The organism is Pseudomonas sp. GW822-FHT02D10, assembly GCF_058802345.1.
On sequence record NZ_JBXAOB010000003.1, the window covers coordinates 1 to 115343 of the forward strand.

Consider the following 115343-nt stretch of genomic DNA (forward strand, 5'->3'; position numbering starts at 1 on the left):
GAAACCACCAGCCAGGCCGACATCGAAACCCTGTGGAGCGTGCTGGCCGACGGCAAAACCCTGCCCGATTTCGCCGCGCTGGCCGCCTCGGTGCAAAGCCGCATCCCGGCTGAACTGGTGCGTCAATCGCCGATCCTCAGCCACCCGGTGTTCAACCGTTATCACTCGGAAACCGAGCTGATGCGCTACCTGCGCAAGCTCGCCGACAAGGACCTGGCGCTCGATCGCACCATGATCCCGCTGGGTTCCTGCACCATGAAACTCAACGCCGCCAGCGAAATGATCCCGGTGACCTGGGCCGAGTTCGGCGCCCTGCACCCGTTCGCTCCGGCCGAGCAAAGCGCCGGTTACCAGCAACTGACTGACGAACTGGAGGCGATGCTCTGCGCCGCCACCGGTTACGACGCGATCTCGCTGCAACCGAACGCCGGTTCCCAAGGTGAATACGCCGGCTTGCTGGCCATCCGTGCCTATCACCAGAGCCGTGGCGAAGAACGCCGCGACATCTGCCTGATCCCGTCGTCGGCCCACGGCACCAACCCGGCCACCGCCAACATGGCCGGCATGCGCGTGGTGGTGACCGCCTGCGATGCTCGCGGTAACGTCGACATCGAAGACCTGCGCGCCAAAGCCATCGAGCACCGCGAGCACCTCGCCGCGCTGATGATCACTTACCCGTCGACCCACGGCGTGTTCGAAGAAGGCATCCGCGAAATCTGCGGGATCATTCATGACAACGGCGGCCAGGTGTACATCGACGGCGCCAACATGAACGCGATGGTCGGCCTCTGCGCACCAGGCAAGTTCGGCGGCGACGTGTCGCACCTGAACCTGCACAAAACCTTCTGCATCCCGCACGGCGGTGGCGGCCCGGGCGTCGGCCCGATTGGCGTGAAATCGCACCTGACGCCGTTCCTGCCGGGACACGCGGCCATGGAACGCAAGGAAGGCGCGGTCTGCGCGGCACCGTTCGGCAGCGCGAGCATTCTGCCGATCACCTGGATGTACATCCGCATGATGGGCGGCGCTGGCCTCAAGCGAGCTTCGCAATTGGCGATCCTCAACGCCAACTACATTTCCCGTCGCCTCGAAGAGCACTACCCAGTGCTCTACACCGGCAGCAACGGTCTGGTCGCCCACGAATGCATCCTCGACCTGCGCCCGTTGAAAGACAGCAGCGGCATCAGCGTCGATGACGTTGCCAAGCGCCTGATCGACTTCGGCTTCCACGCGCCGACCATGTCGTTCCCGGTGGCCGGCACGTTGATGATCGAGCCGACCGAAAGCGAATCCAGGGAAGAACTGGACCGCTTCTGCGATGCGATGATCCGCATCCGCGAAGAAATCCGCGCAGTGGAAAACGGCACGCTGGACAAGGACGACAACCCGTTGAAAAACGCGCCGCACACGGCCGCGGAAATCGTTGGCGAGTGGACGCACCCGTACAGCCGTGAGCAGGCGGTGTATCCAGTAGCCTCGTTGATCGAAGGCAAGTACTGGCCACCGGTCGGTCGGGTCGACAACGTGTTTGGCGACCGCAACCTGATCTGCGCCTGCCCGTCGATCGAAAGCTACGCTTGATCTAAAGGGGGCGGCTCGCCCGCCCCTCATGGACACCACAAAACCTTGTGGGAGCGAGCAAGCTCGCTCCCACAAGGATCTGTGCCACCCCATCGGCCGATCCTCATAACAAGAAACCGGAGAACAACCATGTCGTTAAGCGTGTTCGACCTGTTCAAGATTGGCATCGGCCCCTCCAGCTCCCACACCGTCGGCCCGATGCGCGCCGCTGCGCGCTTCGTCGAAGGCCTGCGCCGTGAAAACCTGTTGGCGGCAACCACCTGCGTCAAAGTCGAGCTCTACGGCTCGCTCGGCGCCACCGGCAAAGGCCACGGCAGCGACAAGGCTGTGTTGCTGGGTCTGGAAGGTGAACACCCGGACACCGTGAACACTGAGAGCATTGCCGCCCGCCTGCACGAGATTCGCAGCAGCGGTCGTTTGAACCTGCTCGGTGAGCACGTCATCGAATTCAACGAAAAGCTTCACCTGGCGATGATCCGCAAGCCACTGGCCTATCACCCCAACGGCATGATCTTCCGCGCCTTCGATGCCGCTGGCATCCAGATTCGCAGCCGCGAGTACTACTCGGTCGGTGGCGGTTTTGTGGTCGACGAAGATGCTGCCGGCGCCGACCGTATCGTCGAGGATGCTACGCCGCTGACCTTCCCGTTCAAAAGCGCGAAGGACCTGCTCGGCCATTGCGCCACTTACGGGCTGTCCATCAGCCAGGTGATGCTGACCAACGAAAGCGCCTGGCGCCCGGAAGCGGAAACCCGCGCCGGCCTGCTGAAGATCTGGCAAGTGATGCAAGACTGCGTCGCCGCTGGCTGCCGCAACGAAGGGATTCTGCCCGGTGGTTTGAAGGTCAAACGTCGTGCAGCGGCGCTGCATCGGCACCTGTGCAAGAACCCGGAATCGTCGCTGCGCGATCCGTTGTCGGTGCTCGACTGGGTCAATTTGTATGCGCTGGCAGTGAACGAAGAAAACGCCAACGGCGGGCGCGTGGTCACGGCACCGACCAATGGCGCAGCCGGAATCATCCCGGCGGTGTTGCATTACTACATGCGCTTCATCCCTGGCGCCAACGAAGACGGCGTGGTGCGATTTCTGCTCACCGCTGCCGCCATCGGCATTCTGTACAAGGAAAACGCTTCGATCTCTGGCGCTGAAGTCGGCTGTCAGGGCGAAGTCGGCGTAGCCTGTTCAATGGCTGCCGGCGCACTCTGCGAAGTACTGGGCGGCACGGTGCAGCAAGTGGAAAACGCCGCCGAAATCGGCATGGAACACAACCTCGGCCTGACCTGCGACCCGATTGGCGGGCTGGTACAAGTGCCGTGCATCGAGCGCAACGCCATGGGCTCGGTCAAAGCCATCAATGCGGTGCGCATGGCCCTGCGTGGTGACGGTCAGCACTTCGTCTCCCTCGACAAGGTCATCCGCACCATGCGCCAGACCGGCGCCGACATGAAAAGCAAATACAAGGAAACCGCCCGTGGCGGTTTGGCGGTCAACATTATCGAGTGCTGATGCGAACGCATCTGCATCAGTGCAATTTTCAGGAGCTGCATATGTCCACCGAACAACTGTCGAAAACCCCGCTGCACGCACTGCACATCGAACTCGGCGCACGCATGGTGCCGTTCGCCGGCTACGACATGCCGGTGCAGTACCCTCTGGGCGTGATGAAGGAACACCAGCACACCCGTGATCAGGCCGGGCTGTTCGATGTCTCGCACATGGGCCAGATCCGTCTGACCGGCGCCAATGCCGCCAAGGCCCTGGAAACCCTGGTGCCGGTGGACATCATCGACCTGCCAGTGGGCATGCAGCGCTATGCGATGTTCACCAACCAGAACGGTGGCATCCTCGACGACCTGATGGTCGCCAACCTGGGTAACGACGAGTTGTTCCTGGTGGTCAACGCAGCATGCAAGGATCAGGATCTGGCGCACCTGCGCCAACACATCGGCGATCAGTGCAGCATCGAGCCGTTGTTCGAAGAACGCGCCCTGCTCGCCCTGCAAGGCCCAGCCGCAGTGACCGTGCTCGCGCGTCTGGCCCCTGAAGTGGCGAAGATGACGTTCATGCAGTTCACCCGCGTGAGCTTGCTCGGCGTCGACTGCTTTGTCAGCCGTTCGGGCTACACCGGTGAAGACGGTTTCGAAATCTCCGTGCCGGCCGCCAATGCCGAAACCCTCGCTCGGGCCTTGCTGGCCGAGCCGGAAGTCGCGGCCATCGGCCTAGGTGCCCGTGACTCGCTGCGCCTGGAAGCCGGCCTGTGCCTGTACGGCCATGACATGAACACCGAAACCACTCCGATTGAAGCCAGCCTGCTGTGGGCCATCTCCAGGCCACGGCGTGCCGACGGTGCGCGTGCCGGTGGTTTCCCGGGTGCCGAAAGCGTTTTCGCCCAGCAACAAAACGGTGTTAGCCGCAAACGCGTCGGCCTGCTGCCTCAGGAACGCACGCCAGTGCGCGAAGGTGCGGAAATCGTCAACGAAGCGGGCGAAATCATCGGCAGTGTTTGCAGCGGCGGCTTCGGGCCAACGCTGGGCGGTCCTCTGGCCATGGGTTACCTCGACAGTGCTTATAGCGCACTCGATACCCAAGTGTGGGCGATTGTTCGTGGGAAAAAGGTGCCTTTGCTTGTAAGCAAAATGCCATTTGTTCCACAACGCTACTATCGTGGCTGATTGACTGTTCCTATAAGTAACGCGGTTGCGTAACAGTGCACTAATCTGTAACGCAACCGCCATAAAACAGTGCAGGCGTGATCAGGTATTTCGATTGTGAACTTGGCTTATAACCATCGAAAACAATTGAACAACGCTATCGAATAAGCCGCACTAGCGATCATGTGAAACAGCCATCAAGCCAAGCAATACGCGGCTTCCACGGGGCTTGTTTTTCCTCCCGTAGTTGGCGTAGAGTTTGTTCACTGTGTTTGCATGGGTCGCTTGGAATCGTGACCTGGGCAGTAGCCTACAAGTTAGCTACATCCCGTTCGACGTCTCTTACTCTCCTGCAACCAGCCCCAGTACTCTTTCATGAGAAAGAGGCTGTCATCAATTTTTGCGTCAAAGGAAATAAGAAATGTCCCAACGTCAGAGCGGCACCGTCAAGTGGTTTAACGACGAGAAAGGTTTTGGTTTTATCACTCCAGAAAACGGCCCGGATCTGTTCGTGCATTTCCGCGCTATTCAGGGCAATGGCTTCAAGAGCCTGAAAGAAGGCCAGAAAGTCACCTTCATCGCTGTGCAGGGCCAGAAAGGCATGCAAGCTGACGAAGTACAAGCAGAAGCCTGATCTTCTGTAACGAAAAAGCCCCTGATGCTGACATCAGGGGCTTTTTTGTGCGTGTAAATCCGTAAAATGGCTTCTTTTTCCGCCGAGAGCCCTGTCATGTCGAAACACCTGCTAACTCCCCAGGGCGATTTCCCCATCGCCGGCCTGGGCCGTCGCCTGGCAGCGATGTTCTACGACTTCTTGCTGTGCACCGCCCTGCTGATCGTCACAGGCGGTATCTACAAGATGGTGCAGATGGCAATCATCGGCGAAGAGAAGATGCGCGCCCTGACCGAAGCCGGCGCGCTGGACGGTGACCCGCTGCTCTCGACCATCCTGCTGTTCGTGCTGTTTGGCTTCTTTGCCAAGTTCTGGACCTGGTCCGGCCAGACCCTCGGCATGCAGGTCTGGTGCATCCGGGTACAGAACGCCGATGGCTCGGCGATCAGTCTGTGGCAGGCGCTGTTGCGTTTTGTAGTGTCGATCGCATCCTTGCTGTGCGCAGGCCTGGGGTTTTTCTGGGTACTCTTCGACAAACAGCAGCGCAGCTGGCACGACATGTACTCCAACAGCCAGTTGGTGCGGATCCCGAAGAAGAAAAAATAACCCATAAAAAAGATCGCAGCCTTCGGCAGCTCCTACGTAAACCGCGTAGGAGCTGCCGAAGGCTGCGATCTTTTGATCTTAAGCTTTTGACCTCAAGCGTTACCCGCCAGCTTCATCCGCGCTGCCGCCGTGAAGTCGAGCATGCGCTTGAGCGGGCGAATCGCTTGAGGGATCAGCGCCGGCTCGACGAAGATCTCGTTGGAGCCCTCGCGCAGGCACTGTAGCGTGCGCTCAAGGGTGTTCATCGCCATCCACGGACAATGCGCGCAACTGCGGCATGCCGCGCCGTTGCCGGCCGTAGGCGCCTCGATAAAGACCTTGTCCGGGCACAGCTGCTGCATCTTGTAAAAAATGCCGCGGTCGGTAGCCACGATCAGGGTCTTGTTCGGCAGCCTTTGCGCAGCGGCAATCAACTGACTGGTGGAACCCACCGCATCGGCCAACTCGATCACCGCCGTCGGCGACTCTGGATGCACCAGGATAGCGGCGTCCGGATACAGCGCTTTCATGTCTTCCAGCTGCTTGGCCTTGAACTCTTCGTGAACGATGCAGGCACCGTCCCAGAGCAGCATGTCGGCGCCGGTCTGGCGCTGGATATAGGTGCCCAGATGCTTGTCCGGCCCCCAGATGATCGTCTCGCCGTTATCCATCAGGCTCTCGACAATCTCCAGTGCGCAACTGGATGTCACCACCCAGTCCGCCCGCGCCTTCACCGCTGCCGAAGTGTTGGCATACACCACCACCGTGCGCTCCGGGTGCTGATCGCAAAATGCCGAGAATTCGTCGACCGGGCAACCCAGGTCCAGCGAGCACGTCGCTTCCAGGGTCGGCATCAGCACGCGCTTTTCCGGATTGAGGATTTTGGCGGTCTCGCCCATGAATTTCACACCGGCAACCACCACGGTCTTGGCCGGGTGTGCATTGCCGAAGCGGGCCATTTCCAGGGAGTCGGAAACGCAGCCACCGGTTTCTTCGGCCAGGGCCTGAATGATCGGATCGCAATAGAAGTGGGCAACCAGCACCGCGTCCTGAGCCTTGAGCTCGGCAGCGATGGCAGCGCGGTAATAAGCCTCTTCCTCGGCTGTCAGCGGCTTGGGCTGCTTGGCGTCGAGGTGAGCTTGAACCAGAAGGCGTTCGGAAATTTGCGTCATGATCGCAAGACCTGCGGGCGCTTTCGCGCGAAAGTCGAGTATACACCCGGCTCCGGACCACAGAAGGTACCGCCGGGAGAGTGAGTATTCATCAGGCACGGACAGCATTGAAGCTGCGCAAGGCTACAGAATATCCCCGAGATGCAAAAGACCATTCTGACCTGCGTCACGCGATGCAACACCCGGATTGAGCCAGACTTAAATCGCGGGCAAAAAAAAACCCGGAAATCCTCACTTACGTGGGCCTTCCAGATTTTTTAAAGTGGTGGGTCGTGTGGGATTCGAACCTACGACCAATTGGTTAAAAGCCAACTGCTCTACCAACTGAGCTAACGACCCGCTGTGTGGTGGCGCGTATAATACTGATTTTTAAGGACTATTCAACACCTAATTTGAAATAAATCAAAAATAAGTGGTTGGGTCGCTGATTCCGGCCGCCAGGAAGCCTTCTGCACGCAGTCGGCAGCTATCGCATTTGCCGCACGCACGGCCGTTATCGTCCGCCTGATAGCAGGACACCGTCAGCGCATAGTCGACGCCGAGCTTCACACCAGCCTGGACGATTTGCGCTTTGCTGAGGTTTTGCAGCGGTGCCTGGATACGGAAGCCGTTCCCCTCTACCCCGGCCTTGGTCGCCAGATTAGCCATGCGCTCGAAGGCTTCGATGAACTCGGGACGGCAATCCGGGTAACCGGAATAATCCACCGCATTCACCCCAATGAAAATATCGCGCGCGCCGAGCACTTCAGCCCAGCCCAATGCCAAAGACAGGAATACGGTATTGCGCGCCGGCACGTAAGTGATCGGGATACCTTCGCTCGGTGCTTCAGGCACGTCGATGGAGCTGTCGGTCAGTGCCGAGCCACCAATGCCGTTCAGGTTCAGGCCAATCACCTTGTGCTCGATCACGCCCAGATCACGCGCTACACGCTCAGCGGCATGCAACTCGGCGCGGTGGCGCTGGCCGTAGTCGAAACTCATGGTGTAGCAGCTGTAACCGTCAGCACGAGCCATGGCGACCACAGTCGCCGAGTCCAGACCACCGGACAGCAGGATGACCGCACGTTTTTCAGTAGTGTTCAGTTGCTCAGTCATTTCAGCGCCCCGGCTCGTCATTCCAAAGATATTTATGCAGTTGCAATTGCAGGCGCACCGGCAGGTTGTCCGCGACAATCCAGTCAGCCAGGTCGCGTGCGCTCAAGTCATGGTGACTCGGCGAGAACAGGACTTCACCGGCACGCTGATCGAGACCGTACTGAATCAGCTTGGACACCGCCCAGTCGTAGTCTTCGCGAGAGCAGATCACGAACTTGACCTGATCGTTGGCCGTCAGCAACTCGATGTTCTCGTAGAGGTTGCGATGAGCTTCTTTCGACCCTGGTGTTTTCAGGTCGAGCACCCGGCTGACCCGCGGGTCGACCGCGCTGATGTCCAGGGCGCCGCTGGTTTCCAGCGACACCTGGTAACCGGCGTCACACAGCTGCTTGAGCAAAGGGATGGCGTTAGGTTGCGCCAGAGGTTCACCGCCAGTTACGCAGACGTAACGGGGCCTGAAGCCTGCAACCTGCTCGAGGATATCGTCGAGGGCTCTGATCGTACCGCCGCTGAACGCGTAGGCGCTGTCGCAGTACTGGCAACGCAATGGGCAACCGGTCAGGCGCACAAATACAGTGGGCAGCCCGGCAGTCCGCGTTTCACCCTGCAACGAGTAAAAAACTTCGGTAATTCTCAATGTGTCTTGCATAGTCGCCACGGGCGTAACAGCTAAACAGGCTGTCCGCCTCCGTCAGGCACTTAAAGGAACCCCGCCAACGCGCAGATCCCCAAAAGCGGTGTTTCATAAAAAAGGGGGTGAATTCTAACGAAAAAACCCGCGGCAAGCGCGGGTTTCTTGTAAACGGGTCAAGCAGCCTTACATGCGTTGCAGATCGCGTTGGGCCAACTGAGCGGCGGAAGTGCCCGGATATTGGGAAACCACCTGCTGCAGAATGCCTTTGACCTTGTCGGTATGACCCAGGCGGCGCTCTACATCAGCGAGCTTGTACAGCGAGTCAGGCACTTTGGCGTGCTTGGGGTACAGCTGCGAAACCTTGGCAAAAGCCTGACCCGCACCTTGCAGATCACCCTTGGCCAGATTCACTTCACCCAACCAGTACTGGGCATTACCCGCGTACTGACTGTTCGGGTATTTGCGCAGAAATGCCGCAAACGCCTGGCTGGCCTTGTCGAAATCCTTGGCTTTGATCAGGTCAAAGGCAGCGTCGTAATAGAGCTTTTCCTTCGCCGGATCACCCGGTTCGCTGCTGGCCGCGGGTGCTTGAGTGGCAGCACTCGCACCGGCAGCTGCACCGGCGGCATTCATATCGCCACCGGCTGGAGAATTTTGAGGAGCCGCAGCGGGTGCACCGCCGGTTCCAATACGCCGATCAAGATCCTGATATCGCTCCAGGTTTTCCTGCTTCATGCGCGCCACATCATTTTGCAGAACTTCGATCACACCCTGTTGGCGTGCGATTTGTTCCTGCATTTGTTGCAGTTGGTTGAACAGCTCACCCTGTGCCGAGGCAGGGGCCGTAACCCCTCCCCCGGCATAGGCGCCGTTCGTACCGTAACCCGCAGGCGGATAACTGCTCCCGCTATTGTTATAACCGGAGTTGTCATCGACCACAGGAACCGCAGCCCACACCGCAAGCGGTGCGAGGCTGAGAGCCAGAACAGTTACAGCACGACGGCACGTTCGCATGACGAATTACTTACGCAGTTCGACGCGACGGTTTTGAGCCCAGGACTGCTCGTCGTGACCAGTAGCAACTGGACGCTCTTTACCGTAGGAAACCAGTTCCAGCTGAGCTGGGGAAACACCTTGCAGTACCAGGTAGCGTTGAACGGCTTTCGCACGACGCTCGCCCAGTGCCATGTTGTACTCACGAGTACCACGTTCGTCGGTGTTGCCTTCCAGAACAACGCGAGCGCCGTTTGCTTTCAGGTCTTTGGCGTGAACGTCCAGAGCGCGCATGGCTTCTGGCTTCAGGTCCGAGCTGTCGTATTCGAAGTAGAAGGTGGTGATTGCGCGCAGAGCAGCTTCTTCGCTCAGGGAGCCGTCAACAGCACCAGTGTTAGCGCCGTAACCAGCGTTTGGATCAACAGCGCCTGCACCGGCGTTGTCGCCGCCTTTGGACGAGCAACCTACAGCTACAGCCATGGCCAGAGCCAGCGCAGCAAACTTACCAAACTTCAGCATTTCCATCGTGAAACTCCTAATGAACCCCAATGTGTTAAGTAAAACGTGTAGCGCCGCGTCAGTTCAGGTAAGGGGACCAGGAAGGTTCTCTGACTTCGCCTTGAGCGGTAGGAAGCGGGAGCCTTACGCGTCCATTGATGGACACGAGCATCAAGACTCCCCGGCCCTGCTGGGCGGTGGCGTAGATTACCATGGTGCCGTTGGGCGCAACAGTGGCTGACTCATCAAGGTTGGTGTCTGTCAGGATTTTTATGCTACCGCGTTGCAAATCCTGAGCCGCCACCCGGAAATTGGTGAAGCCATCCTGACGGTGAATCATGACAAGCGTCTTTTCATCCGCCGACAGTTTCGGGTTGGCGTTGTAGTTCCCGATAAAGGTCACACGCTCCGCACCGCCGCCATTGACGTTGGTCTTGTAGATCTGTGGCTTGCCGCCACGGTCGGAGGTGAAGTAGATGGTCGAACCATCCTTACCCCAGAACGGTTCGGTGTTGATGCCAGGACCAGCAGTCACGCGGTTGATCTGACGAGACGCCAGGTTCATCACGTAAATATCCGGGTTACCGTCCTTGGACAGTACGAAAGCCAGGCGAGAACCATCCGGCGACCAGGCTGGAGCACCGTTCAAGCCTTCGAAATTGGTGATCTGCTCACGGCGACCGGTGTCGATGTTCTGCATGAAAATGCGCGGACGCTTCTGCTCGAACGACACATAGGCGATGCGCTTGCCATCGGGTGCGAAACGCGGCGACAGGATCGGCTCACGCGATTGCAACAGGGTCACGGCACGAGCACCGTCATAATCCGAACGCTGCAGGGTGTAGCGCGTGTTGTTCACCGAAAAACGCTCGGCCGTTACATACAGCAGACGCGTGGAGAACGCCCCCTTGATGCCGGTCAGTTTTTCGAACGACTGGTCGGCGATGTAGTGCGACATGTCGCGCAGTTGATCGACGCCGCCCGACACGCTACCGGTCAGCACTTGCTGCTCGGTGGCGACGTTGAACAGGGCGTATTGCACCTGCAGACGACCGCCCGCCGGAACGATGCTGCCGACCATGATGTACTGGGCGCCCAGGGCCTTCCAGTCGCGGTAGATGACTTCGCTGGCCTGAGTCGGCTGGCTGATCATGTTCTGCTTCGGAATCGGCGCGTAGTAACCCGAGTTGCGCAGGTCGTTACTGATGATTTCCGCCATGTCATCCGGCAGGACGCTGCCGCCCTGCCAGCCGAACGGTACGACGGCAATCGGCGTTGCCTGGGAGCTACCACTGCTGACCAGGATATTTTTTTCATCCGCTGTAGCCAATCCTGCAAAGCAGAACATGACTACAAGCAGTCCTCGAAGAAGGTTTCTCACAAGGCTAGATCCTCAGGTGTGAATGTCATCTTGAATGAACGATAGGGAGCGAAATCACTTGGTTTCAGACCCTGCATTTCGGTCAAACGACCAATATTTTTTACTGCCGCTACCGCAGAACTGTCGAACGGCACGTCACCACTGGAATGAGCCACCGAAACTCCGGAGATCGTTCCGTCAGGCAACATGTTGATCTGCAGGATCACTTTCATGCCCTTGCGTGCCGACGGCGGTTGCGCCCAGCCTTCAGATGCCCTCGAACGAATCAGATCATCGAAGTTGCCCGCGGTTTCATCACCCTGCTCGTCCGCCAAAGCCTGCTGACGTTGCGGCTTGTCGGAAAGCAAATCAGCCAGGGCCTGAGCCTTTTTCTCTTCGACAGATTTACGCGCGGCTTCCTGCGACTTTTTCTTCGCAGCATCGGCAGTCGCTTTCTTCTTCGCATCCTCGGCGATTTTCTTCTTCGCCTCGTTCGCTTCAGCGACCTTCTTGGCGTCTTCCGCGGCTTTCTTCTTCGCGTCTTCGACTATCTTTTTCTTCGCTTCTTCAGCAGCCTCTTTCTTGGCCTCTTCTTCAGCGGCTTTCTTGGCTTCTTCTTCGGCTTTCTTCTTGGCTATATCAGCCAATTGTTTCTGTTCGGCCTTTTTGGCTTCGGCGGTCTTCTTCGCTTCATCGGCTTTCTTGGCTTCATCAGCCTTTTTCGCCTCGTCCGCTTTCTTCGACTCGTCGGCCTTCTTGGCTTCCTCGGCTTTTTGAGCCACCTCTTCTTTCTTTTGTTCCGCAGCCTTCACCGCTTCCTGCTCGACCTTTTTCTGTTCCATCTGTTCGGCTTCAGTCTGACGCGCAGCGGATTTCTGCGCTTCACCCGCAATCTTCTGATTGGTCTGGGTGGTCGCCCGACTTTTCGATTTCAGCTGGTACAGGGTCGCCTGGACAATCGGTTTGGCCGGCGGCAGCTCCGGGGTCATGGCAAAACTGACGAACAGCATGCCAAATACCAACACGTGCAGGCCAATCGCCCAGACACTAGGCCAGAAGTAGCTTTCCGAGGCTGTCGGCTCTCGCTGTTGCTGCATCAGGGCGCCTCGGTAATCAAGCCAACATTACCGACCCCGGCTTTCTGCAACCCACCCATGGCGCCCATGACGGAGCCGTAGTCGACGGTCTTGTCACCGCGAATGAACACTTGAGTGTGCTTGCCGCCTTCGTTACCGGCACGAATGATCTTGGTCACCGCGTCAGTCATCTGCGGCAGGGTCATGGCCCTGTCCTGCTGCTTGTCGGTGTCGACTTCGCTGCCAAGGTTCCAGTAATAGGTCTTGTCAGACTTGATCGAAATGGTCAGGACCTGGGTGTTGTTGTCTTGCGGCAAGGCTTCGCTGGAAACCTTGGGCAGATCAACTTTCACGCCCTGATTGAGCATCGGCGCGGTCACCATGAAGATGACCAGCAGTACCAGCATCACGTCGATGTAAGGCACCACGTTCATCTCGGCAACCGGCTTGCGCTTTTTGCGAGCTCGAGCGATTAAAGCCATTGGGAATTACCTGCTTATTCTTCGCTGGTGTGCACTTTGCGGTGCAGGATCGCCTGGAACTCATCGGCGAAGGTGTAGTAACGGCCGAGCAAGGTTTCACTGCGAGCGGCGAAACGGTTGTAAGCGATGACCGCCGGAATGGCTGCGAACAGACCGATTGCCGTTGCGACCAGTGCTTCGGCGATACCTGGAGCCACAGTGGCCAGGGTCGCTTGCTGGGCAGCCGCCAGACCACGGAAGGAGTTCATGATGCCCCAGACCGTACCGAACAGACCGATGTACGGACTGACGGAGCCCACGGTGGCGAGGAACGGCAGGCTCTGCTCGAGCTTTTCTTCTTCGCGGGAAATGGCCACGCGCATGGCACGCGCCACACCTTCCATGACCGCTTCCGGATCAACGCCTGGCTGCTGACGCAGACGGGAGAACTCCTTGAAACCGGCGCGGAAGATCTGCTCTACACCGGAATCCGGGTCAGGGTTGCTGCCGGCCTGGCGGTAGAGTTTGGACAAGTCGATACCCGACCAGAAGCGCTCTTCAAAGCTCTCCAGGGCCCGGCGACCGGCGCGCAGCAGGTTGCTGCGCTGAAAAATCATGATCCACGAGGTCACCGATGCGGCTACCAGGATCAGCATTACCAACTGCACCACAACGCTGGCATTGCTGACCAGGCTCCACATGGAGGTATGGTCGACGACGTTAGCTTCCACGCTTTATCTCCTGCTCTGAGTGTGTACCCGCGCCGCTCACGTCGGCAAAGGCCGCACGTAGAGCTTCGGGAATGGCCCGGGGTTTCAAACTATGGGTGCGCACACAGGCCACCAAAAACTGCCCTTCGCAGAGCAGTGCATTATCCGCGGCTCGCCTGACCTGCTGTTTAAAGCGCAGGCTGACGCGGTTCAATTCGATTACTTCAGCACTTACCAGAAGCTCGTCATCCAGTCGCGCCGGCGCGTGATAACGCGCTTCGCTGGAATGCACGACGAACAACAGGTCCTCCCCTGCCAGCTGCGATTGGGCAAAGCCCAGTTCTCGTAGCCGCTCGGTTCGAGCCCGCTCCATAAACTTAAGGTAATTAACGTAATACACGATGCCGCCGGCATCGGTGTCCTCGTAATAAACGCGACAACGATGTGCGAACGACTCAAGCCCGTTTTGCGCGCGCATACTCTAGTGCTTACTCCTCAGGTTGCCAATCCGGCCAGGCAACTGTTTTTCATTCTCGAACGACTTTCGTGCGAAAGATCGGCAATTGCAGTCCCCTAGGACCACACAAAGCCGAAATAAATCAGCACACAGAGGTCGTCATTCGTCTATTGCATCAAGAAACTCGTCTACCACGGGCATTTCACCCATGCGCGACGGGATGTTCAAACCAAAATGCAGGTACGCGTGCCGGGTCACGACCCGCCCACGCGGGGTCCGCATGATATAGCCCTGCTGGATCAAATAGGGCTCCAGCACGTCCTCGATGGTGTGCCGCTCTTCGCTGATCGCCGCCGCGAGACTGTCCACCCCGACCGGGCCGCCATCGAACTTCTCGATCATGGTCAACAGCAGGCGTCGGTCCTGGTGATCGAAGCCACGCTCATCGACGTCCAGCAGATTTAGCGCCAGATCGGCAATCGGTTTAGTGATATGCCCCTTGGCCCGGACTTCGGCAAAATCGCGCACCCGGCGCAACAAGCGGTTGGCAATACGCGGCGTACCACGGGCCCGACGAGCGATTTCGAAGGCGCCCTCCGGGTCCAGCGGCAAGCCGAGGATATTCGCCGAACGGCTGACGATGGTCGCCAGATCTGCGGTGTTATAGAACTCCAGACGCTGAACGATACCGAAGCGGTCACGCAACGGGTTGGTCAGCATCCCGGCGCGGGTGGTGGCACCGACCAGGGTGAAGGGTGGCAAGTCGAGCTTGATCGAACGCGCCGCCGGCCCTTCACCGATCATGATGTCGAGCTGGAAATCTTCCATGGCCGGGTACAGCACTTCCTCGACAATCGGTGACAGCCGATGGATTTCATCGATGAACAGCACGTCATGAGGTTCAAGGTTGGTCAGCAACGCCGCGAGATCACCCGGACGCTCAAGGACCGGCCCCGAGGTGCTTTTGATCGACACGCCCATTTCCTGGGCAATGATGTTGGCCAGGGTGGTTTTACCCAGACCTGGCGGGCCGAAGATCAGCGTGTGATCGAGGGACTCGTTGCGCCCACGGGCAGCCTGGATGAACAACTCCATCTGCTCGCGAACGGTCGGCTGACCGATGTATTCGGCCAGGCTGACGGGACGAATCGCGCGGTCCTGGACTTCTTCGCGGTCACGGGGAGCCCCCGTGGCGGCAATCAGACGATCAGCTTCAATCACTTAAATCATTCCCTTCAGGGCGCGACGAATCAGGTCTTCACTGCTCAAGCCTTTCTCCTTGATGGCAGAAATCGCCTTGCTGGCCTCCTGCGGCTTGTAGCCCAGGGAAATCAGCGCGCTGACCGCGTCGTTTTCCGCGGTAGCCACCGGCATTGGCGCATCCGGCTGGTTCGGCACCAGGGCGAACATGCTTGGCACGGCTTCCCAGGCCTTGAAGCGATCCTTGAGCTCTACCAACAAGCGCTCGGCAGTCTTCTTGCCGACACCTGGCACCTTGGTCAGCACCGACGTGTCCTGCGCTTGCACGCAGCGCACCAGCTCATCGACTTCAAGGCTCGACATCAACGCCAGCGCCAGCTTGGGCCCCACGCCATTGAGGCGGATCAGCTCACGGAAAAAGTCGCGATCACGCTTGCCAATGAAACCGTAGAGTAACTGGGCGTCTTCACGTACCACCAAATGGGTGTGCAAGGTGATCGGCTCACCGACCGACGGCAGCCGATAGAGCGTGGTCATCGGCACTTCCAGCTCATAGCCCAGACCATTTACATCCAGAATCAGGTACGGCGGCTGTTTCTCAGCCAAGGTGCCGCGCAAACGTCCAATCACGTTTCAAATCCTTAAGCGTTGGCCAGATCTGGCTGACGAGTACCAAAGTGAGCGTGGCTGCCGACAAAACAGGCGCAAAACGCTCAACGGACAAAATGAGTGGGCTGATGCTATCAGATCAGAGGCGAAGGCGACCGCCGCGACTACGAGCCGTGCCCAGACCATGGGGTAACAGACTGGAACGGGTGTGGGCATGACAAATGGCGATGGCCAGGGCGTCCGAGGCATCGATTTGCGGTTTGCTGGTCAGTTTCAGCATGTGCATGACCATCATCTGCACCTGCTCTTTATTCGCAGCCCCCGTCCCGGTCACCGCCTGCTTGACCTGGGTTGCGGTGTATTCGGCGATTTCCAGGTTTTCTTCAGCGCCGGCAACGATGGCTGCGCCACGGGCCTGACCCAGCTTCAGCGCCGAGTCGGCGTTGCGGGCCATGAAGACCTTTTCGATCCCCATGGTGACCGGGCCGTAGGTCTGGATGACTTCACGCACACCGCGATAAACGATTTGCAGCCGCTCATGCAACTCGCCGCTGCCGGTACGAATGCAGCCCGAAGCCACGTACACGCAGCCACGGCCGGTATCGCGTACCACGCCATAACCGGTAATGCGTGAACCGGGGTCGATACCAAGAATTAAAGTCATAACGCCTGCGGGTTTAGAGAGTGAGGCCAGGATAGAGCAGGCTGTGCCGGGCGCACATTTTGTAGCCCTACAGAGAACCCCGTGGGAGCCGGGCTTGCCCGCGATAGCGGTAGAACATTCAACATCAATGTCGAGCCTGCCGACGTCATCGCGGGCAAGCCCGGCTCCCACACTAGATCTGCGCCACCCTTCAGCCGAGCTGTTGAGCCACCGATTCCGGGATGTCCGCGTTGGAATAAACGTTCTGCACGTCATCCAGGTCTTCTAGCATGTCGATCAGCTTGAGCACCTTCTCGGCGCCTTCCAGGTCCAGTTCGGCACTGGTGGTCGGCAACATCACGATTTCCGCGTCTTCACCTTTGAAACCAGCCGCTTCCAGGGCATTACGCACCGAGTAGAAACCGGCGAACGAGGTGAACACATCGATGGAGCCATCTTCATGGGTGACCACGTCATCGGCGTCGGCTTCCATAGCCGCTTCCATCAACGCATCTTCGTCGACGCCCGGCGCGAAGGAGATCTGCCCCTTGCGTTCGAACAGATAGGCCACCGAACCGTCGGTCCCCAGGTTGCCGCCACATTTGCTGAACGCGTGACGGACAGCTGCTGCGGTGCGGTTGCGGTTGTCGGTCATGCACTCGACCATCACCGCCACGCCGCCCGGGCCATAGCCTTCGTAGCTTAGCTCGACCATGTCATCGGTGTCGGCAGCACCGGCACCACGAGCCACCGCGCGATCGATGATGTCACGGCTCATGTTCGCGCCAAGGGCTTTATCCAGCGCCAGACGCAAACGCGGGTTGGAGCCCGGATCACCGCCACCCTGACGGGCCGCGACGGTCAGTTCACGAATCCACTTGGTGAAAATCTTGCCCTTCTTGGCATCCTGACGTTCTTTGCGGTGCTTGATGTTCGCCCACTTGGAATGACCCGCCATAACACTCGCTCCGAATTCTCTTTAAAACAACGCTCTTTAAAACAATGCCCGCACGCCCAGGAAGGCGAGCGGGCAACACAATCTGGATCTGACGCCCTGGCGCATCGAGCGATGCGCCAAGGTGCTCAGTCTTACTCAGCCTTGGGCTGTTCGCGCAAACGAATGTGCAACTCGCGCAGCGCTTTGGCGTCGACCAGGCCAGGCGCCTGAGTCATGACGCAGGCAGCGCTCTGGGTTTTCGGGAAGGCGATCACTTCACGAATCGACTGGGCGCCAGTCATCAGCATCACCAGACGGTCCAGACCGAAGGCCAGGCCACCGTGCGGCGGTGCGCCGTATTTCAGGGCGTCGAGCAGGAAGCCGAATTTCTCTTCCTGTTCCGCTTCGCTGATACCCAGCAGACGGAAGACCGATTGCTGCATTTCCTTGCGGTGGATACGGATCGAACCGCCACCCAGCTCGGTGCCGTTCAGCACCATGTCGTAGGCACGGGACAGAGCGGTCGCCGGGTTGGCTTCGAGCGCTTCTGGTGTGCACTTCGGCGCGGTGAACGGGTGGTGCAAGGCAGTGAGGCTGCCGTCGTCGTTCTCTTCGAACATCGGGAAGTCGACAACCCACATCGGCGCCCACTCGCAGGTCAGCAGGTTCAGGTCGTGACCGACCTTGATCCGCAGTGCGCCCAGTGCTTCGCTGACGATCTTGGCCTTGTCGGCGCCGAAGAACACGATATCGCCATCAACCGCGCCAACGCGATCGAGGATCACATTGAGGTTGGCTTCAGGGATGTTCTTGACGATTGGTGACTGCAGACCCTCGACGCCTTTGGCGCGCTCGTTGACCTTGATGTACGCCAGGCCCTTGGCACCGTAGATGCCGACGAACTTGGTGTAGTCGTCGATCTTGCTGCGCGGCATGCTCGCCCCGCCCGGAACGCGCAGCGCGGCGATACGGCTTTTCGGGTCGTTGGCCGGGCCACTGAAGACCTTGAAGTCGACGTCCTTGAGCTGGTCGGCAACGTCAACCAGTTCCAGCGGGTTACGCAGGTCCGGCTTGTCGGAACCGTAACGACGCATGGCCTCGTCCCAGGTCATGTGCGGGAACTCACCGAATTCCAGACCCAGCACTTCCTTGAACAGGTTGCGGATCATGCCTTCGGTCAGACCCATGATCTCGGCTTCGTTGAGGAAGCTGGTCTCGATGTCGATCTGGGTGAATTCCGGCTGACGGTCGGCACGCAGGTCTTCGTCACGGAAGCACTTGGCGATCTGGTAGTAACGATCGAAGCCGGCAACCATCAGCAGTTGCTTGAACAACTGCGGCGATTGCGGCAAGGCAAAGAAGCTACCTGCGTGAGTACGGCTCGGCACCAGATAGTCACGCGCGCCTTCGGGGGTAGCGCGGGTCAGGATCGGCGTCTCGACGTCAAGGAAACCGTTCTCGTCCAGGTAGCGACGGATGCTGGTGGTCATGCGCGAACGCAGACGCAGCTTCTCGAGCATTTCCGGACGACGCAGGTCGATGAAGCGATAACGCAGGCGGGTTTCTTCGCCAACGTCGGAGAACTCGTTGAGCGGGAACGGCGGGGTTTCCGCTTCATTCAATACTTCCAGCTCGTAGCCCAGCACTTCGATCATGCCCGAAGTCATGTTGGCGTTGCCGGCACCGGCCGGACGCAGACGCACCTTGCCGGTGATCTTGACCACGTATTCGCTGCGCACGCGGTCGGCAGCGGCGAAGGTTTCGGCGCGATCCGGATCGAACACCACCTGGGCCAGACCTTCACGATCACGGATATCGAGGAAAATCACCCCGCCGTGGTCACGACGACGGTGGACCCATCCGCAAAGGGTAACTTCCTGACCTTCCAGGCTTTCGTTCAGTTGGCCGCAATAATGGCTGCGCATCATGGTAGTGGTTTCACTTCTCGTAATTCGAAATTCGTTTGGAGGCCTTGCTGCACCACCGCACTTGAATAAGGTGCCTGATGATGCAAGAGCTCGCGCGTAGAGTTCAACTTAGTCAGCTTTGTCGCCACCGGCCAGGTTCTTCTTCGAACCGGTTTTGAAGTCGGTTTCGTACCAGCCGGTGCCGCTGAGGCGGAAGCCTGGCATGGACAGCATCTTTTTCAGTTCGGGCGCCTGGCAGGCAGGGCAGTCGACCAACGGTGCTGCGCTGATCTTCTGAATGGCTTCCAACTGATGACCACAGGAAGCACATTGATAGTCGTACATCGGCATGGGGTTGTCTCGGCAATCAGATTATTACCGCGCAAACGTTGGGTTTCGCGGCAAAGGGCGGGATTATATCCATTAAATCGAGCCTGTGCAGCCGTAAGACGGCACAGGCGTGCACTCATCCGGATCCGTCGACCGCACGACACCTGATCACACCCGTCATTGCGCTTGCGCACCACGCGTCATTCAGCGCTACACGCGCCCTCGTTCAAGCTGTGTACAACACACACTACCCGGACCAGCCCGCTGAAATTCTTTACCCCGCCGTGTCGCAGGTGGACCTCTCTATCGACATAGGAAAGCAAAGCGCTCACCGAGCAACAATTGATCTTCGCCATCCTGGCCAGAATGTCCCAATAGACCTGCTCAAGGCGCAAACAGGTGGCAAAACCATTCAAACGCACCGATCGGGACAATGGCTGCGCCAACCCCATATCAAACTCCCGAACAAAGGGATCCATTTTTACATCTTGAAACCTGACGGCCTCCCGAACTCCCTGCACTATGTCTTGAACCATACCGTTGACACTCCTTTGTCATACCTGATTTCAATAAGAGCAACCCTCTATTTCCTTATAGAAACGCAAGCGGACAGTGATTATCCAGATGACTTTATGACCATCAACGTAGGACAAGCCAACAACAGCAGGGAGACCATTAACACGGTCCTACATCCATCTATAAAGCAGTATTTCAATGCAGGAAAAGTCAAAACCACAGAGCGAAATAAGCCGCAAAAGGCTCGGACATCGCCCCATCAGAGGAGCCTATTGCCCCTAGGATCGGAAAAGCACTGACGGCGCCGCCAGGGCACCATCACATCAGCACAGACAGGATTACTGAGGGCCCACCTCGCAGGCCGGGAGCACGCAACCCTCTGCGACAAATTGGCCTGACGCCCATAACCCCGCACTTTCCTTGCCTGCGGCAGGCCTTGAGCCCTCTAGATCAAGCCTTCAGGTGACACCTGCGGACAACGCCATGCAAACCGTCGATCCGTCCCGCCCCGCGCCGTCTGCGCTTGATTTGAGAAGGTCTGGGCTTTGCTGTTAAATAGAGGCGTGTCGCTGCCTCTATTTCCCTGGGCGTAGTGCATAGGCTGATACCGGGTACGTGTCCAGCGCCTCCCATTGTTCAGAAGCGAACCGTGCTCAATCAGCTCTTCCTTGTGATCCGTCTTAACGTGAGTTAATCAAAATGTTGAAAATCGTCCACCTGCTAACGGGCGCAGCGGCCCTGCTGCTGTCCTTCATCCCTAGCTTGCGAACCGAAGCCGTACCTTACCTGCAACAACCTGACGCGCTGTACCTGGCGTTCTTCGGCTTGCTCAACCTGACCCTCGCTCCGGTGATCCCTTACTGGAACAAAGGTCCTCGTCACCAACTGCAAAATCTGGTCAGCGCCTTGCTGGTGCTTGCCGTTGTCCTGCAAACCCTGACACTCCTCGCACCGATGCCGGTCATTAGTGGTCAGCCTGCAGTTCTGCTTAGCCTCATCGTCGCTCTGGTTGCCGTACTTCTGCACCTGGCCATCAGCTTCTATAAATCCTCTCCTGCCGCCGCTACGCAAAATTACGACATGACCAATCGTGATACCGGCACCGTCAAGTGGTTCAACACCTCGAAAGGCTTCGGTTTCATTTCTCGCGATTCCGGAGACGATATTTTTGTGCACTTCCGTGCAATCCGTGGCGAAGGTCACCGCGTCCTGGTCGAAGGCCAGCGCGTGGAGTTCTCCGTCATGAACCGTGACAAGGGCCTGCAAGCTGAAGACGTGATCGCCGCCTTGCCGCGCCGCTGATTTCAGCCCCCGCTCCACCCGCAATAAAAAACCGCGATACAGCCTGGCTGCATCGCGGTTTTTATTGCCTGTCGAATCGTTGCCGCAACTCGCACTCAGTAATGCGGCGGTGGAGCCTCTTCTTCGAAAGACTCGAACTGACCCACCATCTCTTCCTGGCGCTTAAGTAACGCAGCCATTTGCAACTGCAAGCGCTCGACCACTCGCTGCTGTGTCACCAGCACATCATTCATCGCTTCAATAGTGTCATCCTGAAACGCCAGACGACTTTCCAGCTCGGTAACGCGTTCTTCCAGGCTCATGACTCAGCCCTCCAGAAACGTGAAGTCATCGGTCAAAACCAAACGTAGCCGTTCGCGAATCACTGCCACTTCTTCGGCACTGTAAGGCTTGGCCGGGTGTTTGCCCCAGACCGGGGCTGGCCAGGCGGCATCATCGCGCTTACGCACAATGACATGCATGTGCAACTGACTAACCACATTACCCAGGGTCGCGACATTCAACTTGTCGGCGTCGAACGAATCCTTGAGGGTTTCGGCCAACTCCGTTGTTTCCCGCCACAATTGCAGTTGGTCGGCGACATCCAGTTGAAACAACTCGCTGACATCCTCACGACGCGGCACCAGGATAAACCAGGGGTAATTCGAATCATTGGACAGCAACAACCGGCTTAGAGGGAAATCCCCAATCGGCAGGGTGTCTTGTTCAAGTCGTGGATCTAAAGCGAACACTGCGCGCACTCCCGCACCTTTCATACGATTCAGTTTAGCGCCCTGCCCCAAAGGCTGACCGCCTGCAACATAACAGCAGCATACCCGCGAACGCCGCACGGATCACTGCGAAAAAAGACCTGCCTCACACCTGAGCCTGGCGACCAGACACAAACGCTCAACGCATGAGCGCCCCGACACTGAACATTTTTATTATCGACGCACCAACTCGGAACCAGACCTCGGCACTTCGTCAAAAAATCAACGACCTATCGGCGGATGCAGATCTGCTTTCGAGGCATCACTGTATGAATTTCGTACAGATTTTAAAAAATTTTTCACCAGATCCACACAGTGCATCTACGCTGAAAACGTCGAGCATCCGCCGTCTACTCACCCGCGAGGGTGAACCAGTAACATTTTTGTGCTGTTACCCATGCTCCTTCGTGGTGCAACACCAGAAGAACCACGGAGTCAAGTCCAAACAGATCGACCTTGAAAGCCCCGGTTTTATGCGGTTTCGGTAATTAACACCGGGAATTTTGAAAAAACCGGCAACCAAAAGCCGACTTGTGCACGCTTGTTGCATTCATACACATATCGCCTAGTAAGGCATCCGCTGGAAGTCGGAACCTTAAGGCATATAACAATAGCGGCATGGCTGCCCAGGGAGCTTCAAGTGCAGGACAGGGATTGCTTTTTTCTGATACTGAAGCCTTGGAAAGCAACGCTGATGTAGTCAGTCCGGACGCATAAAATTATAGAATTGCGACCTCTACAGCGCATTTTGCGACAGGGCCGTAAAGAAGCTGAAAGGTTAGATACGCAAGTATCGCCAACATTGTCGGCGTGATATAAGTTTGCGCCGACCCAAAAAGAAAGAGCCGCCCAGATAATAAATCAGGTCGGACAGCAGTACTCTTCTAAAAACCAAAGGAGCAAATCACGATGCGCGTGATGAAGTGGAGCATGATCGCCCTGGCTGTTACTGCAGCTACCGGCACCCAAGTCGCTATGGCCGAACCATTTGTAACCGACCAGGCTGACGCAAAAGGTTTCGTTGAAGGCGCCTCGGCTGGCGTGGTTCTGAAGAACTACTACTTCAACCGTGACCGTAAAGCTGGCGCCAACGACCAGATCGACTGGACCCAAGGCGTTCTGGGCAAATTCAGTTCCGGCTACACCCAAGGTACTGTTGGCGTGGGCGTTGAAGGCTTCGGCGATGCCGGCTTCAAACTTGACGGTACCGACTCGCAGGCCGGTTCCGGCAACTTGAGCCGCGACTCTAACGGTGACAACAACAATAGCTTCGGCAAAGCAGGTGCGGCAGTAAAAGTTCGCATCTCCAAAACCGAGCTGAAATTCGGCGACCAGTCGCCTTCTACCGCTCCAGTATTCGCCGTTGGCGGCAGCCGTCTGTTCCAACAGACCGCTCGCGGTTTCCAACTGCAGAGCAGCGAGATCAAAGATCTCGACCTCGAAGCCGGTCACTTCTACGCTGGCAGCAGCCAGGACAAGACCTCGATGCAGGGCAACCTGTGGACTCAATACGCCAACACAATGGTTGAGAGCGCCGACTACCTGGGCGGTAAATACGGTTTCAATGAGAACCTGACCGCGTCGCTGTACGCTGCCAAGTTCCAGGACACCTGGACCCAGTACTACACCAACCTGAACTACACCCTGCCGTTGGCGACTGACCAGTCCTTGAACTTCGACTTCAACCTGTATCAGACAAACGATACCGGTGCAGCGAAAGCAGGCAAAATCGACAACACCACCTACTCGCTGGCAGCGGCCTACTCCTTCCTGAAGGCGCACACCGTTACTCTGGCCTTCCAACAGGTCCACGGTGATACACCATTCGACTACATCGGTGTAGGCGATAACAACCGCGGCGGCGACTCGATCTTCCTGGCCAACTCGATCCAGTACTCTGACTTCAACGGTCCAGAAGAAAAATCCATCCAGGCACGTTATGACCTGAAAATGGCTGAATACGGCGTACCAGGCCTGAGCTTCATGGTTCGTTATGCTCACGGTCAGGGCATCGACGGCACCAAAATGGCAATTGACAGCCCTTACCGTGCCTATGGCTACGGCGAAGACGGTCGTCACAACGAGACCAACCTGGAAGCCAAATACGTTGTCCAGGCCGGTCCTCTCAAAGACCTGTCCTTCCGTGCTCGCCAAGCTTGGCACAGAGGCAACAACGACCAGGCCGAAGGCAACATCAACGAGTTCCGCCTGATCACCGAGTACCCGCTGAACATCCTGTAATCGCTACGACTACAGTTGTTCGCTTGATATAAAAAAGGCCCATCAGTGATGGGCCTTTTTTTGTGCCTGATTTATGACCACATGGAATCAACCCTAATAAATAGCCAGCTAATTATAAGCCAGCACTCTATTCCAGTTTCAGCACAACAAAATAGCGGATTGTAAAAACACAAAAGGGGCTTATCGCCCCTTGAGTTCGTCACTGATACTTGACCACAAGGCCAAATGCCCCGTACTTGTTACGCCGTTTCCTGAACCATACGAATCACTCGTTGTGGAAACGGAATATCAATCCCGGCTGCCTTCAGACGATCGCGGGAGTGTTCATTGAACTGGAACAGCACATCCCAGTAGTCCGCCGTTTTCACCCAGACCCGCAGGGAAACCGTGATCGAGCTGTCGCCCAGCGTCGACACTACCGCTACCGGCGCAGGATCGGCCAACACGCGCTCATCCTTGGCCAGCTCCAGCAACACCTCACGCGCCTTCTGCAAATCGGCGTCGTAATTCACGGCCACGTCAAACACCACTTTACGGGTCAACTGACGGTTGGTGTTGGTGATGATGCCGTTGGACAGAACGCCGTTAGGCACGATAACCGTCTTATTGTCGCCGGTACGGATAATCGTGTGGAAGATCTGAATGCTGTCGACGGTACCTGCGGTACCTTGAGCTTCAATGAAATCACCGATACGGAACGGACGGAACAACAGGATCAATACGCCGCCAGCGAAGTTCGCCAGGCTGCCCTGCAATGCCAGACCAATCGCCAGACCGGCAGCACCGATAGCCGCCACGAACGAGGTGGTTTCCACACCGATCATCGACGCGACGCTGACCATCAGCAGCACCTTGAGGATGATGTTCGCCAGGCTGCTCATAAACCCCTGCAACGCCAGATCGGCGTTGCGCAAGGCCAGCAGTTTGCCAACCTTGTCGGTCAGTTTGTTGATCAGCCACCAGCCAATGGCCAGGGTAATGGCTGCCAGCAGCACACGGCTGCCGTATTCCATGATCATCGGGATCCAGGCCTGGGAAGCCTTGACCAGGTTGTCCACTTCAGCATTTACGTCCATCTGTCTCTCCTGATTCCCGGCTACCCGGCGTATAAAAACTGCACGGCAGAAAGACCGAACCGGCGAAGGCTCAATCGTTTCTGCCGCTGCTTGGGCGTCGGACGTCAATAACGCCCGGAGGTTCCCTGAAGACTGATCAGTCGCGGAAGTTGTTGAACTGCAGCGGCATGCCAAATTCCTTGGCACGCAATGCCGCAATGGCTTCCTGCAGATCGTCGCGTTTCTTGCCGGTGATCCGTACCTGCTCGCCCTGAATGGCGGCCTGGACCTTGAGCTTGGCGTCTTTGACGTGAGCGACGATCTTCTTCGCCAGCTCTTTGTCGATGCCTTCCTTGAGCACGGCGTCCTGCTTCATCAGCTTGCCGGAAGCATAGGCGTCTTTTACCTCAAGGCATTGCACATCGATCTTGCGCTTGACCAGTGCCAGCTTGAGGATCTCGATCATCGCTTCAAGCTGGAAATCGGCCTCGGCGGTCAGGTTGACGGTCAGATCCTTTTCCTTGAACTCGAAGCTGCCTTTGCCTTTCAAGTCATAACGACGGTCGAGTTCCTTGACGGCGTTCTCGACCGCGTTGGTGAGTTCGTGTTTGTCCAGTTCGGATACCACGTCGAACGACGGCATGTAATCTCTCCAATAAAAAGGGCGCGCTCAATAGAGATGGAACACGCCTGGCTTGCGGTTAAAATCCGCGCTGATTATAACGGGTCTTTCTCATCCGAAGCTGCGAGCCTCACATGCGCCTGCCAATCCGAGCAAAAAACTGATGTCGACCACCTGGCACGTCCTTGGCGCTGGCAGTCTGGGCACGCTGTGGGCCACACGCCTGGCGCGGGCTGGCTTGCCGGTGAAACTGATTCTGCGCGATACGGCGCGATTGCAGGCCTATCAGGCCGCAGGCGGGCTGACCCTGGTCGAACAGGGCGAAGCGCAGCGTTATGCGATTCCCGGCGAGACCGTCGACAGCGGCGGACCGATAGACCGCCTGCTCGTGGCCTGTAAAGCCTACGACGCCGAAAGCGCGGTGGCGCAACTGGCACCGCGCCTTGCACCCAACGCTGAACTGATCTTGCTGCAGAACGGCCTTGGCAGCCAGGACGCGGTGGCCGCACGCGTCCCGCAGGCGCGTTGCATCTTTGCCTCAAGCACCGAAGGCGCGTTTCGCGATGACGACTGGCGCGTGGTGTTTGCCGGCCATGGGTTTACCTGGCTCGGCGATGCCAGCCACCCGACCCCACCGATCTGGCTGGATGACCTGAGCGCCGCCGGCATACCCCACGAGTGGAGCACGGACATCCTGACTCGTTTGTGGCGCAAACTGGCGCTCAATTGCGCGATCAATCCCCTGACAGTTCTGCATGATTGCCGCAACGGTGGCTTGCAACAACACCATTGCGAAGTCGCCACCCTCTGCGCCGAGCTGAGCGAGTTGCTGCAGCGTTGCGGTCAGCCGGACGCTGCGCAGAACCTGCAACAAGAAGTCGAACGGGTGATTCAAGCGACCGCCGCCAACTACTCGTCGATGTACCAGGACGTCGCCAACCAACGCCGAACCGAGATCAGCTATCTGCTGGGGCATGCCTGCACCGTTGCGTCGAGGCACCAACTGGTGCTGCCGCACCTCAACCAATTGCAGCAGCGGCTGATCACGCACCTGCACACGCACGGATTGCCCAGCGACTGAGCAGCGGCTACGCTGCCTTCCTGTTCCTCTTTAGCGACGACCCCGATGCCATTGCGCCAGCGCCTTGAAAACCTGCCGGTCGGCCAGAAACTGCTGGCCGCCCTGTTGGTGTTGTTGACCACCGTGTTGCTGGTGGCCAACCTGACCTTTATCAGCGCCGCCTATTGGATCTCCCAGGAAAGCATGGCCCCACAGGCCTTGCAGACCATCGGCCGACTGGTGGCCAACCCGTCAATCGCCGACCAGGCGCTCAACTCTCCAGAAGAAGCCCAAAGGCTGCTCAACGAACTCAACAGCTATTCACCGCTACGAGCCGCGGCGTTGTATGACGCCAAAGGCCTACGCCTGGCCCAGACGCAGCACGGCGACAAACTCAAGTTGCCCGAGCACTATCGGGATATCGACGCGTGGCAGGCTACCGAATTTCGCAGCAATCAGCTGATCACCCTGCTGCGCCCGGGCGAGGCGCCCGGCCATCTGCTGCTGGTGGCCAGCAGCGAATTACCGATGGCTTTCTATACCGGCACCCTGACCGCCAGCCTCGGGATTCTGATTTTCAGCGTGCTGTTGTGGCTGGTCATTGCCCGGCAGATCAAGCGCCTGATCACCCGGCCGATCCATGAACTCGAAGAATTGTCCCGTCAGGTTACCCGCGAAGAAAACTACGCCTTGCGCGCCTCTCGCGGTAACCACGACGAAATCGGCAGTCTCGCCGAAGCCTTCAACACCATGCTTTCGCGCATCGAAGCCCGTGAGCAGCAACTCAAGCGCGCGCGGGACGATTCCCAGGCCGCCTACGACCAGGCTCAGGGCCTGGCCGAAGAAACCCGTCACACCAACCGCAAACTGGAGCTGGAAGTCCAGGTGCGGAGCAAGATCGAGAAGAAACTCACCGGCTTTCAGAACTACCTCAACAGCATCATCGACTCGATGCCTTCAGCGCTGATTGCCCTCGATGAACAGCTCTACGTAACCCAATGGAACCAGGAAGCCAGCGCACTGTCCGGCACGCGTCTGGACGAAGCGTTGAACCAGCCAATCTTCCTGGCCTTTGAACCGCTTAAACCTTTCCTGCCGCAGCTCAAGGAAACCGTCGAGCAGCACAGCGTGGTCAAGATCGAGCGCGTCACCTGGGTCAAGGACGACGAACCCAAGCATTACGCACTGACCTTTTATCCGTTGATGGGCAGCGCTGGACGCGGCGTGGTCATCCGGATCGACGACATCACCCAGCGCCTGTCCCTGGAAGAAATGATGGTGCAGTCGGAGAAAATGCTCTCGGTCGGCGGCCTCGCGGCGGGTATGGCCCACGAAATCAACAATCCCTTGGGAGCGATCCTGCATAACGTTCAGAACATTCGCCGACGTTTATCTGCGGACCTGCCCAAAAACATCGAATCTGCCCAACAGGTCGGCATCGAGCTGGACAGCGTCAATCGCTACCTGCAAAACCGCGAAGTGCCGCAACTGCTCGACGGCATTCAACAGGCCGGCGGCCGGGCGGCGAAGATCGTCACCCACATGCTCAGTTTCAGTCGCCGCAGCAATCGGCAAATGGCCCCGTGCGACCTGCCGGCACTGATCGATCAAGCCGTGGAGATCGCCGGCAATGACTTCGACCTGGCCATCGGCTTCGACTTCAAGGGCCAGGCCATCACTCGTCAGTTCGACCCGCAGCTGGGCCCAGTGCCCGGTACCGCCAACGAGCTCGAACAAGTCATGCTCAACCTGCTGAAAAACGCTGCCCAGGCGATCCATCAGCGCGAAGATGACCGTGAGCCCGGGCGGATCATTCTGCGCACCCGACTGAATCCGCCGTGGGCAGAAATTCAGGTGGAAGATAACGGCGTGGGCATGAGCGAGAACGTCCGCAAACGCACCTTCGAACCGTTCTTCACCACCAAGGAAATCGGCCAGGGCACCGGCCTCGGGCTGTCGGTGTCGTACTTCATCATCACCAACAACCACAAGGGCCAGATGGAAGTGCAATCGACCCTCGGTCAAGGCACCTGTATCACCTTGCGCCTGCCATTGGCGGGCACCCCGCTCGCCCCTCACGAACTCAAACAACTGGAGCGCTAAGCATGGGTTTTCGCTTGTCGAAGATTTACACCCGCACCGGCGACAAAGGTGAAACCGGGCTTGGCGACGGTCGCCGTGTCCCCAAGGACCATCCACGGGTCGAGGCCATCGGCGAAGTCGATGCGCTGAACAGTCAGTTGGGATTGCTGCTGGCCGGGTTGGCCGAGCAACGCCAGGAACATCCTGGTCTGGCTGAGGTGATCGAGGTGCTTGAGCCATGCCAGCACCGGTTGTTCGACTTGGGTGGCGAACTGGCAATGCCGGTGTATCAGGCCTTGAATGCGGCGGAAGTCGAACGCCTGGAAGCGGCGATCGATGCCTGGAACGAAGAGCTGGGGCCACTGAAGAATTTCATTTTGCCCGGCGGTTCCGCCTTGATTGCCCAAGCCCACATCTGCCGCAGCCTGGCGCGCAGTGCCGAGCGACGTTGCCAGCATCTGAATGCTCTGGAGCCGTTGGCCGGGGTTGGCCTGGCGTACATCAATCGCTTGTCGGATTTGCTGTTTGTGGCGGCTCGGCTGATTGCCAAGCGTCAGGGGATTGCCGAGATTTTGTGGCAGGCGGCAGCGAAGCCTGAAGCTTAGTCAGGAAGATTTCCATCGCCTGTGAAGCCGATATCTACACATCCCTGATGACCGCCAAATCTCTCGTAGGAGCTGCCGCAGGCTGCGATCTTTTGATCTTCGGTGTCCTTGCCGACGCCCAAAGATCAAAAGATCAAAAGATCAAAAGATCGCAGCCTGCGGCAGCTCCTACAGGAGATCCAGCTATACCGCAAAATCAGGCCTCAGGCCAAAACGCCCGAATCCCCGCCACGCCCTGCGCACCCGCTTCCCAGGCTTTCTGCCGTTCGGCAGGGCCCACACCACCGAGCAGAAACACCGGTTTGCTGAAGCCTGCAATCAACTGCGAGGCCCGTTCCCAACCGAGCGGCAATGCATCCGGGTGAGTCTGGGTCGGCTGAACCGGTGACAGCGTGACGAAGTCCACGCCCATCTGCTCCGCCAGGCTCAGCTCTTCAGCGTTGTGGCAGGACGCCGCTAGCCAGCGCGAGGCTGGCACCGGACGCCCGGCGCTGGCGTATTTGCGCAGTTGCGCGGCGGTGAGGTGCCAACCGGCGGCCGGGAAGTCTCCCAACCACTCGAACGGCCCTTTGAGCATCAGTTGCGCCTTACCGGCACACAACCCCACGGCATCCACCGCCAGATCGCGGTATTGCGGGTCGTAGCCGTTAGGCGCACGCAACTGAATCAGCTTGATCCCACCGGCGATGGCTTTCTGAATACCGCGCAGCATCGCCGGAGTTTCCAGACCTTCCGGGGTGATCAGGTATTCGCCAGGCAGACGCGCCGCCGCCACGATCGGCTGGTTGGCGGCCGGGAACTCGTAGTCTCTCAACTCACGCGCCGTCACCCACGCCAGAGGCTGGCCTTCTGCGCCATGGGGTTCGCCGGTAAACGCCGAAACCTCCCAGACATCCAGCAACACCTGCTTGTCCGGGTAGTCATGTTGAACCTTGATCAATGGCCGAGCGGCAGTGACCACAATGCCCAACTCTTCCTGCAGCTCGCGGGACAGCGCGGCTTGCACCGCTTCACCGTCCTCGACCTTGCCGCCGGGAAACTCCCACAGGCCGCCCTGGTGCTGGCTATCGGCGCGGCGAGCGATGAGGATCTTGCCGCTGGCATCACGGATGACAGCCGCCGCTACATGAACTCGTTTCACCGCACTATTTCCTCTAAACCGGCTTTCTGCCAGGCCTTGAAGGCTGGCCATTGGTAAATCGCTTCGACATAGGCCGCATCAACCGCCGGCAACGCTACTTGATAGGTACGCAGGCGTACGGCAATCGGTGCAAAGAAGGCGTCCGCCAGGCTTGCACCGCCGAACAGGAACGGCCCGGGCTCGGTTGCAACCGCGCGGCATTCAGCCCACAACGCCAGCATCCGCTCGACTTCCACCGTCACTTCCGGCGGCATCGGCGACAGCGGCGCATCGTGGCTCAGGTCAAACGGCATGTTGCCACGCATGGCGAAGAAACCACTGTGCATCTGCGCGCATGCCGAGCGCGCCTGGGCACGGGCGGCGATGTCCTTCGGCCAAAGGTTGGCGTTCGGGAAACGCTCAACCAGATACTCGGCGATCGCCAACGAGTCGGCAATGGTGCCGTGTTCGGTTTTCAGCAACGGGACTTTGGCGGTCGGTGAATGCTTGAGCAGGCGCTCACGGGTGTCAGGCTGGTTCAGCTTGATCAGTTCTTCGGTATAGGTCGCGCCGGCCAGTTCCAGCGCCAGAGCGCCGCGCAGGGACCAGGAGGAATACAGTTTGTCGCCGATGATCAGGTGGTAACTCATGTTCAGGCGCCTTTTGATGAAATGAACAAGCCAGTCTTGTGGTGACTGACAGACCGTCATCGCGAGCAGGCTCGCTCCCACAGTGGATTGAGGTGTACACAAACCCAATGTGGGAGCGAGCCTGCTCGCGATTGCAGCGACTCGGTCTAACGGTTGATTACGTACGGTATTCGGCGTTGATCTTCACGTATTCGTGGGACAGGTCGGTGGTCCAGATGGTTTCGCTGCAATCGCCACGACCCAGTTCGATACGAATGGTGATTTCTTCGCGCTGCATCACGGCCGAGCCCTGGGCTTCGGTGTAGGTCGCGGCGCGGGCACCACGGCTGGCAATGCAGACTTCACCGAGAAACACGTCGATCTTGCTCACGTCCAGGTTTGGCACACCGGCGCGGCCAACGGCTGCCAGGATGCGGCCCCAGTTCGGATCGGAGGCGAACAGCGCGGTCTTGATCAATGGCGAATGCGCCACGGTGTAACCAACGTCCAGGCATTCCTGGTGATTGCCGCCGCCGTTGACTTCAACGGTGACGAACTTGGTCGCGCCTTCGCCGTCGCGAACGATAGCCTGGGCCACGTCCATGCACACTTCAAACACCGCCTGCTTCAGTGCCGCGAACAGCGGACCACCGGCGGAGGTGATTTCTGGCAGAGCAGCCTTACCGGTGGCGATCAGCATGCAGCAATCGTTGGTCGAGGTGTCGCCGTCGATGGTGATGCGGTTGAACGACTTGTTGGCGCCGTCCAGCATCAGGTTCTGCAATACCTCGCGGGAGACTTTGGCGTCGGTGGCGATGTAACCGAGCATGGTCGCCATGTTCGGGCGAATCATGCCAGCGCCTTTGCTGATACCGGTCACGGTGATGGTCACGCCTTCATGCTGGAACTGCCGGCTCGCACCCTTTGGCAGGGTGTCGGTGGTCATGATCCCGGTGGCCGCGGCCTCCCAGTTGTTCTCCGACAGATCATCGAGGGCAGCTTGCAGCGCGCCTTCGATCTTCTCGACTGGCAGCGGCTCACCGATTACACCGGTGGAGTATGGCAGCACCTGGCTGGCGTCGACGCCGGTCAGCTCGGCCAGTTTGGCACAGGTGTGCTCGGCGGCAGCCAAGCCTGGTTCGCCTGTGCCGGCATTGGCGTTGCCGGTGTTGGTCAGCAGGTAACGTACCGGGCCTTGCACGCGTTGCTTGGCCAGAATCACTGGCGCAGCGCAAAAGGCGTTCAACGTGAACACACCGGCGACCGTGGAACCTTCGGCGCAGCGCATGACCACGACATCTTTGCGCCCGGGGCGCTTGATGCCGGCCGAAGCGATACCGAGTTCAAAACCGGCAACCGGGTGCAACGTTGGCAAAGGACCAAGACCAACAGCCATGAAAGCGCTCCTCTTTATGTAATGTCTGCACCGTTGTCGCCCTGTTCTTTTTAACCTGGCATCGGTGTTTTAAATGGTAAAACGCCGCGACGGCTGATGCCGGTCGCGGCGCGGGTCTATCAATGTCCGGCGGAAATCTTAGCTGATCTGGCCGTGACAGTGTTTGAACTTCTTGCCTGAACCGCAGTAGCAGAGCTCATTGCGACCCAGTTTCTGTTCGTTGCGCACCGGAGCGGCAGCGAGTGCCACATCGACCTCTTCACCCAACAACTCCGGTTGCTCGAGGCCTGGGACTTCGTCGTGCTGGAACTGCATGCGCGCAGCCAGTGATTCCGCTTCCTGACGCAGGCGCGCCTCTTCTTCGATCGGATCTTCGCGGCGAACCTGAACGTGCGACAGCACACGAATAGAATCGCGCTTGATCGAATCCAGCAGCTCGGAGAACAGCGTGAACGACTCGCGCTTGTATTCCTGCTTCGGGTTCTTCTGCGCATAGCCACGCAGGTGGATGCCGTGACGCAGGTGGTCCATGGTCGACAGGTGGTCTTTCCACAGGTCGTCCAGTACGCGCAGTACAATCTGCTTCTCGAAGGTGCGCAGCGCTTCGGCGCTCGCCTGCTCTTCTTTCTCGTTGTATGCCGCCAGCAGCTCGTGCATCAGCTTCTCGCGCAGGGTTTCTTCGTATAGGTGATCATCTTCGTCGAGCCATTGCTGGATCGGCAGTTGCACCCCGAAGTCGCTTTGCAAGGCGGCTTCCAGACCGGCAACGTCCCACTGCTCAGGCAGCGATTGCGGAGGAATGTGCGCGCTGACAGTCGCGTCGAGCACGTCCTGACGGAAGTCGGCGATGGTTTCGCCGATGTTGTCGGCGGCCAGCAACGTGTTACGCATGTGATAAATCACTTTACGCTGTTCGTTGTTGACGTCGTCGAACTCAAGCAGTTGCTTACGAATGTCGAAGTTACGACCCTCAACCTTGCGCTGAGCCTTTTCGATAGCGTTGGTCACCATGCGGTGCTCGATCGCTTCGCCAGGCTGCATGCCCAGGGCTTTCATGAAGTTCTTCACCCGGTCCGAGGCGAAGATGCGCATCAGGCTGTCTTCCAGCGACAGGTAGAAACGGCTGGAACCGGCGTCACCCTGACGACCGGCACGACCACGCAGCTGGTTGTCGATACGGCGCGATTCGTGGCGCTCGGAGGCAATCACCTGCAAGCCGCCCGACTCGAGCACTTGTTGGTGACGTTTCTGCCAGTCGGCCTTGATCTGGGCGATCTGCTCGGGTGTCGGATCCTCAAGGGAGGCAACTTCCACTTCCCAGTTACCGCCCAACAGGATGTCGGTACCACGACCGGCCATGTTGGTGGCGATGGTCAGCGCGCCCGGACGACCGGCCTGAGCGATGATTTCGGCTTCTTTTTCGTGGAACTTGGCGTTCAGAACCTTGTGTTCGATGCCTTCCTTCACCAGCAGGCTGGACATGTGCTCGGACGTTTCGATGGTCGCGGTACCCACCAGAACCGGACGGCCCTGAGCCATGCTTTCCTTGATGTCAGCCACGATCGCCGCGTACTTCTCTTCGGCGGTGAGGAACACCAGGTCGTTGTAGTCTTTACGCGCCAGCGGCTTGTTCGGTGGAATGACCATCACCGCCAGACCATAGATCTGGTGGAATTCGAACGCTTCGGTGTCCGCCGTACCGGTCATGCCGGACAGCTTGCTGTAAAGACGGAAGTAGTTCTGGAACGTGGTCGAAGCCAGGGTCTGGCTTTCGGCCTGAATGTTCAGGTTTTCCTTCGCTTCGATGGCCTGGTGCAGGCCTTCGGACAGACGACGACCCGGCATGGTACGGCCGGTGTGTTCGTCGACCAGTACCACCTGACCGTCCTGAACGATGTATTCGATGTTGCGATGGAACAGTTTGTGCGCGCGCAGACCGGCATAAACGTGGGTCAGCAGACCCAGGTTGTGTGACGAGTACAGGCTCTCGCCTTCAGCCAGCAGGCCGATGCGGGTCAGCACGTCTTCGATGAACTGGTGACCGGCTTCGTTGAGTTCGACCTGACGGGTCTTCTCGTCGATGGTGTAGTGCCCGGCCTTGGTGACTTCGCCTTCCACTTCTTCGATATGCAGCTCCAGTTGCGGGATCAGTTTGTTGATCTCGATGTAGAGCTTGGAGCTGTCTTCGGCCTGACCAGAGATGATCAGTGGGGTACGGGCTTCGTCGATCAGGATCGAGTCGACTTCGTCGATCACGGCAAAGTTGAGTTCGCGCTGGAATTTTTCTTCCATGCTGAACGCCATGTTGTCGCGCAGGTAGTCGAAACCGAATTCGTTGTTGGTGCCGTAGGTGATGTCGGCGGCGTAAGCGGCACGCTTCTCTTCCGGCGGCTGGAACGGCGTCACCACGCCGACCGTCATGCCGAGGAATTCATAGAGCGGACGCATCCAGTTGGCGTCACGACGGGCCAGGTAGTCGTTCACAGTGACAACGTGTACGCCCTTGCCGGACAACGCGTTCAGGTAAACGCCCAGTGTGGCCACCAGGGTCTTGCCTTCACCGGTACGCATTTCGGCAATCATGCCTTCGTGCAAGGTCATGCCACCGATCAACTGGACGTCGAAGTGGCGCATACCCATAACCCGCTTGCCGGCTTCGCGGGCAACCGCAAAGGCTTCGGGCAGCAGTTTGTCGAGGGTTTCACCTTTGGCGATGCGGGCCTTGAACTCATCAGTCTTGGCGCGCAGCTGATCGTCCGAAAGGGCCACCATTTGCTCTTCGAAGGCATTGACGATCTGTACCGTCTTGAGCATGCGTTTGACTTCACGCTCGTTCTTGCTTCCAAAAAGTTTCTTTAACAAAGGCGCAAACATATCGGCAGGATCTTCCACACAAAGGGATGGAGGGCGGCCCCGTGAGTCGCCCGTGCAGCCCTCATGGCCGCATGCGAACGAGCATTCTACCCGGAAACGATGGTGAGGAAAGTGGCGTTGTTCCACGATGCATGCACAGCGTTGTTACGGGGCTCACTTAAAATAAGGGCTTTTTGCTGAACTTCAAGCCATTCACGGCATAAGTTACTCATTGATTTAATGAGTAAAGCGCTCACAAAGCAATGGGTCAGGCGCATCAAGTGCTTTCTGCTACCATGGCGGCTCTGTTACTTCAGGTGCCCTCTCATGGCATTTCGCCCTCTTACGGCCAGAGCACCCGCCGTTCTGCTTCGCGAAGCCAAACCGTTAAAAGCCATTTTCGGCCACGCACAACGCCTGGGTCATTTACAGCGACTGCTGGAAAGCCAGTTGCAGCCGGCCGCTCGTGAACATTGCCATGTGGCGTCGTGGCGCGAAGGCAGTTTGTTGCTGATCGTCACCGACGGTCATTGGGCAACCCGTCTGCGTTATCAGCAAAAGCGTCTGCAACGGCAGTTACAGCTGTTCGACGAGTTCGCCAGCCTGACGCGAATTCTGTTCAAGGTTCAACCGCCGACCGTGCAGCAAGGGGCCGTCGGCCACACCATGGATTTGTCGACCGATGCGGCGGCGACCATTCAAGCCACCGCCGATGGCATCAGCGATCCGAAATTGCGGGCGGCGCTGGAGCGACTGGCGGCTCACGCCAAGCCCAAAACCTAGAAGCAAGATCTTTCGCTTTTTGGCCGCCTGTCGCGTCGCCGATTTCAAGCCCCTAAGCTTTAGTCCTGCGCAGCCGATAGATATAAGCGAGAGACCAGACTGAAAATCAGGTCCGATAATTCCCTAAGGACAGACGGAAATATCAGCTTACGTGCGACAGCGCCCATTTTGCGCGCGCTTTTCAACGCAACACGCCCCAACAAATATGACCTTCGCGGACCCCACAAGCCATGAACAAAAACCTGCGCTTCAGCCATAAAATCCTGCTTGCCGCCGCCCTCATCGTCATTGCCGCCTTCGCTTCGTTCACGCTGTACAACGACTCTTTACAGCGCAACGCGATTCGCCAGGACCTGGACAATTACCTGCATGAGATGGGCGATGTCACATCCTCCAATATCCAGTCCTGGCTCACCGGGCGGATTCTTCTGGTGGAAAACCTGGCCCAGAACATCGCCCTCAACCCCGAACACACCAACGTTGCCAATCTGCTTGAGCAGAATGCCCTGGCGTCGACCTTCATGGCCAGGTACCTGGGCGATGCCAGCGGTACCTTCATCAACCGCCCGGACTCCAAGATGCCGGATGGCTACGACCCCAGGGTTCGCCCCTGGTACAAGGGCGCTGAAAACAGCAGCACCGCTACCCTGACCGAACCCTATATAGACGCGGCAACCGGCCAGACCATCATCTCCATCGCCACCGCCTCGAAAAAAGCCGGGCAAAGCATTGGTGTGGTAGGCGGCGACCTGAGCCTGCAAACCCTGATCGAGACCCTGACCGCACGCGACTTCAGCGGCATGGGTTATGCCTTCCTGGTCAGTGCCGACGGCAAGATCCTGGTCCATCCGGACAAAGCCATGGTGATGAAGTCCCTCAGCGAGGCTTACCCGAAGAACACCCCGCGCATCAGCAGCGGCATCAGTGAAGTCGAGGTCGATGGCAAAACCCGCATCGTCACCTTCACGCCGATCAAAGGCCTGCCATCGGTCAACTGGTACGTCGGTCTGTCGGTGGACAAAGACAAAGCCTTCGCGATGCTCAGCAGTTTCCGCACCTCGGCCATCATTGCCACGATCATTGCCGTGGCGATCATCATTGCCCTGCTGGGCATGTTGATCCGTATCCTGATCCAGCCGCTGCACGTCATGACCCGCGCCATGCAAGACATTGCCGACGGTGAAGGCGATCTGACCCGCCGTCTGACCATCCAGAGCCAGGACGAATTCGGCATCCTGGGGAGTGCGTTCAACCGCTTCGTCGAGCGTATCCATGGTTCGATCCGCGAAGTGTCGTCGGCGACCGAACATGTCAACGAAGTGGCTCTGCGGGTCGTCAGCGCATCGAACTCGTCGATGGTCAATTCCGACGAACAATCGAGCCGGACCAACAGTGTGGCGGCCGCGATCAATCAGTTGGGCGCTGCCGCTCAGGAAATCGCCCGTAACGCGGCGCAAGCCTCTCACCAGGCCAGCAATGCCCGCAGCCTGGCCGAAGATGGCCAGCAAGTGGTCGACCGCAGCATTGCGGCGATGAATCAGCTGTCGAGCATGCTCAGCGCCTCCAGCACCAACATCGAGTCGCTGAACAGCAAAACCGTGAACATCGGGCAGATTCTCGAAGTGATCACCAGCATCTCCCAGCAAACCAACCTGCTGGCGCTCAACGCGGCGATTGAAGCCGCGCGTGCCGGTGAGGCCGGACGTGGTTTTGCCGTGGTCGCCGACGAAGTCCGCAACCTGGCGCACCGCACCCAGGAATCGGCGCAGCAAGTGCAGACCATGATCGAGGAACTGCAAGTCGGCGCCCGCGAGTCGGTCAGCACCATGAGCGACAGCCAGCGTCACAGCCAGGACAGCGTAGAGATCGCCAACCTCGCGGGTGAGCGCCTGAACAGCGTGACATTGCGCATCGGTGAGATCGACGGCATGAACCAGTCGGTGGCCACCGCCACCGAGGAACAAACCGCCGTGGTGGAATCGATCAACGTCGATATCAACGAGATCAACACCCTGAATCAGGAAGGCGTGGAAAACCTGCAATCGACGCTGCGCGCCTGTTCCGACCTGGAGCAGCAAGCGGCGCGATTGAAGCAGCTTGTAGGCAGCTTCCGGATTTAACGTCCTTTAGGGTTTCTTCGCCGGTAAGTCCGCACCTACAGCTGTAGGTGCGGGCTCCTCCTGCAATTGCTCCCACAGCTCAGCGGCGCCGGGGAAGTCAGTGCCATCCTCGGCACTCAGGTCATCCGGGTCGTAACGACTCAGGCACCCCTCGCCCAAAGTCGCGGGTGCTTTGGATGTCGCTTTAGCCAGTGGATCAGCCATCTCCCCTACCTCACTCTGAAAAAAAAGGGCCTGAAGCGATTGAACGCTCAGGCCCTTGTTTTTTCAATCAGTACCCGGCAATCAGAACACGACGGTTTTGTTGCCATGCACCAGCACGCGATCTTCCAGGTGATAGCGCAGGCCGCGGGCCAGTACCATTTTCTCGACGTCACGACCGAAACGCACCATGTCTTCGATACTGTCGCTGTGGCTGACGCGCACCACGTCCTGTTCGATGATCGGACCGGCGTCCAGTTCTTCGGTCACGTAGTGGCAGGTCGCGCCGATCAGCTTCACACCACGCATCGACGCCTGGTGGTACGGCTTGGCACCGACGAACGATGGCAGGAAGCTGTGGTGAATGTTGATGACCTTGTGGGCGTACTCGGTGCATAACGCAGGCGGCAGGATCTGCATGTAACGCGCCAGCACCACCACTTCGGCGTCGTGCTGCTTGACCAGGTGCGAGACTTCGGCAAATGCCGGCTCTTTGTCCTGCGGGTCCACCGGCACATGGTAGTAAGGAATGCCGTGCCACTCGACCATGCTGCGCAGGTCGTCATGGTTGGAAATCACGCAGGATATTTCGCAGTCCAGCTCGTCGCTGTGCCAGCGGTGCAGCAAGTCGGCCAGGCAATGGGACTCGCGGCTGGCCATCAGTACAACGCGCTTTTTCTGTGCAGTGTCGGTGATACGCCAGCTCATCGAGAACTCTTCGGCGATTGGCGCAAACGCCTCACGAAACGCCTCAAGGCCGAAGGGCAGCGAATCGGCACGAATTTCGTGACGCATGAAAAACCAGCCACTGAGATTGTCCGAGTGATGGCTCGCTTCAGTGATCCAGCCGTTATGTGACGCCAGAAAGTTACTGACTTTAGCAACGATACCGACGCGGTCCGGGCAAGCAATCACTAGCCGAAAAGTGCGCATGGGGGAAAACTCCAGAACTTCGCAAAGGCCGCCATTCTAGCGATTGCGTAGCAAAACTGCAGTACTCCTGACACCCAGCCCAACGTATCAGGGTCGCGAGCACCGCCTCGCCATTTCGATTGACGGCGCCTGAACGTTCAACAATGTTCTTTGGCAAAATACGCAAGCAGGCCTTTGTGAGTACCTGTGATGAAGCCCTGACAAGTTTTAACAGCCCGTGAGGCTTTTGCGCTAAACACTCTAATTAAATTAAATAAAAGCCCGCTTAAATGTTTACTTGATGAAACACCCTGACTATTATTGCGCCACTGTCCCCTGCCATCCAGCGCCCAACATAAGGTAGTCCTCATGTCCCTGATCAACGAATACCGCGCCACCGAAGAAGCTATCAAAGAGCTGCAAGCCCGTTTGAAGAACCTGTCCCAAGACGACAAACTGCAAACCGAGCTGGAATTCGAAGGCAAACTGCGTACCCTGATGGGCGAATACTCCAAGTCCCTGCGCGACATCATCGCCCTGCTGGATCCAGAATCCAAAGTTAAAGCGCCACGCGGCGCTGTAAAAACTACCGGCACCAAGCGTGCTCGCAAGGTTAAACAATACAAAAACCCGCACAACGGCGAAGTCATCGAAACCAAAGGTGGCAACCACAAGACTCTGAAAGAGTGGAAAGCCAAGTGGGGCGGTGACGTGGTTGAAGGCTGGGCTACCCTGCTGGGCTAAGCCGCAACCCGCTTCGCAGGTTCATTTGCGAACACCAGAAAACGCCAGCATCCGCTGGCGTTTTTTTATGTCTTGCATTCGGGTATTTGTACAGATTGTTTCAAAGGTCCAAACGTTTGCGTAATGAGTCGGCATACTCACGCCATTCGTCCAGTACCTGCTGCTGAATCGCTGTAGCACTAAGCGACCACTCTGTCATCGCCTCATTAAAACCCTGCAAGGTATTGGGTGCCCCCCATCGCGCGTCTGACAAACGTTGCTGACAGAATAATTTCCAGCGCTCTTGCTCCTCGTCACTCAACGTGTAGGGAAAGTTACGGGCGCGATAACGAAATAATAATTCTGGCAGACGCTCATCATCGAACGGCCATTGCTCTTGCGCTAATTGCATCGGGTCAGCCATTCGGACTTGTTCACATAAACGCCGATCACGGTCGCCAATGAAGCCGGCGTATAACTGTTGCTCAGGGTCTTCACTCGGCGTGAAATCCTCACTGGCATAAATCGCCAGAACTTTATCTCGCCACACTTCTTGTACGTCACTTAGCCGCAGCGTCCGCGCCTGATACAGCGCCATGTCCAGTTGCAGTCGTTGCTGGTCTTCGGCGCGCAACACCGACAACGGCGCCACCACCGGACAACGGTTGATGTGAATCAGTTTGAGCGGCACCGGTAATTCGCCTTCGGCCAGTTCCTCACGGCGGGTATACAACCGCTGACGCAAGACTTCGACATCCAGGTCAAGTAGCCCCTGTGGGTCGAGATGCAGGTCGCAGACAATCAATGCATTGCGATTACGCGGGTGCCAGGCCAGTGGCAGGACCACCCCGATATAGCTGCGGGCGGCCGAAAAACGCCCGGAGATATGCACCATCGGTTGCAGCAGACGGATTTGGTCCATGACTTTCTGCTTGCTGCGCAGTTTGAACAGCCAGTCGTAGAGTTTTGGCTGTTTGTCGCGGATCAACCGCGCCAGGGCAATAGTCGCGCGCACGTCGGACAATGCATCGTGGGCCTGTCCATGATCGATGCCATTGGCGGCGGTCAGGCGCTCGAGTTTCAACGTGACGCGGCCGTCCTCCTCAGGCCAGACGATACCGTCGGGGCGCAACGCATACGCCGCACGTACCACATCGATCAGATCCCAGCGACTGTTGCCGCCCTGCCACTCCCGCGCATACGGGTCGAAGAAATTCCGGTAGAGGCTGTAACGGGTCATTTCATCGTCGAAGCGCAAGGTGTTGTAACCGGCACCACAGGTTCCGGGGGCCGCAAGCTGCGCATGAACCCGGGTCATGAAGTCGGCCTCACTCAGGCCCTGTTCTGCCAGGCGGCCGGGAGTGATGCCGGTGATCACGCACGCCGCCGGGTGAGGCAGGATGTCGTCGCTCGGCTGGCAGTAGAGATTGACCGGGTCGTCGATCTCGTTGAGGTCGAAGTCGGTGCGAATGCCGGCCACTTGCAGCGGGCGGTCGCAGCGCGGGGTGATGCCAGTGGTTTCGTAGTCGTACCAGAAGATGGAGGTCACGGGTTGTTCCTGAACTTGAGACGGGCGAAGTCTAGGCGCTCGAGCGCGGCGCCGACCAGCAATCTTGCTATTCAAGCATTTCTCGTTGATACCTTGTCATACATAGTTATGTCGTTAGCGCGACGAAGGCTGCTAGCATCGAAACCGTATTGAATCCCGACCAGGCACCAGGTTGCTCATGCGCAAGAATTCGGCACTGCCAAGGAAAGCAACGCTGCCCCCGCCACTGGACACGCGGTATCAGGTGGAAACGCCGGAAGGCATCGACCTGCCACTGCGACCTGCCGGGTTGATGCCCCGTGTACTGGCGTTTTCCATCGACCTCGGAGTGCGCGGGCTGGTGCTGGGCCTGCTGTTTATAGCGCTGGCCTTTCTGGGAAAACTCGGTATCGGGCTGGGCTCGATGCTGCTGTTTCTGGTCAGCTGGTGGTACATGGTGCTGTTCGAAGTCCTCAACCAGGGCTGCTCGCCCGGTAAACAGCTGATGGGGCTGCGCGTCGTACATGACGATGGAACGCCCGTTGGCTGGTCAGCCTCGCTGATCCGCAACCTGTTGCGGTTCGTCGACATGCTGCCGTTCGGCTACAGCCTCGGCGCCATCAGTTGCCTGCAGCATCCGACTTTCAAACGGCTGGGCGATATTGCCGCCGGCACGCTGGTGATCTACCGCGAACAACCGGTCACCCGACCACAGATTCCGCTGGCCTTGGCGCTGCCCCCACCTTTTGCGCTGACCCTCAATGAGCAACGCGCGGTGCTGGGTTTCGTCGAGCGTCAGACGGAGCTCTCCAGCGAACGGGTCAATGAGCTGGCCGCCATCCTCGCCGAGCCACTCCACGTTTCACCGTCCCACGCGGTCGCCGAACTCAATGGCATCGCTCGCGGTTTGCTGGGGCCGGCATGAAGCAGAGTCTTTTCGAAAGTCGCCATCAACCTGAGTGGGATCGGTTCTCCCAAAGGCTCGATCTGCTTGAGCGCGGAAAAACCGACCCCAATGACCGCGCCTCGTTCCCCAAGGATTACCGACGGTTGTGCCAGCACCTCGCGCTGGCCCAGGAGCGCGGCTACAGCAGCTATCTGATCGATCCCTTGCAACAGCTTGTATTACGTGGGCACCAACAACTTTATCGGTATCGCAGCCGGGTCGGCGCCCATCTGCTGGCCTTTGTCCTTGCCGATTTCCCTCGACTGGTCCGTGCGCAATGGCCCTTTGTGCTGGTCTCAAGCCTGCTGTTTTTCGGCTCGTTGATCGGTATCGGTTTGCTGGTGTACCTGTTCCCCGAGCTGGTCTACAGCCTGGTTCCGGTCGAACAGGTTTCCGAGATGCAAAGCATGTACGACCCAATGGCCGGTCACCTGGGGCGCGCGGCAGAACGTGCCGCCAGTGATGACTGGGTGATGTTCGGCTATTACATCATGCACAACATCGGCATCGCCTTTCAGACCTTCGCCAGCGGTTTGTTGTTTGGCCTGGGTAGCGTGTTTTTCCTGTTCGTCAACGGTTTGATGATCGGTGCGGTTGCTGGCCATCTGACGCACATCGGCTACGGGGAAAACTTCTGGTCATTCGTCATCGGCCATGGTGCCTTCGAACTCAGCGCCATCGCCCTGGCCGGTGCGGCAGGTCTGCAACTGGGCTGGGCGCTGATCGCTCCCGGCCGTTTGCCACGCGGTGAAGCGCTGCGCCTGGCGGCTCGCAAGAGCGTATTGATGATCTGCGGCGTCATGCTGTTTCTACTGATTGCCGCCTTTATCGAAGCCTACTGGTCATCCCGTACCGAACCTGCGCCGCTGATCAAATACCTGGTGGGTGCTGTCCTTTGGGTGCTGGTGGCGATTTACCTGATAGTTGCCGGACGCACACGCCATGCGCCTGACTGACGCCAGCGTGGTCATTCGCCCTCGTACCACTTGGGAAGCCATGGACCTCGGCGTTCTGCTGAGTCAGCAACATCGCCGCCTGTTGATGACCAGTTGGGCCATCGTCACACTGCCGGTTTTCGCCCTGCTGAGCCTATTGCTGTGGGACTCACCGTCGATTGCCGTGCTGCTGTTCTGGTGGTTGAAACCGGCCTTCGAACGGCTGCCGCTGTACATCCTCTCCAGCGCCCTGTTCGGCGAAACCCCGACCTTGAAGCAGGCGCTGCGCCAATGGCCGCGCCTGCTCAAACCACAGTTGCTGGCCAGCCTGACCTGGCGCCGCTTTGATCTGAGCCGCAGCTTCATCATGCCTGTCGTGCAACTTGAAGGGCTCAGCGGTCTGGCACGCCAACAGCGTCTGGCCGTACTGCAACAACACGATGCCGGCGCCGCACGCTGGCTGACGCTGATCGGCTCTCATCTGGAAGCGGCCTTGTGGATCGGTCTGATGGTGCTGTTCTATCTCTTGCTGCCAGCGCAAATCGAACTGACCTGGGACTGGCAAACGCTGATCGCCAGCACGGAGCAAGACTGGCTTTGGCTGGACCACCTGATCAATGGGTTTTATGCGCTGATCCTGATTCTCTGGGAACCGATCTATGTCGCCTGCGGATTCAGCTTGTACCTGAACCGCCGCACCCGGCTCGAAGCCTGGGACATAGAACTGGTGTTCCGTCGCCTGCGCCAACGCCTGAGCAGCGTCGCGACCTGCCTGCTGATGGTCGGGCTGCTCTGGTTGCCCTCAGCGCAGCCGCTCTGGGCCGCCGAACCCGCCGATGCACCGGACAGCCCGCGCCTGCTCCAGCAACCGCTCACCAGTCAGGCCGCCAGCAACAGCATCAAAGCCATACTCGACACACCACCGTTCAAGAATCCGCAAACCGTCACCCACTATCGCTTCGGTGAGGAAAAACCCGATCAACCCGCCAACACTGAAACACCGGGCTGGCTCAAAAAGTTTTTCGCACTGCTCGACAGTCAGCACTTCGCCAGCCTTGCGCGGGTCATCGAGGTGCTGCTGTGGGCGTGTGTCATCGGCGCTATCGCGCTACTGATCTGGCGCTACCGCGATTGGCTGCGGACCTTTGTCAGTCGCCGTCCGAGACTGCGCACCACGCCCGCACATCCAGCACCGCCGCAATTATTTGGCCTTGATCTGCGCCGCGAAACCCTGCCAGACGATATCGCCGCCAGCGTTGAAAACCTTTGGCTGACTCAGCCTCGTGAAGCCCTCGGGTTGCTCTATCGAGCCTTGCTCAGCCGTTTGCTGCACGACTTCGATCTGCCACTCAAAGCCGCTGACACCGAAGGTCAAGTGCTGGAACGTGTCCAGCAGTTGCAACAACCGGCCCTGCAAGCCTTCAGCAACACATTGACCGTGCACTGGCAGAACATGGCCTACGGGCATCGCCTGCCACCGGCGCACCTGCAACAGGAACTGTGTGACGAGTGGCGAGCATTATTCGGCCCGGGAGCAGCGCGTTGAACCGGCGGCTACTGATCCTTGGCCTGCTGATCGCCGGGCTGCTCGGTGCCTTGGGCGTTTATCTGTACCAGCAGGCCACGCCCTATCAGGAAGTCATCGACCACGGCCCTTCCCCCGAAGCCCGAGCCAACCCGTATCTGGCGGCCGAACACTTCTTGCGTCAACAAGGGCTGACCGTCACTCACGCCAACAGCCTGGACATCCTGCCGCTGCTGGAACCGCGTCAGCACAGCCTGTTACTGCTCGGCGATCGCGCCAACATGACCCCGCGCCAGGCCGATCAAGTGCTGAACTGGACCCGCGCCGGTGGACGTTTGCTGTTTGTGGCCGAAGCCTTGTGGGATGAAAAAGCCGGCAAGAGTGGCGACCTGCTGCTCGACCGTGTGCAACTGCATCAATCCATGAGCAAGGACCTCACCGGCCCACCGCCTGAGGCCGAAGCGGATCCTTACCCGAACCTGACCAAACTCTATCTCGAAGACGAAGACACTCCGGCCTACGCCAGCTTCGATCCGCAGTTCCATCTCGAAGACCCGAAAAACCTCGCCCAATCCTGGGCCAACAGCGCGTTGGCCACCCACATGACGCAACTCAACTATGGCTTGGGTTCCATCACGGTGGTCACCGACGCCGAACTGTGGAAAACCCCGAACATCGGTCAATACGACAATGCCTGGCTGCTCTGGTACCTGTATTCGGACACGGGCGTGACCCTGCTGTTCACTATCGATCACGACAACCTGCTGACCTTGCTGCTGCGTTATTTCCCTCAGGCACTGGTGGCGCTCGCCGCGTTGATGGGCCTGTGGATCTGGCATGTCGGGTTACGTCAGGGACCCTTGCAGGCACCGGCCCCTAAAGGCCGCCGACAACTTCAGGAGCACCTGCGCGCCAGCGCTGACTTCATGTTGCGGCGCAGCGGCCAGCACAGCCTGCTACTGGGCCTGCAACACGACGTATTGCGCCGCGCCCGGCACCGTCACCCAGGCTTCGAACAACTCGGCGTTGCCGAACAATGGCAAGTGCTCGCACGCCTGACCGGTCAACCGACTCGCGCCATCAGCCAGGCACTCGGCCCGCGGCCCAAACAGCGGTTGTCCAGCGCTGAATTCAGCCGTCAGGTCGCCCACCTGCAAACCCTCAGGAATGCCTTATGAACGAACCCATCGAGCCCACCGGCCAGACCCATGCTGCCCAACAACGCCAGCGCGCCAGCCAACTCGCGCAGGCTGTACGCCTTGAGTTGCAAAAGGCGGTGATCGGCCAGGACACGGTGATCGACGATGTGCTCACCGCGTTGATTGCTGGCGGCCATGTGCTGCTTGAAGGCGTTCCGGGGCTGGGCAAGACCTTGCTGGTGCGCGCCCTCGCCCGTTGCTTTGGTGGCGAGTTTGCGCGAATTCAATTCACCCCGGACCTGATGCCCAGCGACGTGACCGGGCATGCCGTGTATGACCTGCAAACCGAGCAGTTCAAATTGCGTAAAGGCCCGCTGTTCACCAACCTGCTGCTGGCCGACGAAATCAACCGCGCACCGGCGAAAACCCAGGCCGCGCTGCTCGAAGCCATGCAGGAACGCCAGGTCACCCTTGAGGGCCGCGCCCTGCCGATTGCGCAACCGTTCATGGTGCTGGCGACGCAAAACCCGATCGAACAGGAAGGCACTTACCCCCTACCCGAAGCGGAGCTCGACCGTTTCATGCTCAAGGTGCGCATGGACTACCCCGACGCCGATCAGGAGCTGAACATGGTCCGTCAGGTCAGCCGCTCGACCCGCGCCGACATGCTCGACGTGCAACCGTTGCGCACTGTTCTGCAAGCCAAGGATGTACTGGCTTTGCAACGGATCGCCAGCGACCTGCCGCTGGACGAACAGGTTCTGGACTACGCCGTACGCCTGGCCCGCACCACCCGCAACTGGCCCGGCCTGACCCTCGGCGCCGGCCCACGGGCGACGATTGCCCTAGTGCGGGTAGCACGGGCACGGGCGCTGCTGCGCGGTGGCGAATTCGTGATCCCGGATGACATCAAAGGCTGCGCGCTGGCGGTATTGCGCCATCGGGTGCGAATCGCCCCGGAACTGGACATCGAAGGGCTGGAGGTCGATCAGGTGCTCAGGCAACTGCTCGATCAGGTTCCGGCGCCACGCGTGTGAAACCCTCCCGCCTCTTGCTGATCTGGCTCGCAGCCCTGCTGGGTTTGAGCATCGTGCTCGGCACATTCCGGGCGCTGGGCGTCAGTGTTGCGCCGAGCCTGTTGTCGATCAACTGGGGCTTGCTGCTGGCGCTTTTACTGCTGGCGCTGTTCGACGCCGTTCGGCTCACGCGCCTGCCTTCGCCCAAGGTGCAACGTCAGATGCCCGGCAGCCTTGCGCTTGGGCGCTGGAGCGAGGTGCGCGTCGACATTCAGCACGACTACCCGCAGCCACTGAAGGTGCAACTGTTCGACCACGTTCCCGACGGCCTGAGCTTCGAACACCTGCCGCAATCGGTCGAACTGCAACCCGGCCAACACAGCCAGATCAGCTATCGGTTGCGCCCCCTGCGGCGCGGCCATTTCAGCTTCGATCGCTGCGAAATCAACCTGCCCAGCCCATTCGGCTTATGGTCCTTGCGCCGCTACCTGAGCGTCACCGACAGCACCCGCGTCTACCCGGATTTCGCCCGCCTGTACGGCGCGCAGTTACTGGCCGTCGACAACTGGCTCAGCCAGCTCGGCGTGCGCCAGCGGCAACGTCGCGGGTTGGGTCTGGAGTTTCATCAGCTGCGCGAATTTCGCGAAGGCGACAGCCTGCGCCAAATCGACTGGAAAGCCACCGCCCGCCAACGCACACCGATTGCCCGCGAGTACCAGGACGAGCGCGACCAGCAGATCATTCTCATGCTCGACTGCGGCCGCCGGATGCGCAGCCAGGACGGTGAACTGGCGCATTTCGACCATGCGCTCAATGCCTGCCTGCTGCTCAGCTACGTGGCGTTACGTCAGGGTGATGCGGTGGGCCTCTGCACGTTCGCGGGCGATCAACAACGTTACCTGGCGCCCATCAAAGGCCCCGAACAACTCAAGGTGCTGCTCAACGCAGTCTATGACCTCGACAGCAGCCAACGCCCGGCCGATTACCAGGCCGCCGTCAGTCAACTGCTGGCTCGTCAGAAGCGCAGGGCGCTGGTGGTACTGGTGACCAACCTGCGGGATGAAGACGACGAACTGCTGAGCGCCGTCAAACGACTGGGCAAACAGCATCGCGTACTGGTCGCCAGTTTGCGCGAAGAGGTACTCGACACGGTGCGACAAACGCCGGTGCACACCCTGGACGACGCCCTTGCCTATTGCGGCACGGTGGACTACTTGAACGCCAGGGCCGAACTCCATGAGCGGTTGAGTGCTCATGGAGTGCCGGTGCTGGACGCGCGGCCCGGGGAGTTGGGGGCCGAGCTGGTGACACGGTATTTGAGTTGGAAGAAGGCTGGGGGGCTTTGAATGAACGATGAAATCTTACGCTGTTAAACCGCGTCAGGATCGCTCAGAACGTTTCCTTCCCCTGCCCCAAGATCGGCCTCACGCACAGTGAACTCAACACCTCTTGAACCCATCAATTCGGGAGTCGAGATGGATACGGCGAACGATGTCCCAATCGGCGCATTCGTTGTCATCATCCAAATGCAACTGTTGGGAGGACTGATGGGGATCAAGGTTCCACCTGGAGGGGTGAAGTGAACATCGGATCGAGAACTCGATATAGAAAATTGGTATCCGTACATATCCAGAGGTACCAACATGTTCAACTTTATCTCTTTGGTGTGATACGCCGATCTCTTGATTTGAATGGCTGTGGGTAAAAGCTCATTGTCCAAGTACAGAATGGTGGGCTTGGCCAAAGGACTATCCAATGCTGTCACCCAAATGTTCATCGACAACGTCGGCGCAGGCGTTTGGCCGTTGACTACTTTCGCGGTAACCGTCGCCAAACCACCTACTGGGAGTTCTGTCGGCGTTAACGTGCAAGAAGCCCATCCATCAGCGCTGACGGGCGACGTGCTGTCCTCCATCCCGGGATAACTCCAGATCACCTGTTCGTCCCTTGCCCCTCCCTCTAACCGGGCCTCAACCGTGACAGACTGCCCCAGCAACACCAGTATCCGGGGAGATACCTTCATCTCCACTATAGAAACGGGTTTTACGATTTTGAAATCCAGCGATTTTCGACTGTCGAACCCCGTAAATGCCGTAAATGCCGTAAATGCCGTAAGCCTATGCGTCCCCAACTCTACGGGCTTGAAGGTTATCTGCGATTTTCCATCCACGCCTGTAGTGGTGTCAGGCAAGCTCAATCCCGGAAACGCCCACCGGACTCTTATCCCCCCAACAGGCTGGCCGTCGGCACGGAAAACTACTGTCACCACAGCATCGGCTTCTTGCCCCAGCTGAATACTCGATTCAGGACTGGTCAACGTCTTGATCACTGGCACCACCCCGCCATACACCAACTGCGCCGTATCCCAGCCCCCCTCACCGCCTTTCACCGCCGCCGACAACACTCCCTGCCCCTCGGCAGTCAGGACGAAAGTCAGCCTTGCGATCCCCTCGGCATCCGTTAGCGACGGCGACAGCACCCGACCTGCGTACTCCCACATGACCTCAACGCCTTTCAGCGGCATACCCGTCCTGCTGGAGACCACCTTGGCCAGTGCGTGAACCTGCGACTCCCATTCCACAGGCCACTTGTCGTTATCGCCTTCATAAAGCTCACTGATCTTGCGTGGCTCGTTCATTGTAAAAGTCAGCGACAGAGTGTCCGAATGCAGCTCATCCCCCACCGTCGCCGTCAGCTCAGCGGCCCCCGGGTTTTTTGGCATGAAATGAATCCTGGCCACGCCATAGAAGTCAGTCACCGCTGTCACCACCCCCAGGTCGGGGCTGCGCCAGGTCACGGTCCAGCCGGCCATCGGCTTGCCGCTGATGGCAGACACCACCGTGACCTGTTCATACAGCGCCTGCCCCCAATCCAGAGTCTGATCAACACGATGGCTGACGATGATCTTCAAGATTTGCCCGCCGCTGCCCAGCGACAACGCATTGGCCGGTGACAGGTTCTGCAGTCTCGACGCGGCCAGACGCAACGCAAAACTCCTGTCATTCAGATCGCCACATCTGAACGTGTAGATCAAGCCTTTGCTGGTCAACAATCGCGGCACGCCTAGCGCCGGCGTCAGGAAATTGATGCCAAGTGCAGCAGGGCCGGTGCCGGTTAGCCCCAACGTTACGTATTGATCCAGCAACGGACTGCCTCTTGGCGCCAACAACTCCATAGTGTGCTCCCCCTTGCGCCGTGGGAAATACGTCTTGGCCCCCCAGGTTTCGGCGGGTTTGCGATCAAACTGAACGACAAGCCCCTTCCACGGGTCGCTGGCCAGTGCGTTGACCGTCATGGCGCGCTTGTCCTGATAGTCGTCATAAGCGCTAAAAACGAGCGCCTCGACGTTGTGCTGTTGCGCGGTTGCCGGCGCCAAGCCATAACCGGACCAACCGTTCGCATCGGTATCCACGTCAGCCGAAGCCCCCACCGCCGTCCACTTCACCGGCACCTGCGCTACCGGCTGGCGGGTGAAACTGGAGATCACCTGCACCCACTGCCACGCCCGGTCCTGCCCGACGACCGGATCCACAGCCGCTTCGCGCAGCGTCTCGATCCGGACTTTGTTGTGTGCCAGTTGCATCAGATTGGCGGTGAACGTCAGCTTGAGCTGAGACAGCTCCAGCGCCAGTGAAAACTGGCCCGTCTTCTGACTGACGGTGAAGTTCAGCGCCCAGGCCGCGCCCCCGGCGTTGATGGCCTGCGGAAGGTTCAATGCCGGTGTCACCGTTGCCCCCAGCTCATTGGCAGGCGTACCCGACCACTTCAACATTAAATCCAATCCGATTAGCGGGCTCAGGGCATGGGGCAAAAAGTTAAATTGATGAAGCGCCCCCAGACACGGAAAGAGCGTCTGGTTGCCCACCGTGGCCAACACCTGATCGAGCGCGATACGCCCCTCATCCGCCAGATTTTCCGAGAGCAAGCGCCCGGACAGCTCCCGAGCGCCCGATACCACATCACTCGTGAGCGTCAACTCGAACAAGCCACTGCGGCTGGCGCTGGACTCGGAGCTCAACCGCCATTCCCAACCACCTGCCGGCGTAGCTGTCGGCGCCCCGATGACCAATCCCAGACCCGGCTCTCCACTGCGCAAGGTCAGAGTCATGGGTTTGTCCTTCACCGGGCTGCCCGCCGTCGGCGTCACCCGGAAGGTATGCGGCTCGCCACGTCGACAAATGATACCGACGACCGCCAGGTCCACCGGCTCGCCGTCCAGATGAAACAAGACTTTGTTCTTCCACGGGCTGGTCGCCAGCGCCGTCACCGCAAACTCACGCTCAACCGGCTGCATGTCCGCGTGCGCCCTGACTTTCGCAGTGATGGTGTAGCCCCCCGCCGTCTTCGGCGTATCCAGCACGCTGGCCCAGCCGCCGGCCCCCGTGACCGTAGACACCGGGCCATTGGGCCCCACCCAGTCAACCAGGGCATTGACCACCGGATCACCGGGGCCGCTGGTGAGGATGTGCAGCACCTGCACCATCAGCAGCACACTTTCGTTTTCATCCACCACCGGGAACTTGTTGGCCTCTCGAACCTCACCGATCTCGACATTGTTGCGCGCCAGCGACATCGTTTTTTTGCTTGAAGGCCGCAACAGTTTCGAGCAGCCCAACTGCAAGTAAAACCTGCCGTCGATACGATCCTCGCAGGTCAGGCGCCAGGTCAGTTCGACGGCGCTTACCGGAACGGGCTCTTCAAGCTGCGGGCTCACCGTCACCCCCAATTCGGCCGGTGAGTCGCCTTCCCACCGCAACCACAGATCGGTTCCCAGCAACGGACTATTGGCAGGCAGTCTCAAGGTCACCGGGTATTGAGTGCCCCGATTGGGGTAACCGGTCTTCTCGTCCCATGGCGTTTGCTTGCCATCGATGACGGCCATGACCTCCTTCCAGGGGTCGGTCGCCAGTACCCGAACCTCAAACCCTTGAGTGAACACACCGCTGGCGTAGTACAGACTCTCCACCGACGCCTCGATGACAACATCACCCGCACGGCTTGGGGCGTAATCGAAGTAGGCCCACCCCTCGTCATCGGTGAGCACTGAGATTGCCTGCCGCTGCCCCTTTACCCCCCAGCTCACCGTCCGGCCGTTAAGTGCTTGACCGGTGTAGAACGACGCCACCTGAACCCCCAGGCGCACGCTTTGTGCGTACTCGACAACCGGGTAGTAGGCCGCCTCCAGCACCTCACGAAACACCAGCCGGTGATGCCCAAGCGAAGCGTTGATGCGGTAGGCGTCGGCCGTGTATTTGTTCAGCAGGTTGAAGGAAAACTCATGGGGGCCATCACCGTCGATCAGCGGGCAATAGAGCTCCCAATGGTCGTCGAGCGGATGGTCCAGCCCCCACATCGGCGTCGCGACAATGCTGCCATCCTGAGGGTTATTTTCGATGTTCAGCGACGCTGCGGTGTCGCGCCAGGCGTTGTCCGGCTTTGGCACAAAACCCAGCCGGTGGTTCGAGGTCCCGGCAGCGCCCAGACACAGGTACAACGTACGAGCCGGCGGCAGCGTCTGGTCGTCGAGTTTCAGCTGTCGCAGCACCAAGGGTTCCAGGTGCAGGCGGATCTCGATGCGGGTGATGCGGATGATCTTCTCGTACTCATCGTCTCTGCTGGCGGGGCTGAACACGCTGACACGCACCTTGTCGTTTTGTTTGAGCGGCAGCGTCAGCTCGACCTCGTATTTTTCAGGGTTGAATACCATCGGTCGATGATCGGCATATTGCTCTTTGTCCATTGGGCTATTGAGCCGCGAGCCGGCAGGCAGCGTGATCACCTGCGCAGGCTCCGGACTCCCTTCAATGCAGACCTCCAGACGACCGTCCTTGTCATGCCACGATTCGCAGAGAAAACTCAGAAAGTAACGAGCGTTTGCGCGAAGGTCTTTTGGCACCTCGATTACCTGATGGGCTGACGACTCATTCCATGTCTTCAGTAGCCGTATCGGGCTCCCTTCGTACACGTCGCCTTCGAGGCTGGTCCAACTCGGGTTAGTAGAGCCTCGAGTCCACCCCACATTGAGGGGTTGAGTAAAGTCGCCATTGAGCACCAGGCTCGCATTGGCCTGAATAATCGGTTCACTCATGATTGTCTGCTCCTGTCCCTGTCCGGTTCTGCCCGTGCGTATCGGTGATCAATCAAGCTGGAGCGGATCATCCGGATCGACGCGATTGACCAGTTCCTCGACTCGTCGCGCAAACGTCGGGTCGCCAGCTTTGGCCGTGTAATGAACGCGCAGGATGATGTCCGTCAACGACGCCAGCATGGATTTCTGTGGCTCCTTGCGGGGCCGAGGAAAGGTCAGCTGCCAACGCGATACCGTCCCCGTGCATTCGAACGGGTTGAGCAAGCCTTCATCGGGTTTCACCGTGGCCATGCCCCTGTCGCCAACGCCCACCGACAGGGCAATTTGCTGACCCGCGCGCAGGTTGAACCGCACATCGGCGGGGGCCACTGTATTACCGGGGTTATGCAGATACTCCACCGAACGGATCGACGCCTTGGTCGCCGTGATGCTCTGGGCCTGAGACAAGATGGCCTTCACATTTTCGAACGGGCCGACCAGCACCGGCAGGTCGATTTCTAGCGTGCTGATCTGCCGGCAGTAATGGCCCGGATGGTCACGATCGAAGAGCAACTGCGTGAGTTTGAAATCCAGTGTGCCGGTGTTTTTCAGGTCGAGCAGCGCAGCCGCCCAGTTATCGAAACCTTCTTGCGGGTCCACCGTATCGTTGAACAATTGCCGCAGCGAAATGGTCTTGACCAGCTCCAGACGCCGCTCATGACGGTGCAGGTATTCACGCTCCATGCGCAGCAAGTGCACCTTCAGGTGTTCGCCCGCCGTGAGGCCGTGACGTTCGTCCAGCCAGACCTGCGGCAGGGGAATCTGCGAATCGTAGTCGCCGGTCTCAAAGCTCAACGAGGCCTGGGCACTGATGCACAAGCTGACAACAGCGTCATAGGCCTGATAGTGCAAAGCCTTGAGTTGGCCCAGCAGCCAGCCGAACAGCTCGGCGTTGGTCGCGCGTTTTTTGATGAAGGTGTAGAGCGTCAGCGCGTGGGCATTGGCCCGCAGGGTTTGCCGCAAACTGGCCTTGGCCGCTTCGACGGCGTGGCGTTGCGCGGTGATTTGCGCGTCGATGGCGCGGACCTCTGCCGATGCCTGATCGCGTTGCAGTTGCCATTCGCCGCGACGGCGGCGGTAGGTTTCGGTGAGGGCGGTTCGATCGGCATGCAGGGATAAACCTGCTGCCGCAATGTCGAGCCCGGAACCCACGGCTTCAATGAACCCTGCCGGGCTCTCCACGCCAAAAGTCGTCCCAGCTTTATTAGGGATTACCGTTTTAGCCAGCCCTGCCGCCAATTTGTGCCCGATACTCGCGATTGAAGTGATTTTCGCCGCCAATATGAAGTCCATCACCTCATATTCCGCATCACTGATATTGATCTCATACCTCTTCGCATACGCCTCCGCACGCTCCTGCGCCACCGCCCGGCTCTGGCCCAACGCGGTCACGCTCGCCTCCAACTGCGCGATGGTCTGCTCCTGCACGGTCTGGGCGTAAGCCCCCAAATCCACCAGATGGCTGTGTTGCAACTCCTCCATCTCGGCCCGATCCCGTTGTTCGAGCAGGCGCAGTACCTGGTTACCATGATCCTGCAGTGTCTGCACCGCACGCAGCGCGGCCTCGAACATGACCCGCCAACGAAACGCCACCACCACCAGTTGCCCGCCCATCGGCCGCGGCGAACCGGCGCCGCCGGCCGCCAGATCCCGCAGTAACTGGTTGGGGTCCGTTGGCGGGCTGAACAGCGGAATCAGCAGCGGCTTGCCGTCGAGGGTGAGGTTGTTGCGCAGGTTATGCAGGCGGCTGCCGGGCAAGGCGAACAGCTCCAGCAATTGCTCATTGATCGGCAGTTCAAAACCTTTGACCCCCAACAGGCCCAGCTCGGGCGCCACGTCGGCCTTGGCCGGCACCTCCGCCAGGGTCAACACGAGGTTTCTTTCGAAGTGTTCCAGCGCGGGCCGAGAGCCGGCATTAGTCAACAGTTCACCGATCGTTTTCGCTTGCCAGCGGTTGACGGTTCTCGCCGTCGGGGCCTTGCCCATCAAAAACTCGGCCTGCACGTAACACAATTTGGCCGCCACCAGGCTGTCACGGGTGAGCTGGCGATAGTACCAGTCGCCCCAGGCCATCAGGTTTTTCACGTACTCGGTAAACGCCACGATTTGAAAATGCCGGGGGGCCGAATAGCCGATGGCATCTGGATCAGTCGGGGCCTCGGTTTCACAGCCCAGGTTGCCGGGGACGGTCAATGGCCGGCAGCGCCAGTAAAGGGGTTTGGGGTAGGGTTTAGGTGGCTCGGGTGGCTCAGGTTCCTTATCTGCCGGAGCCTGAGGGTCGAAAAGGTAATGCAACCACTGCTGCGCTTCCAGAAAACGGTTTTCAGCGCTTAACCGTGAAGCCACCAGGTGCGCCAGGTGAAAGAACAGCTCCCAGAAAAACAACCCGTTGGCGCCATCGAACGCACCATTGGGCTCGTCGATGGGACCTGCGGTGGGGTCCGGCTCTTGCAGATGCTGGGTCTCCCAGTCCAGCACCTTATCGACCGAAATGTTGGCGCGCTGCACCAGCTCGGGGCCGAACAACGAGTTCAGACGGACGTGTTTGAGAGTCAGCTGAGACTGGTTGAGGGTGAGAAATTGCGCGCCCTCGGCGTTGGTCTTGTCCAGCGATGGCGGGACAAACGACACAACCGTGTCCACCGTCACTACGTATTTTTTGCGACCGGATTCAGTATTTTCGGTAGAACCACCGAATGTGAAAGTGACTGGATTTGGAAAGCCGCCCGCCGACCGGCGAACGGCCATCCAGGAGGTACTCCAGCCACCGGCGTTGGAGAAGGCTCCTGTGATCGGTGCAGGATCCCCGACTACCCCATTGAGCAACGTCAAATCGAAGGTTTTGTTAACCCCTGTGGCGCCCGGTTTCGCCGCGCAAACACCTCTGACCACAAGAACATCCTGCGCGGCAACGCGTAAAACCATCGCTTGCAAGGAGTAGAACGGGGTCAAACTGCCAGCGGGGTCATTGGAGTCGGTAATCGTCGGCAGGCTCTGTCGCAAGATCGGGTGCTGCACGATGCCAGAATCGACAAAACGATGGTCCGTCAAGGGGGCCAGCCAGCCACCATCATCGTTGGCAATATGACGAAACAGGACATCGCGTACCAGATACACATCGACAGGGTTCTCAGGCGCCGGATTGCTACGATTGGTCAACAACACCCCCAACTTGCCTTTGGGGTGCCGGTCATCGACAAGCACCGTGGCAATCAACCGGCAGCCCGTCGAGACATCCTTATCCTGGTCCGCGCTGTACAAAGAAAACGGTGCCGACCAGTGCCCGTTCTGTGCCATGAACGCCAGCTGGATGTCTAGCTTGTATGGCAGAAACTCGCCCGCTTCTTTACTGACCACCCTGTCCCGCCACTCTGCCCAAACCAGACACAAACGCCCGCCCCAGAACACCGGCCGTATATCCAGCACCTTCTCCCCGGCGGGGATCTCGACCGGCTGCCATTCACTCCATGCCGCCGGGTTAATCACCTGACTACAGGGCGTCAGTTCAACCTCGGCCTTGCGCCAGTAGTACTGAAAGGGTTGCACCCGCTGCCGGCCGACAAAGTAATAGTCAGCGCGCGTGGGTGAGAGGGCGTCAGTCAATGAGGTGCCATCCATGTAACCGCTGATCACCTCCAGGTTGCAGGTTTGCTCGAACGTTTGCAGGTAACTCTTCAAGGCCACCTGCACCGAGTCGATGCTCAGGCGCGTCTGGTTCAGCTCGTTCTCAAGGGTTTTGAACAGGCTGGTCTTGCGCCGACGCACAAAAGGAGTGATGAAGTTTTCCGGGTAGATCGCGATCAGCTGCAGCGCCGCCCAATCCGGGTAGTTGCCGTAGAGCTCCCAGGTTTTCAGATCCCGTTTATCGAACTCGACGCCTGCATACCCCGGTTCCAGCTTGCGGTACACCGCATGGATGTAGTGCTGCGCACAGCTGGTGGCCTCGGCGGCCCAGGAATTTTGCACTGCAAAACTGTCCAGCGGATCCATGCGCAGGAGCTCGAACAAGTCCGCGGGGGTCCTCAGGAAATTGAATTGATCATTGGGAGGCAAGCCCTTCTTGACCTGCCCGATGCAGTACTCGACCAGGGCCGTGCGACGCTGTTCGAGCAGTCCGGCGATGTGCGTGTTGTTATCCATGATCCTTGCTCCTGAGGTATGGCCTACCCGGATGGATGGCGTTTCCTTCAACGGGACTGCGCATTGCCTGCGAACTCAATCGGTTCAAAAGGCACGCTTGTCCCGCTCTCCGTGCTTTTGACGCTAACCTCGAATGTCCCGCCCGACGGGCTTGAGACATACACCTGTGTGACCCCGTCTTTATTGGTCAACGCCTCGCTTGGCCGGACAATCGCCGCAACCGGGACCCCGATCTCTGTACTGTCAGCGGACCAGCTCACAGGCCTGTTGATCCCCGGATTTCCATACCGGTCCTTCATCACCGCAGACAGCCTGACCTCCTGACCGAAAGGTGTAATGCCATCCGGCACTTCGGATTGGAGGGGGGATGGGAAGGTCAACGTAGTTTCATCCGCACCAATCACCACACTGGGCGCTTGCTGCTTCGGATGCAGGTCCAGCCAGTAACGCGGGGCGGCGGTGCCCATGACCCTGCCTGGGGTAAACACCGCCTTGGCCACCCCGTTGACGTCGGTGGCACTCTTGTCGATGCGGCCCAGCTCGGTCTGCCAATACACAAAGACCCCGCTCAAACCCTTGCCGGTGATGTCTTTGACGGTCACCGTGAAGGTGGCTTGGTCCTCCTCGGGTCTCTTATTGGCCACCAATTCGCTGCGATCCACCACGCAGGTCGTCTTCACCGTGTGCTCAAGGGCTTCGCCGTCGTGAGGAATGAAGGGCACCGGTGGCGTCGACAAGCTGAGCAGCGCATGCTCGGCCGCCAGGGAATAGGCCGCTCCGTCGATATCCGCCGGGAGGGTGCCCATCAGGAAAATCGTCTGCGCGTCCATGCCACTGCTGTCCGCCAACACCCGAACACGCATCAGCAGATCCAGTTGCACCAGGTTTTTGATCAGTTGCTGGTCTGGATCAATGCGTTTGGCGCATTCGCGTACTTCCTGGATGCTCCAGCTGAAAAAAATCGCCAGCCGAATGGCCGCCGTCTCCTGGGCCAGACGCAAGGCATCGCCGGTCAGCGGGTCTGGCAGTGCGTTAACCTCACGCAGGTAGTCGAGCAGTTTCGCCGACGGCTGAGACCCCAGGGCGAAGGCCCGGGTCAGCACCGTCAGGTAGTACAGCGTACTCAGCGAGAACTCATATTTATTCGTGCGCCCCAGCCAGACGCGGTAGCCGTAGGCCAGGTAGTCATCCAACAGTTCTGCGCCCAGGTCCAGCTTGACCACCACCGCACTGCGGCGGCGTACATCGGCCAGCAACACCAGAAACGGATCCCCTTCCTCCTCTGCCCGCCACCGGTAGCTCGCCACCTCATCGCCTTCAGTCTTTCGTTCAAACGCTTGCCGGAGCACGTGATAAACGCTGCCCTGCGCCCAGGCGAGTACCCGCACCACCAGCTCCGACCCGAGCCCTGCGTAAACCGCCAGGCACTCGCGAACCACCGACACCTGGCCCGCTCTGGCCAGTAGCAACACACCGAGCATTTTCTCGACGATCTGCGCACGTGAGGCCTCATCGCCCTCGCCAATACCGGCCCTGACGGCCAAATCGAGCTTCTCGCGGGCGTACGTCAGGTAGTCGAGCTCGATCGCCTCCAGCTGCGTCAGCACCAAACCGTCGCTGTCCACCAGTGCCGGCAGCAAATCCAGCCAGTCGGCCCCGCCGCCCAGCGGAGGGACACCGACCATCAGTAACGCCGCATTGGAAAACAGTGCGGCGGTCAGCAGGTTGCGCAGTTGTTCGAACAACTGGCGCTCATCCGAAGACGCGGCCGCCGGCACCGTAATGGGCGCAACCACCTGCAGCATCCAGGCCATGGGCAGCGTGTGCTCATTGCACCAGCGCACACAGGCGTCCATGGCGTGGATCACGTTCAACACATCCGGTGTGGTGTCTTGCGACTGCTGCGTTTTGAGCGGGGGAACCTCGGCCAGCACGTTGAGCCAGCTGTCTCCCCCCAGCGTCATGAGCAAGACGATGGCCTCCACCGGGGTGATACCCAGCAGCTGCGGTAACTTCACCAGACGGTAAAAGCTCGAGAGCGTCGCCACGTCACGTTGCAGCGTTTGCGCCTTGCCCTGCGCCTGGGCGATGGCCTCGGCCAGGTGACGGTAAGTGTGCAGATTAATCCCCAGGCCACGGCAGAGCTGATTGACCGTCACCCCCTCCGCGCCGGGAGCAGGGAACACCGGGAAATCGCCGCCATCGAGCTTCAATGGCTCGGCAGAAAACGAGGGGGGATTGAACACCCGATCGAACAGCGAGGGCGTTTCACCGCGACCGAAGATCGACAATTGATCGATAAACACCGCGAAGTCCTCGACGGTGCAGCCGCAACGCTCGCGCAACCCTTGAAACAGGCCGATGGCGCGCAGGGTGTTTTGCGATATCCAGCACTCGTGATTGGGTGCCTGGGTGCGGGTCTCGGCATTGATGGCCGCCATGAGCAGCGCATCCACCTGCTCGGGGGGCAGTCCCAGCCATTGGTCCAGACGCAGTTTGCGGTTCATGCGGTCGTATCGTGCGTGGCTGATATCTTTGAATCGATGAAGCGCTTCGTTTGTTCTCCTGAACTCAATACTGACGGAAGGCGATTGACCTGCGTTGAGATAGACCGAACCCGACTGCGCACCACTTGGAGTTGACGGTTCGCCATCTTTCAGAGGTGCATTGGCAGACCGCACCGGAGCGAAACTTAGAATCGAGAGCAATGCTTCAAGCCCCGTAGCGTCAAGCTTTGTCCTTTCACAGAAGAACCGCACCTGGTAGATGTTCTGCCAATCCACACCCTCAGCGCCAAAGTTCAGCCGATAGAATTGCTCACGCCTATCGGGGTCCTCACTGTTAAAGGGATCCTCAGTCAACAACTCCCGCTGGTAAGGCCCCAACCGGGAGCCATGCAGTAAGGCTCGCCCTGCCTCAACGCTCCATCCATTGGGTTGCAGAAAATACGGAGAAGAGAGGTCAACCACCCGCGCCACCTCGCCCACCGACAGGTCATGCTGCCGGGCGACAAAATCAATCGTCGTCCAGTCCCGGTAGTAGGGCAGCCCATTGGGATAACGGGCCTGACTCATGGCCTCATCGAGATCATCGAGTCCCTCGCTGTGGGCCTGGATGAAGGTTTCCAGCACTGGGATGATGATGTCCACCGAGGACACCGATTGATGAACCGCGTTGAAGTCGATGAATCGCGTCGCAAGGTCTGTACGTCGCGCGTTCAACGGCATCCTTGGGAACGGGTCTGTGTCGTCAACCGGGACAGACTCGATCCGGTCCCTGATCCACTTCAACAGTTCGATCAAATACGCGACCGGAGAGGTCACGGACTCCAGCGCATCAGGCGGGCAAAGCCCATCGAAATTGATGGAAAACAAGCGCTCAAAACTCGGCCCCTCCACCCTGGACAACAGCCCGCTCAGCGGCTTGGCCACCTCCGTTTCATCCCCGGTCAACCTCTGTTCGATGAACTGACGCCGCACATAAGTAGCCAGTGCATTGGCCCGCCGCACATAGCTGTGTGCATCCTCCGGGCTCAATTTGAAGTCACGCACCAGGCCTTTTACACCCTGCTCCACCAGCGGGAACACTGATCCGCCCTGTTCGATGTACGCGCTCAGCTCGCCATACTTATTGCGCTGCTCTTCTTCAGGGAACACTTCATCAAACAACCGCTGCAAGGGGCGATCCAGTGAGGCATCCATGGCGAAACTCCTTATACCGATGACAGGTCATCCAACAGCCTCGCGAGGCCGTCGGGTGATTCAATTCAATAGCTGGATTGAGCGCCTGAGCGAAGCCAGCGTCTACTGTCATAACTGACAGTAGCGCTGACCGTTCGTCGGCAGCCTTGCCGGACGCTACTCCGAGGGTGGTGTTTGCCGTTCCACCTCGAAGCGTTCACTTTCGGCCCAGTCAGAAATAGCAAACGAATCTCCTGATCCATTGGGATAAACAATTTGAAAAAAGCGAACCCAATTCCCCCCGATCCCCAGCGCTCTTTGGGTTGTAGCCTGCCAATCCGGTTCAGCGATTTTGACGTCATCAACCAGCACATGATCAGGATCGAACCAAGCAACCAGTGCCCCTACCCCGACCCGACCTTTCCCTTCAAACACCACGGGATGGGCAACCCTAACCCCCTCTGCCGGCACATCAATCCGGGGCAGATACGAGCCCAGCAGAATCGCTCGCTCGGATGATCGGGAGTCAAAGCCATCGCGCGATTGCACAGCAATCAACTGGTGAATACCGCCCGGTCGGTCGAGTTCGACCGTCACCGACCACGTACGATCGCCAAGCACCGGGGCGCACCTCAAGACCGTCTGTGGTGCAACAGCCAACGCCACCGCAACCGTATCGCCCGGATACCCGAACCCTGAAACCACCGTCCACCGACCGACCGACTCGCCATTGGCGGGGGTTTCGATAAACGGCACCGCCGGCACCACGTTATAGGTCAGCCGGGGGCTGTCTTTGGACGGCCGTTCATCACCCAAGGTTTGCTTGGCCCGGATAGTTTTCTCCCCGATCGGCAACGACACCCAACCCTCCCAGTGACCGCTTTTGTCGACCTCAAGATCCCTGAGCAAAGGCTCCGTATTACCTTGCAACCACACCTCGACCCGGGCACCGGGCAGGCCGGTGCCTGAAAGGGTTGAGGTGCGCGGCAGATCGCCGCCCGGTGCCGGCACCTCGAATGCCGGCGGTAACACCACCACCTCGAAAAAGCAGTGGTCGCTGGGTAAGGAGTCTCGCGGGCCAATGGACTGAATGGCATCAATGGTGTACTTGCGAAACGCCAGGTCCTTGAGGTCGATTGACCACTCACCGTCGCTGGTCAGCAGCTTCGCCCCTATGAGTATTGGATGCTCTGGACTTCCGAATTGGGCGTCCCAAAGCTTCATCGTGGCCCCCTTCACCCCGTCCCGCCCTCGAACGGTCAGCTCGCGGCCCACCTCCTGATCCTTTTGAGGCTGCGTGATGACCGGCTTCAGCAGCGGCTTGTTCACGGTGAATGTTCGGGTTGCCGGCGACGAGGTTTGCCCTGCGGCGGTCTGGGTGACGGTGACCGTGTGGGTGACATCCGGGGCAAAAGGTATGTCGCGCCGGAAGGTCCAGTTGCCGCTGACGCCAGACGGGTTATGCACGATGGTGGGGCGGTCGCTGTAGACCAGATTGATCACGGCACCAGGCCAGCAGGTGCCCTTGATGGTTGGCGACAATTCGTTTTCGATCACTTCGGTGATGGCCGGTGCCAACAGAGGGATAGTCACCACCTTGGTCACCCAACGATCGGGCCAGTCCCCATTCAGGCCCTGCCTGATATGCACGTTACGCCCATTCGTCGGCCCCCACTGTGTCGTGGCCGTGCTTGACCATGCTCCGTTCCTGACCGTGGTATCTGGAAGAGCCGAAGATCCCCCGCCATCGTTGAGAAGAACGACGGTGGCACCGGTGTAGCCCTTGCCGGCGATAGTCGGTGTGTAGTTCGTGACCGTCAACACGACATCCGTCGGATCGGCCATATCCCAGGTGAACGAGAACTGAAACGGCTCCGACGCAATCCAGCCGCCGGCATTGTCGGAAACCTTCTGGATCGCCGACAGGGTGTAGCTGCCCGGTACCCAGCCCGTGGCAATGAGCTCCCAGATACCGTTTTTCACTTCGACGGTGAGCAAAACCGCATTGCCCGGCCCGCTGACTTTAGTGATCTCGACCGTGGCGCCGGTGTGACCGGCGCCTGAAAACTTCACGCGTTCATTGGGTTGAGGCGTTACGGTGACGGCCAGCCTCGCTGGGCGAATGTTGAAGCGCCGGGGAGCGCTGCGCTGGGAATGCTCATCGCTGTAAATGAATTGCTCCGCCACAAGGGAAACAGGCCCCGGCGCTACGGTGACAGTGACCTCCCAGCTTCCGTCCGCCTTCACTGGACCGGTGCCAATAACCGTGTGGTCGCCAAAATCCCTGAGAATCTCGACGGTGGCACCTACCGCACCGCCCGTTCCTGAAATCGTAAACGTCTGATTCTGTACCGTGCCTGCCCCGGGCGCCGAAATAAGAGGTGCATTGGGCGCGGGATACCGCACGGTAACGGGCACCAGGTTTGACCAGCCAATATGCTGCCCGTTGAGCGTTGCTTCCGCGCGAAAAACAAACGCCCCCTCGGGCAGGTTTTGGGTCAGTCTTACTTTCCAAGTGCCATTGACGACCGTCGCGCTGCCGTAGGACCCGCCGGCACCACCCTGCCGAAATATTGTGATGGTCGTACCGTTAGTGCCAGTTCCTGAGACCTCAGGCCGGAACTCGCGTACGACGTCGTTCGCTTTCGGAGAGGTGATGACCGCTGGCCCGGCGACTGTAATTGAATAACTCGTGCGGCTGGTATCTCCATCGTCGAACGGGACGTAGTACTGGACATAGACCGTATGGACGCCGGGGGTCAGGTCTCTTGTCCATTCATACGTCCATGAGCTGGACGAGGATGCAGTCGCGGTCCAGAAACTGAGAGTATCAACCGCTATCAGGACTCTTGCCTCAGGGTTTGTGTCTTTGGTGCCCGAGAAGGTCGGCCTCGGGCCCAGCACAGCACCGGGTTCCGGGGAAGTCAGCGTCGGTTTTTCTGCGAGGTAAAACTCCAGAAACGACCAGTTCGTCCACTCACCTCGCACATTAGCCCTGACACCAAATTTCCCTTGGCCGTTTCTCTTAGTGGCATTCTCGGTCCTGAAAAACGCACCTATTTCGTTTGTACGACCGGTATAACGCTGGCCACCGTACTGATCGTCCAACTGATAGTCATGAACGCCCCACTCCCCCACCTCAACGTAGAAGGACACAGGCGACACCAGCAGGGTGTTGCTCCAGGGGCGTAGAAATTGTGGGGTTGGTCGTGCGGTGAGTCCATCAACCTCGTGGCTGTCCTCAGCGCCTGGCGTCTCCTGACCTTGCGTCATGAGTTCTTCCTGATCATCAGACATGAAATCAGCTCCTCGGCCTTGGTAAGCGGCCAGCGGGTTTACGTTGAGCTATTCATACCCTCCTCTTCCAATCGCCTGCTACCTGTAAAAACTACCAGCCCCGACCAACGGTAACCGTCTCCCGCCCCCTTCACCCCCCTGTTTTCAACCTTCAGTCCGCGGCTACACCACCTTGCGTCGCAGCCTACACATCCGCCAGAATCCCCCGGCTTGTGCGCCTTGGTCGCCCCGGCTAACGTGAACCCTGTCGCTGCCCATCAGCGATCGGGTTTAGTCGCCCGGAGGTTATACGAAGGTGCATTGCGCTCCAGACCGTCAGGTATTCCCTATCCCTGCACGTTATGGTGGCTGTGCGCAGGGCGCCCTCGGGCGCGCCGGTTTTTCGTATCTCCTCCCGGTCGACTAACCTGCGTACAGCCGCCACCCATTCGTTTAGTCGCGAGTCGGTGGCAGCTCCAATAAAGGAATTACGATCATGTTCAAAGCCACACCGAATCCCCCGGAATACGACAACGTTTCCCCCTACGATTCCCCCGACTCGAAAAAACTCCACGCCGCCGCGCACAAGGCGCTGGACCACTACCTCAAACCCGGCACCGGCAACCCGCGTGACTATGAACGGCGTTCGCTGAAGTTCTTCGCCGTGCTCCCCGACATCAACAATGAAGCCTTGATGGCCTACACCTACGAGACCTTCTGCTCGGTGAGCACGTTGATCCTCGACCTGTCCGACGATCTGGAAGACAAGCACCGCAACCTGGCGCTGGCGATCCATCAATTGACCGAGCACGGGTTGTTATTGGTCGAGAAGGCGCTGGACAACGAGTACCCGATCCAGCCGATCAAGTACGGGTTGCAGCTGTAAGCGCGTAGAAAAATCAAAAGATCGCGGCCTTCGAAGGCTGCGATCTTTTGCGGATAAGGATCAGGCCGAAGCCGGCAGCGGATAAAAGCTGAAATACCGCCGCAAGGCACTCACCAGTTGCCCGTATTCGGGCGGTGCGCGTTGCACCTCGAAACCGGCGTCGTAATGCTCGGGGGTGGCGTCTTCATGGCACCACAGGCAACAGGCATGCAAGTCGATCACCTCGGCAATGCCTTCGCTGGTGGGGATGATCACGCGCAGGTCAAACGCAGCACCGATCATCATCGGCAGCGGGCTGATGAGCATCAGGCTGTCTTCGGAAATATTGCCGATAAAGCCAATGGGTTTGTCGGTGACGCTATTGAACACTTGCAGAAAATACGGCAGTTGATGCCGCTCGATCCGGCGATCAGTGAACATGCTGAGTATCGCTATGGAAAGGCCCTTAAGCAGAGCCGCACTACTACTTCGCAACGGACCTGTGGCAGGTGCGCTGTCCCCGATCCTGGTGCGAACGTCACTGTTGCGCGCTCGCTTTACCGCTGCCGTTCACGGGTGTTACCGCGTTTAGGTTGAACATTCTAAAACGCGCTAATCGAAGATTAGCTCAAGGCCGGCACCCGGCCAGCCTTTAAATGACACCCTGCATTACAAAGGAGCGGGAATGGCTTTGGCGCTGCTGCGCGGCGGATACCAGCCCAGCGACTGCAGGGTTTCCAGCCGTGCGCGGGCACGGTAAGCGTATTCGTTGTCCGGGTACTGGGCGATGATGAACTGATAGGTCTGCGCCGCGTCGACGTAGAGCTTCTGGCGTTCCAGGCACTGGCCGCGCAGCATCGACACTTCCGGCTGGATATAACGCCGCGCCCGGCTGTCGCGGTCGACCAGGGACAATTCGAGCATCGCGTCCTCGCAGTGGCCACGGTCATAAGCGCGGTAGGCGTTGTTCAAATGATGGTCCATCGACCAACGGGTGCAGCCCACGGCACTGAGGGCAAGGGCGGCAATGAGCACGAATCGCATGAGGGTTCTCCTGTCTTGAGCTCTGTATCGACCCGTTGGCGAAAATCTTCAGGAGGCTTCGAATCAAAGTTGTACGGTTCAATAAAGAAGCAAATAACAAAAAACGAATAAATAAGTAGTGCAAACGAACAATGACTACAACCGCGGAGCATAGTAGCCTCACTCAGCGCTTGAACTCAGGAGTCTTTGCATGTCCGTCCGTCGTACCAAAATCGTCGCTACCCTTGGCCCGGCCAGTAACTCGCCGGAAGTTCTCGAACAGCTGATTCTGGCTGGCCTGGACGTCGCCCGCTTGAACTTCTCCCACGGCACCCCCGACGAGCACAAGGCTCGCGCCAAACTGGTGCGCGACCTCGCCGCCAAGCACGGCCGCTTCGTCGCCCTGCTGGGTGACCTGCAAGGCCCGAAAATCCGTATCGCCAAGTTCGCCAACAAGCGCATCGAGCTGAAGATCGGTGATCAATTCACCTTCTCCACCAGCCATCCGCTGACCGAAGGCAACCAGCAAGTGGTCGGCATCGACTACCCGGACCTGGTCAAGGATTGCGGCGTGGGTGACGAGCTGCTGCTCGACGACGGCCGCGTGGTGATGCGCGTCGATACCGCCACCGCCACCGAACTGCACTGCACCGTGACCATCGGCGGCCCGCTGTCGGACCACAAAGGCATCAACCGTCGCGGTGGTGGCCTGACGGCCCCGGCCCTGACTGAAAAAGACAAGGCCGACATCAAACTCGCTGCGGAAATGGAAGTCGACTACCTCGCCGTGTCCTTCCCGCGCGACGCCGCCGACATGGAATACGCCCGCAAACTGCGCGACGAAGCCGGCGGCACTGCCTGGCTGGTGGCGAAGATCGAGCGCGCTGAAGCCGTGGCCGATGACGAAACCCTCGACGGTCTGATCAAGGCCTCCGACGCCGTGATGGTCGCCCGTGGTGACCTGGGCGTGGAAATCGGCGACGCCGAGCTGGTGGGTATTCAGAAGAAGATCATCCTGCACGCACGCCGCCACAACAAAGCGGTGATCGTCGCGACCCAGATGATGGAGTCGATGATCCAGAACCCGATGCCAACCCGCGCCGAAGTGTCCGACGTGGCCAACGCCGTGCTTGACTACACCGACGCCGTGATGCTCTCGGCGGAAAGCGCCGCTGGCCAATACCCGCTCGAAGCGGTTCAGGCCATGGCGCGGATTTGCATCGGCGCTGAAAAGCACCCGACCAGCAAAACCTCCAGCCACCGTATCGGCAAAGTGTTCGAAAGCTGCGACCAGAGCATCGCCCTGGCGGCCATGTACACCGCCAACCACTTCCCGGGCGTGAAGGCGATCATTGCCTTGACCGAAAGTGGCTACACGCCGTTGATCATGTCGCGCATTCGTTCGTCGGTGCCGATCTACGCGTTCTCCCCGCACCGCGAAACCCAGGCCCGCGCGGCCATGTTCCGTGGCGTCTACACCGTACCGTTCGACCCGGCTTCCTTGCCGCCCGAGCAAGTCAGCCAGGCCGCAATCGACGAGTTGCTCAAGCGTGGCGTTGTGGAGAAAGGCGACTGGGTCATCCTGACCAAGGGCGACAGCTACCACACCATCGGCGGCACCAACGGCATGAAGATCCTGCACGTTGGCGACAAGATGGTCTGAGTTTCAGATCGCTGAAACGCAAAAGCCCCGGCATGTGAATGGCGGGGCTTTTTGCATTTTTAAGATCAAAAGATCGCAGCCTGCGGCAGCTCCTACGGGTGTACGCCGATCCATTGTAGGAGCTGCCGCAGGCTGCGATCTTTTCAGGCTCTGTTGATAAACCCCGACAACGCTGCAATCGCTTCCGGCGAGCGCAGCCGTTGGGTGAACAGGTTTCCCTCCTCCTCGATCACTTTGCGCAGCTGTTCACGATCCGGGGCTTTCATCAACTGCTTGCTGATGCGCACCGCTTCCGGCGCCAGTGTTTCGAAGCGCAGTGCCATCTCGCGCGCCTTGGCCAGTGCGGCCTCGCCAGTGGGCAACGCCTGGGTAGCGATGCCCCAGGCGGCGGCTTGTTCACCGTTGAACCCTTCGCCCAGCAGCAACAACTCGGCGGCTTTGGCCTGTCCGAGCACGCGCGGCAGGATCAGGCTGGAACCAAACTCCGGGCACAGCCCGAGGTTGACGAAGGGCATGCGCAACTTCGCGTCGGCGCTGATGTACACCAGATCGCAGTGCAGCAGCAAGGTCGTGCCGATGCCCACAGCAGCACCGGCCACGGCGGCGATCACCGGTTTGCGGCATTCCAGCAGGCTGCGCATGAACTGGAATACCGGGCTGTCGAGATCGCTCGGCGGTTCTTCGAGGAAGTCGGCAATGTCGTTGCCGGCGGTGAAGCATTGGCTGCTGCCGGTGATCAAGATGGCGTTGATCTCGGGGTCGACATCGGCCTGCTGCAGGGCGTCCGCCAACTGGCTGTACATGGCGCGGGTCAGGGCGTTTTTCTTGTCCGGGCGGTTCAGGCGCAAGGTCAGCAGCCCGCGCTCACGTTCCAGCAGGATGGCGTTCGTCATGGTGAGTCTCGTGAAAGTGATTTCGCGTTCAACCACGCGGCACGAAGACATCGGCCAATAGTTGATTGCGCGGCAGCCCTGCCAGGTACAGGCGCCGGGCGAAGGCGTCGACACTGTCGGGGTGCCCGCAGAGTAAAGCCAGGGTTTGCCGGGAAACAAGGCGCAATTGCGCCAAAGCCGCCGACAACTCAGCCGCCGTCAGCAACTCGATACTCAGGTTGGGACGCTGTGCCGCCAGCGCCGCCAAGGGTTTGGCCAGGTAATGTTCGCTGGCATCATGGGCCAGGTGAATCACCCGGATGGGGCCTTGGTGATCCTGGCGCAACGCTTCGCGCAACACGCCGAACAACGGCGCCAATCCAGTGCCGGCCGCCAGCAGCCACAACGGCCGGGTTTGCCAATCTGGGTCGTAATGCAGTGCACCGCCGCGCAGCTCGCCCAGGCGAATCGGGTCGCCAATTTTCAGCAGGCGCGCCGCATCGCTGAATTCGCCCGGCAAGCGGCAGTCGAGGTGAAACTCCAGAAACCGATCTTCCTGCGGCAGGCTGGCCAGCGAATACGGCCGCGCCACGTTGCCGGCCCACAGCACCAGATGCTGACCGGCCTGATAACGCAAGGGTCGCTCAGGCTGCAAACGCAGGCGCAACACGCCGGGGCTTAACCAATCGGCCGCTTCAACGGTGGCTGGCAAACCGTCGTGCAGTGGATCGAACACCGCCACGTGCAGATCATCGACAACCTCGCACTGACACGCCAGCCGCCAACCTTGCTGACGCTGCTCGGCGCTCAGCGCATCGGGACGCCGGTCACTCACCTCGCCTTTGATGCAATGCACCAGACACGCATGGCAACTGCCGGCGCGGCAGCTGTAAGGCACATGCATACCGTTCTGGTTCAAGGCATCGAGCAGGTTACTGCCCGCCGCCACCGACCATTGAAGATCGCCAACGCGTAACTCAGGCATCAGCGTTCTCCCAGGCCGCGGCGCAGCGATTGCGACCGTCACGCTTGGCGCGATAAAGCGCCTGATCGGCACGCTGCAAGGCGTCATCCAGGTCGTCCCCCCGCTCAAGCAAGGTCATGCCGGCGGACAGGCTCAGGTCCCGCACGCTCAGGCCGATCAGTTCGACATCGGTAAAGGCGATGCGCAATCGCTCGCAACAGGACGTCAGGCGCTCGGGATCACAATCGGGTAGCAACAACACAAATTCCTCACCGCCGTAGCGCGCCAGTACATCGTCTTCGCGCAGGCAGGCCGTGGCGACACCCGCAAACGCCTGCAATACCTGATCGCCGGCCGCGTGGCCATGCCTGTCGTTGATGCTTTTGAAATGGTCGAGGTCAATCAACGCCAGACCATGCACCACGCCCTCTTCCATGCTGTGCAGTTCGCGCGAGGCCAGGCGTAGAAAATGCCGGCGGTTGAACAGCCCGGTGAGTTCGTCGGTGGCCACCAGGTCTTCGAGTTGGCGCATCATCCCGCGCAAGGTGTCTTGATGCGCCTGCAAGGCAAACCGCCGCTGGCGCATGCGATTGCGCGAGGTCTGAACGTAGCTGGCATACAGCGTCAGCCAGACCAGCACGATAAACAACACGCAGACTTGCAGCCCCGCCAGCGCCGGGTCAGCCAGTTCGAGGTGATAGCCTTCCCAGAGGTTGAGGCCTGCAAAACTGAAAAAGACCAATACCGCACACCGGATAAACGCTCGGCGCGGCAGATGGAAAAGTCCGAATAGCAGAATCAACAGGTAAAACACCAGGAAGGCGCCGCGGGCCGAGTCCAGATGCGCGATCAACCAGGTCTGCCAGCCAAGCCCCAGCAGCACCTGAACTTCGGTCAGGCCAGGGTCGGCAAGGCGCAGAGTGCGCCCGCTGAAAAACACCGCGAACAACACCGACTGGCTGAGCATCACCAGCACTGTACCGATCAACGCGCCGCGCACCGGCCCTTGATAATGTCCGCTGAATATCGCCAGCCACAGCAGCAATAACGCCAGCGCATAGGTGCCCGTCGCCAGAATAAAGCGCTTGAGCAACAGACTCTGGAGAGCGTTATGGGCCAATCGTTGACTCACCGTGCAGAGGGGGGCTGATAAGAGTGTCCTACCCTAAAGGCCAGATGCCACTTTAGTGTGGCGCCTCAAAAATGACCATTCAATTTTTGGGCCTCCGGCAACCGCCGACCACCGCCCTGTAGGAGCTGCCGCAGGCTGCGATCTTTTGATCTTTGCTTCAACCACCGCAAAGTTCGCGCAGCGAACGAAAAGATCGCAGCCTGCGGCAGCTCCTACCGGATGTACCGGAACCCTAGGCGCGTTATACTGCCGCGCCTTTTTAGCGTCGCGCCAGCAACCCCGGCGTGCCTTGTAAAGGTGTTTGCAGCCGACCGATGCACCCCAACTGCAAACACCTTATTGAATGTTCCCGTCTTTTAGAGGAGCGCGACTCATGACCGTGATCAAGCAAGACGACCTGATTCAGAGCGTTGCTGACGCCCTGCAGTTCATTTCCTACTACCACCCCGTGGATTTCATCCAGGCGATGCACGAGGCCTACCTGCGTGAAGAGTCGCCGGCAGCCCGCGATTCGATGGCGCAGATCCTGATCAACTCGCGCATGTGCGCTACCGGCCACCGTCCGATTTGCCAGGACACCGGCATCGTCACCGTGTTTGTCCGCGTGGGCATGGACGTGCGCTGGGATGGCGCGACCATGGGCCTGGACGACATGATCAACGAAGGCGTGCGTCGCGCCTACAACCTGCCGGAAAACGTCCTGCGCGCTTCGATCCTCGCCGACCCGGCGGGCGCTCGCAAGAACACCAAGGACAACACCCCGGCGGTGATCCACTACTCGATCGTTCCGGGTAACACTGTGGAAGTCGACGTGGCGGCCAAGGGCGGCGGTTCCGAGAACAAGTCGAAAATGGCCATGCTCAACCCGTCCGACTCGATCGTTGACTGGGTGCTCAAGACCGTTCCGGAAATGGGCGCTGGCTGGTGCCCACCGGGCATGCTCGGCATCGGCATCGGCGGCACCGCCGAGAAGGCCGCGGTGATGGCCAAGGAAGTGTTGATGGAGTCCATCGACATCCACGAGCTGAAAAAGCGCGGCCCGTCCAACCGTATCGAAGAAATGCGTCTGGAGCTGTTCGAGAAGGTCAACCAATTGGGCATCGGCGCCCAAGGCCTGGGTGGCCTGACCACCGTGCTCGACGTGAAGATCATGGATTACCCGACCCACGCCGCTTCGTTGCCGGTGTGCATGATCCCCAACTGCGCCGCCACCCGTCACGCGCACTTCGTGCTCGACGGCAGCGGCCCGGCGTCGCTGGAAGCGCCACCGTTGGACGCCTACCCGGAAATCGTCTGGGAAGCTGGCCCGTCGGCCCGTCGCGTCAACCTCGACACCCTGACGCCGGAAGACGTGCAGAGCTGGAAGCCGGGCGAAACCGTCCTGCTCAACGGCAAGATGCTCACCGGTCGCGACGCCGCGCACAAGCGCATGGTCGAGATGCTGAACAAGGGTGAAACCCTGCCGGTGGACCTCAAGGGTCGCTTCATCTACTACGTCGGCCCGGTTGATCCGGTGCGCGAAGAAGTGGTTGGCCCTGCCGGTCCGACTACCGCGACGCGGATGGACAAGTTCACTCGCCAGATCCTCGAGCAAACCGGCCTGCTGGGCATGATCGGCAAATCCGAACGCGGCCCGACCGCGATCGAAGCGATCAAGGACCACAAGGCGGTTTACCTGATGGCAGTGGGCGGCGCGGCTTACCTGGTGGCGCAAGCGATCAAGAAGTCCCGCGTGGTGGCCTTCGCCGAACTGGGCATGGAAGCGATCTACGAGTTCGACGTCAAAGACATGCCCGTGACCGTTGCGGTCGATAGCAAGGGCGAGTCGGTACACATCACCGGCCCCGCCATCTGGCAGAAGAAGATCAGTGAAAGCCTGGCGGTAGAAGTGCAGTAAGCCTTTAGCCGTTGGTCACGAAAGCCGCGCTGTTTGCAAAAACAGCGCGGCTTTTTATTGCCTGACGTTTGCGTAAAGCACTGGCCGCGATAAAAAACTCAACAGCTGAGCTTATTTGTTCTAGAAAAACCCTGCTCACCTGTCACATCTGACAGGTTACGTCGTGTGCCCAACTTGGTAGCGTGAGTCCTACGCTCGCCAGGCCGGAACAGGATCAGACCGTGGAAGATCAAGCCTCCCAAAGCATCACCCCGCCTTCCATTGCCAAGAGTGCCGCGATTACCACCATTGGCAAAAGCTGGGGCGCCATTGGCACCAGCGGCAAGGCTTCCTTTGAGCTGCCGTTGCCGATCTCGCCGGGACGCGGCTTTGATCCTGCACTGGCGTTGAGTTACGACAGCCAGGCCGGTAATGGCCCGTTCGGCATCGGCTGGCGCTTGACTGTCAATGCCATCACGTGCCAGACCAGTAAAGGCGTGCCGCGCTACCACGAAGACGACGTCATCGTCGGGCCCAGCGGTGATGAGTGGATGCCCGAGCGCGATAGTCACGGGCGCATCCAGTCCCGTCCCGAAACTCACTACAACGATGAGCCTGTGGGCGAGCATTCGGTGGTCCGTTACTGGCCTCGGGTCGAAGGCGCCTTCGATCTGATCGAGCTTTGGCAGCCGAGCACTCAACAGCCACCTTTCTGGCTGGTACACGGCTCCGACGGCAGTCTGCACATTTACGGCAAGACCGAAGCTTCGCGACGGGCCGATCCACACGACAGGTTACGGGTCGGCGCCTGGCTGTTGCTCGAAAGCATGAACGCCCATGGCGAACACATCGCCTACGAGTACAAAGCCGAAGATCCGCTCGACGATCAACCCCACGATTACCGGGCCCAGCGTTATCTGCGGCGGGTGTGTTACGGCAATTTCAGCGCCAGTGAGCAGCTGTACGCCTGGACCGTGGACAACCCGGCCGAACTGGAGTGGCACTTTCATCTACTGTTCGACTATGGCGAACGCACGCTCGACTGGAGTGAAAAACCCGTCTATGGGGAACCGTTTCCCGAACCGGACGATGACATTGGCGAGTGGCTGACTCGCCGCGACCCGTTTTTCTCCTACGGCTACGGCTTCGAACTGAGCACCCGACGCCTGTGCCGGCAGGTTTTGATGTTCCACCACTTCCCCAATGAACTGGGGCCAAGACCCGCACTGGTCAAACGCCTGCTGCTGGAATACCACCCGCAGCCGCTGTTCTACAGCCAGCTGTGCGCCGCGCACTACCAAGCCTACGACGCCAGTGGTGCGGTAGAGCACATGCCGCCGATGGAGTTCGAGCACTCGCCATTCGAGCTCAACACCCAATCCACGCCGTTCTTCCCCTTCGAACACATGCCCGGCATTCAGGACGGGCAACACCATCAGTGCATTGATCTATATGGCGAGGGTGTACCGGGTTTCCTCTGCCAATACGACCAGCACTGGTACTACCGCGAACCACGACGCGGGCCGAACCACCCCGATGAAATCATCTACGGCCCGTGGCAGGTATTGCCGACCATCCCGGTCGCCGATGGCAGCAAACCGGTGAAGCAGTCGCTCAACGACCTGACCGGTGATGGCCGTTTCGACTGGATCTTTGCACAACCGGCCTTGAGTGGTTTCTATGCCCTCAAGCCTGATCGCAGCTGGTCGCCGTTCAGCACCTTCGATGCCTTCCCTCTGGAGTTCTTCAACGCGCTGGCGCAGTTCGGCGACCTGACGGGAAACGGCCTCAGTTCACTGGCGCTGATTGGCCCAAAAAGCGTGCGGCTGTACGCCAACCTTCGCGAAAACGGCTTTGCACCGGGGCAGGATGTCCCCCACGAGCCCAACGACGACAGCCTGCCGCTGTTCAGTACTTCCCGCAGCGAACTGGTGTTTCTGGGCCATATGCTCGGCAGCGATCTACCCGACCTGTGCCGCATTCGCCACGACGAGATCAAGTGCTGGCCGAACCTGGGTCATGGACGCTTTGGCAAAGGCTTCGTCATGAGCATGCTGCCCTTCGAGTACGGGCAGTTCGATGCAGCACGGGTGCGAATCGCCGACCTCGATGGTTCCGGCGCCCCGGCGCTGATTTATCTGCATTCGGATCACTTCGATATCTACCTCAATCGCGGCGGCAATCGGCTCGAACAAACGCCGATCAGCGTGGCCTGGCCCGAGGACGTGCGCTACGACACCCTGAGCCAGATCAACTTCGTCGACCTGCAAGGGCTCGGTTGCGCCAGTTTGATCTTCACCGTGCCACACCCATCACCACGGCACTGGCGTTACGACTTTGTCAGCGTGCGGCCTTACGCGCTGGTCGCGACCCATAACAACATGGGCTGCAGTGGTACCGTGCGCTACCGCAGTTCGGCACAAGAGTGGCTGGATGAAAAACAGCAATGGCCGGATGCCGATCAGCCGCCACCCTGCTACCTGCCGTTTCCGGTACAGGTGGTCAGCCAGCAGAGCCAGCTCGATGAGATTACCGGCAACTGCCTGAATCAGTTCTTCAACTACTTCCACGGTTACTACGACAGCCACGACCGCGAGTTTCGTGGCTTTGGCCTGCTGCACCAGACCGACAGCGAAACCAGCCCGGAGGAAGACGACAGCGGTTTTACCGCGCCGACCTTGACTCGCACCTGGTTCCATACCGGACGCCGGGTGGATTTGCCTCGCAAGGGATATTTCCATGGCGACCCACAGGCCCATCCGTTGGGTAACACGCTGATCAGTCGCTTCCACGAAAACGACGGCATCGATGAACTCATCAACCCCACCGACGAGAACACCCTGCACGAAATCGCTCGAGGCCTGAGCGGTTCGGTGCTGCGCGTGGAAGTCTTCGCCGCGCAGGATGAACTCAAGACCAGAGTCCCCTATTCGGTGGAGCAATCGCGTTATCTGGTGCGTGAACTCCGGCCCATGGCCCCGCACCATCCCCACGCGATTGTCTTGCCGTTGCGGGTGGAAAAGATCAGTTACCAGTACGAACGCCACGCCGATGATCCGCTGTGTCGGCATGAAATCACCCTGCAATGGGACCGTCTCGGCACGCCTGTTCGAGCGTTGACTGTCAGCTATGCACGGCGCAAATCCAAAGAGGACGACCCGCCCTTTACCGATCCCGATGAGGCTCAATGGTGGCTGGATGCCCACGATGAAGCTCAACAGCGTTATTACCTGAGCGAATCGCGCGCCGAGTTCATTCACCTGGACGGGTTTCAAGAGTGGCGACTGGGCCTGCCGTGGCGCCAACGCCTCAATGTCCTGGAGCTGCCCAAAGGATCGCTCCCTACCGGGCTCAAGCCCGAAGAAGTGTCGTATGAGTACCTGAGCCCATCCCACACGTGGGACGAATGGAAAGCCTTGCGCCTGTTGAGCCGGTTATCGCGACACAGCTATCTGTCTGCCGACGGCAGCCTGTTGCCCGACGGCAGCGCCCACATCCAGGCGTTGGCTGGCCCGCTGGAGCTGGCGGCGCTGGACAAGACGGCGTTGACGGCCTACGACACCTTGCCCCCACCGTTCGACATCAGGGCGGAACTGAAGAAAATCGGCTTCCTGCCCATGAAGCTGTTTCTCGACGAAGACGTCGAAGAGGACCGGCAGGAAAACCTCTGGTCGGCACTGAACGGTTTCTCCCGTTACGCCGACCTCAACGGCTTCTACAAGGAGCTGCAATTCAATGCGACCGCCAGTCACGGCATTACCAGGATCGGCTATGACCGTTATCACTTGTTGACCCGGACCGTTGAGTTGCCGGATGGCTGCACCACCCACGCCGATTACGATTACCACGCACTCCAACCCAAACGTGTCATCGATGCCAACGAGAATGTTCAGGAGGCCCTCTACGAACCCTCCGGGCAACCGCTGGCAACCAGTTTCTTTGGCACTGAAAACGGCGCGGACGTCGGTTTCGACCCTCTCGAAAAACACCAGCGCCCCGAAGACCCCAGCCCTGGCGAAGCCATTCAGAACCCCGTCGCAGCCCTGCAAAGAGCGGCCAGCGTATTACGCAAGGACCTGCTCAGTTGGATGGGCACGTTGCCCGATTCAGCTCGCCAGCCCCCTGATCGATTGGCTCAGTGGATCGCACAAGGTTACATCCTGCCGTCCCTGCACATTCGCGCCGGCGCACGCGCGCGTCTCGCCCGGCTCAAGGCCAGAACAGCGGCCGAACAAGCGCTGCTGGAACTGATCCGCAGCACGCCCCGTGAACCCGTGCATAGCCTGGCTTTGACCGCTGACGACTATCCAGACGCTGAAACGGGTCAGCAGATCCAGATGCGACTGACCTGCGTCGATGGCTTTGGCCGAACCTTGCAAACCAAGCAGTTGGTTGAGCCAGGGATGGCCTATGTCGTCAATGCGCAGGGCGAGCTGGAACTCGATCCGCAAACCGACACACCATTGGAACGTCACGCCGACCCGCGCTGGCGCGTCAGCGAACGGCTGGAATACAACAACAAGGGCTTGGCCGTGCGGATCTATCGTCCCTACTTTGCCAATGCCTGGCGCTACATCAACGACGCATCGTTTCGCCGGTTCGGCTATCACGACCAGCAGTTTTATGACCCGTTGGGGCGGCCGGTCAAAGTCATCAGTGCCAAAGGCTATGAATCTCGCGAGACCTACCATCCCTGGTATCAGAGAAGTGAAGATTTCAACGATACCCATGACCCGCAGCCAGACGAACCCGGGAACCGGAGTACGCAATGAACCTTCAGGTGCATCGCCATACACCGACCCTGAAGGTCAACGACGGCCGTGGCCTGCCCGTGAGACAGGTCCAATACCTGCGCAAAAAAGTCGATACGCCAGCCCAGGCCCAGGTGACCCGGCAATTCCATGACCCCATCGGACGCTTGATCGCACAATGGGACCCGCGACTGTTCGGCACGGCCGCAAAACCCAATATCGCCACTGTTCATGGGCTTTCCGGTAAAGCGTTACAGGTCGATAGCGTTGACGCAGGTTGGCGTTTGCACCTGATCGGGGTTGCCGGACAAGCGCTGCAACGCTGGGATGGCCGCGGTTGTCATTGGCAAACCGATTACGACAACCAGTTACGCATGATTGCCTTGCACGAACGGCCCCGTGGGCAACCGCAGACCACCGTCGAGCGCATCACCTACGCCGACTATTCGGCGGATCCCGAGCACAATCTGCGCGGCCAGAAAACGGCTCAACAGGATCCGGCGGGCAGGCTGGACTTCACAGGTTTCAGCCTGCTGGGCGCGCCGTTGGGCGAAACCCGGACGTTTCTCGACGGCCTGATCGGTACGACCTCCTGGCGCTACAGCGCCAACGGTGCGGTGCTGACCCAGACCGACGCTGCCGGCCATCGGCAGCACGCACGGTTCGACCTTGCCGGGCAGCTCAAGCAAAGCTTTCTCCAGCTCAAGGGTGACGACTCACTGCAACCGGTGTTGCAGGGTCTGACCTACAACGCGTTCGCGCAGATTGAAACGCAAACCGCTGGCAACGGCGTTGTCAGCCGCTGGACCTACGACCCGGCCGACGGGCGCCTGACGAACCAGAGGGCCGGACTCCCAGGACAACCGCTGTTGCAAAACCTCGGTTATCACTATGACCGCATGGGCAACATTCTGTGTATCGAGGACCACCTCTTCAAGCCAGTGTTTTTTGCCAACCAGCGCGTGGATGGCGACCGAGACTTTGCCTATGACTCGCTGTACCGGCTGACCAGCGCCAGTGGTTTTGAAGTAGCCGGCGCCACCATCCGGCCGGGGCTGCCCGAATTGGTCACGCCTATCGATACGGGCCGTCTCCTCAACTACACCGAGCACTACGACTACGACCTGGGTGACAACCTGACGTGGCTTTGTCACCAGCGTGAAGGCAACTGCTACACCCATCACATTCGCATCGACCCCAACAGCAATCGCGGCCTGGCCTGGAAGGAAGGCGAAGACGAACCGGTGTTCGACGAATGCTTCGATGCCCATGGCAATCAGCAGAGGCTGCAAGCCGGTCAGCCGCTGACCTGGAATCACCGTGACCAATTGAATATCGCCACCCTGATCGAGCGGGATACGGGGTTTAACGATGAGGAAACCTACGCCTACAGCCAGGGCGTGCGCGTGCACAAACGACTGATCACACAGGCCAGTTCCGTCAGCCACAGCCGCGACGTCCGTTACTTGCCGGGACTGGAAATCCGCACCCTCGACGACAGCGAAGAACTGCACGTCATCACCCTGCCCGGCAGTGCGCGCTGCCTGCACTGGGTCAAGGGCAAACCCAATGGCATCGACGATAACCAATGGCGCTACAGCCTCGACGACCACCTGGGCTCCAGCACCCTTGAACTGGACCGCAACGGCGCAGTGATCAGCCACGAGTTGTATGCCCCCTTCGGCCGCACCTGCTGGTGGGCGGCGCGCTCGGCGGTGGAGGCTGATTACAAAACTATCCGTTATTCCGGCAAGGAAATGGATGTCAGCGGGCTTTATTACTATGGGCAGCGCTATTACGCACCGTGGCTGCAACGCTGGGTCAGTGCCGATCCCGGTGGAGATGTGGATGGGCTGAATTTGTATGTGATGGTGGGTAATAACCCGATGGTCTATGTCGACCATGATGGGGGCGCAAAATCGGGGTTCTGGGAACGAGCGACAAGTCTGTTCAGAACGGCGGCCGACGTCGGCAGCAAAGTCCATGACACGGCAACACACTTTGATGGCCCTGATGACGACACTCACATCACCCCGGAAGTCAGAAACAGCATGACCTATCGCAAGTACCTTTTCTCAAAAAATGGTCTGTCGGCCTTTGGATTGGGAGCGACCGTAGGTGCCACGTTGGGAGGTGCGGCCGGGACCTTCGCACCGGTCGTAGGCAACGCGATTGGGGGCGTGGTAGGCGGCTTGATTGGAGGCCTGCTCGCATCCTATGTGCGCTACCGGTTTTTCAAGCAAGGCATACGCGTCGCAGAAACCCTGCACACCGAACAGATCAGAGACACCACCCGAATCGTCTCCGACGGTGTCAATGATCTGGCCAACGGCAAGCTCCCGCAGGTACTTCAAAGCAAACTGGACGATCTGCGTGAAAAGGCCGCAACCTCGTTAATGGACGAAGTGTCGCAATGGTCGCCACTCAAGCAACTGGACTTCGCGGATTTGGTGAAAGAAGGCAAAACACTTGCTGAAGCGTATCGCTTGTTGAGCGACACCCTCAAAGACGTAACGACCGAAGCCGGAAACGTACTGGAAGAACTCAAGGATCAGGCTACCGAGCTTAGAGACTCGGTCTCGGAGCAGGGTCAAAAAATCGTCTTCGAGCTGAATGAAGCAGGCACCTTTGTGCCCTACGAAGAAATAAACCAGAGCGTCGAGCAGGCTCAGGCATCAGGTTCGCTTTTGAGCCAGCGCCCCACTCCAAAACCTAGAGCCCGAAGAGCCCTTGAAACCGCAGTATGAGATGCGCAGCCCGTCAGGCACGACTGACGGGCTAAGGATGCACGAAAAGATATAAGTCCTCTCATTCGAGAATAACCGATGAGCACGAATGTCCACTGGCGTACACCCGAGCTGAAGGCCAACGACCCTCGCGGCTTGCCGATCCGTCAGGTGGCTTATCTGCGCAAGGTCGTCGGTGGGGCACTGGACACACTGATCACCCGACAACGCCATGACACACTTGGCCGACCGGTGGAGCAATGGGACCCGCGACTGTTCGGCAACGCTCCAAATCCCAATGTGGCCTGCGTCCACGGACTGTCCGGCAATGCGCTGCGCATCGACAGTGTCGACGCCGGCTGGCGTCTGAGCCTGGTCGGGGTGGTCGGTGAAGTCCGTCAACGTTGGGACGCGCGCGGATCTCATTGGCAAACCACCTACGATGATCAATTACGCATCATCGCGGTCGAGGAAAACACTCAACCGAACGTCGAAACCTTTACCTACGCCGACGCCTCTGCCGACCCCGGGCACAATCGACGCGGCCAGTTGCTCGAGCAGATCGATCCCGCAGGTGTGTTGAGATTCAACAGCTACACCTTGCACGGTCAGTCACTGGGTGAAACCCGCACCTTTGCCGACGCCAGTCATTACACCAACCGCCGACACTACAGCGCCCTCGGCGCGGTGTTGACCCAAACCGATGCCGGCGGCCATCAGCAGCACACTCGCTACGACATCGCCGGGCAACTCAAGCAGGTCAGGCTGCAACTCGACGCGGCCGGCCCGTCTCAAGACGTACTCAACGATGCGCAGTACAACGCTGCCGGCCAGATCATCGAACAACGCGCCGACAACGGGGTGATCAGCACCTGGACCTACGACCCCGCCGACGGTCGACTGCGCAGCCAAAAGGCCGGAAAACCGGGCAAAGAACCGTGCCAACATCTTGAGTATGTCCATGACCGCGTGGGCAATGTGCTGCGCATCGAGGACCACACACTGCCCACGGTGTTCTTCGCCAACCAGCGCGTCGACGGTCATCGCGAGTTTGCCTATGACTCGCTGTACCGGCTGACCTGCGCGAGTGGTTTCGAGGCCGAAAAACCCAATCTCCAGCCGGGCTTGCCGGACGTGATCACCCCCATCGACCCCGGTCGACGCTTCAACTTCACCGAACACTACGATTTCGACCGGGGCAACAACCTGACGACGTTGTGTCACCGCCGCGACGGCAACAACTTCACTCGGCAGATGCGCATCGATGAACACAGCAACCGTGGCGTGCGCTGGGAAGACGGCGATCCGCAGCCGGTTTTCGACGAACTCTTCGACCGTCACGGCAACCAGAGATGGCTGCAACGCGGCCAGCCCCTGAGCTGGAATACCCGCGATCAACTGGCCAAAGTGACCTTGCTCTCACACAGCAACGGCCTGCCCGACGATGAAGAAACCTACCGCTACAGCCACGGTGCGCGGGTCTACAAACGCCACGTGAGCCATACCCCGTCCGCCATCCACTGGCACGAAGTGCGCTATCTGCCAGGACTGGAAATCCGCACCCGCAGCGACGGCCAGCAACTGCACGTCATCACCTTGTCGACCGGCGCCGGCAGCATGCGCTGCCTGCACTGGGTCAGTGGAAAACCCGCCGACATCGAGCCTGATCAACTGCGTTATCACGTCGGTGACCATCTGGGTTCCATAGCTCTGGAGCTGGATCGCGACGATGGTGGGGAACAATCGTCCGAGATACTGTACGGCCAGATGAACGCACTGCTCATGGGGCAATTTCATCCGACCAACTACACCAAAGAAATGCTAGTGAACACGATAGGGCTAGGGATCAGCGCAGTCAGCGGCTTTTTCGCGGCGTATATCACTGGGAACGCGATGGGAGAACTCGCCCCAAAAATACCCGGCGAAGCAATCAGCCTCACCTTGGGAAATGCGGGAGCAGAAGTTGCAGGCAATCTTCAGGGCACCGTGACACAACCATTACGACTGAACGGTCCCATTGTTCCCCGCACCTCAACCCTGAGCAACGATAACGTGGAACGCGAAGCCGATATTGGCGTTAGCCTGGAAAGCGGACAGTCCATTGAGAGCACTCTGCTCGCGGCGCTTACTTATGGTCTTGGTGTGTTCGTTCCTGCCGTCGGCGAAATGCTGCAACTTGGATCCCATGCCCAGGAAGCGAACGATGCTATCGACGGCCTGCCCCCCATGAAAATATCCAAAATTGAAAACGCTATAGAGCAACTGCAAAACTACCTCGACGTTCAATCGACCAAAGCTGAAGCGGCCTTCAAAAAACTGGGACGCACACAGGTAACTCCGGCTGAAATCATACCCAACTTGAATTTCATGAGCGCCAGCCAAGGCGCACTCACCCCGGTTACCCGGTCCAACTTGCAGCAACGGACAGCCCATACTCAGTCACTGCTAACCCAGAGCAAACAGCTCCTGGCCGAAGACAAAGCACAACGAACCACTGACAACCAGTACAAAATAAAAAACAGAATCTATAACTGACCTACTGCCACGCAATGAACGTCACATCCCGTCAACTCGGGGCAGAGTAAATTGATGTTGACCCTGATTAACTAACCCGGCGCAGCGCCATGCTATGGTGCGTTCCCCGTACCCTGCCCGTGCCGACAGCATGCCATTCATTTCCCGCAATCTGCGCCTGACGTTTTACATATTATTGATCCTTGCCGGAGCGGTGTTGGCGGCCACTCTGGCCATACGCCACGCCGAACGCCAGGCCCAAATTGAAGACGCCGCCCGCGCCAATCAGCAACTGGCGCTGTACGCCAACTCCCTGCACACCTTGATCGAACGCTACCGCGCCCTTCCCGCCGTGCTCGCGCTGGACCCAGAGCTGCGTTCGGCGCTCGATGGCCCGGTGAGCCCGGAACAGCAAGACGCGCTGAATCGCAAACTGGAGAAGATCAACGGTGCGGCCCAGTCGTCCACCCTGGAACTGCTGGATCGCACCGGTCTGGCCGTGGCCGCCAGCAATTGGCGTTTGCCCAGCAGTTACGTCGGCCACAACTACGGTTTTCGCCCCTACTTCAGCCAAACACGCAGCCAGGGCGCCGGGCGCTTTTACGCGGTGGGCGTGACCAGTGGGATTCCCGGTTATTTTCTGTCCAGCGCAGTGACGGCTGACAACGGCGAGTTTCTCGGCGCCATGGTGGTGAAACTCGAATTTCCGGAACTGGAACGCGAATGGCGTCAGGGCAGCGATACCCTGCTGGTCAGCGATGCGCGGGGCATTGTGTTTATCGCCAATCAGCCGGGGTGGCGCTATCGGTCGCTGGGCGCGCTGTCAGACACTGATCGCGCCGAACTCAAACTGACCCGCCAATACGACAAGCAGCCGCTGACCCTGCTCGACCATCAATCGATTCGGCGCTTTGACGAGAACAGCTATCTGGCCCGCGTCGACGGCCCCGACGGTTCGGCCGATTACCTGTGGGAATCGCTGCCCTTGAGTTCCGAAGGCTGGACGTTGCACCTTCTGCGTCGCCCACAGGTCGCCTTCGAAGACGTGCGCAACGCCGGGCTGGCCGCTGCCGGATTGTGGCTGGCGCTGGTGTTTTTGCTGCTGTTTCTCAGCCAACGTTGGAGTCTGGCCAGGTTACGTCAGCGCAGCCGCGAAGAGCTCGAACGCCTGGTCGAAGAACGCACTCGCGACCTGCGTACCGCGCAGGACGGTCTGGTGCAATCAGCCAAACTCGCGGCGCTGGGGCAAATGTCGGCCGCCCTGGCCCATGAAATCAACCAGCCACTCACCGCCCAGCGCATGCAGCTGGCGACCTTGCGTCTGCTGCTGGATCACGGCCGGGTCGACGACGCTTATAAAGCGCTGAAACCGGTGGATGAGATGTTGACGCGCATGGCCGCCCTCACCAGCCACCTCAAAACCTTCGCCCGTAAAAGCCCCAGCGGTCTGCGCGAGCGTCTGGACCTGGCGGCGGTGGTCGATCAATCCCTGCAATTGCTCGACGCTCGCCTGCGCGATGAGCAGATCGACCGCGTTGTGCAATTGACCCGTCCGGCCTGGGTGCGCGGCGATGCGATTCGTCTGGAACAGGTGCTGATCAATCTGCTGCGCAACGCCCTCGATGCGATGCGTGACAAACCGCTCAAACACCTGGAAATCCGCCTCGAAGCCGATGAGCAATTGTGGCGCCTGACGGTCGCCGACAGCGGTGGCGGTATTGCACCGCAGGACCTGCCAAATGTTTTCGACCCGTTCTTCACCACCAAACCAGTGGGTGATGGGCTGGGCCTTGGGCTGGCAGTATCGTTCGCCATCGTGCATGAACTCGGCGGCCGCCTGAGTGCCGATAACCAGGGTGATGGCGCGGTCTTCACCCTCACCTTGCCCATTGATCTGGAGGCGCACATTCAATGTTGAACGCGGTGATCGTGGTCGATGACGAAAGCAGCATTCGCGATGCCGTCGAACAGTGGCTGGGCCTCTCGGGGTTCGAGGTGCAACTGTTCAGCCGCGCCGAAGAATGCCTGGCGCAACTGCCGGCGCATTTCCCCGGAGTGATCCTCAGCGATGTGCGGATGCCCGGCATGACCGGCCTGGAACTCCTGGCTCGGCTGCAACAGCTGGACGCGGACTTGCCGGTGATCCTGCTGACCGGTCACGGCGATGTGCCGATGGCGGTCGAAGCGATGCGCGATGGCGCCTACGACTTCCTCGAAAAGCCTTTCAGCCCCGAGACCTTGCTCAGCAGCCTGCGCCGGGCGCTGGACAAACGTCGGCTGGTGCTGGAAAACCGCGCCCTGCATGAGCAGGCCGACAATCGCAGCAAACTCGACACCAGCCTGCTCGGCGTCTCCCGGGGTTTGCAGACCCTGCGCCGGCAAGTGCTGGACCTTGCGGCGCTGCCGGTGAACGTGTTGATCCGTGGTGAAACCGGCAGCGGCAAAGAGCTGGTCGCCCGTTGCCTGCATGATTTTGGCCCGCGCGCCGACAAGCCGTTTGTGGCGCTGAACTGTGCGGCGATCCCCGAGCAGTTGTTCGAAGCCGAGTTGTTCGGTCATGAAAGCGGCGCCTTCACCGGCGCTCAGGGCAAGCGTATCGGCAAGCTGGAATACGCCGATGGCGGCACCTTGTTCCTCGATGAAATCGAAAGCATGCCGCTGGCTCAGCAGGTCAAATTGCTGCGGGTGTTGCAGGAGCAAAAGCTCGAACGGCTGGGCTCCAACCAGAGTATTCACGTGGATCTGCGGATCATCGCCGCGACCAAACCCGACCTGCTGGATGAAGCCCGCGCCGGGCGTTTCCGCGAAGACCTGGCGTATCGGCTGAATGTCGCGGAACTGCGTTTGCCGCCGTTGCGCGAACGGCGTGAGGACATTCCATTGTTGTTCGAACACTTCGCTCATGCCGCCGCGCAGCGGCTGGGACGCAGCTTTCCACCGCTCAGCGGCCCGCAGTTGAGCCGGTTACTGAGCCACGACTGGCCGGGCAACGTGCGCGAATTGGCCAACGTCGCCGAGCGTCAGGTGCTGGGCCTGGGTGAGCCGGAACCGGTCGGCATCGAGCCCGGCCAATCTCTCGCCGCCCAACAGGAAGCCTTCGAAGCACACTGCCTGCGGGCCGCGTTGACCCGGCACAAAGGCGATATCAAAGCCGTGCTGGAAGAACTGCAACTGCCGCGCCGGACCTTCAATGAAAAGATGCAGCGGCATGGGTTGAGCCGAGAGATGTTTCTGCGAGAAAGCTGATTTTTTGTAGTGTCTGTACTGGCCTCATCGCGAGCAAGCTCGCTCCCACATGGGTCCTGTGTGAAGCACAAATAGTGTGCACACCGAAAATCTACTGTGGGAGCGAGCTTGCTCGCGATGACGCAGGTACAGACAACGCAAATCAATGAGCTGAATAAGCGATTTTCCGCTCACAACCCCTTCTGAATAAGCGGATTTCCGCTCACCAACTCCCGTCCCCCCCTCTAAACCGCCCCTCTGCCCGTTGGCACAGCTCCTGCTATAGCCCTCGCAGGCTGCGTTTACGCGCGCTCCACAAAAACAATTAAATGAAGGATCCGTCATGGATAACTCACAAGCCCTGCCTCTTGGGTCGGCAGCTGTGCCTGCCAAAGAAAAGACCACCGCCAGCCGCATCAAATCGATCTTCAGCGGCTCTGTCGGCAACATGGTCGAGTGGTACGACTGGTACGTCTACGCCGCCTTCTCGCTGTACTTCGCCAAAGCCTTTTTCCCCAAAGGCGACACCACCGCCCAACTGTTGAACACCGCTGCGATTTTCGCCGTGGGCTTCCTGATGCGCCCGATCGGCGGCTGGCTGATGGGCCTGTATGCCGACCGTGCCGGGCGTAAAGCCGCGTTGATGGCGTCGGTGTATCTGATGTGCTTCGGCTCGCTGATCATCGCGTTGAGCCCGGGTTATGAAACCATCGGCGTCGGCGCACCGATCCTGCTGGTGTTCGCCCGCTTGCTGCAGGGCCTGTCGGTGGGTGGCGAGTACGGCACCTCGGCGACTTACCTGAGCGAAATGGCGACCAAGGAACGTCGCGGCTTCTTCTCCAGCTTCCAGTACGTCACGCTGATCTCCGGCCAGCTCATCGCGCTGGGCGTGCTGATCGTCCTGCAACAAACCCTGACCACCGAACAACTGTACGACTGGGGCTGGCGCATTCCGTTTGCCATCGGCGCACTGTGTGCCATCGTCGCGTTGTACCTGCGTCGCGGGATGGAAGAAACCGAGTCGTTCAGCAAGAAAGAAAAGTCCAAAGAAAGCGCCATGCGCACCCTGCTGCGTCATCCCAAGGAATTGATGACCGTGGTCGGCCTGACCATGGGCGGCACTCTGGCCTTCTACACCTACACCACCTACATGCAGAAATACCTGGTGAACACGGTCGGCATGAGCATCTCCGACTCCACCACCATTTCGGCGGCCACGCTGTTCCTGTTCATGTGCCTGCAACCGATCATCGGCGGCTTGTCGGATAAAGTCGGACGGCGGCCGATCCTGATTGCCTTCGGCGTTCTGGGCACCCTGTTCACCGTGCCGATCCTCACCACCCTGCACACCATCCAGACCTGGTGGGGCGCGTTCTTCCTGATCATGGCGGCGTTGATCATCGTCAGCGGCTACACCTCGATCAACGCGGTGGTCAAAGCCGAATTGTTCCCGACCGAAATCCGCGCACTGGGCGTGGGCCTGCCGTATGCGCTGACCGTGTCGATCTTCGGCGGCACCGCTGAATACATCGCCCTGTGGTTCAAGAGCATCGGCATGGAAACCGGTTACTACTGGTATGTCACGGCTTGCATCGCCGTGTCGTTGCTGGTGTACGTGACCATGAAAGACACCCGCAAACACTCGCGGATCGAGACTGACTAAACGCGTTTGGCAGTCACTGCAACGGTGACTGCCATGGCCCCATCGCGAGCAAGCTCGCTCCCACATTTGATCGGCGTCAGACACAAAACCTATGTCTGACGCGATCTGTGTGGGAGCGAGCTTGCTCGCGATGGCCTCGACTCGGTTTGATTAATGATCGGTTAATGCCCAGCCGACATTCTGCTGCCATCTGAATCCATATCGACGTCTCGCACGTATACAGAACGCAGGCTTCCAAGCAGTGCCTGAAAACACTCTGCGACGAAACAAACATCGATAAATCAGATTGATTTAAGCGTTTATTTGCGCTTTTTAATCAATTTTATATGAGTAGTATGAACGCCATACCCAACGCACAACCCGCAAACGAACCTGGAGTACACATCATGAAAACCCAATTGATCCTCGCTCTGACCCTCTCCGTACTGGCCGCCAACACCTTCGCCGCCGACGGTTTTGACCGCACCGGTTCTGCCGCTTTCACCACTGAAAGTTCCGCCGCTGTTGCAGCTGATGGTTACGATCACACTGGCTCCGCGTCTTTCGCCTCCGATGGTTTTGATAACACCGGCTCGGCCAAAGTCGCCGCTGACGGCTTTGACCACACCGGCACCGCTGGCGCTGTCGCCGCCGATGGTTTTGATCGCACCGGTTCTGCCGCCGCTATCAGCTAACACCTTGGGCAGACTTCACAGCCCGGCTTCGGCCGGGCTTAGTTGTTTTTGGGGGGATAACAAATATCCAAGACCAGCACGTCCCCTGTGGGATCTCATTGTTTTGATGCACCATGACAACTGGAAATAAGCCACCAGCCCTTGCACTATGGCCTTCAACCTTCCAAGTCTTGTATTCAGGAACCCATGCAATGCCCGACGACATCCACTACTACGAACCTGCCCTGGGCCACGGCCTGCCCCACGACCCGTTCAATGCCATCGTCGGCCCGCGCCCCATCGGCTGGATTTCTTCGCAGGACGCCGAAGGTCGACTGAACCTGGCGCCGTACAGTTTTTTCAACGCGTTCAACTACATCCCGCCGATCATCGGATTCTCAAGCGTTGGCCGCAAAGACAGCCTGAACAACATCGAGCAGACCGGCGAATTCGCCTGGAACCTGGCCACCCGCCCGCTGGCCGAGCAGGTGAACCAGAGCAGCGCGATGGTCACCGCTGACGTCAACGAATTCGAACTGGCCGGGCTGACACCTGCCGCGTCGAACCTCATTCAGGTGCCGCGAGTCGCCGAAAGCCCGGTGTCCTTCGAATGCAAGGTCACGCAGATCATCCAGTTGCAACGGGCGAATAAGGAAGTGGTGCCGAGCTGGCTGATCCTCGGCGAGGTGGTCGCCGTGCATATCGCCAAGTGGCTGTTGAAAGATGGGGTGTACGACACCGCCGCGGCAGAACCGATTCTGCGCGGCGGCGGGCCGGCGGATTATTTCCAGCTGGGGCCTGAGGCCTTGTTCAAGATGTACCGCCCGGGGGCGACCAAAACCTAAGCCAGGTCGTTACCAGACCAGCTCGCCGTCTTCAGTGACGTCGGTCAACTGCTCAAGCTTCTGCTCGGCAGCCTGATCGGCTTCGAAGGCGGTCTTGAATGTCTGTTCATCGAGGACTTTGTGAAACCGCGGGGCGCCTGAGCCACCCAGGGCTTTGACGGCGATGGCGGCGCTATAGCCTCCCTCACCCGGTACTACGGCGGAAACAGCTTCGAACTGTGCAAACTCTTTACGTGCCATGTCGCGGATCCTGGCCAATGGAAAGTCGGCCATTCTAAACCGTCAGCAGGCCAACTGGTGTAATGGCGCGGTGTTCAACTGCGGATATTCGCCGCAAGCCTGAGCCGCCGAGACTTCGCTGAAGGTGTGAAAATCCAGGCTGTTGACCACCAACTCTTGCACCAGCTCGGCAAATATCTGCATGGCCGGGGTGCCGAAGTAGGCGGTCATGGCCTGCTGGTCGACCCAGAAACCGGACACCAGCCACAACTCGGGATCGCACAACGAATGCTGCAAGGCAAAGTGCAGGCAACCGCTGGCCTGACGCGACGGTTCGATCAGACTGCTCAAGCGCGCACCCAACTCCAGCGAACGGCCAGCGCGGGCACGGACAAAAGCCATATGGCTGACGGGGATCTGCGTGGACATGTTCGATTCTCCCAGGGTGTAAACGATCAGCCACCTGCGGGCAGGTGGCGACAGGGTCAACGATAAAGTCCCTGGCGAACGGCCCGTTAGTCGATTCCTGCCGGCTTATTGCACAATCCTGCACCCGCATCGGACTGTCGCCAAACCAGCGCCAGGCCAGCTCCGGAAAGGTGACAAAGGTATTTCAAGCAAGTTTTCCCGCGTTATGTTCGCGTTCTCTATGCTGAATACGATCGCGCAGCAGAATCAGGCAAGCTTTGCGCAGGATTTGCCTACCCCCCTGGCTTGCACAAATTTAAGCTGTGTCCATCCCATCAGCCTTGTCGAGGATGTTTTGCATGTCGCCCCAGGATCACACTCACGCCCCGCTGGACGCCGAGATGGAAAAACAGCGTGCGGAGCTCTCGGCAATCATCCGCCGCAATACCTGCGAAGACGGTAGCTACGCCACCGCCATCGGCTCGCTGTTTCTGTCGCGCCACAGCACCCCACTCGACTTCTCGCCCGGACTGGCGCAACCGGCGCTCTGCATCCTGGCTCAAGGTCATAAGGAAGTTCGACTGGCGGATGAGTACTTCAATTACGACCCGCTCAATTACCTGGTGGTTTCGGTCTCGATGCCCCTCAGTGGACGGGTGATCAACGTCTCGAGCGAGCATCCCAACCTGGCCTTGCGCCTGGATATCGACCCGGCGGAAATCACCGCATTGATTGCCGACGCCGGGCCCATCGGCGTGCCCACCCGCCCTGCCGGGCGCGGGCTGTATGTCGAACAACTGGATCAGCCGATGCTCGACGCGGTGCTGCGTCTGGCGCGCTTGCTCGACACCCCGAAAGACATCGCCATGCTTGCGCCGCTGATTCGTCGGGAGATTCTCTATCGCTTGCTGCGCAGCCAACAAGGACACCGGCTGTATGAGATCGCCATCGCCAACAGCCAGAGCCATCGCATCAGTCAGGCGATCAAATGGCTCAACGGCAACTACGAGCAGCCGTTGCGCATTGATGAGTTAGCGAAGGAAGTGAACCTGAGCGTGTCGACCCTGCACCATCGCTTCAAGGCGATGACGGCCATGAGTCCACTGCAATATCAGAAGCAACTGCGCCTGCAAGAGGCGCGGCGCTTGATGCTCGCCGAAGGCATCGACGCCTCGGCGGCAGGTTACCGCGTGGGCTATGAAAGCCCCTCGCAGTTCAGCCGCGAATACAGCCGGCTGTTTGGCGCGCCACCGTTGCGGGATCTGGCGCGGTTGCGGATGACTGTCTAACACCAAATCCCCCGTAGGAGCTGCCGAAGGCTGCGATCTTTTGATCCTGATCTTTAGTAGCGCTGAAAAGATCAAAAGATCGCAGCCTTCGGCAGCTCCTACGAGGGTCGGATCGGGTTGTGTGTGGTTACGCGCCGAGCACGCGGCAGGCTTCGGACGGAATGGTCACCGACACCGGGTTGCCGATGCTCAGGCCGATGCCCTGGCACGGCGTACTCAAGGCTGTCAACATCACCCCGGAGCACTCGACCGTGGTCTCGATGGTCGCACCGATATCCCGTACAAACGTTACCTTGCCCAGCAGCCGATTACCGGCTGCCGCCTGCGGATGCGACAGTTGCAGGTCCTCGGGACGCACCAGCATCTTGACCTTCTCGCCGACCACAATGCTGCTGCAAATCGGCACCTGAAGCGCATCTCCGCCGGGTAAACCGACTTTGCCATCGCCCAGCGCCGTGGCCGGGAAAATGTTCCCGGTGCCGATAAAGTCGGCGACAAATTCATTGGCCGGATGGCGGTAGATCTCGATCGGCGTGCCGACCTGCTGCACCCGATTCTCGCCCAACACCACCACAATATCGGCCATGGTCATGGCTTCGCGCTGGTCGTGGGTGACCATGATGGTGGTGATGTTCAAGCGCTGCTGTAGCTGACGAATCTCGACTTGCATCGACTCGCGCAGCTTGGCGTCCAGTGCCGACAGCGGCTCGTCGAGCAGGAGAATTTTCGGGTGCGTGGCAATCGCCCGGGCAATCGCCACGCGCTGACGCTGACCACCGGAGAGTTTCGACACCGGACGATCAACCATCTCTTGCAGCTGAATCAGTTGCAGCAATTCAGTGACCCGTGCGTGCTGATCGGCCTTGCTCACGCCACGCAGTTTCAGTGGGTAGGCGATGTTCTCGCCGACCGTCATGTGCGGGAACAGCGCCAGCGATTGAAACACCATGCCGAAGTTGCGCAGGTGCGCCGGCGTGTTGCCGATATCTTCGCCATCCAGACGAATCTCGCCGCCGGACAGGGTTTCCAGGCCGGCGATCATCCGCAGCAAAGTGGTTTTGCCGCAGCCCGAAGGGCCGAGAAAACACACCAGCTTGCCCTCGGGCAGATGCAAATTGACGTCCTTGACCGCGCATGCCGTGCCGTAGTGTTTCTCGACGTTTTCCAGAATCAGACCAGTCATGTTGCTCACCTCAAATCAAAAGGAAACGCCACCTTCACCGACCAGCTTCTCCAACGCCCAGATCAGGACGAAGTCGATCAGCACGATCAGCACGGCAAACGAGAAAACGGTGGGGTCCAGCGACGACACGGTGCGGCTGTACATCCAGATAGGCACGGTCATGACATCGATGGTGTAAAGGAAATAGGTCACGGTGAATTCGTTGAACGAGACGATGAACGCCAGCAGCATTCCGGCGAGGATCCCCGACTTCATCAACGGCACCACCACATCGACTATCGCTCGCAGCGGCGAAGCGCCGAGCATCTGTGCGGCCTCTTCGACTTCACTGCCGATAGAGAGCATCGCTGCGGTGCAGTTCTTCACCACGAACGGCAAGGCCAGAATGACGTGGGCAATCACCAGTCGCGAGGTGGTCATCTGAAACGGCAGGCTGTCGAATACCAGCAGCAACGCCAGGCCCAGCACCACCATCGGGAACACCAACGGCAGCGACATCAATTGCAGCGCCACAGCCTTGCCACGGAACTCGCAACGGGTCAGCGCATAGGCCGCCGGCACCGCGATAATGGTCGCGAACGCCATGGTCAGGCACGCCACCATCAGGCTGGTGGTCATGGCTTTACCCAGGCTCAGCACATCGCTGGCGTCCGGCGACACGAAGGTGTGCCAGGCGGCTCGATACCATTGCAGGCTATAGCTGCTGGGCGGGAAGTCGAGGTTCGAAGAACCACTGAACGACATGACAATCATGGTCAGGATCGGCAGCACCGCCAGCAGTAAAATGAAACCTGAAAGGATCCCGGCAAATTTGCCGGTGTCGCCGGGCAACAGCGACAGGCGCTTCTTGATCAACGTGCTCATTGCGAAGCCTCCAGCATGCGCCGACGACGGCCAGTGATGTATTCGGACAAGGTCATGATCGCCAGCGTAGTGACGATCAGCACCACACCGGCAGCGGAGGCCGCGGGCCAGTTCATCAACGGGGCGATCTGGTCATGCACCATCACCGCGAGCATCGGTACACGCCGGCCACCGAGCAGCAAAGGCACCACGAAGCTGCTGGCGTTGTAGGCAAACACCAGGGTCGCACCGGTGATAATCCCCGGCAGGCTCATCGGCAACACGATTTGGCGAAACACCTGCAAACGGCTCGCGCCGAGGGTCGCTGCGGCTTCTTCATAGGTCCGCGCGACACCGCGCATGGCGCTGGCAATCGGCAACACGGCCAACGGGAAAGCGGTTTGTACCAGGCCCATCAACACGCCGTTCTGGTTGTACAACAGCATGATCGGACGCTTGATCAAACCGAGGCCCAGCAATGCCTGATTGAGCATTCCGCCCGGGCCGAGGATCACCAGCCAGCCGTAGCTTTGCAGCAACAGGTTGACCAGCAACGGCAACAGCACGGCGGCCAGAAATACTCGGCGCAGCAGCGGAGAAGTCAGGCGCGACATGGTGTACGCCACCGGAATCGCCAGCAGCACGGCAATCACCGCGCTGATCAATGCCAGACGCAAGGTCAGCAGCAGTGATTTGAGGTAATAGGGTTCCAGCAACTGGGCATAACTGGCCAGGCTGAAACCGCTCCATTCCGCGCCTTTAGTGCCCACGCTCATGCGCAACACCAGCAGGCTGGCAGCAATCAGCACACCGAGAAACAGCATCGAGGGTGAAAGAAATAACCAGGCGCGCGTCGTCGGCGAAACGCCGAGACGGGGACGTACGACAGCGGCGCTGACCGGGTGGGTCAGAGGTTGGTGTTCCATAGCAATGGTCTCGTCAATGGAAGATCAATAGCTGTAAACCTGCCCCGTAGGAGCTGCCGCAGGCTGCGATCTTTTGATCTTGATGTTGACCTTCAAAGATCAAGGTCAAAAGATCGCAGCCTGCGGCAGCTCCTACAGAGGCATGCGGCAGGCTTCAAACCTGTGCCGCATTGAGGTTCAGATCAGGAAGAGAAGATTTCCGTGTAACGACGAATCCATTGGTCATGCACAGTCGCCAGGAAGGCGTTGTCGTGCATGATCGCCTTCTCGGCAATCTGCTCCGGCGTCAGGATGAACGGGCTCTTGCGCGCTTCGGCAGAGATGATTGCCTTGGCGTTGACCGGGCCGTTGTAGATGTCTTCGGCCATCTTGCCCTGTACCAGCGGGTCGAGGGAGTGGTCGATAAAGGCGTAGGCCAGGTCGGTATCGCCGGGACGGTTTTTCGGCATGACCGACTGCATCAGGTCGGTGTAGAAACCTTCCTTCATGCCAAAGGTTGCACTCAGACCGTAGGCCGGATCGCGGATCTGTTTCGGGAAGAACGCTGGCGCGTACAGACCGCCCATATCCAGGGAGCCGGTGCGGAACAGTTCGGCGATCTGGTTCGGGTTTTCACCCAGGGTCACCACCCGGCTTTTGAGCTCGGCGAGCTTCTTGAAGCCAGGTTCGATGTTGTGCTCGTCACCACCGGCCAGTTTGGCGGCGATGATGATCAGGTCCATGGCCTCGGTCCAGTTCGGCGGCGGCAGGAAAATGTTCGGTGCCAGGTCCGCGTCCCACAGGGCGGCGTAGCTGTCCGGGGCTTCTTTCTGAGTGCGGGTGCTGTAGACGAGGCTGTTGCACCAGAGCAGGTAACCGATGCCATGACCGTTGGCCCCGGTGCGGTATTTCTCCGGTACGTCGACCAGGTTGGGAATGCGGTTCAGGTCAGGCTTTTCCAGCAGACCGGCGGCGGCCAGGCCTTCAGCGCCCACACCGGCCAGGGTGATGATGTCGTATTGCGGACGATCACCACCGGCCTTGAGCTTGGCGACCATTTCCGAGGTACTGCCGGTACGGTCAGCGATGACCTTGCAGCCGTACTTGGCTTCGAAGGTCGCTGCGATATTGCGCAGCGCTGCCAGACCGGTGTCATCGGACCAGGTCAACAGCCGCAGGGTCTTGCCCTGAAAACGTGTGTCACTGGCGTTGGCGCGGATGAACGGCATGCTCATGGCGGCCGCGGCAACCGATGCGACACCGACGGTCTTGATGAATTGTCTTCTGTTCAGATCATGATCGCCCATGAAGGACTCCGTTTATTGTTGTAGGTCTGAGGTGGGTGCATCCCTTGCGCCCGCGCTGTTCGATCCGCTGCAAGCCCCCGTATTACAAGGGCTGTAGCGAGGTCTGCGGGTTCATCCTGAGGTCACGCAAAACGCGCAACAATCGAAAAAAAATCATTGGTGCCATGTCCCAGGCGCATGCCTCGTTTCGAGGCATGCGCGGGCCGTTTTCGTGCCGTCAGACAGCGCGAATCACGTGCTTTATTTCTTGAAACGCCTGCAAGCCCCACGGCCCCAACTCGCGGCCGATGCTGCTCTGCTTGTAGCCGCCCCACGCTGTCTGCGGGAAGATCACCTGCGGTGCGTTGATCCACACCAGCCCCGCCTGCAAGGCGTTGGCGACCCGTTCGGCGGTCACCGCATCACGGCTGACCACGCTGGCCACCAGACCGAACTGGCTGTCGTTGGCCAGCTCGATCGCCTCTTGTTCAGTGGCAAAACTGCGCACGCACAACACCGGGCCAAAAATCTCTTCACACCACAGCGCACTGTCGAGGGGCACTTCGGTGAAAATCGTCGGCCGCAAAAAATAGCCGCGTGGCAGATCGGCCGGGCGTTCACCGCCGCAGACCAACCGCGCACCCGCGCTCAAGCCACGATCAATGTGTCCCAGCACGCGCTGGTATTGCGCCTGATTGACCAGCGCACCCATTTCCACCTCGGGGTCGAACGGGTCGGCCACGCGAATCGCCTCGGCCCGCGCCGTCAGACGCAGCAGGAATTCATCCGCCAGTTCATCGGCGACCAACACCCGGCTGGTGGCCGAACACATCTGCCCGGCGTTGAAAAAACCACCGCCACTGGCCAGTTCAACCGCCAGGTCGAGATCAGCATCCGTCAGCACCAGCAGCGAGGATTTGCCACCCAGCTCCAGGCTCACGCCCTTGACGGTTTCCGCCGCACGCTGCATGACCTGAACGCCGACCGCGTTGCTGCCGGTGAAGGAAACTTTCGCCACACGCGGATCGGCCGACAGCGGCGCACCGACCGCCAGCCCCGTGCCGCAGACCAGGTTGAACACACCGTTGGGCAAGCCGCTCTCGGCGATAATCGCCGCCAGTTCCAGCTCCGGCAGCGGCGTGACTTCCGAAGGTTTGAGCACCACGCAGCAACCCGCCGCCAGGGCTGGCGCGAGCTTCCAGGCGGTGGTGACCATCGGGAAGTTCCACGGCACGATCAGCCCGACCACGCCGCACGGTTCACGCCGTACACGGGCGGCGAAGTCTTCGCTCGGCAGTTCCACGGCGCGGTCCTGACCGGCGTCCAACGCTTCGGCGAGACCGGCGTAATACTCGAACGTGGCGATCACGTCATCAACGTCGATGCCCGCTTCGAACTGTGGCTTGCCGTTGTTGCTCGACTGCAAATACATCAAGCGCTCGCGACGGGCCTGCACACCATTGGCGATCTTGCGCAGCACCGCGCCGCGCTCGGCGCCGGTGGTTTTCGACCACTGCGCAAACGCCGCGCTGGCCGCTGTGACCGCTTGATTGACCGCATGCTCATCGCCACCTTTGACCGTGGTCAGCAGGGCTTCGGTCGCCGGATTGATGACCTGCAAGTGCTCGTCGCCGGCCGACCATTGGCCATCGATGTACAGACCGTCCAGGGTGATTGGAAAGCTCATGCCGATACTCCTTTCATCCACTGGGTCTGGTCGATTTCGATCAAGGTCGGGCCCTGACGATCAGTCGCCGCACGCAGTGCAACCCGCAGGTCTTCAACGCCGCTGATGGCCAGTGCCGCACAGCCCAGGCCCTTGGCCACAGTGATGAAGTCCGGGGTGTAGATGTCGACGCCCACCGGTTCGATGTCGCGGTTGACCATGTATTTCTTGATCTCTTCGTAGCCCTGGTTATTCCACAGCAGGACGATGACCGGGGTGCGGGCTTCCACCGCGCTGGCCAGTTCCGGCAAGGTGAATTGCAGGCCGCCATCGCCGATCAGGCACACCACCGGCGGACGCGTGTTGCGCTCCCGAGCACCACCGAGCCAAGCACCGATGGCCGCCGGCAAGGCGTAGCCGAGGGTGCCGTATCCGGTCGACGAGTTGAACCAGCGACGCGGGCGCTCCGGGTTGAATGTGAGGTTGCCGGTGTACACCGGTTGGGTCGAGTCGCCGACGAATACCGCTTCCGGCAACTCATCCAGCACGGTGTGCAGGAACAGCGTCTGCGCACGGGTTGGCGCGTCCCAAATCGTCTCAAGCTCGGCACGCAAGCTGGCGGCGCGAGCCTGCCCCCAATCGCTGCAACGCTCGGCCAGCGAATGTTTGGCCACGCCGTCGAGCAAGGCCTGGGCCGCGCTTTGTGCGTCGGACACCAGCGCCACTGTCGGCGGGTAGTTGCGCACGGTCTGGTCCGGGTCGATGTCGATCCGCAGCAAGGTGCCCGGAATGTCGAAGCCGCCGGCAAAGGTCACGTCGTAGTCGGTCTCGGCCAGTTCAGTGCCGATCGCCAGCACCACATCGGCATCAGCCACCAGCGCACGGGTGGCCACCAGGGTCTGGGTCGAACCGATCAGCAACGGGTGAGCCGACGGCAGCATGCCTTTGGCATTGATGGTCAGTGCCACCGGTGCGTCAAGCAATTCGGCGAGCCGGGTCAGCTCGGCCGCCGCGTCAATCGAACCGCCACCGGCGAGGATCAACGGGCGTTTGGCATTGGCCAGCAGTTCGCTCATCCGGGCCACGGCCGACGGCGCTGCACCGGCGCGCGTGATGCTCACCGGTTGGCTGGCCAGCAAGGCATCGGCGTCTTCGACCAGCACGTCGAGCGGAATTTCGATGTGCACCGGACGCGGCCGGCCAGCCTGGAACAAGGCAAAGGCACGGGCCAGCACACCCGGCAGTTCGGCAGCGGACATCAGCGTATGGGAGAACGCCGCAACGCCGGCCACCAGTGCGCCCTGGTTCGGCAGCTCATGCAGCTTGCCGCGCCCACCGCCCAACTGGCTGCGCGATTGCACGCTGGAGATCACCAGCATCGGGATCGAATCGGCGTAGGCCTGGCCCATCGCCGTGGTGATGTTGGTCATGCCGGGACCGGTGATGATGAAGCACACACCCGGTTTGCCGCTGGTGCGGGCATAACCGTCGGCCATGAAGCCGGCCCCCTGTTCGTGACGCGGCGTAACGTGGTTGATGCTCGAACGGGCCAGCCCGCGATACAGCTCTACGGTATGCACACCGGGAATGCCGAACACCTGCTCGACCCCGTAACCTTCGAGTAACTTGACCAATACTTCGCCGCACGTCGCCATATCTTTGCCCTTCTTGTTCATTGAGACGCTGGCCCCGCGCAGCATTTCGAGGTGCACTGCGGGGGGCTCAGTCATGGCGTTATTGGAACGGTCTGCGGGTAGCCGCAACAATCGATAAAAAGTCATACTCGCCATGTCCTCACCTCATGCCTTGGCGTCCCATGAAACGACTTCCACCCCTTCCCGCGTTGCACACGTTCCTGATCACGGCCCAGTGCTGCAACTTCACGCGGGCGGCCGAGCAGTTGCACATCACCCAGGGCGCGGTGAGCCGGCAGATCGCCGGGCTGGAAGAACATTTGGGCTACACGCTGTTTCACCGTCAGGCACGCGGTTTGAGCCTGACGGCCGAAGGGCTGGAGTGGCTGCCACGGATTCAGCAAGTGTTCGGCTTGATCGATGAAGCGGTGGAACAGGTCGGTGCACACCGCGATACCCTGCAGCTCAAGGCCCCGACCTGCGTCATGCGTTGGCTGCTGCCGCGTTTGCTGCAATGGCAAAAGGAACGCCCGGACGTGCCGGTGGAACTGACTACCACGGTGCAACATGGTGTGGATTTTCATCGCGAGCAGTTCGACGCTGCAGTCATGTACGGCGCACCGCCGGACAGTTCACTGGCTTCACTGCGTCTGTTTGATGAGCAACTGACGCCGGTCTGTTCTCAGCCACTGCTCGACGGCTCAGTACCGCTGCACAGTCCGTCAGACCTGAACAAGCACTTGCTACTGCACCCAACGCGCGATCAGCGGGACTGGAAGGCCTGGTTGAAAGCGGCGGACGTCAACCTCAGCACAATCGGCAAAGGTCAGCACTTCGAAACCCTGGACCTGGCGATGTCCGTAGCGTCTCAAGGGACAGGTGTAGCGATAGGGGATTGGTCGTTGATCGGCGATGACCTGAGTGCCGGACGGCTGGTCATGCCGTTCGAGCTGAAGGTGCGTACCGGCCTCGCCTACTATCTGGTCTACCCGCAGCATACGAGGCCGTCACCGCAGTTGAAGGCGTTGCTGGACTGGCTGGTGGAACAGGCCCATGCACGTCAGGACAGCGTGTCACCGTAAAACCGGCACCGCCCAAGGCCAAATAGTGTGTATGGCTGTTTTGGATCGGCGACTGATTGGCCGCACAGACAAACCCGGCTTGCAATGATCGCAAGCCGGGTTGCTTGTTTAACGGGTGATTGCCCGTGTTCTGACCGCTTATGGCAGGCCGTGAAACAAGCGGTCCACGTGTGACGGCGTCGCAACAAAGCGATTGGCTCGCAGTTCGCTGATGGCATACAGCGCGCGAGCGGTGCGGCCATTACCGTCACCTAAACCGTGGAAACCCGCAACGGCCCCCAGCAAATGTTTGCCAAAGTGTTCGTGGCTGGCATCCAGTCGTTTCAAGTGTTGTTGCAGTGCAGCGAAGCCGCTGATGCTGCTCGCATACGCCTGACCACTAACCCCAACACGCTCGATGCCGACCGAGGCAGGCGCAACGCGCGCGTGCAATGCTTTGATCACTGCCGGATCAGTCAACGATCGGCCATTCCCCGCGTACTCCCGCAGTACCGCCACAATGCTGTCCAGATTGTTGCCACTGGACGTTGATGCGTGGACGATCCAGGCCCCGGCTCGCTGCGCATTATCGGTGAACCCGTTGGGATTGAAGATTGAGTCCGGCAGAATTTCGGCATAGGGCGCTTTGCCCAGATCCTGTTTCAGCAGCGTTTGCTGATAATTGTTCATGTAGGTGATGTTGCTACTTTCGAGCCTGGTAAAGGCTTCCAATGTCTGGGGATAGTCTGTGGCTCCATGGGCGGAGCGTGCGGCGGCGTAGCCATAGGCGCTCTTATTCTTGGTCATGAACGTCGTTAACAGCTCATCGAGTGCTGATCGACCGATCAATGCCTCCAGATCCTGTACACCCTGAAGTTTGCGGGTCGCCTCAATGACTGCATTGTTGAACAGATGCTCAAGCTCAACATCAGAGACGCCGTCCGGCAAGGGGCTCTTCTTGTTACCCAGGCGATTCAGAATCTGTTCGGCAGTCTCAATGCTTTCATCCTTAAGCAGGGCACGACCATGCGCCACCGTCGGCAGCGTCATACGGATCTCGGCCGCAGAACCTGTTTTGTTGAGTGCCTTGATCAGGTCGTAGGAACCGGTGCTGCTGTCGGTCAGTCGACGTAGCTGGCTGGCTCCGCCCTTTATGACGGATTGACCATAGTGGCCGAGTTTCAGAGTCCCTCTGCCAACAAGCCTGGCGCCACCGTAGACCAGTTGCGGCACACCCTCCAGCGGGTTGAAGACCGACACGACAAAACTGCCCCCTACTCTGCTGAGGTTCAGAAGTTTCGAGCTGCTCGCCGCGGCTTTTGCAAAGGAGCCGGCCGCCCCCGCGAATACAAAAAAAATGGCGGTCGCATCCATGACACAGCTGAAAATCGCATCACTGCGACGGTCTGGATCGCCTGACGCAAGCCCTTCGATACACGCTTTGAACGGTATGATGATATTAAGAATGGTATCTACGACTTTTTTTAGATCCTCGTTTCTCTCCTCAATGGCTGTTTTGTCATATCCGGTAGCATAGAACTGTTCGTACGTGATGGGAGGGTTGTGTTCAGCAATGAGACTGCCGATAACATTGAATCGCTCGGAGTTGAAACTTTCCATTGGGCTGCGCTGGAAGGGGGCCGACGCGCTCATATCATCGAATTCCCCGAATCGATCAAAGAGTACGCCGAGGGTTTTCAGGTCCGAGCCGTTACTTTTTTTGGCCCCCTTGAAATAGACGGGCCAATCAAAAATGGCATGCCTTAAAAAAGTCAACCCTTTAAAGTCACCGTTATCGCCATTAGGGCCTTGAGCAAACCAGACTTCATTTTCATCGAGCGTTTCCCCTTGAAAGTAAGCTTGAGCCAACACCTCATTGTTCAGGCACAGGCCTTGTAGCGGAAAAAGCTCATAGCAATGAGTTTCGCCACCATACCTGGAAAGAATAACGACTCCAAAAGGCGCGGTATTGGACTTGCTGCGACGGGCAATCCCTCCACTGAAGGATATGGGTTGGGAATCGCGCACATAATAAATGGCCAGTTTTCCAAACTCTATGGCCATTCTGTCGCGCTCAGGCAGTTGGGAAAGTGCGAGGCGCACGACTGTATTAATACCGCCCTTGTATGTGTCGTACTGGTGCTTTATTTTTTCCGCATAGAGTTTATTGATCGGGACAAGAGCGGCAAGTTCGGGAGTCTGTTCGTAAATACTGCGCCCTTGCTTTCTATCCCAATCCTTCCTCCGTAATTGGTTATTCAAGTACAGATCAAGAATCGACTGCCTTATGTTGGATCTTTGTGGGTCCGCGTAAAGCATTTCGTTGGGGTTGACTTGCGTCTCTCCCCGTAACTCTTCTTTTGCCAACACCCTGCGACTGATAGGGGGGGCGGAAATGGCTTTCAGGGCGTCAGCTATTGTATTGATGTACGCGTTGTAGTGCGTACTGGCGTTTTTTATGATGTCTTCCGTTGGAAGGCTTTCAGCATTTTTCAACTCAAGATCATTGACCCTTGCCCAGTCCATGATGCATTTCAGCGTGATCAAGTCGTGTAAAACTTTCTGTTCGGAACTGGTCGGTGTTATCTCGCCAAATTCCAGCAGTTTTTCATAAGACAGCTGCCGGGACAGTCCAGGGGAAATGCTTTCTGCCAGCATGACCGACTTGCGGAGCATGACCCAGCCCACAGAGCCGATCTGCAGCGACGTTGGCGTATTGACCAGAAACTCCGGGGCCAGCCCGGCGAGGATCAGTTCCCGGGCTAGGGGGACTGCGGCATCGTTAACGCGGTGAAACGCCAAGGATTTTGCCAACGCTTGCCGGACTTCATAGGTGTTCGCCTGCACGTTGCGGGAGGAGTAAAGATGAAATTCATAGAATCCCCTGTTCTTGTCGTCTCTGCCCAGAGAGAAGTCCAGCATGATCGCGGCGACAAGCAATTGGCTACGCTGTGCAGCCGTAAGGGTGGCGTCTGTCACGGAACCTTCTCGGTTCAAGGCTCTAAAGCATGTTTGAGCGAAGGCTTTAGCCTCCTCGGTCTCGATCAACAGCTCCCAGCTCCAGCCCGGGTACTCACGCAAAAAAGTCTCGGTTCTATCCCTGAGTACTGCCTTGGTCAGGTAGTTGATCAGCGGTTCACGTCGAGGCTCTCCCTTGTTCAGCAGTTTGTAGAGTTCACCATAGATAACAGAGTGCTCACGCTCTGGCACGATCAAGGATGCTTCATGGGTCTCACTGGAAACGCCCCAGTAATTACCAAATTTCGGAGCCGATGGCAGTGTGAATTTCAAATAGACAATCAGGTTTTCCACTTGGTCGGTGTCACGCGGAGCGTCCAGACGGTGGAAACGAAGCCAGTTGAGCAGAGGAACTCGCTCGTTTGAAGAGATAATGCCTCCAGTAAGCGCTGCTGCCTGGGTCAACAGTTCAAGCTCGGTTTTCAAGGAACGATGGGCGTTCACTTCAGCGGTCAGATTGATCCGTTCAATGTAGGAACCGGTATCCTGCCGTTTTTCATAAGCTGCGAAAATCTCACCGCCTTCATTGACCAGTGCCCAATAATTGTTAGCAATATTCTGTTTTTCAACAAGTGCTACGAAACCTGGCTGGGCGATCATCCGGCGCAGTGCGGTTTTTGCTGCCCAGTGACTCTTTTCAAAATCGCTACCCGACTTCAATGTGACGACAAGCTGTCCCACATCGACAAGATTGGTTGAGTAGTAATAACTGGAAGCTTTTTCCTTCTCTATTTTTTGATCGACTGTCGATCTTAAAGTCTCGGCAATCGTCTGGCTTTCTGCCTGATCGCTAGTGAGGGGAGGCGTTTCAAAGTGATTCTGTATAGGGGTGAGATTCATGCAGGGGGTCTTCCTTCCTTGGTTTATAGGCTGGTGTAAAAGCCCTCCGCCTTCAGCACGGAGCGCTTTCACCCACACCTGACTCGATCAGGCTTTTTTAATCGTTTTCAGATAACCCAGCATGGCGCCATAACGTGCTGCCATCTGTTTGATCGACACGGCATCGCGAAACATTTCCGGCTGGGTCGTCGCCAGGAAATGGTCATAGGCCCTGGCGACCTTTTGTGCCTCCTGCAACCAGTTCAGCCTGGATTGGTCGAGGACGCTGATTTCATTGAGCTTGTTCAATGTCCGGTTCAATTCAAGCAGCTCTTTTTCAACGTCCTTGAGCTCAACCCGTAGCTCATCCATGCGCTTGTGATTACTGTCTCGCGCCTCCACGAAATTTGCGTATTGACGACCTTGTTCGATGCCATCGAGATTGCCGTTGAGTCTTTTCAAGGCTAGCTCCAGGAACTCACGATCAGGCTTTTGGGTGCTGACCAGTTTGAGCGCAGCCTCGATCTCCTGGGCGGTTGGAATCATGCCCTTGAAGAGGTCGATCCAGGTGGGGGACTTGAACTGTTGCAGCGCATCGTCGACCTTGCGTTGCTCTTCTGCGAGTTCGTGCAGATCGGAACTGAGCACCAGGCGCCTGCGCTCTTGCGCCTCACGCCTTGTTTCATAGGGAAGGCCCCATTGCGCCCCCTCCTGAACCAACGTGATGCTGCCAATTTCTGGTAGCTCTCGGGCCAGATGGTCCTGGGCCGCGAGCACTGGCGCCAGCGAACCGGTAACCCGCTGTACGTAATAGGTCACAAGTTCTTCAATCTTTTTGGTGCGTGTTATGGCAGCGACCTGCTCGTTCCCTTCGATCTCCGCGATACGCGCCAGAGTTCCCTCAAAACTTACATTGCACAGGGAGGTCTGCACCCGCTTGATGTGTTCAAACAGTTGATGGTCTGCGTCGTTGATCTGTGTACGCAGGTATTCGAGCTTTTCCTGTACCACTGGGGCAAATGCGTATGTTTTATCCGCCACTTTCAAGTCAAACTGGCTTTTAGCCTGTTTCATCACCGCGACATCAGGCACGGCATAGCTGAACAGACCCTTAAACTCATGAACCGTCATAAAATTCTTCCTTGAACTCAATTTAGTTACAACTTAATCCACAACCGAATTAAAAACGTCAGACAAGTTGGCGGCGTAGCCTTTAATGGTTTCCCAAGGTGCCACCACCCCCTGAATATCCAAAACCAGTAAACTCAGGTCAAAGGCGTTATCCACTTCGGACAGCCGCACTCGAGATTCCTCAACGTTCATCCAGATAATGGCCCAGACGTCCTCCAGATTTTTCGCCCCCTGTTCGGCATCGATCATCTGCGACTTCATATTTTCCAGCCTTATGTGCAGCTCCATCAACAGCTTGGACAAGCGCGCCTTATTCATTTTTTTAAGCACGTTATCCCGCGTCTCGATCAAGCTGTTTTTCTCTGCCCTGGTAGCCTCTGCCTTCGAACCAAAAATGCCGCCGGTGATAGCAACACCAATGGGGCCAAATACCAATCCGGTAAAGGCATACCCCACCAGACTGTCGTACTCCTTGAGTTTCTCGGCAATACGCTCATCCAGTTCTTTTATTTCGACTCTCAGTTGCTCTTCCTCTGCGACCTGATCAACACCGGCTCGCTCCACATCGCCGAGTTTTGCTTTGACGAGAGGCAACAGGTCTTCGGTAATCTTGCGGGAGAACTCTATCGCCAATGCCTTTACCGCGCTGATCCTTCGACAGAAACTCTCGATATCGTCTTTCATCCGAGTGAAGTATTTATTCAGGTTTTCGACCTTATCGGTATCCGAGTTCCCCAGCGGAATGGCGGCCATCCGAGCCCGCTCCGCCTCCGTCAACGTGTCAATCGTACCGGTCAGATCCTTGTACCCCTGAAAGCTTTTAAGATGCTCCACGATCAGGTTTCCGGTACTGATGAACCCGCGGGAAAAGAGATCCAGTCGCCCCCCAAGACTCTTGGTTTCCCCCTCAAGGGTTTTCCAGGACAGTGCATGCTGGTGAATCTTCTGATGAAGGCTCTGTATGTCTGCCGGTTCCAATCCCTCTTTATCTGATCTGATGTAGCCCAACTGATTCTCAATCGCCGTCAGGTCGACTGGTAATGCCAAGGCGGCGTTGACATAACGTTTGATGGCCACAATGTTATGTTTTTGCACAATAAATGTTCCACCCCGATAGGAGGGTCCACTTTCGCCGGCCATGACGCCAAAATACTGAACCGGTACATATTTCGCCGCATTCGTTACAGTAGTAATTCCTTCCAGCTCGGTAACCGCTTGATGTGCAGTCAACTTCAGCCGTTCCTGAAGATCCATCTTCGTTTCTAAATTCATTGACCACCTCCCTATAGTGAGCGCAAACCGCCTCAAACAACCTCCTCTTCACAAGTCTTGGTCGCGTGTCTCGCCACCAAAACCAGAACGCAACACTAATAGCCCACATGCGAAGCCACAAGTTCTCCGCCGCGCTACATCCCGTAGGAATAAAAACCGTCACAACATGAAGCATCAACAATGTAAACATTTAGAAAAACAACATACCACCCCGAACAACCTACCCCGCGCCCAAACCCTCTAACAGCACATAACTGAAGAAAACAAAAGGTTATTACTCAACAATTCTTAAAAAACAAAACGCAACAAAACCCACTATTCGCCGCCTTATTTTTTAACATTTGAGTCCACATTCGCGACCACAACAAAAAGCTTTAATCCATGCTTCACACATTACCGAGCAGGATTAGTACTGCCTTAATAATCTGCGAATAGCAAAAAGCACGGCCCCCCATGGGATAGTCCGTGCTTTGGCGACAGATCAGTAACCGACGGTAAACCGCTGACGGCTATGCGCTGGCTTCTCGACTTCATCGAGCATCGCGATTGCATAGTCGGCGAAAGTGATCCAGCTCTTGCCTTCGGCGCTCACCAGCAGATCGTCCTTGCCCACACGGAAGGTGCCGGTACGCTCGCCTTCGACGAACAGCGCCGACGGTGAAAGGAAGGTCCAGTCCAGATCCTTTTCCTGGCGCAAGGTGTCGAGGTAGACGCCACCGGCAGTGGCCTCGGCCTTGTACTCTTCAGGAAAGTTCGGGGATTCGATGACTTTGCTGCCATCCGGCACCAACAGCGAACCGGCACCGCCGACCACCAGCAAACGTTTCACACCAGCCTTTTTGACCGGTTCGATAATCGCCTTGGCCGGGATCGTCGAAAAGTGTGCTGCGCTGATGACCACATCAACACCTGCAACCGCTGCTTGCAACGCTGCGCCGTCAGCGACGTCGACATTCTTGGCGATGACACCGGCACGCGGGCTGATTTTCGAGGTATTGCGGGCGATGGCGGTGACGCTATGACCGCGACGCAGGGCTTCTTCCAGCAGTTGGCTACCGGCACGGCCGGTGGCACCAATGATTGCGATCTTGCTCATGAGATTCTCCAGTTCAAGTGTGACGCGGAGCGTCACGGGCTGCATTCCCACGCGGACGGTTCGACGCCTCGACGTGGGAACGATCAATCAGGCGCGGGTTACCACTTCATCTCGCCTTTGGCGACTTTGGCGCTCAGCTCAAGCGAGCTTTCTTCGCCGAGGTTCGGGTAGCGCTTTTTCATCGCGGCGATCAGTTCGGCCGACTCTTTGGCCTTGGCAGTTTCTTCGTCGAACGCCTTGATGTAGTCGGCGGTGAAGTGCACAGCGGCCAGCGAACGCGCGCTGTCACCCAGGTAATGACCTGGAACGATGGTGTTCGGTTTCAGGCTTTCGAGGGTCTTCAGGGTCGTCAACCAATCGGCGTGGGACTGCGCGGTTTGGGTGTCGGCCATCCACACGTGGATGTTCTCCGCCACGACCACACCGCCGACCACGGCTTTGATCGACGGGATCCAGACAAAGGTCCGGTCCGGTTGTTTGCCGTCCAGGCCGATGATGTCGAGCTGCTTGCCTTCCAGGGTCAGGCTGTGGCCCTTGAGCACGCCCGGCACGATGGTTTTGGCCGGTACGTCGGCGCCCATTTTCGGCCCCCAGAATGCGACTTTGCCTTCAACGGTGGCCTTGATGTGATCAACCGTCGGCTGCGAGGCGAGCACCTTGGCTTTTGGGAAAGCGGCAGTGAGGGTGTCCAGGCCGAAGTAGTAATCCGGGTCACCGTGGCTGATGTAGATGGTGGTCAATTGCTTGCCGCTGGCGCGGATTTTTTCCACCACCTGCTCGGCCTGGGATTTGCCGAATTGCGCGTCCACCAGAATCGCTTCTTTCTCACCGCTGACCAGCACCGAAGTCACCGGGAAGATGGCTGCGGTGCCTGGGTTGTAGACGTCCAGGGTCAGTGCCGGGGTGGCGGCGGCCGCATGAGCGGCGAAACCCAGGGTCGCAGTAGCGAGTAACAGACGCTTGAGAGACGTGAAGCCGATCATGGTGCTGCTCCGTTGTGCATAGGCCGTGTTTGGCGATGGGACAGAGCTTAGTTGCCTGACTCGCTACAAAAAATGCGATGCTTGAACATAGTTTGTTTCTGAAAGCGGGCAAATCATGGATCGTCTTCAAGCAATGCGGGTGTTCGTCACCGTCGTCGACCTCGGCAGCCAGTCCGCCGCAGCCGATCATCTGGACCTGTCGCGCCCGGTGGTGTCGCGCTATCTCGCCGAACTGGAGGACTGGGTCGGGGCACGCTTGATGCACCGCACCACGCGCAAACTCAGCCTGACCGCCGCCGGCACCGAGATCCTCCCGCGCTGTCGGCAGATGCTCGATTTGTCGAGCGACATGCAGGCCGCCGTCAGCGAACCGGACGACGCGCCACGCGGCTTGCTGCGGATCAGCGTCAGCACCTCGTTCGGCCAGGCGCAACTGGCCGACGCCATGGCGGCGTACGTCAAACGCTTTCCCGGGGTCAGCATCGACCTGCAAATGCTCGATCGCACGGTGAACCTGGTGGACGAGCGCATCGATCTGGCGATTCGTACCAGCAACGACCTGGACCCGAACCTGATCGCTCGGCGGCTGACCGTCTGCCGCTCGGTGATCTGCGCCTCCCCCGCCTACCTGCGCGAACACCCGACGCCGCTACGGGTGGAAGACTTGAGCCAGCACAATTGCCTGACCCACTCCTACTTCGGCAAAAGCCTCTGGCATTTCGAACAGGACGGCGAGCAGGTCTCGGTGCCGGTACAGGGCAACATCAGCGCCAACGAGGCCAGCACTCTGCTGCGCGCAGCAATGGCCGGCGCCGGCGTGGCGATGTTGCCCAGCTACCAGGCCGGCGTGCACATCCACAGCGGCGAACTGGTGCGCCTGCTGCCCAACGCCGAACCCCGGCAGATGAACATGTACGCGGTGTACGCCTCACGCAAACACATGCCTACGGCGCTGCGCAGCATGCTGGATTTTCTGGTGTCGAGATTTCCCGAAGAGCCTGCGTGGGATGTGGGGCTTTAAGATCAAAAGATCGCAGCCTTCGGCAGCGCCTACAAAGGATTCAATCTGACCTATGCTGATATCAGTACCCCTCAAGAAATAAGGGGTATGGGTTCAGAGGTCAGCGCCATGAACGTCAAAACCAGAAGGTATCTCGCAATCTTCATCACTTGCACCGCCGCGCTGGCGCTGTATGGCACTGCGGCCTACCGCGTTGAACAGGCCCGGCAACTGCCGCGCGATTACGCCAGCTGCAACTTCGAACGGTGCATTCCACACACTGCGACCCTGAACCTCAAATAACGAGAAGCCCTTAACCCTCGCTGTCCTGATCGGCTTTCAAGCGATCGCGAAACGCCTTCGGTGAAATCCCGACGCGGCGCCGAAACAGCCGCGTGAAATTGGTCGGGTCGGAGAAACCCAACACATCCGACATCTCGTAAATGGTCATGCTGGTGTAGGTCAGCAGTCGCTTGGCCTCCAGCAACTGACGCTCGTGCATGATTTGCAACGCCGGCTGCCCTGCCAGCTCGCGGCAGGTGCCGTTGAGGTGGGACACGGAAATCCCCAGCCGGTGCGCCAGGTCCTCGACCTTCACGTGCTGGCGATAATTCTCTTCCACCAGTTGAATAAACCCGTTGAGGTAGTCCCGCGCACGCTGTGGTCGCTGGCTGGCGGCGCGGCGCTGGATCACCTGACGGCTGACCCACACCATGATCACGCTGACCAGCGAATGCATGAGCATTTCGCGTGCAGGCTGGTGCCCTACGTACTCATTCTGCAAGGCTGAAAACAGGCTGTTGAGGTAGTCCGCATCGGCGCCTGCCGAGTAACTCTCCGCCTGCGCCAGGGCATTCAGCGAATTGCCCAGCTGCGCTTGAAGATGAGCCACCAGCGGTGCAGCCAGCGTCACCACAAAGCCTTCTACGTCGTCGGAAAATCGAAAACCGTGCACCGACAGCGGCGGCAGAATCTGGATCGCGGCTTCGCCCAGCTGCGTACGCTGGCCCTCGATCTCAAGCTCCGCCTGGCCTTTGTACACAAACAGTAATTGACATAAATCGGCATGCCGATGGGGTTTGATTTCCCATTGGTGTTCGCGGCTGCGTTTGGAAATGGTTTCGCAATGCAACAAGTCAGGGGTCGGCCAGTCCAGGCTCTCGCCATAGAGTTTGAATACAGGAATCGAAGGAAGGGCAGGCTTGTTCATAACTTCAGTCCAGGCCTCAACGTAACGGGCGATAATCGCCCCGATTGGCGAAATGTACAGGTATCGACTCAGTTTTCACCTTCAATTGACAGACTCACAAGCGAAAAATGCAAGCACTCGATTCATAAAAACCATTCACCGACTGTGTCCGTGTGAAGCTTGCGAGCCATAACAACAATTAAAATCCTCAACACCCAAGCGATGCCTTAAGCCAGCGCATCGGAACTTGAGTATTTCGTCGGCTCCCAAGTCGGCCGAAAACCATTGCAGAAAATCACATCAGGCTTCCTTGTAAGACTATCGAATAGCCTGCTACCGACTTACACTGGCGAGCATCCCCGCTCGCCTTGCTCCTTGCGGGTTAATGACTGCCCGCAGGTTTTACCCGTGACCAATCTGAACCAGCCTGACTCCACCAAACCGGCCATCCGCAGTGTGCTGATCGCCTTGATGCTGGCGATCTTTCTCGGGGCGCTGGATCAAACCATCGTCGCCGTCTCGATGCCGGCGATTTCTGCCCAGTTCAAGGATGTCAGTCTGTTGGCCTGGGTGATCTCCGGCTACATGGTGGCGATGACCGTGGCGGTGCCGATCTACGGCAAGCTCGGCGACCTCTATGGCCGTCGACGGCTGATGCTGTTCGGCATGGGACTGTTCACCCTGGCTTCGGTATTCTGCGGCATGGCCCAGAGCATGGAGCAGCTTGTCCTCGCCAGGATCATTCAGGGCATCGGCGCCGGCGGGATGATTTCGGTCAGCCAGGCGATCATCGGCGACATCGTGCCGCCTCGCGAACGCGGGCGTTATCAGGGTTACTTCAGCAGCATGTACGCGATGGCCAGCGTGGCCGGGCCGGTGCTCGGCGGTTACATGACCGAGTATTTGTCGTGGCGCTGGGTGTTTCTGATCAACCTGCCGCTGGGCCTCGGTGCCTGGCTGGTGGCTAACCGCACGCTGGTCGGTTTGCCGGTGCCGCAGCGCAAGCCGATCATCGACTACCTGGGCACACTGCTGATGATCATCGGCCTGAGCGCATTGCTGCTGGGCATCACTCAGATCGGCCAGGGGCATTCGTGGCGCAGCCGCGAAGTGCTCGGGTTGCTGGCGTGTGCAGTGCTGACCCTGGCGCTGTTCGTCTGGCATGAACGCCGGGCGCGCGAGCCGTTGCTGCCGATGCACCTGTTCGCCAATCGCAACGCGATCCTCTGCTGGTGCACGATTTTCTTCACCAGTTTCCAGGCGATTTCGCTGATCGTACTGATGCCGCTGCGCTTCCAGAGCGTCACCGGGGCCGGGGCCGACAGCGCCGCACTGCACCTGTTGCCGCTGGCGATGGGGTTGCCGATGGGTGCCTACTTCGCCGGTCGCCGGACCTCGGTGACCGGTCGCTACAAACCGATGATCCTGACAGGCGCCCTGCTCACCCCGATCGCGATTCTCGGCATGGCGTTCAGCCCGCCGCAAGCGATGATCAGCAGCAGCTTCTTCATGTTGCTCTGCGGCATCGCCGCCGGCATGCAATTCCCGACCTCATTGGTCGGCACGCAAAACTCGGTGGAACAACGGGACATCGGCGTCGCCACCAGCACCACCAACCTGTTTCGCTCACTCGGTGGCGCAGTGGGAGTGGCGTTGATGTCGGCCTTGTTACTGGCGCTGTTGCAGGATTCGAGCTTCGCCCATTTGACCGGCTCGGCGCTGATCGCCGAGGGCAGTTCCGGGAACGTTCTGCTCGATGGTCTGAACGCCGCACCGGGCGACGCGCAAAATGCCTTGCGCGCCGAACTGCTGCTGACCTTCCAGCATTTGCTGATGGTCAGTGCAGCGGTGTCGTTGCTGGGGCTAGCGGCGGCGATTGCCATGCCGAACATGTTGCTGCGCGGGCGGGAAGACAAGGTCAGGTAAAGCAAAGATCGCAGCCTTCGGCAGCTCCTACGGGTAGACCTCAATCCATGTAGGAGCTGCCGAAGGCTGCGATCTTTTGACCTTTAAACATCAAGGTCGAGCGCTGATCTGCTGCTGCAGGTTCTGAATCTGGCTCTGCAAGGTGGTGATATTGCGCGTGACCTGGCCACGGAAGGCGTCGAATTCGGCGACGTTGGCGCTGCTGCCTTGAGAGGCGGCCGGGCGGTTGTCCTGCTGGCTTTTGATCACCACCAGTTCTTGCTCCAGGCGTTCGATGGCCGCGCTCGGGTTGCCCTGCTTCTTCAAGGCCGCGATATCGGCACCAAGGCTTTTCAACTGGGCGTCAAACTTGCTGGAGTCGGTCGGGGTGTTTTTCAGGGCTGTCAGTTCAGCGCTCAGGGCTTTCAGATCGGTTTGCAACTGAGTGTTGACGGTGTGTTGTTCAACGTTCTGTGCAGCCATCTGTGCCAAACGCTTGTCGAGGTCCGACGCCTGACCGACCACGCCTTGCTGCTGTTGGTTCTGCTCCAGCAGCCTGGTTTCCAGTTGCTTGATTTTCAGTTTCAGCGCTTCGCTGTCACTGGTGACGTTCGACTGACTGGCGACCACTTTGCCGGAAATGTCCTGCAAGCGCCCCGCTGCTTCCTCACTGATACGTGCGAAACTTTCCTGAGTCGCGACCAGTTGCTGCTCCATCAGAGAGATCTGCTGAAAGCTCCACCAGGCAAGGCCGGCGAAGGCAAAAAGCAATGCCCCGACCAATGCCCACAGCGGGCCGGTGCTCGGGCCTTTGACCTTGGCCACGGGCCGCGCATGCACGTGGTTGTGTTCACGGGGAGTGGCGGTGAGCGGAAAATCGTCGTCATCGAGGGGGTCGGCACGCAGGCTCGGTACATCATCGAAGTCGTCGTTGGCATCGTTACGCATGGACATGAGGCAACCTTTCTGAACCACAGTGATGGCTAAATGCGACGAGTATAAACCCTGAGCTCGCCGCATTGATCGACCGTGATCCGCTGGCTCGGTTCAGTGTTTATTTTGCGCCCGGGTCCTGGGCCTTCCACCAGCCGCAGAACTCATCGAGCGCCGTCCACAGACTGACCTTGGGATCGTAGTCCAGATAATGCCGGGCGCGACTGATATCGAGGGTGAAGTTTTTGTTCATCACCTGCATGCCCAAGCGTGACAGTGTCGGCTCCGGACGCCCCGGCCAAAGTGCACAAAAGCCCTCGTTCAGCGCGGCAACGCTGTAGGCCAAACCGTAGGATCGGTGGCGAGTGACCTGTGGGACTTCCATCTGGCGCATCACGTAATTGACCACATCCCACAGCGGCACCGGCGTGCCGTTGCTGATGTTGTAGGCCTTGCCAAGCGCGGACCCCGTCGCCAGCAAACAGCTGAGCATGGCTTCGTTGAGGTTCTGCATGCTGGTGAAATCGACCTTGTTCAGGCCGTTGCCGATGATTGCCAAACGCCCTTTGCGCTGCATGTTCAGCAGACGCGGGAAGATGCTCATGTCACCTGCACCGGTGACAAAGCGCGGGCGCAGGGCCAGCACCTCGAGGCCAAACTCCTGAGCGCCGAAGACCTTTTGCTCAGCCAGGTATTTGGTCGCCGCATAAGGATGCTTGAAGCGCTTGGGCACCTGCTCTTCGGTCAGCCCCAGGTGATCGCGACCATCGAAATAGATAGAAGGTGACGACAAGTGCACCAGCCGCCGGACGTTTTGCTTCAGGCAGGCTTCAACGACGTTTTCGGTGACCAGCACGTTGCCCTGATAGAAGTCCTGATAACGCCCCCAAAGCCCCACCGCGCCGGCGCAATGCACCACGGCTTCGACGTCCGCGCACAGCTCGCGAACCCGTTCTGGATCACTCAAGTCGCCCTGGACGAACTCCGCGCCCCGCCGTACCAGATGTTCGACGCCTTCGGCCCGGCGGCCGTTGACCCGTACGTCCAGGCCCTGCTCCAGGGCGAATCGCGCAAAGCGCCCGCCAATGAAGCCGCTTGCGCCGGTGACCAGAATTTTCATGCATTGCTCCTACAGATGCAGCTCCTAGCGTCAAGCTACAAGCTGCAAGTTAAAACCGGTCCGCAAGCTCTTTACTTGCGGCTTGCAGCTTGACGCTTACTGCTGCTCCCAGGGCACCAGCCACTGTTTAGATAAACGCACCAGATGCTCGGTGAGTAACCCCAGCAACTGGCCACCATTGCGCCAATGATGCCAGTACAACGGCACATCGATCGGTTTATCTGGCAACAACTCCACCAGGACACCACGTTCAAGCTGTTCGCGCGCCTGCAACTCCGGCACCAGCCCCCAGCCTAGACCGACTTCGATCAGGCGTATAAACCCTTCGGATGACGGGCACAAATGATGTTCGAAACCACCGTCCACGCCCAATGACGCCAGATAGCGGTGCTGCAAAAAATCATCCGGGCCGAACACCAGCGCCGGCGTGCGGGCCAACTGATCGGCCCTCACTCCTTGGGGGAAATGCCGGGCAATAAATGCCGGGCTGGCCAACGCACGGTAACGCATGGCACCCAGCAACACGCTGCGGGCACCCGCCACAGGACGTTCGCTGGCACACACGCACGCCGCCACTTCACCGGCGCGCATGCGTTTGAGGCCGACGGTCTGGTCCTCCACCACCAGGTCGAGCAGTAGATGTTGCTCAGCACAAAAGTCGCCCACTGCCTCGGCCCACCACGTGGCCAGACTGTCAGCGTTGAGGGCGATGCGCAGGCGTTCTGGCAAGCCTTCTTCGTCCAGCGCCGGCACCGCGCTTTGCAGGTCGCGCTCCAGCAAACGCACCTGCTGCACATGGTTGAGCAGGCGCCGGCCAA

General features: G+C 59.0%; 89 protein-coding genes and 1 tRNA gene (1 of these 90 running past the window's edge). 35 read left to right on the plus strand and 55 right to left on the minus strand.

Translation table 11 applies throughout. The features are described from left to right. From gcvP to AC1RPZ_RS05785, 5 genes are all read left to right on the plus strand, one after another. The coding region (gene gcvP / locus AC1RPZ_RS05765) for an aminomethyl-transferring glycine dehydrogenase (RefSeq protein ID WP_493135719.1) at nt 1-1581 on the plus strand (1581 nt) is incomplete at its 5' end. Between the two features lie 129 nt (nt 1582-1710). Then, nucleotides 1711-3087 carry an L-serine ammonia-lyase gene (locus AC1RPZ_RS05770; RefSeq protein WP_493135721.1) on the plus strand — a complete coding sequence of 459 codons (1377 nt, stop codon included), beginning with the start codon at nt 1711-1713 and terminating at the stop codon, nt 3085-3087. Between the two features lie 41 nt (nt 3088-3128). Continuing rightward, nucleotides 3129-4253, plus strand: coding sequence for a glycine cleavage system aminomethyltransferase GcvT (gene gcvT / locus AC1RPZ_RS05775; RefSeq protein ID WP_493135723.1), 1125 nt, complete (start codon nt 3129-3131; stop codon nt 4251-4253). Nucleotides 4254-4653: 400 nt separating this feature from the next. Next, nucleotides 4654-4866: a cold-shock protein gene (locus tag AC1RPZ_RS05780; protein WP_493135725.1), complete on the plus strand. Its 213-nt coding sequence runs from the start codon at nt 4654-4656 to the stop codon at nt 4864-4866. Nucleotides 4867-4962: 96 nt separating this feature from the next. Continuing rightward, nucleotides 4963-5451 (plus strand): RDD family protein, encoded by a 489-nt coding sequence (locus tag AC1RPZ_RS05785; RefSeq protein ID WP_493135727.1) that lies wholly within the window; start codon nt 4963-4965, stop codon nt 5449-5451. Nucleotides 5452-5543: 92 nt separating this feature from the next. On the opposite strand, the gene nadA is transcribed toward AC1RPZ_RS05785, so the two are convergent. The 18 genes from nadA to AC1RPZ_RS05875 form a co-directional block, all read right to left on the minus strand. Continuing rightward, entirely contained in the window at nt 5544-6602 is a 1059-nt protein-coding gene (nadA, locus tag AC1RPZ_RS05790) for a quinolinate synthase NadA (protein WP_401124625.1), read from the minus strand. Nucleotides 6603-6865: 263 nt separating this feature from the next. Next, nucleotides 6866-6941, minus strand: a tRNA-Lys gene (locus tag AC1RPZ_RS05795). A gap of 63 nt (nt 6942-7004) precedes the next feature. Further along, a complete protein-coding gene (queC, locus tag AC1RPZ_RS05800; RefSeq protein ID WP_493135729.1) occupies nt 7005-7697 on the minus strand; it encodes a 7-cyano-7-deazaguanine synthase QueC in 693 nt (230 codons plus the stop codon). A 1-nt stretch (nt 7698) separates the two neighbouring features. Further along, nucleotides 7699-8346 (minus strand): 7-carboxy-7-deazaguanine synthase QueE, encoded by a 648-nt coding sequence (gene queE / locus AC1RPZ_RS05805; RefSeq protein ID WP_493135731.1) that lies wholly within the window; start codon nt 8344-8346, stop codon nt 7699-7701. A gap of 168 nt (nt 8347-8514) precedes the next feature. Next, on the minus strand, nt 8515-9345 hold the full coding sequence (gene ybgF, locus AC1RPZ_RS05810; protein WP_493135733.1) for a tol-pal system protein YbgF: 831 nt from the start codon (nt 9343-9345) through the stop codon (nt 8515-8517). 6 nt (nt 9346-9351) lie between these two features. Next, nucleotides 9352-9849, minus strand: coding sequence for a peptidoglycan-associated lipoprotein Pal (pal, locus tag AC1RPZ_RS05815; protein WP_071553673.1), 498 nt, complete (start codon nt 9847-9849; stop codon nt 9352-9354). 52 nt (nt 9850-9901) lie between these two features. After that, entirely contained in the window at nt 9902-11170 is a 1269-nt protein-coding gene (tolB, locus tag AC1RPZ_RS05820) for a Tol-Pal system beta propeller repeat protein TolB (RefSeq protein WP_493135735.1), read from the minus strand. A gap of 29 nt (nt 11171-11199) precedes the next feature. Continuing rightward, complete coding sequence (gene tolA, locus AC1RPZ_RS05825) at nt 11200-12279, minus strand: cell envelope integrity protein TolA (protein ID WP_493135737.1); 1080 nt, start codon at nt 12277-12279, stop codon at nt 11200-11202. Continuing rightward, nucleotides 12279-12731 (minus strand): protein TolR, encoded by a 453-nt coding sequence (gene tolR, locus AC1RPZ_RS05830; protein WP_493136443.1) that lies wholly within the window; start codon nt 12729-12731, stop codon nt 12279-12281. Before tolR ends, tolA begins: the two co-directional genes overlap by 1 nt. A 23-nt stretch (nt 12732-12754) precedes the next feature. After that, entirely contained in the window at nt 12755-13450 is a 696-nt protein-coding gene (gene tolQ / locus AC1RPZ_RS05835; RefSeq protein ID WP_071553669.1) for a protein TolQ, read from the minus strand. Next, complete coding sequence (gene ybgC, locus AC1RPZ_RS05840; protein WP_019693257.1) at nt 13440-13907, minus strand: tol-pal system-associated acyl-CoA thioesterase; 468 nt, start codon at nt 13905-13907, stop codon at nt 13440-13442. Before ybgC ends, tolQ begins: the two co-directional genes overlap by 11 nt. Nucleotides 13908-14045: 138 nt before the next feature. Next, a complete protein-coding gene (ruvB, locus tag AC1RPZ_RS05845) occupies nt 14046-15107 on the minus strand; it encodes a Holliday junction branch migration DNA helicase RuvB (protein WP_493135740.1) in 1062 nt (353 codons plus the stop codon). Next, on the minus strand, nt 15108-15716 hold the full coding sequence (gene ruvA / locus AC1RPZ_RS05850) for a Holliday junction branch migration protein RuvA (RefSeq protein ID WP_493135742.1): 609 nt from the start codon (nt 15714-15716) through the stop codon (nt 15108-15110). 118 nt (nt 15717-15834) lie between these two features. Continuing rightward, a complete protein-coding gene (ruvC, locus tag AC1RPZ_RS05855; protein ID WP_019693260.1) occupies nt 15835-16359 on the minus strand; it encodes a crossover junction endodeoxyribonuclease RuvC in 525 nt (174 codons plus the stop codon). A 190-nt stretch (nt 16360-16549) separates the two neighbouring features. After that, a complete protein-coding gene (locus AC1RPZ_RS05860; RefSeq protein ID WP_493135744.1) occupies nt 16550-17296 on the minus strand; it encodes a YebC/PmpR family DNA-binding transcriptional regulator in 747 nt (248 codons plus the stop codon). 131 nt (nt 17297-17427) lie between these two features. Further along, nucleotides 17428-19203 (minus strand): aspartate--tRNA ligase, encoded by a 1776-nt coding sequence (aspS, locus tag AC1RPZ_RS05865; RefSeq protein WP_493135746.1) that lies wholly within the window; start codon nt 19201-19203, stop codon nt 17428-17430. Nucleotides 19204-19311: 108 nt separating this feature from the next. Further along, nucleotides 19312-19533, minus strand: a complete 222-nt coding sequence (locus tag AC1RPZ_RS05870) for an FmdB family zinc ribbon protein (RefSeq protein WP_010457489.1) — start codon at nt 19531-19533, stop codon at nt 19312-19314. A 179-nt stretch (nt 19534-19712) separates the two neighbouring features. Continuing rightward, on the minus strand, nt 19713-20048 hold the full coding sequence (locus AC1RPZ_RS05875) for a ribbon-helix-helix domain-containing protein (protein WP_493135748.1): 336 nt from the start codon (nt 20046-20048) through the stop codon (nt 19713-19715). A 679-nt stretch (nt 20049-20727) separates the two neighbouring features. Between AC1RPZ_RS05875 and AC1RPZ_RS05880 the strand changes: the two genes are divergently transcribed. After that, nucleotides 20728-21330 carry a cold-shock protein gene (locus AC1RPZ_RS05880; protein WP_493135750.1) on the plus strand — a complete coding sequence of 201 codons (603 nt, stop codon included), beginning with the start codon at nt 20728-20730 and terminating at the stop codon, nt 21328-21330. A 95-nt stretch (nt 21331-21425) separates the two neighbouring features. Here the strand turns inward: AC1RPZ_RS05880 and AC1RPZ_RS05885 are convergent, their stop codons facing one another. Next, nucleotides 21426-21632: a SlyX family protein gene (locus AC1RPZ_RS05885; RefSeq protein ID WP_123426650.1), complete on the minus strand. Its 207-nt coding sequence runs from the start codon at nt 21630-21632 to the stop codon at nt 21426-21428. 3 nt (nt 21633-21635) lie between these two features. Further along, complete coding sequence (locus tag AC1RPZ_RS05890) at nt 21636-22061, minus strand: HIT domain-containing protein (protein ID WP_493135752.1); 426 nt, start codon at nt 22059-22061, stop codon at nt 21636-21638. Nucleotides 22062-22988: 927 nt separating this feature from the next. Between AC1RPZ_RS05890 and AC1RPZ_RS05895 the strand changes: the two genes are divergently transcribed. After that, a complete protein-coding gene (locus tag AC1RPZ_RS05895; protein ID WP_493135754.1) occupies nt 22989-24320 on the plus strand; it encodes an OprD family porin in 1332 nt (443 codons plus the stop codon). 239 nt (nt 24321-24559) lie between these two features. Here the strand turns inward: AC1RPZ_RS05895 and AC1RPZ_RS05900 are convergent, their stop codons facing one another. Together AC1RPZ_RS05900 and AC1RPZ_RS05905 are read right to left on the minus strand one after the other, a co-directional pair. Further along, entirely contained in the window at nt 24560-25396 is an 837-nt protein-coding gene (locus AC1RPZ_RS05900; RefSeq protein ID WP_493135756.1) for a mechanosensitive ion channel family protein, read from the minus strand. Nucleotides 25397-25532: 136 nt separating this feature from the next. Then, nucleotides 25533-26018: a YajQ family cyclic di-GMP-binding protein gene (locus AC1RPZ_RS05905; protein ID WP_019693270.1), complete on the minus strand. Its 486-nt coding sequence runs from the start codon at nt 26016-26018 to the stop codon at nt 25533-25535. Nucleotides 26019-26160: 142 nt separating this feature from the next. Between AC1RPZ_RS05905 and AC1RPZ_RS05910 the strand changes: the two genes are divergently transcribed. From AC1RPZ_RS05910 to AC1RPZ_RS05920, 3 genes are read left to right on the plus strand one after another with little or no spacing between them, the layout of a single operon-like run. After that, nucleotides 26161-27078 (plus strand): putative 2-dehydropantoate 2-reductase, encoded by a 918-nt coding sequence (locus AC1RPZ_RS05910; RefSeq protein ID WP_493135758.1) that lies wholly within the window; start codon nt 26161-26163, stop codon nt 27076-27078. Between the two features lie 45 nt (nt 27079-27123). Continuing rightward, complete coding sequence (locus AC1RPZ_RS05915; RefSeq protein ID WP_493135760.1) at nt 27124-29160, plus strand: sensor histidine kinase; 2037 nt, start codon at nt 27124-27126, stop codon at nt 29158-29160. Nucleotides 29161-29162: 2 nt separating this feature from the next. Beyond that, complete coding sequence (locus AC1RPZ_RS05920) at nt 29163-29744, plus strand: cob(I)yrinic acid a,c-diamide adenosyltransferase (protein ID WP_493135763.1); 582 nt, start codon at nt 29163-29165, stop codon at nt 29742-29744. Nucleotides 29745-29940: 196 nt separating this feature from the next. On the opposite strand, the gene AC1RPZ_RS05925 is transcribed toward AC1RPZ_RS05920, so the two are convergent. The 4 genes from AC1RPZ_RS05925 to secA all read right to left on the minus strand — a co-directional run bounded on the left by AC1RPZ_RS05925 (nt 29941) and on the right by secA (nt 35763). Next, complete coding sequence (locus tag AC1RPZ_RS05925) at nt 29941-30885, minus strand: Nudix family hydrolase (RefSeq protein ID WP_493135765.1); 945 nt, start codon at nt 30883-30885, stop codon at nt 29941-29943. Next, nucleotides 30882-31514, minus strand: a complete 633-nt coding sequence (locus tag AC1RPZ_RS05930; RefSeq protein WP_493135767.1) for a glutathione S-transferase family protein — start codon at nt 31512-31514, stop codon at nt 30882-30884. Before AC1RPZ_RS05930 ends, AC1RPZ_RS05925 begins: the two co-directional genes overlap by 4 nt. Before the next feature lie 157 nt (nt 31515-31671). After that, on the minus strand, nt 31672-32889 hold the full coding sequence (argJ, locus tag AC1RPZ_RS05935; protein ID WP_493135769.1) for a bifunctional glutamate N-acetyltransferase/amino-acid acetyltransferase ArgJ: 1218 nt from the start codon (nt 32887-32889) through the stop codon (nt 31672-31674). A 138-nt stretch (nt 32890-33027) separates the two neighbouring features. Next, a complete protein-coding gene (secA, locus tag AC1RPZ_RS05940; protein ID WP_493135771.1) occupies nt 33028-35763 on the minus strand; it encodes a preprotein translocase subunit SecA in 2736 nt (911 codons plus the stop codon). 306 nt (nt 35764-36069) lie between these two features. On the opposite strand from secA, the gene AC1RPZ_RS05945 reads away from it, so the two are divergent. Continuing rightward, on the plus strand, nt 36070-36525 hold the full coding sequence (locus AC1RPZ_RS05945; protein WP_493135773.1) for a DUF721 domain-containing protein: 456 nt from the start codon (nt 36070-36072) through the stop codon (nt 36523-36525). 230 nt (nt 36526-36755) lie between these two features. Further along, a complete protein-coding gene (locus tag AC1RPZ_RS05950; protein WP_493135774.1) occupies nt 36756-38645 on the plus strand; it encodes a methyl-accepting chemotaxis protein in 1890 nt (629 codons plus the stop codon). A 6-nt stretch (nt 38646-38651) separates the two neighbouring features. Here AC1RPZ_RS05950 and AC1RPZ_RS05955 read toward each other — a convergent pair whose 3' ends face one another. Then, nucleotides 38652-38849 (minus strand): hypothetical protein, encoded by a 198-nt coding sequence (locus AC1RPZ_RS05955; RefSeq protein ID WP_493135776.1) that lies wholly within the window; start codon nt 38847-38849, stop codon nt 38652-38654. An 81-nt stretch (nt 38850-38930) separates the two neighbouring features. Beyond that, complete coding sequence (purU, locus tag AC1RPZ_RS05960; protein WP_493135778.1) at nt 38931-39779, minus strand: formyltetrahydrofolate deformylase; 849 nt, start codon at nt 39777-39779, stop codon at nt 38931-38933. 348 nt (nt 39780-40127) lie between these two features. On the opposite strand from purU, the gene mvaT reads away from it, so the two are divergent. Continuing rightward, nucleotides 40128-40502 (plus strand): histone-like nucleoid-structuring protein MvaT, encoded by a 375-nt coding sequence (mvaT, locus tag AC1RPZ_RS05965; RefSeq protein ID WP_005790963.1) that lies wholly within the window; start codon nt 40128-40130, stop codon nt 40500-40502. Between the two features lie 100 nt (nt 40503-40602). Here the strand turns inward: mvaT and sbcB are convergent, their stop codons facing one another. After that, complete coding sequence (sbcB, locus tag AC1RPZ_RS05970) at nt 40603-42030, minus strand: exodeoxyribonuclease I (RefSeq protein WP_493135780.1); 1428 nt, start codon at nt 42028-42030, stop codon at nt 40603-40605. 178 nt (nt 42031-42208) lie between these two features. Here sbcB and AC1RPZ_RS05975 point away from each other — a divergent pair, with 178 nt between their 5' ends. From AC1RPZ_RS05975 to AC1RPZ_RS06000, 6 genes are read left to right on the plus strand one after another with little or no spacing between them, the layout of a single operon-like run. Continuing rightward, entirely contained in the window at nt 42209-42934 is a 726-nt protein-coding gene (locus tag AC1RPZ_RS05975; RefSeq protein ID WP_493135782.1) for an RDD family protein, read from the plus strand. Further along, nucleotides 42931-43911, plus strand: coding sequence for a stage II sporulation protein M (locus AC1RPZ_RS05980; protein WP_493135784.1), 981 nt, complete (start codon nt 42931-42933; stop codon nt 43909-43911). Before AC1RPZ_RS05975 ends, AC1RPZ_RS05980 begins: the two co-directional genes overlap by 4 nt. Next, nucleotides 43898-45436 carry a DUF4129 domain-containing protein gene (locus AC1RPZ_RS05985; RefSeq protein WP_493135786.1) on the plus strand — a complete coding sequence of 513 codons (1539 nt, stop codon included), beginning with the start codon at nt 43898-43900 and terminating at the stop codon, nt 45434-45436. The genes AC1RPZ_RS05980 and AC1RPZ_RS05985 overlap by 14 nt, the downstream gene beginning before the upstream one ends. Further along, nucleotides 45433-46593 carry a DUF4350 domain-containing protein gene (locus AC1RPZ_RS05990; protein ID WP_493135788.1) on the plus strand — a complete coding sequence of 387 codons (1161 nt, stop codon included), beginning with the start codon at nt 45433-45435 and terminating at the stop codon, nt 46591-46593. The genes AC1RPZ_RS05985 and AC1RPZ_RS05990 overlap by 4 nt, the downstream gene beginning before the upstream one ends. Next, nucleotides 46590-47591, plus strand: a complete 1002-nt coding sequence (locus tag AC1RPZ_RS05995) for an AAA family ATPase (protein WP_493135790.1) — start codon at nt 46590-46592, stop codon at nt 47589-47591. Before AC1RPZ_RS05990 ends, AC1RPZ_RS05995 begins: the two co-directional genes overlap by 4 nt. Beyond that, on the plus strand, nt 47588-48916 hold the full coding sequence (locus AC1RPZ_RS06000; RefSeq protein WP_493135792.1) for a DUF58 domain-containing protein: 1329 nt from the start codon (nt 47588-47590) through the stop codon (nt 48914-48916). The genes AC1RPZ_RS05995 and AC1RPZ_RS06000 overlap by 4 nt, the downstream gene beginning before the upstream one ends. A gap of 23 nt (nt 48917-48939) precedes the next feature. Here the strand turns inward: AC1RPZ_RS06000 and AC1RPZ_RS06005 are convergent, their stop codons facing one another. The 4 genes from AC1RPZ_RS06005 to AC1RPZ_RS06020 all read right to left on the minus strand — a co-directional run bounded on the left by AC1RPZ_RS06005 (nt 48940) and on the right by AC1RPZ_RS06020 (nt 64814). Continuing rightward, entirely contained in the window at nt 48940-53658 is a 4719-nt protein-coding gene (locus AC1RPZ_RS06005) for an Ig-like domain-containing protein (RefSeq protein WP_493135794.1), read from the minus strand. Nucleotides 53659-53706: 48 nt separating this feature from the next. Continuing rightward, nucleotides 53707-57837, minus strand: a complete 4131-nt coding sequence (locus AC1RPZ_RS06010; protein ID WP_493135796.1) for a Tc toxin subunit A-related protein — start codon at nt 57835-57837, stop codon at nt 53707-53709. A 47-nt stretch (nt 57838-57884) separates the two neighbouring features. Beyond that, nucleotides 57885-61538 carry a Tc toxin subunit A gene (locus AC1RPZ_RS06015; protein ID WP_493135798.1) on the minus strand — a complete coding sequence of 1218 codons (3654 nt, stop codon included), beginning with the start codon at nt 61536-61538 and terminating at the stop codon, nt 57885-57887. Nucleotides 61539-61694: 156 nt separating this feature from the next. After that, complete coding sequence (locus AC1RPZ_RS06020; RefSeq protein WP_493135800.1) at nt 61695-64814, minus strand: hypothetical protein; 3120 nt, start codon at nt 64812-64814, stop codon at nt 61695-61697. Between the two features lie 475 nt (nt 64815-65289). On the opposite strand from AC1RPZ_RS06020, the gene AC1RPZ_RS06025 reads away from it, so the two are divergent. Beyond that, the gene (locus AC1RPZ_RS06025) at nt 65290-65679 is read left to right on the plus strand and encodes a DUF6124 family protein (protein ID WP_493135802.1); all 390 of its coding nucleotides are present in this window, start codon (nt 65290-65292) and stop codon (nt 65677-65679) included. A 60-nt stretch (nt 65680-65739) separates the two neighbouring features. Here the strand turns inward: AC1RPZ_RS06025 and AC1RPZ_RS06030 are convergent, their stop codons facing one another. Together AC1RPZ_RS06030 and AC1RPZ_RS06035 are read right to left on the minus strand one after the other, a co-directional pair. After that, nucleotides 65740-66099: a PilZ domain-containing protein gene (locus tag AC1RPZ_RS06030; RefSeq protein ID WP_493135804.1), complete on the minus strand. Its 360-nt coding sequence runs from the start codon at nt 66097-66099 to the stop codon at nt 65740-65742. A gap of 228 nt (nt 66100-66327) precedes the next feature. Beyond that, the gene (locus AC1RPZ_RS06035; protein WP_493135805.1) at nt 66328-66702 is read right to left on the minus strand and encodes a tetratricopeptide repeat protein; all 375 of its coding nucleotides are present in this window, start codon (nt 66700-66702) and stop codon (nt 66328-66330) included. 190 nt (nt 66703-66892) lie between these two features. On the opposite strand from AC1RPZ_RS06035, the gene pyk reads away from it, so the two are divergent. Then, nucleotides 66893-68344 carry a pyruvate kinase gene (gene pyk, locus AC1RPZ_RS06040; RefSeq protein ID WP_493135806.1) on the plus strand — a complete coding sequence of 484 codons (1452 nt, stop codon included), beginning with the start codon at nt 66893-66895 and terminating at the stop codon, nt 68342-68344. Nucleotides 68345-68487: 143 nt separating this feature from the next. Here pyk and AC1RPZ_RS06045 read toward each other — a convergent pair whose 3' ends face one another. The 3 genes from AC1RPZ_RS06045 to AC1RPZ_RS06055 are packed head-to-tail and all read right to left on the minus strand — an operon-like array spanning nt 68488 to nt 71300. Then, nucleotides 68488-69237: an enoyl-CoA hydratase-related protein gene (locus tag AC1RPZ_RS06045; RefSeq protein WP_493135807.1), complete on the minus strand. Its 750-nt coding sequence runs from the start codon at nt 69235-69237 to the stop codon at nt 68488-68490. A 28-nt stretch (nt 69238-69265) separates the two neighbouring features. Beyond that, complete coding sequence (locus AC1RPZ_RS06050; RefSeq protein WP_493135809.1) at nt 69266-70201, minus strand: iron-sulfur-binding ferredoxin reductase; 936 nt, start codon at nt 70199-70201, stop codon at nt 69266-69268. Next, on the minus strand, nt 70194-71300 hold the full coding sequence (locus tag AC1RPZ_RS06055) for a GGDEF domain-containing protein (RefSeq protein ID WP_493135811.1): 1107 nt from the start codon (nt 71298-71300) through the stop codon (nt 70194-70196). Before AC1RPZ_RS06055 ends, AC1RPZ_RS06050 begins: the two co-directional genes overlap by 8 nt. A 385-nt stretch (nt 71301-71685) precedes the next feature. On the opposite strand from AC1RPZ_RS06055, the gene AC1RPZ_RS06060 reads away from it, so the two are divergent. From AC1RPZ_RS06060 to AC1RPZ_RS06100, 9 genes are all read left to right on the plus strand, one after another. Further along, nucleotides 71686-73209: a fumarate hydratase gene (locus tag AC1RPZ_RS06060; RefSeq protein WP_008156025.1), complete on the plus strand. Its 1524-nt coding sequence runs from the start codon at nt 71686-71688 to the stop codon at nt 73207-73209. A 221-nt stretch (nt 73210-73430) separates the two neighbouring features. Continuing rightward, on the plus strand, nt 73431-77960 hold the full coding sequence (locus tag AC1RPZ_RS06065) for a SpvB/TcaC N-terminal domain-containing protein (RefSeq protein WP_493135813.1): 4530 nt from the start codon (nt 73431-73433) through the stop codon (nt 77958-77960). Then, nucleotides 77957-80686: an RHS repeat-associated core domain-containing protein gene (locus AC1RPZ_RS06070; RefSeq protein ID WP_493135815.1), complete on the plus strand. Its 2730-nt coding sequence runs from the start codon at nt 77957-77959 to the stop codon at nt 80684-80686. The genes AC1RPZ_RS06065 and AC1RPZ_RS06070 overlap by 4 nt, the downstream gene beginning before the upstream one ends. 78 nt (nt 80687-80764) lie before the next feature. After that, nucleotides 80765-83200 carry a hypothetical protein gene (locus tag AC1RPZ_RS06075; RefSeq protein WP_493135817.1) on the plus strand — a complete coding sequence of 812 codons (2436 nt, stop codon included), beginning with the start codon at nt 80765-80767 and terminating at the stop codon, nt 83198-83200. A gap of 130 nt (nt 83201-83330) precedes the next feature. Continuing rightward, a complete protein-coding gene (locus tag AC1RPZ_RS06080) occupies nt 83331-85097 on the plus strand; it encodes a sensor histidine kinase (RefSeq protein WP_493136445.1) in 1767 nt (588 codons plus the stop codon). Next, nucleotides 85091-86425 (plus strand): sigma-54-dependent transcriptional regulator, encoded by a 1335-nt coding sequence (locus AC1RPZ_RS06085; protein ID WP_493135819.1) that lies wholly within the window; start codon nt 85091-85093, stop codon nt 86423-86425. Before AC1RPZ_RS06080 ends, AC1RPZ_RS06085 begins: the two co-directional genes overlap by 7 nt. A gap of 322 nt (nt 86426-86747) precedes the next feature. Further along, the gene (locus AC1RPZ_RS06090; protein WP_493135821.1) at nt 86748-88067 is read left to right on the plus strand and encodes an MFS transporter; all 1320 of its coding nucleotides are present in this window, start codon (nt 86748-86750) and stop codon (nt 88065-88067) included. Nucleotides 88068-88453: 386 nt separating this feature from the next. Continuing rightward, complete coding sequence (locus tag AC1RPZ_RS06095; protein WP_493135823.1) at nt 88454-88741, plus strand: hypothetical protein; 288 nt, start codon at nt 88454-88456, stop codon at nt 88739-88741. A gap of 191 nt (nt 88742-88932) precedes the next feature. Next, nucleotides 88933-89565: a flavin reductase family protein gene (locus tag AC1RPZ_RS06100; protein WP_493135825.1), complete on the plus strand. Its 633-nt coding sequence runs from the start codon at nt 88933-88935 to the stop codon at nt 89563-89565. Between the two features lie 9 nt (nt 89566-89574). Here AC1RPZ_RS06100 and AC1RPZ_RS06105 read toward each other — a convergent pair whose 3' ends face one another. Together AC1RPZ_RS06105 and AC1RPZ_RS06110 are read right to left on the minus strand one after the other, a co-directional pair. After that, complete coding sequence (locus AC1RPZ_RS06105) at nt 89575-89838, minus strand: hypothetical protein (protein WP_493135827.1); 264 nt, start codon at nt 89836-89838, stop codon at nt 89575-89577. Nucleotides 89839-89847: 9 nt separating this feature from the next. After that, nucleotides 89848-90213 (minus strand): putative quinol monooxygenase, encoded by a 366-nt coding sequence (locus AC1RPZ_RS06110; RefSeq protein ID WP_493135829.1) that lies wholly within the window; start codon nt 90211-90213, stop codon nt 89848-89850. Between the two features lie 338 nt (nt 90214-90551). Between AC1RPZ_RS06110 and AC1RPZ_RS06115 the strand changes: the two genes are divergently transcribed. Beyond that, nucleotides 90552-91481: an AraC family transcriptional regulator gene (locus tag AC1RPZ_RS06115; RefSeq protein WP_493135831.1), complete on the plus strand. Its 930-nt coding sequence runs from the start codon at nt 90552-90554 to the stop codon at nt 91479-91481. Nucleotides 91482-91608: 127 nt separating this feature from the next. Here AC1RPZ_RS06115 and AC1RPZ_RS06120 read toward each other — a convergent pair whose 3' ends face one another. The 6 genes from AC1RPZ_RS06120 to AC1RPZ_RS06145 all read right to left on the minus strand — a co-directional run bounded on the left by AC1RPZ_RS06120 (nt 91609) and on the right by AC1RPZ_RS06145 (nt 99019). After that, complete coding sequence (locus AC1RPZ_RS06120) at nt 91609-92664, minus strand: ABC transporter ATP-binding protein (RefSeq protein WP_493135833.1); 1056 nt, start codon at nt 92662-92664, stop codon at nt 91609-91611. A 15-nt stretch (nt 92665-92679) separates the two neighbouring features. Further along, a complete protein-coding gene (locus AC1RPZ_RS06125) occupies nt 92680-93528 on the minus strand; it encodes an ABC transporter permease (RefSeq protein ID WP_493135835.1) in 849 nt (282 codons plus the stop codon). Beyond that, nucleotides 93525-94433 carry an ABC transporter permease gene (locus tag AC1RPZ_RS06130; protein WP_493135837.1) on the minus strand — a complete coding sequence of 303 codons (909 nt, stop codon included), beginning with the start codon at nt 94431-94433 and terminating at the stop codon, nt 93525-93527. The genes AC1RPZ_RS06125 and AC1RPZ_RS06130 overlap by 4 nt, the downstream gene beginning before the upstream one ends. A 182-nt stretch (nt 94434-94615) precedes the next feature. Beyond that, nucleotides 94616-95719: an ABC transporter substrate-binding protein gene (locus AC1RPZ_RS06135; RefSeq protein ID WP_493135839.1), complete on the minus strand. Its 1104-nt coding sequence runs from the start codon at nt 95717-95719 to the stop codon at nt 94616-94618. 217 nt (nt 95720-95936) lie between these two features. After that, nucleotides 95937-97385: an aldehyde dehydrogenase family protein gene (locus AC1RPZ_RS06140; protein ID WP_493135841.1), complete on the minus strand. Its 1449-nt coding sequence runs from the start codon at nt 97383-97385 to the stop codon at nt 95937-95939. Then, the gene (locus AC1RPZ_RS06145) at nt 97382-99019 is read right to left on the minus strand and encodes a 5-guanidino-2-oxopentanoate decarboxylase (protein WP_493136446.1); all 1638 of its coding nucleotides are present in this window, start codon (nt 99017-99019) and stop codon (nt 97382-97384) included. The genes AC1RPZ_RS06140 and AC1RPZ_RS06145 overlap by 4 nt, the downstream gene beginning before the upstream one ends. A 161-nt stretch (nt 99020-99180) precedes the next feature. Between AC1RPZ_RS06145 and AC1RPZ_RS06150 the strand changes: the two genes are divergently transcribed. Then, nucleotides 99181-100080: a LysR substrate-binding domain-containing protein gene (locus AC1RPZ_RS06150; protein ID WP_493135843.1), complete on the plus strand. Its 900-nt coding sequence runs from the start codon at nt 99181-99183 to the stop codon at nt 100078-100080. A 138-nt stretch (nt 100081-100218) separates the two neighbouring features. On the opposite strand, the gene AC1RPZ_RS06155 is transcribed toward AC1RPZ_RS06150, so the two are convergent. From AC1RPZ_RS06155 to AC1RPZ_RS06175, 5 genes are all read right to left on the minus strand, one after another. Then, the gene (locus AC1RPZ_RS06155) at nt 100219-103917 is read right to left on the minus strand and encodes a hypothetical protein (RefSeq protein WP_493135844.1); all 3699 of its coding nucleotides are present in this window, start codon (nt 103915-103917) and stop codon (nt 100219-100221) included. 87 nt (nt 103918-104004) lie between these two features. Next, on the minus strand, nt 104005-105027 hold the full coding sequence (locus AC1RPZ_RS06160; RefSeq protein ID WP_493135846.1) for an alpha-xenorhabdolysin family binary toxin subunit B: 1023 nt from the start codon (nt 105025-105027) through the stop codon (nt 104005-104007). A gap of 33 nt (nt 105028-105060) precedes the next feature. Further along, entirely contained in the window at nt 105061-106299 is a 1239-nt protein-coding gene (locus AC1RPZ_RS06165) for an alpha-xenorhabdolysin family binary toxin subunit A (RefSeq protein ID WP_493135849.1), read from the minus strand. Between the two features lie 481 nt (nt 106300-106780). After that, nucleotides 106781-107395 (minus strand): NAD(P)-dependent oxidoreductase, encoded by a 615-nt coding sequence (locus AC1RPZ_RS06170; RefSeq protein WP_493135851.1) that lies wholly within the window; start codon nt 107393-107395, stop codon nt 106781-106783. Between the two features lie 98 nt (nt 107396-107493). Further along, nucleotides 107494-108378 (minus strand): MBL fold metallo-hydrolase, encoded by an 885-nt coding sequence (locus AC1RPZ_RS06175; protein WP_493135853.1) that lies wholly within the window; start codon nt 108376-108378, stop codon nt 107494-107496. Between the two features lie 115 nt (nt 108379-108493). On the opposite strand from AC1RPZ_RS06175, the gene AC1RPZ_RS06180 reads away from it, so the two are divergent. Both AC1RPZ_RS06180 and AC1RPZ_RS06185 read left to right on the plus strand, forming a co-directional pair. Further along, nucleotides 108494-109399: a LysR family transcriptional regulator gene (locus AC1RPZ_RS06180; protein ID WP_493135855.1), complete on the plus strand. Its 906-nt coding sequence runs from the start codon at nt 108494-108496 to the stop codon at nt 109397-109399. Nucleotides 109400-109507: 108 nt separating this feature from the next. Then, nucleotides 109508-109681: a hypothetical protein gene (locus AC1RPZ_RS06185; protein ID WP_185015334.1), complete on the plus strand. Its 174-nt coding sequence runs from the start codon at nt 109508-109510 to the stop codon at nt 109679-109681. Between the two features lie 10 nt (nt 109682-109691). Here the strand turns inward: AC1RPZ_RS06185 and AC1RPZ_RS06190 are convergent, their stop codons facing one another. Further along, complete coding sequence (locus tag AC1RPZ_RS06190; RefSeq protein ID WP_493135858.1) at nt 109692-110588, minus strand: helix-turn-helix domain-containing protein; 897 nt, start codon at nt 110586-110588, stop codon at nt 109692-109694. Between the two features lie 387 nt (nt 110589-110975). On the opposite strand from AC1RPZ_RS06190, the gene AC1RPZ_RS06195 reads away from it, so the two are divergent. Continuing rightward, nucleotides 110976-112493, plus strand: coding sequence for an MDR family MFS transporter (locus AC1RPZ_RS06195; protein ID WP_493135860.1), 1518 nt, complete (start codon nt 110976-110978; stop codon nt 112491-112493). Between the two features lie 90 nt (nt 112494-112583). Here AC1RPZ_RS06195 and AC1RPZ_RS06200 read toward each other — a convergent pair whose 3' ends face one another. The 3 genes from AC1RPZ_RS06200 to AC1RPZ_RS06210 all read right to left on the minus strand — a co-directional run. After that, nucleotides 112584-113426 carry an ATPase gene (locus AC1RPZ_RS06200; RefSeq protein WP_493135862.1) on the minus strand — a complete coding sequence of 281 codons (843 nt, stop codon included), beginning with the start codon at nt 113424-113426 and terminating at the stop codon, nt 112584-112586. Nucleotides 113427-113526: 100 nt separating this feature from the next. Beyond that, a complete protein-coding gene (locus AC1RPZ_RS06205) occupies nt 113527-114525 on the minus strand; it encodes an NAD-dependent epimerase/dehydratase family protein (RefSeq protein WP_493135865.1) in 999 nt (332 codons plus the stop codon). A gap of 96 nt (nt 114526-114621) precedes the next feature. Then, a protein-coding gene (locus AC1RPZ_RS06210) for a LysR family transcriptional regulator ArgP (protein WP_493135867.1) crosses the window boundary here: on the minus strand, nt 114622-115343 show its 3' portion. It continues 178 nt past the right edge of the window; 722 of the gene's 900 nt are visible here — the last part of the coding sequence; the start codon falls outside the window, past its right edge; its stop codon occupies nt 114622-114624.

Bases quoted from the DNA above. Each gene is read 5' to 3' on its own strand.
- queE (WP_493135731.1), bottom strand. From the start codon at position 8,346: ATGCAAGACACATTGAGAATTACCGAAGTTTTTTACTCGTTGCAGGGT.
- AC1RPZ_RS06165 (WP_493135849.1), bottom strand. From the start codon at position 106,299: ATGAATTTAGAAACGAAGATGGATCTTCAGGAACGGCTGAAGTTGACT.
- AC1RPZ_RS06100 (WP_493135825.1), top strand. From the start codon at position 88,933: ATGCCCGACGACATCCACTACTACGAACCTGCCCTGGGCCACGGCCTG.
- AC1RPZ_RS06170 (WP_493135851.1), bottom strand. From the start codon at position 107,395: ATGAGCAAGATCGCAATCATTGGTGCCACCGGCCGTGCCGGTAGCCAA.
- AC1RPZ_RS06105 (WP_493135827.1), bottom strand. From the start codon at position 89,838: ATGGCCGACTTTCCATTGGCCAGGATCCGCGACATGGCACGTAAAGAG.
- AC1RPZ_RS05955 (WP_493135776.1), bottom strand. From the start codon at position 38,849: ATGGCTGATCCACTGGCTAAAGCGACATCCAAAGCACCCGCGACTTTG.
- AC1RPZ_RS06120 (WP_493135833.1), bottom strand. From the start codon at position 92,664: ATGACTGGTCTGATTCTGGAAAACGTCGAGAAACACTACGGCACGGCA.
- AC1RPZ_RS05915 (WP_493135760.1), top strand. From the start codon at position 27,124: ATGCCATTGCGCCAGCGCCTTGAAAACCTGCCGGTCGGCCAGAAACTG.
- tolA (WP_493135737.1), bottom strand. From the start codon at position 12,279: ATGCAGCAACAGCGAGAGCCGACAGCCTCGGAAAGCTACTTCTGGCCT.
- AC1RPZ_RS06030 (WP_493135804.1), bottom strand. From the start codon at position 66,099: ATGTTCACTGATCGCCGGATCGAGCGGCATCAACTGCCGTATTTTCTG.
- aspS (WP_493135746.1), bottom strand. From the start codon at position 19,203: ATGATGCGCAGCCATTATTGCGGCCAACTGAACGAAAGCCTGGAAGGT.
- AC1RPZ_RS06050 (WP_493135809.1), bottom strand. From the start codon at position 70,201: ATGCCTGAGTTACGCGTTGGCGATCTTCAATGGTCGGTGGCGGCGGGC.
- AC1RPZ_RS05995 (WP_493135790.1), top strand. From the start codon at position 46,590: ATGAACGAACCCATCGAGCCCACCGGCCAGACCCATGCTGCCCAACAA.
- AC1RPZ_RS05880 (WP_493135750.1), top strand. From the start codon at position 20,728: ATGTTGAAAATCGTCCACCTGCTAACGGGCGCAGCGGCCCTGCTGCTG.
- gcvT (WP_493135723.1), top strand. From the start codon at position 3,129: ATGTCCACCGAACAACTGTCGAAAACCCCGCTGCACGCACTGCACATC.
- AC1RPZ_RS05945 (WP_493135773.1), top strand. From the start codon at position 36,070: ATGGCATTTCGCCCTCTTACGGCCAGAGCACCCGCCGTTCTGCTTCGC.
- AC1RPZ_RS06080 (WP_493136445.1), top strand. From the start codon at position 83,331: ATGCCATTCATTTCCCGCAATCTGCGCCTGACGTTTTACATATTATTG.
- pal (WP_071553673.1), bottom strand. From the start codon at position 9,849: ATGGAAATGCTGAAGTTTGGTAAGTTTGCTGCGCTGGCTCTGGCCATG.
- AC1RPZ_RS05985 (WP_493135786.1), top strand. From the start codon at position 43,898: ATGCGCCTGACTGACGCCAGCGTGGTCATTCGCCCTCGTACCACTTGG.
- ybgC (WP_019693257.1), bottom strand. From the start codon at position 13,907: ATGCGCGCGCAAAACGGGCTTGAGTCGTTCGCACATCGTTGTCGCGTT.
- AC1RPZ_RS06205 (WP_493135865.1), bottom strand. From the start codon at position 114,525: ATGAAAATTCTGGTCACCGGCGCAAGCGGCTTCATTGGCGGGCGCTTT.
- AC1RPZ_RS06010 (WP_493135796.1), bottom strand. From the start codon at position 57,837: ATGGATAACAACACGCACATCGCCGGACTGCTCGAACAGCGTCGCACG.
- AC1RPZ_RS06025 (WP_493135802.1), top strand. From the start codon at position 65,290: ATGTTCAAAGCCACACCGAATCCCCCGGAATACGACAACGTTTCCCCC.
- AC1RPZ_RS05920 (WP_493135763.1), top strand. From the start codon at position 29,163: ATGGGTTTTCGCTTGTCGAAGATTTACACCCGCACCGGCGACAAAGGT.
- AC1RPZ_RS06110 (WP_493135829.1), bottom strand. From the start codon at position 90,213: ATGTCCACGCAGATCCCCGTCAGCCATATGGCTTTTGTCCGTGCCCGC.
- AC1RPZ_RS06185 (WP_185015334.1), top strand. From the start codon at position 109,508: ATGAACGTCAAAACCAGAAGGTATCTCGCAATCTTCATCACTTGCACC.
- AC1RPZ_RS05885 (WP_123426650.1), bottom strand. From the start codon at position 21,632: ATGAGCCTGGAAGAACGCGTTACCGAGCTGGAAAGTCGTCTGGCGTTT.
- AC1RPZ_RS06135 (WP_493135839.1), bottom strand. From the start codon at position 95,719: ATGGGCGATCATGATCTGAACAGAAGACAATTCATCAAGACCGTCGGT.
- AC1RPZ_RS06015 (WP_493135798.1), bottom strand. From the start codon at position 61,538: ATGGATGCCTCACTGGATCGCCCCTTGCAGCGGTTGTTTGATGAAGTG.
- AC1RPZ_RS06160 (WP_493135846.1), bottom strand. From the start codon at position 105,027: ATGACGGTTCATGAGTTTAAGGGTCTGTTCAGCTATGCCGTGCCTGAT.
- AC1RPZ_RS06200 (WP_493135862.1), bottom strand. From the start codon at position 113,426: ATGTCCATGCGTAACGATGCCAACGACGACTTCGATGATGTACCGAGC.
- AC1RPZ_RS05950 (WP_493135774.1), top strand. From the start codon at position 36,756: ATGAACAAAAACCTGCGCTTCAGCCATAAAATCCTGCTTGCCGCCGCC.
- AC1RPZ_RS05895 (WP_493135754.1), top strand. From the start codon at position 22,989: ATGCGCGTGATGAAGTGGAGCATGATCGCCCTGGCTGTTACTGCAGCT.
- AC1RPZ_RS06060 (WP_008156025.1), top strand. From the start codon at position 71,686: ATGACCGTGATCAAGCAAGACGACCTGATTCAGAGCGTTGCTGACGCC.
- AC1RPZ_RS05905 (WP_019693270.1), bottom strand. From the start codon at position 26,018: ATGCCGTCGTTCGACGTGGTATCCGAACTGGACAAACACGAACTCACC.
- AC1RPZ_RS05930 (WP_493135767.1), bottom strand. From the start codon at position 31,514: ATGAGTTACCACCTGATCATCGGCGACAAACTGTATTCCTCCTGGTCC.
- AC1RPZ_RS06125 (WP_493135835.1), bottom strand. From the start codon at position 93,528: ATGAGCACGTTGATCAAGAAGCGCCTGTCGCTGTTGCCCGGCGACACC.
- AC1RPZ_RS06130 (WP_493135837.1), bottom strand. From the start codon at position 94,433: ATGGAACACCAACCTCTGACCCACCCGGTCAGCGCCGCTGTCGTACGT.
- AC1RPZ_RS06045 (WP_493135807.1), bottom strand. From the start codon at position 69,237: ATGACGAACGCCATCCTGCTGGAACGTGAGCGCGGGCTGCTGACCTTG.
- AC1RPZ_RS06115 (WP_493135831.1), top strand. From the start codon at position 90,552: ATGTCGCCCCAGGATCACACTCACGCCCCGCTGGACGCCGAGATGGAA.
- AC1RPZ_RS06035 (WP_493135805.1), bottom strand. From the start codon at position 66,702: ATGCGATTCGTGCTCATTGCCGCCCTTGCCCTCAGTGCCGTGGGCTGC.
- AC1RPZ_RS05980 (WP_493135784.1), top strand. From the start codon at position 42,931: ATGAAGCAGAGTCTTTTCGAAAGTCGCCATCAACCTGAGTGGGATCGG.
- AC1RPZ_RS05975 (WP_493135782.1), top strand. From the start codon at position 42,209: ATGCGCAAGAATTCGGCACTGCCAAGGAAAGCAACGCTGCCCCCGCCA.
- ruvC (WP_019693260.1), bottom strand. From the start codon at position 16,359: ATGACTTTAATTCTTGGTATCGACCCCGGTTCACGCATTACCGGTTAT.
- pyk (WP_493135806.1), top strand. From the start codon at position 66,893: ATGTCCGTCCGTCGTACCAAAATCGTCGCTACCCTTGGCCCGGCCAGT.
- AC1RPZ_RS06150 (WP_493135843.1), top strand. From the start codon at position 99,181: ATGAAACGACTTCCACCCCTTCCCGCGTTGCACACGTTCCTGATCACG.
- argJ (WP_493135769.1), bottom strand. From the start codon at position 32,889: ATGGCTGTTGGTCTTGGTCCTTTGCCAACGTTGCACCCGGTTGCCGGT.
- AC1RPZ_RS06075 (WP_493135817.1), top strand. From the start codon at position 80,765: ATGAGCACGAATGTCCACTGGCGTACACCCGAGCTGAAGGCCAACGAC.
- AC1RPZ_RS05860 (WP_493135744.1), bottom strand. From the start codon at position 17,296: ATGGCGGGTCATTCCAAGTGGGCGAACATCAAGCACCGCAAAGAACGT.
- AC1RPZ_RS06085 (WP_493135819.1), top strand. From the start codon at position 85,091: ATGTTGAACGCGGTGATCGTGGTCGATGACGAAAGCAGCATTCGCGAT.
- AC1RPZ_RS06090 (WP_493135821.1), top strand. From the start codon at position 86,748: ATGGATAACTCACAAGCCCTGCCTCTTGGGTCGGCAGCTGTGCCTGCC.
- AC1RPZ_RS05780 (WP_493135725.1), top strand. From the start codon at position 4,654: ATGTCCCAACGTCAGAGCGGCACCGTCAAGTGGTTTAACGACGAGAAA.
- ybgF (WP_493135733.1), bottom strand. From the start codon at position 9,345: ATGCGAACGTGCCGTCGTGCTGTAACTGTTCTGGCTCTCAGCCTCGCA.
- AC1RPZ_RS05910 (WP_493135758.1), top strand. From the start codon at position 26,161: ATGTCGACCACCTGGCACGTCCTTGGCGCTGGCAGTCTGGGCACGCTG.
- AC1RPZ_RS05785 (WP_493135727.1), top strand. From the start codon at position 4,963: ATGTCGAAACACCTGCTAACTCCCCAGGGCGATTTCCCCATCGCCGGC.
- AC1RPZ_RS06145 (WP_493136446.1), bottom strand. From the start codon at position 99,019: ATGGCGACGTGCGGCGAAGTATTGGTCAAGTTACTCGAAGGTTACGGG.
- queC (WP_493135729.1), bottom strand. From the start codon at position 7,697: ATGACTGAGCAACTGAACACTACTGAAAAACGTGCGGTCATCCTGCTG.
- AC1RPZ_RS06005 (WP_493135794.1), bottom strand. From the start codon at position 53,658: ATGAGTGAACCGATTATTCAGGCCAATGCGAGCCTGGTGCTCAATGGC.
- AC1RPZ_RS06180 (WP_493135855.1), top strand. From the start codon at position 108,494: ATGGATCGTCTTCAAGCAATGCGGGTGTTCGTCACCGTCGTCGACCTC.
- AC1RPZ_RS05900 (WP_493135756.1), bottom strand. From the start codon at position 25,396: ATGGACGTAAATGCTGAAGTGGACAACCTGGTCAAGGCTTCCCAGGCC.
- mvaT (WP_005790963.1), top strand. From the start codon at position 40,128: ATGTCCCTGATCAACGAATACCGCGCCACCGAAGAAGCTATCAAAGAG.
- AC1RPZ_RS06070 (WP_493135815.1), top strand. From the start codon at position 77,957: ATGAACCTTCAGGTGCATCGCCATACACCGACCCTGAAGGTCAACGAC.
- tolB (WP_493135735.1), bottom strand. From the start codon at position 11,170: ATGTTCTGCTTTGCAGGATTGGCTACAGCGGATGAAAAAAATATCCTG.
- secA (WP_493135771.1), bottom strand. From the start codon at position 35,763: ATGTTTGCGCCTTTGTTAAAGAAACTTTTTGGAAGCAAGAACGAGCGT.
- AC1RPZ_RS06140 (WP_493135841.1), bottom strand. From the start codon at position 97,385: ATGAGCTTTCCAATCACCCTGGACGGTCTGTACATCGATGGCCAATGG.
- AC1RPZ_RS06175 (WP_493135853.1), bottom strand. From the start codon at position 108,378: ATGATCGGCTTCACGTCTCTCAAGCGTCTGTTACTCGCTACTGCGACC.
- AC1RPZ_RS06095 (WP_493135823.1), top strand. From the start codon at position 88,454: ATGAAAACCCAATTGATCCTCGCTCTGACCCTCTCCGTACTGGCCGCC.
- nadA (WP_401124625.1), bottom strand. From the start codon at position 6,602: ATGACGCAAATTTCCGAACGCCTTCTGGTTCAAGCTCACCTCGACGCC.
- AC1RPZ_RS06020 (WP_493135800.1), bottom strand. From the start codon at position 64,814: ATGTCTGATGATCAGGAAGAACTCATGACGCAAGGTCAGGAGACGCCA.
- purU (WP_493135778.1), bottom strand. From the start codon at position 39,779: ATGCGCACTTTTCGGCTAGTGATTGCTTGCCCGGACCGCGTCGGTATC.
- AC1RPZ_RS05870 (WP_010457489.1), bottom strand. From the start codon at position 19,533: ATGCCGATGTACGACTATCAATGTGCTTCCTGTGGTCATCAGTTGGAA.
- AC1RPZ_RS05875 (WP_493135748.1), bottom strand. From the start codon at position 20,048: ATGGTTCAAGACATAGTGCAGGGAGTTCGGGAGGCCGTCAGGTTTCAA.
- AC1RPZ_RS06155 (WP_493135844.1), bottom strand. From the start codon at position 103,917: ATGAATCTCACCCCTATACAGAATCACTTTGAAACGCCTCCCCTCACT.
- AC1RPZ_RS05770 (WP_493135721.1), top strand. From the start codon at position 1,711: ATGTCGTTAAGCGTGTTCGACCTGTTCAAGATTGGCATCGGCCCCTCC.
- AC1RPZ_RS06190 (WP_493135858.1), bottom strand. From the start codon at position 110,588: ATGAACAAGCCTGCCCTTCCTTCGATTCCTGTATTCAAACTCTATGGC.